The sequence below is a fragment of the Mechercharimyces mesophilus genome (assembly GCF_059818345.1).
In genome coordinates this window covers 1,266,652-1,381,994 of sequence record NZ_JCBAPH010000001.1, presented here as the reverse complement: position 1 = coordinate 1,381,994, position 115,343 = coordinate 1,266,652, and the positions used below count along the sequence as shown (strand labels likewise).

The 115,343-nt window shown below is 45.7% G+C and carries 100 protein-coding genes and 2 pseudogenes (2 of these 102 only partly in view); 76 read left to right on the top strand and 26 right to left on the bottom strand.

The window, feature by feature from the left end:
• From recG to coaD, 4 genes are all read left to right on the top strand, one after another.
• Positions 1-1,772: the 3' portion of an ATP-dependent DNA helicase RecG gene (gene recG, locus AC6RGY_RS06795; RefSeq protein WP_499860982.1), read on the top strand. It extends 274 nt beyond the left edge of the window; the window shows 1,772 of its 2,046 coding nt (coding positions 275-2,046); the start codon falls outside the window, past its left edge; the stop codon is at positions 1,770-1,772.
• A gap of 1,187 nt (positions 1,773-2,959) precedes the next feature.
• On the top strand, positions 2,960-3,280 hold the full coding sequence (locus tag AC6RGY_RS06790) for a hypothetical protein (protein ID WP_499860980.1): 321 nt from the start codon (positions 2,960-2,962) through the stop codon (positions 3,278-3,280).
• A gap of 326 nt (positions 3,281-3,606) precedes the next feature.
• Positions 3,607-4,176: a 16S rRNA (guanine(966)-N(2))-methyltransferase RsmD gene (gene rsmD, locus AC6RGY_RS06785; RefSeq protein WP_499860978.1), complete on the top strand. Its 570-nt coding sequence runs from the start codon at positions 3,607-3,609 to the stop codon at positions 4,174-4,176.
• Complete coding sequence (gene coaD, locus AC6RGY_RS06780) at positions 4,173-4,661, top strand: pantetheine-phosphate adenylyltransferase (RefSeq protein ID WP_499860976.1); 489 nt, start codon at positions 4,173-4,175, stop codon at positions 4,659-4,661. Before rsmD ends, coaD begins: the two co-directional genes overlap by 4 nt.
• 74 nt (positions 4,662-4,735) lie before the next feature.
• Here coaD and spoVV read toward each other — a convergent pair whose 3' ends face one another.
• Positions 4,736-5,995 carry a dipicolinic acid transporter SpoVV gene (gene spoVV, locus AC6RGY_RS06775; RefSeq protein ID WP_499860973.1) on the bottom strand — a complete coding sequence of 420 codons (1,260 nt, stop codon included), beginning with the start codon at positions 5,993-5,995 and terminating at the stop codon, positions 4,736-4,738.
• 37 nt (positions 5,996-6,032) lie between these two features.
• Between spoVV and AC6RGY_RS06770 the strand changes: the two genes are divergently transcribed.
• From AC6RGY_RS06770 to rnc, 12 genes are all read left to right on the top strand, one after another.
• Entirely contained in the window at positions 6,033-6,896 is an 864-nt protein-coding gene (locus tag AC6RGY_RS06770) for a patatin-like phospholipase family protein (RefSeq protein ID WP_499860970.1), read from the top strand.
• A complete protein-coding gene (locus AC6RGY_RS06765) occupies positions 6,868-7,935 on the top strand; it encodes a SepM family pheromone-processing serine protease (protein WP_499860967.1) in 1,068 nt (355 codons plus the stop codon). Before AC6RGY_RS06770 ends, AC6RGY_RS06765 begins: the two co-directional genes overlap by 29 nt.
• Positions 7,936-7,963: 28 nt before the next feature.
• The gene (locus tag AC6RGY_RS06760; protein ID WP_499860962.1) at positions 7,964-8,482 is read left to right on the top strand and encodes a YceD family protein; all 519 of its coding nucleotides are present in this window, start codon (positions 7,964-7,966) and stop codon (positions 8,480-8,482) included.
• Positions 8,483-8,685: 203 nt separating this feature from the next.
• The gene (gene rpmF, locus AC6RGY_RS06755; protein ID WP_499860957.1) at positions 8,686-8,862 is read left to right on the top strand and encodes a 50S ribosomal protein L32; all 177 of its coding nucleotides are present in this window, start codon (positions 8,686-8,688) and stop codon (positions 8,860-8,862) included.
• Positions 8,863-8,998: 136 nt separating this feature from the next.
• Complete coding sequence (gene fapR, locus AC6RGY_RS06750; RefSeq protein ID WP_499860952.1) at positions 8,999-9,586, top strand: transcription factor FapR; 588 nt, start codon at positions 8,999-9,001, stop codon at positions 9,584-9,586.
• Positions 9,583-10,572: a phosphate acyltransferase PlsX gene (plsX, locus tag AC6RGY_RS06745; protein ID WP_499860948.1), complete on the top strand. Its 990-nt coding sequence runs from the start codon at positions 9,583-9,585 to the stop codon at positions 10,570-10,572. The genes fapR and plsX overlap by 4 nt, the downstream gene beginning before the upstream one ends.
• 17 nt (positions 10,573-10,589) lie before the next feature.
• Complete coding sequence (locus tag AC6RGY_RS06740) at positions 10,590-11,576, top strand: beta-ketoacyl-ACP synthase III (protein WP_499860943.1); 987 nt, start codon at positions 10,590-10,592, stop codon at positions 11,574-11,576.
• Positions 11,577-11,590: 14 nt separating this feature from the next.
• Positions 11,591-12,538, top strand: a complete 948-nt coding sequence (gene fabD / locus AC6RGY_RS06735) for an ACP S-malonyltransferase (protein ID WP_499860939.1) — start codon at positions 11,591-11,593, stop codon at positions 12,536-12,538.
• A gap of 23 nt (positions 12,539-12,561) precedes the next feature.
• Positions 12,562-13,305 (top strand): 3-oxoacyl-[acyl-carrier-protein] reductase, encoded by a 744-nt coding sequence (gene fabG / locus AC6RGY_RS06730; protein WP_499860935.1) that lies wholly within the window; start codon positions 12,562-12,564, stop codon positions 13,303-13,305.
• A gap of 107 nt (positions 13,306-13,412) precedes the next feature.
• A complete protein-coding gene (locus tag AC6RGY_RS06725) occupies positions 13,413-13,649 on the top strand; it encodes an acyl carrier protein (protein WP_499860933.1) in 237 nt (78 codons plus the stop codon).
• 82 nt (positions 13,650-13,731) lie between these two features.
• Complete coding sequence (gene fabF, locus AC6RGY_RS06720) at positions 13,732-14,976, top strand: beta-ketoacyl-ACP synthase II (RefSeq protein ID WP_499861478.1); 1,245 nt, start codon at positions 13,732-13,734, stop codon at positions 14,974-14,976.
• Positions 14,977-14,996: 20 nt separating this feature from the next.
• On the top strand, positions 14,997-15,683 hold the full coding sequence (rnc, locus tag AC6RGY_RS06715; RefSeq protein WP_499860931.1) for a ribonuclease III: 687 nt from the start codon (positions 14,997-14,999) through the stop codon (positions 15,681-15,683).
• Between the two features lie 159 nt (positions 15,684-15,842).
• On the opposite strand, the gene AC6RGY_RS06710 is transcribed toward rnc, so the two are convergent.
• Complete coding sequence (locus AC6RGY_RS06710) at positions 15,843-16,598, bottom strand: matrixin family metalloprotease (RefSeq protein WP_499860929.1); 756 nt, start codon at positions 16,596-16,598, stop codon at positions 15,843-15,845.
• 443 nt (positions 16,599-17,041) lie between these two features.
• Entirely contained in the window at positions 17,042-17,797 is a 756-nt protein-coding gene (locus tag AC6RGY_RS06705) for a matrixin family metalloprotease (RefSeq protein WP_499860926.1), read from the bottom strand.
• 249 nt (positions 17,798-18,046) lie between these two features.
• Here AC6RGY_RS06705 and smc point away from each other — a divergent pair, with 249 nt between their 5' ends.
• Positions 18,047-21,649, top strand: a complete 3,603-nt coding sequence (smc, locus tag AC6RGY_RS06700) for a chromosome segregation protein SMC (RefSeq protein WP_499860924.1) — start codon at positions 18,047-18,049, stop codon at positions 21,647-21,649.
• A gap of 2 nt (positions 21,650-21,651) precedes the next feature.
• Entirely contained in the window at positions 21,652-22,638 is a 987-nt protein-coding gene (gene ftsY, locus AC6RGY_RS06695) for a signal recognition particle-docking protein FtsY (RefSeq protein ID WP_499860921.1), read from the top strand.
• Positions 22,639-22,820: 182 nt separating this feature from the next.
• Here ftsY and AC6RGY_RS06690 read toward each other — a convergent pair whose 3' ends face one another.
• Positions 22,821-24,818, bottom strand: a complete 1,998-nt coding sequence (locus AC6RGY_RS06690; protein WP_499860918.1) for an SBBP repeat-containing protein — start codon at positions 24,816-24,818, stop codon at positions 22,821-22,823.
• Between the two features lie 328 nt (positions 24,819-25,146).
• On the opposite strand from AC6RGY_RS06690, the gene AC6RGY_RS06685 reads away from it, so the two are divergent.
• The 10 genes from AC6RGY_RS06685 (at position 25,147) to AC6RGY_RS06640 (ending at position 31,853) form a co-directional block, all read left to right on the top strand.
• Positions 25,147-25,479, top strand: a complete 333-nt coding sequence (locus AC6RGY_RS06685) for a putative DNA-binding protein (RefSeq protein ID WP_499860917.1) — start codon at positions 25,147-25,149, stop codon at positions 25,477-25,479.
• A 53-nt stretch (positions 25,480-25,532) separates the two neighbouring features.
• Positions 25,533-26,891, top strand: coding sequence for a signal recognition particle protein (gene ffh / locus AC6RGY_RS06680; RefSeq protein ID WP_499860915.1), 1,359 nt, complete (start codon positions 25,533-25,535; stop codon positions 26,889-26,891).
• 49 nt (positions 26,892-26,940) lie between these two features.
• On the top strand, positions 26,941-27,210 hold the full coding sequence (rpsP, locus tag AC6RGY_RS06675; RefSeq protein WP_499860913.1) for a 30S ribosomal protein S16: 270 nt from the start codon (positions 26,941-26,943) through the stop codon (positions 27,208-27,210).
• A gap of 96 nt (positions 27,211-27,306) precedes the next feature.
• The gene (rimM, locus tag AC6RGY_RS06670) at positions 27,307-27,831 is read left to right on the top strand and encodes a ribosome maturation factor RimM (RefSeq protein WP_499860911.1); all 525 of its coding nucleotides are present in this window, start codon (positions 27,307-27,309) and stop codon (positions 27,829-27,831) included.
• Positions 27,832-27,842: 11 nt separating this feature from the next.
• Complete coding sequence (trmD, locus tag AC6RGY_RS06665; RefSeq protein ID WP_499860909.1) at positions 27,843-28,592, top strand: tRNA (guanosine(37)-N1)-methyltransferase TrmD; 750 nt, start codon at positions 27,843-27,845, stop codon at positions 28,590-28,592.
• A 90-nt stretch (positions 28,593-28,682) separates the two neighbouring features.
• Positions 28,683-29,033, top strand: a complete 351-nt coding sequence (gene rplS, locus AC6RGY_RS06660) for a 50S ribosomal protein L19 (RefSeq protein ID WP_499860907.1) — start codon at positions 28,683-28,685, stop codon at positions 29,031-29,033.
• A 61-nt stretch (positions 29,034-29,094) separates the two neighbouring features.
• Positions 29,095-29,652 carry a signal peptidase I gene (gene lepB / locus AC6RGY_RS06655; RefSeq protein ID WP_499860905.1) on the top strand — a complete coding sequence of 186 codons (558 nt, stop codon included), beginning with the start codon at positions 29,095-29,097 and terminating at the stop codon, positions 29,650-29,652.
• 12 nt (positions 29,653-29,664) lie between these two features.
• Positions 29,665-30,549, top strand: coding sequence for a ribosome biogenesis GTPase YlqF (gene ylqF, locus AC6RGY_RS06650; protein WP_499860903.1), 885 nt, complete (start codon positions 29,665-29,667; stop codon positions 30,547-30,549).
• On the top strand, positions 30,549-31,346 hold the full coding sequence (gene rnhB, locus AC6RGY_RS06645; protein ID WP_499860901.1) for a ribonuclease HII: 798 nt from the start codon (positions 30,549-30,551) through the stop codon (positions 31,344-31,346). The genes ylqF and rnhB overlap by 1 nt, the downstream gene beginning before the upstream one ends.
• Before the next feature lie 111 nt (positions 31,347-31,457).
• Complete coding sequence (locus AC6RGY_RS06640; protein WP_499860899.1) at positions 31,458-31,853, top strand: YraN family protein; 396 nt, start codon at positions 31,458-31,460, stop codon at positions 31,851-31,853.
• Between the two features lie 210 nt (positions 31,854-32,063).
• Here AC6RGY_RS06640 and AC6RGY_RS06635 read toward each other — a convergent pair whose 3' ends face one another.
• The 3 genes from AC6RGY_RS06635 to AC6RGY_RS06625 form a co-directional block, all read right to left on the bottom strand.
• Positions 32,064-32,627: a hypothetical protein gene (locus tag AC6RGY_RS06635; RefSeq protein WP_499860897.1), complete on the bottom strand. Its 564-nt coding sequence runs from the start codon at positions 32,625-32,627 to the stop codon at positions 32,064-32,066.
• A gap of 383 nt (positions 32,628-33,010) precedes the next feature.
• On the bottom strand, positions 33,011-34,075 hold the full coding sequence (locus AC6RGY_RS06630; RefSeq protein ID WP_499860894.1) for an alkene reductase: 1,065 nt from the start codon (positions 34,073-34,075) through the stop codon (positions 33,011-33,013).
• Positions 34,072-34,569 carry an RrF2 family transcriptional regulator gene (locus AC6RGY_RS06625; protein ID WP_499860892.1) on the bottom strand — a complete coding sequence of 166 codons (498 nt, stop codon included), beginning with the start codon at positions 34,567-34,569 and terminating at the stop codon, positions 34,072-34,074. Before AC6RGY_RS06625 ends, AC6RGY_RS06630 begins: the two co-directional genes overlap by 4 nt.
• Before the next feature lie 212 nt (positions 34,570-34,781).
• Between AC6RGY_RS06625 and AC6RGY_RS06620 the strand changes: the two genes are divergently transcribed.
• The 9 genes from AC6RGY_RS06620 (at position 34,782) to AC6RGY_RS06580 (ending at position 48,646) form a co-directional block, all read left to right on the top strand.
• Positions 34,782-34,982 carry a hypothetical protein gene (locus AC6RGY_RS06620; protein ID WP_499860890.1) on the top strand — a complete coding sequence of 67 codons (201 nt, stop codon included), beginning with the start codon at positions 34,782-34,784 and terminating at the stop codon, positions 34,980-34,982.
• 45 nt (positions 34,983-35,027) lie between these two features.
• On the top strand, positions 35,028-35,231 hold the full coding sequence (locus AC6RGY_RS06615; RefSeq protein ID WP_499860888.1) for a hypothetical protein: 204 nt from the start codon (positions 35,028-35,030) through the stop codon (positions 35,229-35,231).
• A gap of 35 nt (positions 35,232-35,266) precedes the next feature.
• The gene (locus AC6RGY_RS06610; protein ID WP_499860886.1) at positions 35,267-35,638 is read left to right on the top strand and encodes a hypothetical protein; all 372 of its coding nucleotides are present in this window, start codon (positions 35,267-35,269) and stop codon (positions 35,636-35,638) included.
• Positions 35,639-35,719: 81 nt separating this feature from the next.
• On the top strand, positions 35,720-37,750 hold the full coding sequence (locus AC6RGY_RS06605; RefSeq protein WP_499860884.1) for a DUF7948 domain-containing protein: 2,031 nt from the start codon (positions 35,720-35,722) through the stop codon (positions 37,748-37,750).
• A gap of 680 nt (positions 37,751-38,430) precedes the next feature.
• The gene (locus AC6RGY_RS06600) at positions 38,431-40,476 is read left to right on the top strand and encodes an SBBP repeat-containing protein (protein ID WP_499860882.1); all 2,046 of its coding nucleotides are present in this window, start codon (positions 38,431-38,433) and stop codon (positions 40,474-40,476) included.
• A gap of 144 nt (positions 40,477-40,620) precedes the next feature.
• Entirely contained in the window at positions 40,621-40,923 is a 303-nt protein-coding gene (locus tag AC6RGY_RS06595; RefSeq protein WP_499860878.1) for a hypothetical protein, read from the top strand.
• Between the two features lie 267 nt (positions 40,924-41,190).
• Entirely contained in the window at positions 41,191-43,254 is a 2,064-nt protein-coding gene (locus tag AC6RGY_RS06590) for an SBBP repeat-containing protein (RefSeq protein ID WP_499860875.1), read from the top strand.
• A 499-nt stretch (positions 43,255-43,753) separates the two neighbouring features.
• On the top strand, positions 43,754-45,778 hold the full coding sequence (locus AC6RGY_RS06585) for an SBBP repeat-containing protein (protein WP_499860872.1): 2,025 nt from the start codon (positions 43,754-43,756) through the stop codon (positions 45,776-45,778).
• A gap of 744 nt (positions 45,779-46,522) precedes the next feature.
• Complete coding sequence (locus AC6RGY_RS06580) at positions 46,523-48,646, top strand: SBBP repeat-containing protein (protein ID WP_499860869.1); 2,124 nt, start codon at positions 46,523-46,525, stop codon at positions 48,644-48,646.
• A 485-nt stretch (positions 48,647-49,131) separates the two neighbouring features.
• Here AC6RGY_RS06580 and AC6RGY_RS06575 read toward each other — a convergent pair whose 3' ends face one another.
• Complete coding sequence (locus tag AC6RGY_RS06575; protein ID WP_499860865.1) at positions 49,132-49,506, bottom strand: SRPBCC family protein; 375 nt, start codon at positions 49,504-49,506, stop codon at positions 49,132-49,134.
• A gap of 1,111 nt (positions 49,507-50,617) precedes the next feature.
• Positions 50,618-51,169, bottom strand: coding sequence for an alpha/beta hydrolase (locus AC6RGY_RS06570; protein ID WP_499860861.1), 552 nt, complete (start codon positions 51,167-51,169; stop codon positions 50,618-50,620).
• A 335-nt stretch (positions 51,170-51,504) separates the two neighbouring features.
• Here AC6RGY_RS06570 and AC6RGY_RS06565 point away from each other — a divergent pair, with 335 nt between their 5' ends.
• Positions 51,505-51,696, top strand: coding sequence for a hypothetical protein (locus tag AC6RGY_RS06565; protein ID WP_499860856.1), 192 nt, complete (start codon positions 51,505-51,507; stop codon positions 51,694-51,696).
• Positions 51,697-52,888: 1,192 nt separating this feature from the next.
• Here the strand turns inward: AC6RGY_RS06565 and AC6RGY_RS06560 are convergent.
• Positions 52,889-53,773: a hypothetical protein gene (locus tag AC6RGY_RS06560; protein WP_499860851.1), complete on the bottom strand. Its 885-nt coding sequence runs from the start codon at positions 53,771-53,773 to the stop codon at positions 52,889-52,891.
• Between the two features lie 266 nt (positions 53,774-54,039).
• Here AC6RGY_RS06560 and AC6RGY_RS06555 point away from each other — a divergent pair, with 266 nt between their 5' ends.
• The 3 genes and pseudogenes from AC6RGY_RS06555 to AC6RGY_RS06545 all read left to right on the top strand — a co-directional run bounded on the left by AC6RGY_RS06555 (position 54,040) and on the right by AC6RGY_RS06545 (position 55,820).
• A complete protein-coding gene (locus AC6RGY_RS06555) occupies positions 54,040-54,573 on the top strand; it encodes a hypothetical protein (RefSeq protein ID WP_499860846.1) in 534 nt (177 codons plus the stop codon).
• A 53-nt stretch (positions 54,574-54,626) separates the two neighbouring features.
• A pseudogene (locus AC6RGY_RS06550) lies at positions 54,627-54,743 on the top strand (HGGxSTG domain-containing protein); the annotation flags it as partial.
• A gap of 609 nt (positions 54,744-55,352) precedes the next feature.
• Complete coding sequence (locus AC6RGY_RS06545) at positions 55,353-55,820, top strand: DM13 domain-containing protein (RefSeq protein WP_499860843.1); 468 nt, start codon at positions 55,353-55,355, stop codon at positions 55,818-55,820.
• 8 nt (positions 55,821-55,828) lie between these two features.
• On the opposite strand, the gene AC6RGY_RS06540 is transcribed toward AC6RGY_RS06545, so the two are convergent.
• Positions 55,829-56,104 carry a hypothetical protein gene (locus AC6RGY_RS06540; protein ID WP_499860841.1) on the bottom strand — a complete coding sequence of 92 codons (276 nt, stop codon included), beginning with the start codon at positions 56,102-56,104 and terminating at the stop codon, positions 55,829-55,831.
• A 72-nt stretch (positions 56,105-56,176) separates the two neighbouring features.
• Between AC6RGY_RS06540 and AC6RGY_RS06535 the strand changes: the two genes are divergently transcribed.
• The gene (locus AC6RGY_RS06535; protein WP_499860838.1) at positions 56,177-56,386 is read left to right on the top strand and encodes a hypothetical protein; all 210 of its coding nucleotides are present in this window, start codon (positions 56,177-56,179) and stop codon (positions 56,384-56,386) included.
• A 362-nt stretch (positions 56,387-56,748) separates the two neighbouring features.
• Here AC6RGY_RS06535 and AC6RGY_RS06530 read toward each other — a convergent pair whose 3' ends face one another.
• On the bottom strand, positions 56,749-57,954 hold the full coding sequence (locus tag AC6RGY_RS06530; protein WP_499860835.1) for a hypothetical protein: 1,206 nt from the start codon (positions 57,952-57,954) through the stop codon (positions 56,749-56,751).
• A 91-nt stretch (positions 57,955-58,045) separates the two neighbouring features.
• On the opposite strand from AC6RGY_RS06530, the gene AC6RGY_RS06525 reads away from it, so the two are divergent.
• Both AC6RGY_RS06525 and AC6RGY_RS06520 read left to right on the top strand, forming a co-directional pair.
• Positions 58,046-58,429, top strand: a complete 384-nt coding sequence (locus AC6RGY_RS06525; protein WP_499860834.1) for a YndA family protein — start codon at positions 58,046-58,048, stop codon at positions 58,427-58,429.
• Between the two features lie 307 nt (positions 58,430-58,736).
• A pseudogene (locus tag AC6RGY_RS06520) lies at positions 58,737-58,880 on the top strand (DM13 domain-containing protein); the annotation flags it as partial.
• A 369-nt stretch (positions 58,881-59,249) separates the two neighbouring features.
• Here the strand turns inward: AC6RGY_RS06520 and AC6RGY_RS06515 are convergent.
• The 4 genes from AC6RGY_RS06515 to AC6RGY_RS06500 all read right to left on the bottom strand — a co-directional run bounded on the left by AC6RGY_RS06515 (position 59,250) and on the right by AC6RGY_RS06500 (position 64,004).
• On the bottom strand, positions 59,250-59,444 hold the full coding sequence (locus AC6RGY_RS06515; protein WP_499860832.1) for a hypothetical protein: 195 nt from the start codon (positions 59,442-59,444) through the stop codon (positions 59,250-59,252).
• Positions 59,395-60,921, bottom strand: a complete 1,527-nt coding sequence (locus AC6RGY_RS06510; protein ID WP_499860827.1) for a YifB family Mg chelatase-like AAA ATPase — start codon at positions 60,919-60,921, stop codon at positions 59,395-59,397. The genes AC6RGY_RS06515 and AC6RGY_RS06510 overlap by 50 nt, the downstream gene beginning before the upstream one ends.
• 363 nt (positions 60,922-61,284) lie before the next feature.
• Complete coding sequence (locus AC6RGY_RS06505; protein WP_499860823.1) at positions 61,285-62,163, bottom strand: GAF domain-containing protein; 879 nt, start codon at positions 62,161-62,163, stop codon at positions 61,285-61,287.
• A 203-nt stretch (positions 62,164-62,366) separates the two neighbouring features.
• A complete protein-coding gene (locus tag AC6RGY_RS06500; protein WP_499860819.1) occupies positions 62,367-64,004 on the bottom strand; it encodes a lipase family alpha/beta hydrolase in 1,638 nt (545 codons plus the stop codon).
• Between the two features lie 186 nt (positions 64,005-64,190).
• Between AC6RGY_RS06500 and AC6RGY_RS06495 the strand changes: the two genes are divergently transcribed.
• The 3 genes from AC6RGY_RS06495 to AC6RGY_RS06485 all read left to right on the top strand — a co-directional run bounded on the left by AC6RGY_RS06495 (position 64,191) and on the right by AC6RGY_RS06485 (position 67,549).
• Positions 64,191-64,733, top strand: coding sequence for a DUF1572 family protein (locus tag AC6RGY_RS06495; RefSeq protein ID WP_499860816.1), 543 nt, complete (start codon positions 64,191-64,193; stop codon positions 64,731-64,733).
• Between the two features lie 222 nt (positions 64,734-64,955).
• Entirely contained in the window at positions 64,956-65,087 is a 132-nt protein-coding gene (locus tag AC6RGY_RS06490) for a hypothetical protein (RefSeq protein WP_499860813.1), read from the top strand.
• A 374-nt stretch (positions 65,088-65,461) separates the two neighbouring features.
• The gene (locus AC6RGY_RS06485; RefSeq protein ID WP_499860810.1) at positions 65,462-67,549 is read left to right on the top strand and encodes an SBBP repeat-containing protein; all 2,088 of its coding nucleotides are present in this window, start codon (positions 65,462-65,464) and stop codon (positions 67,547-67,549) included.
• Here AC6RGY_RS06485 and AC6RGY_RS06480 read toward each other — a convergent pair.
• On the bottom strand, positions 67,546-68,439 hold the full coding sequence (locus AC6RGY_RS06480) for a MerR family transcriptional regulator (protein ID WP_499860806.1): 894 nt from the start codon (positions 68,437-68,439) through the stop codon (positions 67,546-67,548). The two genes, AC6RGY_RS06485 and AC6RGY_RS06480, sit on opposite strands and share 4 nt — an antisense overlap.
• A 95-nt stretch (positions 68,440-68,534) precedes the next feature.
• Here AC6RGY_RS06480 and AC6RGY_RS06475 point away from each other — a divergent pair, with 95 nt between their 5' ends.
• Positions 68,535-68,876 carry a DUF1475 family protein gene (locus tag AC6RGY_RS06475; protein ID WP_499860802.1) on the top strand — a complete coding sequence of 114 codons (342 nt, stop codon included), beginning with the start codon at positions 68,535-68,537 and terminating at the stop codon, positions 68,874-68,876.
• Positions 68,877-69,012: 136 nt separating this feature from the next.
• On the opposite strand, the gene AC6RGY_RS06470 is transcribed toward AC6RGY_RS06475, so the two are convergent.
• Complete coding sequence (locus AC6RGY_RS06470; protein ID WP_499860797.1) at positions 69,013-69,834, bottom strand: DUF1295 domain-containing protein; 822 nt, start codon at positions 69,832-69,834, stop codon at positions 69,013-69,015.
• Positions 69,835-70,091: 257 nt separating this feature from the next.
• Between AC6RGY_RS06470 and AC6RGY_RS06465 the strand changes: the two genes are divergently transcribed.
• From AC6RGY_RS06465 to AC6RGY_RS06430, 8 genes are all read left to right on the top strand, one after another.
• Positions 70,092-70,937, top strand: a complete 846-nt coding sequence (locus AC6RGY_RS06465; RefSeq protein ID WP_499860793.1) for a DegV family protein — start codon at positions 70,092-70,094, stop codon at positions 70,935-70,937.
• Positions 70,938-71,060: 123 nt separating this feature from the next.
• Complete coding sequence (gene trhA / locus AC6RGY_RS06460) at positions 71,061-71,714, top strand: PAQR family membrane homeostasis protein TrhA (RefSeq protein ID WP_499860789.1); 654 nt, start codon at positions 71,061-71,063, stop codon at positions 71,712-71,714.
• 127 nt (positions 71,715-71,841) lie between these two features.
• Entirely contained in the window at positions 71,842-73,161 is a 1,320-nt protein-coding gene (locus tag AC6RGY_RS06455) for an anti-phage deoxyguanosine triphosphatase (protein ID WP_499860784.1), read from the top strand.
• Between the two features lie 119 nt (positions 73,162-73,280).
• Positions 73,281-76,931, top strand: coding sequence for a dynamin family protein (locus AC6RGY_RS06450; RefSeq protein ID WP_499860780.1), 3,651 nt, complete (start codon positions 73,281-73,283; stop codon positions 76,929-76,931).
• 789 nt (positions 76,932-77,720) lie between these two features.
• On the top strand, positions 77,721-79,793 hold the full coding sequence (locus tag AC6RGY_RS06445) for a M4 family metallopeptidase (protein ID WP_499860775.1): 2,073 nt from the start codon (positions 77,721-77,723) through the stop codon (positions 79,791-79,793).
• Positions 79,794-80,492: 699 nt separating this feature from the next.
• Positions 80,493-82,331 (top strand): esterase/lipase family protein, encoded by a 1,839-nt coding sequence (locus tag AC6RGY_RS06440; protein WP_499861477.1) that lies wholly within the window; start codon positions 80,493-80,495, stop codon positions 82,329-82,331.
• A 208-nt stretch (positions 82,332-82,539) separates the two neighbouring features.
• Positions 82,540-82,782: a hypothetical protein gene (locus AC6RGY_RS06435; protein ID WP_499860772.1), complete on the top strand. Its 243-nt coding sequence runs from the start codon at positions 82,540-82,542 to the stop codon at positions 82,780-82,782.
• A 119-nt stretch (positions 82,783-82,901) separates the two neighbouring features.
• The gene (locus AC6RGY_RS06430; RefSeq protein ID WP_499860769.1) at positions 82,902-83,549 is read left to right on the top strand and encodes an SDR family oxidoreductase; all 648 of its coding nucleotides are present in this window, start codon (positions 82,902-82,904) and stop codon (positions 83,547-83,549) included.
• A gap of 268 nt (positions 83,550-83,817) precedes the next feature.
• Here the strand turns inward: AC6RGY_RS06430 and AC6RGY_RS06425 are convergent, their stop codons facing one another.
• From AC6RGY_RS06425 to AC6RGY_RS06405, 5 genes are all read right to left on the bottom strand, one after another.
• On the bottom strand, positions 83,818-84,024 hold the full coding sequence (locus tag AC6RGY_RS06425; protein WP_499860765.1) for a capping complex subunit for YIEGIA: 207 nt from the start codon (positions 84,022-84,024) through the stop codon (positions 83,818-83,820).
• 1 nt (position 84,025) lies between these two features.
• Positions 84,026-84,967 (bottom strand): YIEGIA family protein, encoded by a 942-nt coding sequence (locus AC6RGY_RS06420; RefSeq protein WP_499861476.1) that lies wholly within the window; start codon positions 84,965-84,967, stop codon positions 84,026-84,028.
• Between the two features lie 396 nt (positions 84,968-85,363).
• Positions 85,364-86,644 (bottom strand): glycoside hydrolase family 18 protein, encoded by a 1,281-nt coding sequence (locus tag AC6RGY_RS06415; RefSeq protein ID WP_499860760.1) that lies wholly within the window; start codon positions 86,642-86,644, stop codon positions 85,364-85,366.
• A gap of 59 nt (positions 86,645-86,703) precedes the next feature.
• Entirely contained in the window at positions 86,704-87,120 is a 417-nt protein-coding gene (locus AC6RGY_RS06410; RefSeq protein ID WP_499860756.1) for a hypothetical protein, read from the bottom strand.
• Between the two features lie 244 nt (positions 87,121-87,364).
• The gene (locus tag AC6RGY_RS06405; RefSeq protein WP_499860752.1) at positions 87,365-87,832 is read right to left on the bottom strand and encodes a cupredoxin domain-containing protein; all 468 of its coding nucleotides are present in this window, start codon (positions 87,830-87,832) and stop codon (positions 87,365-87,367) included.
• Positions 87,833-88,127: 295 nt separating this feature from the next.
• Between AC6RGY_RS06405 and AC6RGY_RS06400 the strand changes: the two genes are divergently transcribed.
• The 18 genes from AC6RGY_RS06400 (at position 88,128) to AC6RGY_RS06315 (ending at position 106,849) form a co-directional block, all read left to right on the top strand.
• Complete coding sequence (locus tag AC6RGY_RS06400) at positions 88,128-88,262, top strand: hypothetical protein (protein WP_499860748.1); 135 nt, start codon at positions 88,128-88,130, stop codon at positions 88,260-88,262.
• Between the two features lie 80 nt (positions 88,263-88,342).
• Positions 88,343-89,437: a hypothetical protein gene (locus AC6RGY_RS06395; RefSeq protein ID WP_499860746.1), complete on the top strand. Its 1,095-nt coding sequence runs from the start codon at positions 88,343-88,345 to the stop codon at positions 89,435-89,437.
• A 97-nt stretch (positions 89,438-89,534) separates the two neighbouring features.
• Positions 89,535-90,695, top strand: coding sequence for an ADP-forming succinate--CoA ligase subunit beta (gene sucC / locus AC6RGY_RS06390; protein WP_499860743.1), 1,161 nt, complete (start codon positions 89,535-89,537; stop codon positions 90,693-90,695).
• Between the two features lie 19 nt (positions 90,696-90,714).
• Positions 90,715-91,623 carry a succinate--CoA ligase subunit alpha gene (sucD, locus tag AC6RGY_RS06385; RefSeq protein ID WP_499860739.1) on the top strand — a complete coding sequence of 303 codons (909 nt, stop codon included), beginning with the start codon at positions 90,715-90,717 and terminating at the stop codon, positions 91,621-91,623.
• Positions 91,624-91,724: 101 nt separating this feature from the next.
• Positions 91,725-92,819 (top strand): DNA-processing protein DprA, encoded by a 1,095-nt coding sequence (dprA, locus tag AC6RGY_RS06380; RefSeq protein ID WP_499860736.1) that lies wholly within the window; start codon positions 91,725-91,727, stop codon positions 92,817-92,819.
• Positions 92,820-92,982: 163 nt separating this feature from the next.
• Positions 92,983-95,055, top strand: a complete 2,073-nt coding sequence (gene topA, locus AC6RGY_RS06375; protein ID WP_499860733.1) for a type I DNA topoisomerase — start codon at positions 92,983-92,985, stop codon at positions 95,053-95,055.
• A 58-nt stretch (positions 95,056-95,113) separates the two neighbouring features.
• On the top strand, positions 95,114-95,653 hold the full coding sequence (hslV, locus tag AC6RGY_RS06370; RefSeq protein ID WP_499860731.1) for an ATP-dependent protease subunit HslV: 540 nt from the start codon (positions 95,114-95,116) through the stop codon (positions 95,651-95,653).
• Between the two features lie 16 nt (positions 95,654-95,669).
• On the top strand, positions 95,670-97,073 hold the full coding sequence (gene hslU, locus AC6RGY_RS06365; RefSeq protein ID WP_499861475.1) for an ATP-dependent protease ATPase subunit HslU: 1,404 nt from the start codon (positions 95,670-95,672) through the stop codon (positions 97,071-97,073).
• 19 nt (positions 97,074-97,092) lie between these two features.
• The gene (gene codY / locus AC6RGY_RS06360; protein WP_499860729.1) at positions 97,093-97,863 is read left to right on the top strand and encodes a GTP-sensing pleiotropic transcriptional regulator CodY; all 771 of its coding nucleotides are present in this window, start codon (positions 97,093-97,095) and stop codon (positions 97,861-97,863) included.
• A gap of 151 nt (positions 97,864-98,014) precedes the next feature.
• On the top strand, positions 98,015-98,743 hold the full coding sequence (rpsB, locus tag AC6RGY_RS06355; protein ID WP_499860728.1) for a 30S ribosomal protein S2: 729 nt from the start codon (positions 98,015-98,017) through the stop codon (positions 98,741-98,743).
• A gap of 98 nt (positions 98,744-98,841) precedes the next feature.
• Positions 98,842-99,492 (top strand): translation elongation factor Ts, encoded by a 651-nt coding sequence (gene tsf, locus AC6RGY_RS06350; RefSeq protein ID WP_499860725.1) that lies wholly within the window; start codon positions 98,842-98,844, stop codon positions 99,490-99,492.
• Between the two features lie 89 nt (positions 99,493-99,581).
• Positions 99,582-100,307, top strand: a complete 726-nt coding sequence (pyrH, locus tag AC6RGY_RS06345) for a UMP kinase (RefSeq protein ID WP_499860723.1) — start codon at positions 99,582-99,584, stop codon at positions 100,305-100,307.
• Positions 100,307-100,864: a ribosome recycling factor gene (gene frr, locus AC6RGY_RS06340; RefSeq protein ID WP_499860720.1), complete on the top strand. Its 558-nt coding sequence runs from the start codon at positions 100,307-100,309 to the stop codon at positions 100,862-100,864. The genes pyrH and frr overlap by 1 nt, the downstream gene beginning before the upstream one ends.
• A 125-nt stretch (positions 100,865-100,989) precedes the next feature.
• Positions 100,990-101,787: an undecaprenyl pyrophosphate synthase gene (gene uppS, locus AC6RGY_RS06335; RefSeq protein ID WP_499860718.1), complete on the top strand. Its 798-nt coding sequence runs from the start codon at positions 100,990-100,992 to the stop codon at positions 101,785-101,787.
• 16 nt (positions 101,788-101,803) lie between these two features.
• Complete coding sequence (locus AC6RGY_RS06330; protein WP_499860716.1) at positions 101,804-102,610, top strand: phosphatidate cytidylyltransferase; 807 nt, start codon at positions 101,804-101,806, stop codon at positions 102,608-102,610.
• A 57-nt stretch (positions 102,611-102,667) separates the two neighbouring features.
• Positions 102,668-103,822, top strand: a complete 1,155-nt coding sequence (locus tag AC6RGY_RS06325) for a 1-deoxy-D-xylulose-5-phosphate reductoisomerase (protein WP_499860714.1) — start codon at positions 102,668-102,670, stop codon at positions 103,820-103,822.
• Between the two features lie 13 nt (positions 103,823-103,835).
• Positions 103,836-105,104 (top strand): RIP metalloprotease RseP, encoded by a 1,269-nt coding sequence (rseP, locus tag AC6RGY_RS06320; protein ID WP_499860713.1) that lies wholly within the window; start codon positions 103,836-103,838, stop codon positions 105,102-105,104.
• A 26-nt stretch (positions 105,105-105,130) separates the two neighbouring features.
• The gene (locus tag AC6RGY_RS06315; RefSeq protein WP_499860710.1) at positions 105,131-106,849 is read left to right on the top strand and encodes a proline--tRNA ligase; all 1,719 of its coding nucleotides are present in this window, start codon (positions 105,131-105,133) and stop codon (positions 106,847-106,849) included.
• 127 nt (positions 106,850-106,976) lie between these two features.
• On the opposite strand, the gene AC6RGY_RS06310 is transcribed toward AC6RGY_RS06315, so the two are convergent.
• Together AC6RGY_RS06310 and AC6RGY_RS06305 are read right to left on the bottom strand one after the other, a co-directional pair.
• Complete coding sequence (locus AC6RGY_RS06310; protein WP_499860706.1) at positions 106,977-107,258, bottom strand: hypothetical protein; 282 nt, start codon at positions 107,256-107,258, stop codon at positions 106,977-106,979.
• A 211-nt stretch (positions 107,259-107,469) separates the two neighbouring features.
• Positions 107,470-107,889 carry an Asp23/Gls24 family envelope stress response protein gene (locus AC6RGY_RS06305; RefSeq protein WP_499860702.1) on the bottom strand — a complete coding sequence of 140 codons (420 nt, stop codon included), beginning with the start codon at positions 107,887-107,889 and terminating at the stop codon, positions 107,470-107,472.
• A 218-nt stretch (positions 107,890-108,107) separates the two neighbouring features.
• On the opposite strand from AC6RGY_RS06305, the gene AC6RGY_RS06300 reads away from it, so the two are divergent.
• Together AC6RGY_RS06300 and AC6RGY_RS06295 are read left to right on the top strand one after the other, a co-directional pair.
• Positions 108,108-112,409, top strand: a complete 4,302-nt coding sequence (locus AC6RGY_RS06300; protein WP_499860700.1) for a PolC-type DNA polymerase III — start codon at positions 108,108-108,110, stop codon at positions 112,407-112,409.
• Between the two features lie 302 nt (positions 112,410-112,711).
• A complete protein-coding gene (locus AC6RGY_RS06295; protein WP_499860698.1) occupies positions 112,712-113,425 on the top strand; it encodes a DUF975 family protein in 714 nt (237 codons plus the stop codon).
• Positions 113,426-113,649: 224 nt separating this feature from the next.
• Here the strand turns inward: AC6RGY_RS06295 and AC6RGY_RS06290 are convergent, their stop codons facing one another.
• Positions 113,650-115,343 carry the 3' portion of an SBBP repeat-containing protein gene (locus AC6RGY_RS06290; protein ID WP_499860696.1) on the bottom strand. 334 nt of this gene lie beyond the right edge of the window, so only the last 1,694 of its 2,028 coding nucleotides appear in the window; its start codon lies off the right edge, out of view; it ends in the stop codon at positions 113,650-113,652.

Here is a 115,343-nt window from a genome sequence, read left to right as displayed (position 1 = left end):
CTCTTGTCTGGTTTAATCAACCTTATCTTAAGAATAAGATCCAAGCGGGGATGATGGTGGTCCTCGTGGGGAAATGGGATCGGCACCGGTTGCAGTTGACCGTCGAACGCACGTTTTTATCTCCAGCAGAACAAAAACGTGTCCAAGGTCAATTGGAACCGGTGTATTCGGTTGCGGGCTCGATCAAAAATCATGCCCTGCGCAAATGGATTCAGCAGGCGTTTGTCCAATATGGTCGCCAAGTAGAAGAAATTCTGCCGGTAGAGTTGGTGGAGCGTTATCACTTGTTGGGGAGAGCGGAGGCGATGTATCGCTTACACTTCCCCAAAGATCGCCACGTGGGCGCTCTGAGCCGGCGACGGATGGTTTATGAGGAGCTCTTTCTCTATCAATTGAAGTTACTTGCTTGGAGAGAAGAAAAGCGAGCACGCACGCAAGGAATAGAGCACCACTTCTCCGAAGAACAGGTGATGAACTTTCAAGAGCAACTACCCTTTCCTCTTACAGGAGCGCAAGAGCGCGTGGTGAGCGAGATTCTTTCTGATATGAAGGTGGCCGGTGCCATGAATCGCTTGGTTCAAGGAGATGTGGGCTCCGGTAAGACCGTGGTGGCGGCCATTGCTTTGTATGCCAACTATATAAGTGGTTATCAAGGAGCGATGATGGTTCCCACTGAGATTTTGGCGGAACAACATCACGACTCGTTGACGCAGATGCTGACACCGCTAGGGCTCAGCATGGTCTCCTTGACTGGACGAATGACGGCTCGCGAGAAGCGAGAGGCTTTGGAGAGAGTAGAGCAAGGACTTGCCGATATTGTAGTGGGGACACATGCTCTCATCCAAGAAGGGGTAGCATATGCCAACTTGGGGCTGGTCATCACGGATGAACAACACCGCTTTGGGGTGAAACAGCGGGCTACCTTACGGGCGAAGGGAAAGGAACCGGATGTGCTATCTATGACTGCTACGCCCATTCCACGGACATTGGCCATTTCGGCTTTTGGCGATATGGATGTTTCCACCATCGATGAAATGCCGCAAGGAAGAAAACCGGTGGAAACGCATTGGGTGAAGCCGGAGGCATGGGAGAAGGTCATGGGTTATATTGATCAAGCGGCTCGTGCCCAGCATCAGGCATACGTGATCTGTCCTTTGATAGAAGAGTCAGAGAAGGTGGATCTTGCCAATGCTCATGAGATTTTTGAACAATTGACAACGGCCCTTCCGCACCACCGTGTCGGTCTCTTACATGGTAAAATGCCAACAGAAGAGAAAGAAGAAGTGATGCGCGCTTTTGCTGAGAATAAGGTGCAAATCCTAGTTTCTACCACAGTAGTAGAAGTGGGGGTCAATGTGCCTAATGCCACCGTGATGGCGATCTATGATGCGCATCGTTTTGGTTTGGCGCAATTGCACCAATTACGTGGACGGGTGGGCCGAGGAAGTGCCGAAGCGACCTGTATTTTGGTGGCAAGCCCGACTTCCGAAAATGGTGTCGAACGCATGCGCGTCATGACAGAGACGACGGACGGCTTTGAGATTGCTCGCCGTGATCTGGCATTGCGCGGACCGGGTGACTTTTTTGGCTTCAAGCAAAGTGGCTTACCTGACTTTCGCGTTGCTGATCTGGCCGAGGATGTTCACATACTGGAAACCGCTCGTCAGGACGCCTCCTTGTTATTGCAGGAAGGGTTTTGGGAAAGACAGGACGTACATTCTCTACAAGCTTGGTTGCAGAAAGAACAACAAAACCAGAAAAATATTGACTAGACGAGTCGAAATTTGTGAGGACAAGTTTTTAATTTCCTTTGATTGGCATAGCATAGGTGATGTGACGGAAAAAACCTAGAGGAGCCTCCTCTAGGTTTGTGGCGAATGGGCCCTCCTTAGAAGGGGGCTTTTTTTCTGCCTTGACGTTTGACACGCCTACCGTATTTGTGAAAGAGTTGTGATAACGTTTCGACCAGCCTTACTACCGTTGAGAAGAGGAGTATCCATTTCTCCACGCTCGTCCCCCCCTTTCACTAGATGCTGACGACGTCGAGTTGTAGTCAGGTCACGTTCGTCATCCATGGATGTCCACTTGGAAGAGCGTGCTGACAGGCTGGTCGAAGAAAATGGGTGTGAGAAGTCTTGATAGGAGTGGGGCCAATCGATAAGTAGACGGAATAGAGTGAATATAGATGAAGGGGCAGTTAGTACAGAGAGGGAATAAAGAAGGGTATGGCCTACCCTTAATATACCAAATATAAATGGACGTGTAAATAGAAGGGGAGAGATTTTATTGAGAAAATGCCAATCATTCAGTAAAAAAATAAGTTTTTTGTAAGGAAGAGAATAAATAACCTTGTCAGAACTGGAAAGAGTGCACGTTGGCTTGTCTGATCTGTTTCCCTTCTTATTTTCAATTTTGATCACCAAAAATGCCGTGGAAACTGAGGTGTTAAATGGGATATTGGTATTGAAATGAAAGTGAAAATAAAATAAGGGAGAGGGATAGGTGAAAATGCACCCAAATGGTGTTATTACGATGGAGTGGACAGAAAGCAAGAAGGAGAAGCATGCATGGTATAGGATGAACCAAGGGAGTGGAGAAGTGCGATCTTAATATGGAATAGGCAACCTTTGTAGCCACCCCCTCTAAATGCTACTTTCCCACTGATGGCTTTGATTAATGGCGAAAATACCCACTTAAATATAGGTGAAAGCTAAATCTAGAATAATTAGAAGGTAAATGAGCGGTCTCCCCTTGAGAAACGCTGAGCTGTGGATCAAGAAGCAAGAAGAAATTCCGCCACCCTTCAACCACGATTCGAGAGATCTTGATACTACCAAGCTATCTGATTTCATCTAGGGGTGTGTGCACGGGCTGTGGTGATCCGTAGGAGAATGAATGGTACCTTTTCCTCTGTCTCTGCATATATTGATGAGAGTAGCTAGAGGAGAGGAAGGGTAGGATGAGGTACAGTCAGCAACACCAACAACAATATAGTGAATTGGTACAGGTGATTAATCAAACTTTGGGAAGGAAAGCCGTTACGGAAGAGATGTTGCGGAAGTTGATAGAAGAAGCCAAGCAGGTAAAACGGACAAGGGGCATGCCCGGATTGATTCAGTTTGCTCGGAGCATGGGCGACCGCCTTTTCACACCAGAGGAACTAGAAAAGTTAGAGAATTCTCCATACCGTAGGGAATATGGTCACCGAATGGTGGATTTGCTGGTGGCAGAACGCGTCATTACGCCGATCCAGGGCATGTGGATGAAGCGGTCAATCTGATTAAACATAAAAAAGGACCCGCTCGCTTTGGCGGGTCTATGTACCTGCATGAAAGGAAGCAGATACTGAATGGGAGAGGAGAAACCGGAGGAAGAGCTTATGGGGAAACGTAAGTCTTCTCCGCGGTTCGACAACATCCGTTCAATGGATGCTGTCTAATGCTATTTTCTCCTTTATGGATATTTTTATTCATATTATGATAAAAATGTTATATAGCCTATAGTAGAAGGTAAACAATGGATTCAACCCAACGAGAGGGATGTTGGTTTGGATCTTTTTTTGTTTATGGTAGGATGATATAGATATAGAGGAAGGAGGAGGAGCCGATGCGTGTGATTGCGGGGAAGTGGAAAGGGACACGCCTGACACCTGTTCGGGGAAACCGAGTACGTCCCACGACGGATCGTGTGAAAGAGTCGCTCTTTTCCATGATCGGTCCGTATTTTGAGGAACAGCGGGTATTGGATTTGTTTGCCGGTACGGGTGGACTAGGGATCGAAGCCCTGAGTCGTGGGGCAACGGAAGCCGTCTTTGTCGATGTCTCCAATCAAAGTTTAAGTGTAGTGAAAAAGAACTTACAAAGTGTGGGAGAAGCCAATCAGCGCTTGCTTCGTGGTGATGCTCGTATCGTGTTGCGCAAGCTTGGGCAAGAAGGAAAACCTTTTGACTTGGTTTTTGTCGATCCGCCTTATACAGAAGAGATTATTCCTGACTTACTGGAAATTATCGATCAATATGGGTTGCTATCGCCAAACGGGTTGGTGGTTGTAGAACAGCCTACGAAGCGTTTACTTCCTGATGTTCAAGGAAAGATCACCCGCTTTGAGCAACGTACTTATGGTGATACGACCATTCACTTCTATCAAGGACAAGACGAAAAGGAGAATGCCAGATGAAGGTCGCTGTTTATTCAGGGAGTTTTGATCCAATTACATATGGCCACCTCGACCTGATTGAAAGAGGGGCACACGTTTTTGATCGACTCATCATAGCGGTTTTTCATAATGCTGAAAAGAAGCCCCTCTTCTCGGTAGAGGAACGAAAATCGCTTATATTAGAAGCCACTTCGCACCTTTCTCATGTGGAGGTGGATTCCTTTGATGGTTTGGTCGTGGAATATATGCGCGAACGGCAAGTCAATGTCATTTTACGAGGCTTAAGAGCCATTTCCGACTTTGAGTATGAGTTGCAGATTGCCTCTATCAACAGAAAAATGGCTCCTGACATTGAAACGATGTTCTTAATGACCAATAATAATCACTCTTTTATTAGTTCACGCATGGTAAAAGAAGTGGCACGTCATGGTGCAGATGTTTCCGAGTTGGTGCCACCTGTCGTGGAAGATGAATTAAAGAAAAAGTATTTCGGCTCTTCCCATTAATGGGAGTCAGGAAGCAGAAGAAAGTCGCTGATCAAAGAGTTTATTACGCGCTCTGTGATTGTTTCGTTATGCTTCTAGTCAAAACGCCTAAGCCGCCAGGTAAGACGCCGCATACCATGAAGGAAAAGAGAAAGTAGAAGGAGTCCGAGAAAGAGGGACAACAGCGTCAGCGATAGAAATTGCCACCAATTCCATGGTTGATACCCACCCTCGCCCATGACAGGAAGATAGACAGGGAGGATGGTAGGCGTGGTCGCTATCCATTGGTTGAGAGGCTTCCACAGAAGAAAGGTGAGTCCGCCTGCGAGGCAAGCATGAAGCATACGAGCGAACAGATAAGGGGTATAGCGAATGTCAGTACGACTAAGAATACTAGCCACTTGCGCATGAACGGACAACCCGCTCCAAGCGATGATGCCACTCACAATCATGGCTTGATAGAGAAGAGGCGTTTGCGCGGAGACCGTGGAAGCAATTTGTGATCCCAGAGTGATTTCAAAGGAACCCGCAATCAAGGAAGGGGCGAGGACTTCCGGTAACTGCATGGCACTAAGTAGGGCAGCAATGAGCGGTGTGAAAAAGGCGGCGATTCCACTTTGCTGAATTAACTCAATTAATACGGAAAACAAGATAATAAAGCCACCGATCATCAATAAAGACTGAATCGATGTGGTTACGGCATCGCCCATCAATTTGCCTACGTTCCGATTATCGCGCAGGCGCGCATGGTGCATCGCTTTTAACGCTCGGAGAAGCAGGAAGGAATCCTCTCCCCTGGCCGGGGTGGGAGTGGCCTCTCCCTTGCGATCATGAAAACGCATGAGAAAGCCGAGAAGGAAACTAGCGAGATAATGAATGATGGTTAGGATAATCCCTAGTTTGACATCATGAAAAAAACCGACGGCCACAGCCCCGATGATAAACAGCGGGTCTGCTGTATTGGCAAAGGAAACGAGGCGCTCTCCTTCTGAGCGGGTGATCAGGTTTTGTTCGCGTAAACGAGCCGTGAGTTGGGCTCCGATGGGGTAACCGGAGGCAAGTCCCATGGACAATACGAAGCCACCGGTGCCTGGAATGCGAAAGAAGGGGCGCATCAAGGGTTCCAGTAAGACTCCGAGCAGGTGAACGACCCCGAATCCCATTAAGATTTCAGCGGCGACGAAAAAAGGAAGAAGGGCGGGGAAGACGACTTCCCACCATATTTTTAATCCTTTCAACGAAGATTGGAAAGCGGGTTCAGGAAAGAGGATGAGGGAAATGGCGAATAAGAGAGAGGCCAGTCCAAATCCTGCCGTTTGTAAACGAGCGGAAGATAGTGAAGTTGATTGGCGCATGGAAAGAGCCCTCCTGCTTAGCTGATCTTGCTGTCATATGTACGCATGCTTTGTCCAAATTAGACCGCACAAAGGAGAGAAAGAAGTGGGTCGACCAAAAGTAGGGCTAGCTTTAGGAGCTGGAGGAGCAAGAGGATTGGCGCATATCGGGGTGCTCAAAGTTTTTCAACAAGCAGGTATCCCGATCGATTACATGGCAGGAAGTAGTATGGGAAGCTTTGTTGGCTGTGTGTATGCAAGTGGTTTTCCGCTTGATATGGCCGAGCACTTGGCTGTTTATCTAAAACGTAAGAGTTGGCTTGATTTCTCTATCCCCCGTAAAGGTTTTCTCAAGGGAGATAAGGTACGGGAGTTGGCTCGGTTACTGACGAAGCAAAAGAAGATGGAAGAACTGGATATTCCCATGGCTGTGGTGGCGACTGATTTAGCACACGGGAAGCGAGTGGTTTTTCGCGAAGGGGCCATTGACGAAGCGGTACGAGCCAGCGTCGCTATTCCAGGTATTTTTGAACCGCTCATTCTAGGAGATCAGGTATTGGTAGATGGTGGGGTGATCGACCGTGTGCCGATTTCTGTGGTTCGTGAAATGGGAGCAGACATCGTCATTGCGGTGGATGTGAACCCACGAGCCCCCTCTCCCCAGATTGAATCGATCTTTGATGTGATTTTGGAAACGATAAGCTTAATGGAACGTGAAATATTAAGTAGCCACATCCTGGATGCAGATATCTTAATTCATCCCGATACGGATGGGATTAGTGCCAGTGCTTTTCAACAGGCGCAGGCTTGTATCGAGCGTGGCGAAGAAGCAGCGAAATTGCAAGTGGATCGCATTCGCACACTAATACAGGACTGGGAAGGGGGTTCGCCTAATGAAATGGACGAGAAGGATTCCATATAAGAGCATACTCATGGTTTTCTTCCTAAGTCTATTTCTGTTGGTGCCGGTTCCCTATTATTTAATGCAACCCGGCTCGGCTCAAGAAGTGGGACCGATGGTGGAGGTTAGCGAGTCAGAGGAGACGAGCGGACACTTTTACCTTACGACGATCTCCTTGGTGCAAGGCAATGTCTTTTGGTATCTTTATGGTAATCTAAGTGAAGAAGTGGAACTTCTCCCTGAAGAGGAAGTGTTGATGGGAGGAGAAGATCCGAAAGAGTATCAAATAAGGCAACAAGAAATGATGGAGTCATCACAGGAAGATGCGATTATTGCTGCTTATCAGTATGCCAACGCCAATGTTACGGTAACCAATGAAGGGGTCAAAGTGTTGCGTGTCTTACCCGGCATGGGAGCGAATGGCATACTGGAAACGGGGGATATCATCACCCAATTGGATGGAGCAGAAATGGCCACGACGGAAGAACTTGTTGCGCAATTGGAGGGGAAAAAAGCGGGAGATCAGGTTCAGGTGACATTTGTGCGAGCAGAAAAGAAACAAGTGAAAGAAATTCACCTGCAATCTTTGGAAGGGACTGTCGGTGAGCGTGTAGGTTTAGGAATCGTTCCGGCGACCGAGCGCACCCTTGAAACCCATCCGCAAGTGAAGATTCAGGTAGATGAAATTGGTGGTCCTTCTGCGGGGCTGTTGTTCGCCTTAACCATGGTTGACTTATTAACTGAGGGTGATTTGTCCCAGGGATATAAAATTGCCGGAACAGGTACGCTATCCTCAACAGGGGAAGTGGGTCAAATTGGAGGGGCTCGTTACAAAGTGATTGCTGCCGATAGAGCAGGTGCGGACTATTTCTTTGTTCCGAAAGATCAAAAACCCGACGATGTGAATACGAAAGACGCACAAGCATCCATTGAAGAGCACGACTTGGAGATGAAAGTGATTCCTGTTGCCACATTAGAAGAAGCGATTCAGTTTTTAGAAACGCTCTCTGAAAAGCGACAAGCTAAAAACCTTGACACAAGTCCTGCTCTTATTTTATAATGTTTTTTGTTTTGAAGGAGTGAACATGTTGCGGATTTCCTTAACACAGCTTCATCAAATGACCGAACCGCGCGTTTGGAATGAGACGATTACGTTACCCAAGGAAGATTGGCATCACGTGAAACAGCTAAAAGAACTGAAGCCGATTGAGGTAGAGGTGGAAGCCGATCGGGATGGAGACGTCTTTCGCTTGATGGGTAAGCAACAAACAGAGGCGAAGTTTCTCTGTTCGCGTTGTTTGGAACCCTACACCACCTCTCTTTCGATGGATTGGATGCAACTTGTGACCGATCGGTCGAATCGGGCAGACGAAGAAGCAGAACCTGAGATTCATTATATCGCAGGGGATGCCATCGATACGCTTCCTTACATTCGTGAAGCATTCGTGCTGGGTTTGCCGTTGGCTCCGATATGTGAAGCCGATTGCCAAGGCTTATGTCCGGAGTGTGGAACGAATCGGAATGAGCATCCTTGTCAATGTAATACGGAACGTATCGACCCGCGCCTAAGGGATCTTGAACTCCTTCTCAAAAAGGACAACGAGTAAATAAGGCAAGAAACGTCTCCTGTATACGAGCAGAAGACGGAAATTGCCATTTTCGCTTCTATTAGAAGGGGTATAAGAAGTCTTTATGCCCCTGTCATGCCCCTTATTTTCGGCAAAGCCTATGTGCTTACATGATTATATGGTAGAATAGAAGCACTGTGTCTTTGACAGAAGCGATTGTATATATTAGAGGGGGTGAAAACATGGCAGTACCATTTAGACGTACATCGAAAACACGGAAAAACAAGCGTCGTACTCACTACAAGCTCTCCGTACCAGGTATGGTTCGTTGCCCACAATGTGATGCGATGAAGCTGGCCCACCGTGTCTGCAAGGAATGCGGATATTACAAGGGTCAAGAAGTTGTAAATAACGACTAATCAAAAAAACAAGAGCCGAAGCAAATTTCGGTTCTTGTTTTTTTGATTCAGCTCCGTTATACTCATTTTAAGACTAGGTATTAATAGGTGGTCATAATACTAAAGAGAGCAAGTGAAAAAGGGGGTAGATGCCGCCGTGCGACCGTCGAAAAAGGAACGCCAACAGCGTCTCGTTACGCGGCTCACCTCAAATCCGTTTCTAACGGATGAGGAATTGGCTCGTTCGTTTCAAGTCAGCATTCAAACGATCCGCTTGGATCGGCTAGAATTAAAGATCCCAGAATTGAGAGAACGGATTAAGCAGGTGGCAGAAGAATCACTAGAAGAGGTTCGTTCCTTGGATCCCGAAGAAGTGATCGGTGAGATGGTAGAGATCGAGCTAGATGTGCGAGGCACCTCACTGTTTGAAGTGAAGCGCGAGCATGTTTTCTCACGCACTCATATTGCACGTGGGCACCATTTATTTGCTCAGGCAAATTCCCTGGCTGTTGCGATCATGGACGCAGATGTGGCGCTGACGGCGACTGCTGGGATCTCCTTCGTACGCCCGGTACGTTTGGGAGAGAAGTGCATTGCGCGTGCGCATGTGGTGAAAGAGACCGCGACTCGTACGCAAGTAGATGTGATAACGGTGGTTGAAGATGAAACCGTTTTCCAAGGAGTATTTGATCTCTATCAATCGGATGATCGGGAAGCATGGGAAAAAGGGAGAGGAAAAGAGTGAGGATTGCATTGGATGCGATGGGAGGCGACCATGCTCCACTAGAAGTAGTGAAAGCGACACTAGCCGCGGCCCGTAGGTGGCCGGATACGACTTTTATCTTGATAGGAACAGAAGAGAATGTAGCTCCGTTGGTCAAGAAGGAACCTCTTCCCAATGTGGAGTGGGCGGAGGCAACTGAGACGATTGAGGCAACGGATGAGCCGGTGCGTTCTGTACGTAGAAAGAAGGACTCTTCCATGGTGATCGGTTGTAAGAAAGTACGTGCAGGAGAGGTGGATGCCTTTATCAGCGCTGGTAATACAGGTGCGCTGATGGCAGCAGGACTCTTTTATACCGGTCGCCTGAAAGGAATCGATCGTCCGGCTTTAGCTCCTATGTTCCCGACAGTGGATGGAAGGGGCACCTTGGTACTGGATGTCGGGGCCAATGTGGATGCCCGTCCCCAACACTTACATCAGTATGCCCTGATGGGCAGTATCTACATGGAGAAAACACGCGGAATCAAGCGTCCTCGGATCGGGCTACTCAATATTGGATCGGAGACCGGTAAGGGAAATGAATTGACCAAGCAAACCTATCAATTGCTTGAACAAGAGGAAAAGATTCATTTCGTAGGGAACGTCGAGGCGCGTGATGTATTGAAAGGCCCATGTGATGTGGTTGTGTGTGATGGATTTAGCGGGAATATCTTGCTTAAAAGTGCGGAAGGAATGGGCTCCGTCCTATTGGGTGGAATCAAAGAAACCTTTACACGTACACCGCTAACCAAATTAGCCGCCCTCATGTTGAAAAAAGGGTTAAAGGAATTTCTGAAGGAAATGGATTATAGAGAGTACAATGGAGCCATGTTGATGGGACTAAAGGGCGTGGTAGTCAAATCCCATGGCTCCTCGGATGCCCATGAAATCGAAATTGCCATTCGACGAACCCGACAAATGGTCGAGGGAAATGTAACGAAGCAAATGGCGGATGTGCTGGGTACGTAAGAGAGGGGTTATATGAGATGAGATCAGTCAGTATCATCGGAACCGGCTCCCACCTTCCAGAGAAGGTTCTAACCAATGCCGATTTGGAGAAAATAGTAGATACGAGTGATGAGTGGATTGTTAGTCGAACAGGAATTCGCGAGCGACGGGTTTGCAGTAGCGAGGAAGCTTCCTCTGATTTGGCGGTACGTGCGGCAGAAAAAGCGATTGCGGCGGCCGGAATTGAGGCAGAAAAGATCGATTTGGTGATTGTGGCGACGGTTACTCCGGATATGATGTTTCCTGCGACGGCTTGCCTAGTGCAAGATCGACTAGGGATTCCGCAAGCTGCTACTTTCGATTTATCTGCAGCTTGCACGGGGTTTCTTTATGGACTGGCGTCAGCTTCACAATTTATTGCGAGTGGTATCTACCGCTATGCCTTGGTTATCGGTGTGGAATGTCTCTCTAAACTGACCAATTGGGAAGACCGTAATACGTGTGTCTTGTTTGGTGATGGTGCTGGAGCGGCCGTTCTGGGACCTGTCGAGGAAGGTGGATTTCGCTCGTTTGAATTGGGAGGCGATGGTTCCGGTGGCGATCATCTGAAGTTACCTGCAGGAGGCTCTCGCTTACCGACTTCACAACAAACGTTGGATCAGCAATTGCACACGATTCACATGTCGGGGCGAGAAGTGTTTAAGTTTGCCGTGCGTGTGATGGCAAATGCTACGGACGCTGTATTGGCCAAGGCAGGTCTTTCGCGGGACGATCTCAACTTTCTCGTACCCCATCAAGCCAACATCCGCATTATTGAGTCAGCGGCCAAACGGCTAGAGCTTCCACGTGAGAAGTTTATTATTAACCTCGATCGCTATGGTAATATGTCTTCTGCTTCCATCCCTGTTGCCTTGGATGAAGCTGTTCGTGCGGGGAGAGTGCAAAAAGGAGATCAGATGGTGCTGGTCGGTTTTGGTGGTGGATTAACGTGGGGAGCTTGTGTGTTGGAATGGACGATGGAATAGGGAGGTAGAAACCGATGAGTAAGCGAATAGCCTTTCTCTTCCCTGGACAAGGGGCGCAAAAAGTAGGAATGGGGAAGGAACTTGCCGAAAGCAGTCTGCGTGCCAGAGAGATTTTTCAACAGGCGGATGACGCACTAGGATTTTCCCTGTCGAAATTGATGTTTGAAGGTCCGCAAGAGGAGCTAACTTTGACGTATCACGCGCAACCGGCTATTCTTACGGCGAGCTATGCCCTCTACAGCGAGTGGAAGGAAAGTGGCATGGCTCCGATGGTGATGGCAGGTCATAGCTTGGGTGAATATACAGCCTTGGTGGCTAGTGGAGCACTTTCCTTTACTGACGCCATCAGAACGGTTTATCACCGTGGTTTGTACATGGAAGAAGCCGTTCCTGAAGGTTTGGGAGCGATGGCTGCGGTGATTGGAATGGAACGTTCCGTAATCGAGGAGATTTGCCAGCGTGTGTCACGGGCCGATTTCGTCGTGGAACCAGCCAACTTTAATGCCCCTGACCAAATTGTGCTTTCCGGTCATCGGGAGGCAGTGGAGGAAGCGGGTAAGCTAGCGAAAGAAGAAGGAGCGCGTCGCGTCCTGCCATTAGAAGTGAGCGGTCCCTTTCACTCTCGTCTGATGCAACCGGCGGCGGAGCGCCTGTCATTGCAATTAGAGGCTGTTTCCCTCTTTGCCCCACCGATTCCTGTGGTAAGCAATGTGAATGCGAAGCCGACGACTTCTGCCGAAGAAGTAAGGGTTTCCCTGGTCGAACAAGTGGCATCACCTGTTCGGTGGGAGGAATCCATTCGTTGGATGATGGGGCAAGGCGTGGATACATTTGTTGAGATGGGGCCGGGGAAAGTACTATCCGGGTTGGTCCGTAAGGTGGATCGGCGGGTCAAGACCCTCTCTATCCAGGACCCCCAGTCGCTTTTGGAGGCACGAGAAACCGTGGGTTCCATCCACTAATCCACTAAGAGGAGGTAGATCGGATGCTAGAGGGGAAGAAAGCCATTGTTACGGGAGGCTCCCGTGGCATTGGTCGCGCGATCGCACTCACGTTGGCACGGGCGGGTGCGGATGTGGCTGTGGTCTACGCAGGCAACCATGAAGCGGCGGAAAAGACGATAACCGACCTGAAAGCAGTAGGGCGACAAGGGATGCTGATTCAAGCGAATGTGGCAGAGCCGAATGAAGTGAATCATGCGATCAAGCAAGTGCTGGACACTTTCGGTCAAGTGGATATTCTGGTTAACAACGCCGGAATTACTCGTGACAATCTGATCTTACGCTTAAAAGAAGAGGAATGGGATCAGGTATTGGATACCAACCTCAAAGGAGCCTTTCTCTTCACCAAAGCGGTGATGAGACCGATGATCAAACAACGAGCTGGACGCATTATCAATATCAGCTCGGTGGTGGGTCTGATCGGAAATCCTGGACAAACCAACTATGTGGCAGCCAAATCGGGCCTGATTGGACTGACCAAATCGACCGCAAAAGAAGTTGCTAGTCGCAACATCACGGTGAATGCCATTGCTCCGGGTTTTATTGAGACGGAGATGACGGCCGTACTGGGTGAAAGTGTTCGTTCCGGTTTATTGGAACAAATTCCGCTCAAACGCTTAGGGTCCCCAGAAGATGTTGCGCAGGCTGTGTTATTCCTCGCATCCGATCATGCCAGTTACATCACAGGGCAGACCTTGAATGTGGATGGCGGCATGGTTCCCTCATAAATATTTTGCTGAAATGGAACAATAGGGGACTTGATTGCATGAATTGGTTTCGTTCCTAGTATTTTTCATATTGATTTCGTATAATGACGGAGGGGAGGTGAACGTCGATGGCAGAAACATTAGAGCGCATTCAGCGCATCATCGTCGATCGCTTGGATGTTGATGCGTCTGAAGTGACGATGGAAGCATCTGTTAAAGATGATTTGGGCGCAGATTCCTTGGATATTACTGATCTGATGCTTGAGTTGGAAGATGAATTTGGTTTGGAAATCTCCGATGATGAAGCGGAGAAGATTGAAACCGTAGGCGATATCGTGAAATATATCAATGAGAAAGTAAAGTAAACAAGCATGAGAAGTCCCGTGATGAAAGCGGGACTTTCTCCACATTCCCCACTATTTTGTTTGGAGAAGGGCGGTGCACCTTTTGACGCAGCGAGTGGTTATTACAGGAACGGGAGTTGTCTCTCCCATTGGCAATGACACAACGCAGTTTTGGAAGTCGTTAACGGAAGGAAAGTCAGGAGTTGGCCCCATCACCCACTTTGATACTAGTGGTTATTCAACCACGATTGCATCTGAGGTGAAGGAGTTTGACCCACTTTCCTATATGGAAAAGAAAGAGGCACGCCGCATGGATCGGTTTGTTCAGTTTGCGGTGGCCGCATCCCAAATGGCACTAGAAGATGCGAATGTGACGATGGATGAATTGGATCCTCATCGAGTGGGTGTCTATATTGGCTCTGGTATTGGGGGGCTGGGAACACTGGAGCAACAGCACAAAACCTTATTAGAGCGTGGCCCGCGTCGCGTCAGTCCCTTTTTCATCCCCATGATGATTGCCAACATCGCTTCTGGACAGGTCTCCATCTTAACGGGAGCGAAGGGACCGAACAGTGCTCCTGTTTCTGCCTGTGCAACAGGAACACATGCCATTGGTGATGCTTGTCGCATGATTCAGCGAGGCGAGGCAGATATCATGATCGCTGGAGGGACAGAAGCAACCGTCACTCCTGTAGCGGTAGCTGGCTTTGCTGCGATGCATGCACTCTCCAAACGAAATGATGATCCTCAAAAAGCGAGCCGTCCTTTCGACCAAGACAGAGATGGTTTCGTGATGGGGGAAGGGTCGGGTATTCTTATCCTTGAATCCCTTGAGCATGCCCAGAAGCGTGGTGCTACTATTTTAGCTGAGGTAAGTGGATATGGCATGACGGCAGATGCTTACCATTTGACGAGCCCTTCACCGGAAGGAGAAGGAGCCGCGCGTGCGATGACATTGGCACTCAAGGATGCGGGACTCGCGCCAGAGGATGTGGATTACATCAATGCTCATGGTACTTCCACCGAATTAAATGATAAATTTGAAACCCAAGCGATAAAATCGGCGTTTGGTGAATATGCATATAAACTAGCGGTTAGTTCGAATAAGTCGATGATTGGCCATCTGTTAGGCGCAGCGGGTGGAGTGGAGGCGGTGGCAACTGCCTTGACCATTAAGAATCAGTTGATTCCACCAACGATTAACTATGAAAATCCAGATCCTGCTTGCGATTTGGACTATGTTCCAAATGAAGCTCGCCACGCACAAGTGCGAGCGGCGCTTTCCAACTCGCTTGGTTTTGGTGGGCATAATGCGACGATCGCGCTAACAGAATATAAGGATGGATAAATGACTGGGGGTGATGGGGGATGGATTTTTCCGGATTAGAACAACAAATCAGTCAAGCGCTTCATAATCAAGAGCTGTACACCCAAGCTTTTACACATACTTCCTATGTGCATGAAAACAAGGGGAAGCAAGTACAACTGGATAATGAGCGTCTGGAGTATCTTGGAGATGCTGTACTGGAACTGATTGTTTCGGAACATTTATATCATCGTTTTCCCCATATGAGTGAAGGAGAATTAACCCGATTGCGCTCGCGCATTGTCTGCGAGCCTTCGCTCGCCTCTTTTGCCAAGGAACTTCATTTTGGGGATTTTGTTTTTTTGGGCAAAGGAGAGGAGATGGCAGGTGGGCGCAATCGACCCGCTCTGTTAGCGGATGTTTTTGAAGCGTTTATCGGAGCGCTCTTTCTCGATAAAGGGATTGAAGCGGCCAAACAGTTTTTAGAGAAAGTGGTCTTCCCGCATGTGGATGATGAGAACTGGATTGTACAGATAACGGATGCCAAAAGCATGCTACAAGAAGTGGTGCAACAGAAGGGGCAAGGGATCGTCGAGTATCGGATCGTGGACGTGAAAGGTCCTGCCCATGATCGGCAATTCGACGCGGAAGTCTGGTTGCAAGATCGTCGCATGGGTCATGGTACCGGGCGTTCAAAGAAGGAAGCGGAACAATCTGCGGCCGCGATGGCATTGAAGCAGTTGCAATAGTAGGGGAAGCTCTGTTGCGGAAAGTATAGAGAAACCACCGGTTGCTGGTCTACCGGTGGTTTTGCGTAGAGGGGAATGATGGCCAATCCTTCATTTTGGCTCTCGGTCTACTGAACCTTCTTCCTATGTATAGGATAACAAGGTTCGAGTGATCCATTTTTATAGTTGATACAATTCTTTTACATGGTCAATATCGAGATTACTTAATTGGACTTTCTTTTCCGCATACGGTTTGTGTATTAGATGATTAAACCCTTTGTACATGATGGATTTGGTGTCATCAGTATGATCCAATCCCAAGACATGGCCCAATTCATGGATAACCGTAAAGAGGTAGCTCCACCCTGTAATCGTAAAATCATCCTTACCTATAAATTTTTTGAGTCCATCTACATCAACTTTAGCATGTGGGATTGAACTCACGCTATTGACTGCATGTTGAACAAGCATTTCTGAGTATTTTTTATCTAGAGCGAAAAAATTGACTTTTACTTCTCCGTTGTTTATGGGAAAGGGGAATTTACTTGGAGTTGGAGAAAGTGGTGATGGAGCAGGATGATACACATCGAGCTGTTCATTTTTAAACCACTTACGAGTATCACCCATCAAGAGAGGCTCTTTTGGAAAGATTAAGGGGTAGACCACGATATTGTTATCACCAATAGCACAGTCATAGGCGCCTCTATTATTTTGCGGTATAGGAGCCCTTATTTCAAATGCTTTTACACCAAGTTTTGTATTCCAATGCGCGACAGCTTCTTTTGTGATACTTTCAAGTGTGCTTTCAAGGTCACTATAATTAATTTTGAAGTTGCCAGCTTTGTAAATCGATTTTAAGGTAGCAGAGAACGATGCAATGGTGATTCCAATTGGGAATTTGCCTACTTTTGTTCCGTCAAATGTTGGTCCTGTCATAGAAACCATCTCCTTTATTTCTTGTGATTTTGCTTACAAGTTAATAATATACAATGAGTGTGTCATAAATGAGTCAGAAATATATCAAAAGAATAAAATTTCCTTCATTGACTTATCCCTATAAAGAAATGCGGAATTGGGCTATTCCCGAAGAAGCCTGACATTCTCATCACAGGGGAGACAAAGACTTTCAAGATGAACACATCAAGAAGTGTTGCCCATCATGAGACCCGCTGAATTTCGGATCAAGCACCGTTGTAATGGTTACCGTTGTTTACTTGCACCGAATAAAAAAACGCTACAACGGTGTTGTTGACAGACCTTAGTGACGCATCAACCCCTCATCACACAGTGAGAGGGGTTGATGCCAATTCTTCATTTTGACGTGCTGGCTACTGAACCTTCTTCCTATGTATAGGATAACAAGTTCGAGTGATCCATTTTTATAGTTGATACAATTCTTTTACATGGTCAATATCGAGATTACTTAATTCAACTTTCTTTTCCGAAAACGGTTTGTGCACGAGATGATTGAATCCTTTGTACATGAGGGAGTGTGTGTCATCGGTATGATCCAAGCCCAATACATGCCCCAATTCATGGGTAACAGCATAGAGATAGCTCAAATCATTGATGATGAAGTCATCTTTACCTATATTTTTTTTGATTCCTGCTACATCAACTGTAGTGTTTGGGATTAACTTCGCACTATTTATTGAATGTTGAGCAAGCATTTCGGAGAATTTTTTGTTTAGAGAATAAAAATTGATTCTTACTACCCCATTGTTAATTGGAAAAGGGGATTTGAGTGGGGTTGGAGAGAAACGGGATGGACCGGGAGTGTACAGATCTTGATATTTGTTTGTAAACCACCGAGTTGTTCCTCCTACATCAAGTGGGAAATCTGGATTTATATAGGGGTATACTACGATGTTGTTTTCACCTAGGACGCAGTCATAGGCACCTCTAGTATTTTGAGGTACAGGAACCCGTGTTTCAAATACCTTCACACCTAGCTTCTTGTTCCAATTCTCTACCGCTTCTTTTGTAATATTTTTGAGTAAATCATCCATTTTGTTGTAGTCAAAGCTATAGTTTCTTTTTTGATATTCATCTTTAAAGAATGCAGATAGCGGAGAAACGGTTATTCCAATCGGTAATTTACCTATTATGGTTCCATCAAATGTGGGCCCTACCATAGAAACATCCCCTTTTTATGTAATGTTGCTTGCGTAGTAATCATATTTGACTAATATTACAGAAATATGTCATAAGTATAACATATAGAATAAAATTTTTTCGAATCACATAATAAGAAAATTTGTGACACATGTGACTTTACTTTTTAAATCGCAGATTATGAGTGGATCTCTCATAGATATTTCCCTTTAATCAATTGTGTTAAAATAGAAGGGTTCAACTTTCGAGAAAGAAGGGAGGGTGAGACGATGTATTTAAAGCGTTTGGAGATGATCGGCTTTAAATCATTTGCCGACCGTACGGAAATGGCGTTTACAAATGGGGTGAGCGGTGTTGTAGGCCCCAATGGCAGTGGCAAGAGTAATGTAACGGATGCCATCCGCTGGGTGTTGGGTGAGCAAAGCGCAAAGTCACTACGTGGGGTGAAGATGGAGGATGTGATCTTTGCCGGTAGTGATACACGTAAACCGATTGGGTACTGTGAAGTTTCGCTTACCTTGGATAACACCGATCAGGCACTTCCATTGGAATACGATGAAGTGCGCATTTCACGTCGTGTCTATCGTAGTGGAGACAGTCAATACTACCTTAATAACCAGGCGTGTCGCCTACGTGACGTAAACGAGTTATTCATGGATACCGGGATTGGGAAAGATGCCTACTCCATGATTGGACAAGGGCGCATAGATGAGATCCTCAGTACGAAATCGGAGGATCGGCGTGCCATTTTCGAAGAAGCGGCCGGGATCGTCAAATACAAGACCCGTAAGCGAGAAGCAGAGAAGAAGCTGGAAGCAACAGAGCAAAACCTTGAGCGAATCTATGATTTGATCCTGGAGATTAAAGATCAAATTGAACCGCTAGTGGAACAGGCGGAGAGCGCAAGAAAGTACAAAACATACAAAGAACAACTGACTACCGTGGAAATTGGTTTGTACGTACATAAGATTGGGCGCCTACATGAAGAGTGGAAACAAGCAGCACAAGGCATCGATACCTTAAAAGATGACTATGCCGGCTTTTCTGCCGAAGTACGTGGACAAGAAGCAGACTTAGAAACCTTTGTCTTAGAACTGAATGAAAAAGAACGACTGGTGGAGACTTTGCAAACAGGCCTCTTGGAAGTGAGTGAAGAGGTGGAAAAAGCGGAAGGGCAGAAAGATGTGCTCCTCGAGCGGATTCAGCATAAAGAGAAGTGGGTGCAAGAATCGTTCGAGCGGCAAGCGGAACTGGAAGAATCCCGCGATCGTCTGATCACAGAAGTTGCCAGCCTAACTGAGAAGAAACAGACAGAAGAAGAAAAACAACAAGAAATTATGGTCAGTCTGGAAGCGTGTGAAGAGCGACTCCAACTGACTGGAGAGAATGCTTCTGCTCACTTGGAGGAAGAAAGAGAAAAGTGGCAGTCGGTGACCAATCAGCTGGCGGCATTGGAAAGTGAAATCCGTCTTTTTGCGGAACAACGTCAGCAACTGCTTACCGCTCGTGAAGGGGTTCAGCAACAACTTCAATCGGTGCGTGAACGAACGGAGATCGCTGTCACCAAAGAGAAAGAATTGCATCAGGAAAAAGAGGAATTGGATCAGCTACAAACAGAAATAGAAAAGCAAGTACTGATCAGTAGAGAACAGTTAAAGTCAGAAAGCGAATCCTTTCAAAAGAGGGAACAATACCTGCGTGAACAGGAGCAGAAACAACAGAAGTTACACTCCCGTCGGGATTTCATTAAAGAGATGGAAGCCGAACACGCTGGGTTTTTCCAAGGAGTAAAGGTGCTCTTAAAAGCGCGTGACCGTGGAGAAAAGGCAGTATTGGGAATTCATGGTGCAGTTGCTCAGCTCATCCGTGTTCCTGAACGAATAGAAGCGGCGGTGGAGACAGCACTAGGCGGCGCCATGCAACACTTGATTGTGGATAGCGAAGCAACAGGACGTGCCAGCATTCAGTGGTTGAAAAAGCAACGTGCCGGTCGGGCTACCTTCCTTCCGCTCGATGTGGTACGGCCCCGTCACTTTCCATCCACGGATTATGAACGGATTAAAGATCACCCAGGACTAGTGGGGATTGCCTCTGAATTGGTGTCTGCTGATGCTACTTATCTTCCCGTCATCAACTATTTATTAGGGAATGTCGTGGTGGCGCACCAACTGGAACAGGCCAATGAATTGGCGTCCGTGCTACGTTATCGTTATCGCATTGTTACGCTGGAAGGGGATGTTGTAAACCCCGGTGGCTCCATGTCGGGAGGAAGCCGCGGACAGACGAAGAATGCTCTTCTCAGTCGTACACGTGAGTTGGAGAAGTTGGAGCAAGCGCTCCGTGAGGGTGAACAGGAAGACCGTCGACTTCGTCAAGAGCTAGCGCAGAAGGAAAAAGAAAAAGCGGATGTAGAAGAGCAGTATCGTGAGCAGACCGCAAAGCTGGAACACCTGCGAAAAAATCAGCAGGAGCAGTATGTTCGTGCACGAGAACATGAGATTGAAAGCCGCTCGTGGCAGGATCGGTTGCATGGTTTGGAAGAGGAGTATGAACGGGTAGAAAAGCGGTTGCAGTTATTGGAGCAAGAGCGTGTGAAAAACGAAGAACAGATGCGTCAGCTTCAGGAAGAGAGTCGCCGATTGGATGAGCGGATTCGCCTCTCGCAAGCATCAGCAGAGAAGCAAGCGTCCGATCGTGAAGCGACCACGCAAGAATGGACCGAGTGGAAAGTGAAGGCAGCACAGGTGGAACAAGAATTGGCGCACATCATTGCCAATTTGGAGCGAGCACAGGATGAGAAGAAGCGGGTGGCAGAGCGCATCGAACATCTCCTGTCTCAACGAAACGTAGCGCAAGCGGAATTGGCACAAGATCGTGAAGAGATTGCGCAACTCGGAGAAGGATCGTCTGCCGCGCGTGAGCAGAAAGAGCAAGTAAGTAAGCAACTGGAACACGATAAGCGCGAACGCAAGCGCATGCAAGATGAACGGAAGATGCGGGAAGAGACGGTGCGGAAGCAAAACAGAGCTCTGCGTCAGCAGGAAGAAAAACTAAATAAAGAGGAAATCCGCGTCACACGTCTTGATGTGGAGCTGAATCACCTTTTGGAAAAGCTAGCTGAAGAGTATGAGCTAAGCTTTGAATTGGCAAAAGAACGTTATCCTGAACCGGAACAAGTGGAGCAGGCGGAGCGTCAAGTACGTTCGCTCAAAGGAAAGATTCAGGCTTTAGGCGATGTGAATCTGGGAGCGATCGAAGAGCATCAACGGCTCTCTGAGCGGCTCTCTTTCTTGGAATCGCAACGAGATGACCTCATGGAAGCCAAGCAGAAACTGTATGAAGTGATTGCGCGGATGGAGCAGGAGATGTCAAAGCGCTTCTTGGAAAACTTCGAAGCGATTCGCGGTCATTTCGGAGAGGTGTTTGCTAAGATGTTTGGCGGAGGGAGAGCCGATCTCGTTTTAACGGATCCAGAGCATCTGCTGACGACTGGAATAGAGATCTTGGCACAACCACCGGGGAAGAAGCTGCAAAATCTAGCGCTTTTATCTGGTGGCGAACGGGCACTGACCGCGATTGCGCTACTATTTGCCGTTCTGTGTATTAAGCCAGTGCCGTTTTGTGTGCTGGATGAGGTGGATGCGGCGTTGGATGAAGCCAATCTCACCCGATTTACTCGTTATTTAAAGGATTTTTCTCAAGAAACGCAGTTTATCATTATTACACACCGCAAGCGCACGATGGAAGGGGCCGACGTCTTGTATGGGATTACCATGCAGGAGTCAGGGGTATCCACACCGGTATCGATTCGTCTAGAAGATTACGATGAGAAGCGGGAAGTGGCCGCAACGAAAACAGTAGGAGGCGAGTGAGAGTGAGTTTCTTTAAAAAGCTAAAGGATAAGGTATCGAAGACAACGGAATCCGTGACGCAGAAGTTTGTGACCGGGTTAAGTAAAACCAGTTCGTCTATGGTGGGAGCGATGGATGACCTCTTCCGGCGTAGTCGGATTGATGAAGAATTGTACGAGGAATTAGAAGATATTCTGATCAGTAGTGATGTCGGGGTAAATACCACCATGGAACTGGTGGAGCGATTACAGGCTGAGGTGAAAAGTCGCCGTATTAAAGAGCCACAGGAGTTACAACCACTATTGTCCGAATTGATTTTGGAGATGATGGAGCAAGAGGAAAAGGAGACGGCTATCCAGTTTAATGAGGATGGTTTGACGGTTATTTTATTTGTCGGGGTAAATGGTGTCGGCAAAACGACGTCCATCGGAAAGCTAGCTCATAAGCTGAAAGGGGAAGGGAAGAGAGTGGTGTTGGCTGCAGGGGACACCTTCCGTGCTGGTGCGATTGAGCAGTTAGATATTTGGGGAGAGCGTGTCGGAGTGGATGTGATTAAGCACCAATCGGGATCGGACCCCGCGGCGGTAGTCTTCGATGGCATTCAAGCCGCACAGGCACGTGAAGCGGATGTGCTACTCTGTGATACAGCCGGTCGCCTCCATAGCCAGGTTAACTTGATGCAAGAGCTGAAGAAGGTGCGGCGTGTGGTGGAGCGCGAAGTCCCCGGTGGCCCGCAGGAAGTTCTCCTCGCTTTGGATGCGACGACCGGACAAAATGCCCTGCAACAGGCCAAGCTGTTTGGAGAAGCCGTCGACGTGAGCGGGATTGTTCTTACGAAGATGGACGGGACCGCCAAGGGTGGAATTGTGATTGCCATTGCACATGAGCTGGGAGTACCAGTGAAGTGGATGGGACTGGGTGAGCAAATGGATGACTTGCAGCCGTTCTCTGCTTCGCAGTATGTGCATGCTTTGTTTGGTTCGGTGATAGAGGAAGAAGAGGAAATGTAGCGAATAGGGAAGTTGGCTAATGCTAATTTTAAAGGCTATATTCAGGGGTTGGAATTAGGAGTGTTCCTTTTTAACTCTTTTCCTGTCTCTTTACGAATGGCAAGTGGTGATGGTGAAGCCAACACGACAAGGCCCTCCACCCGTTAAAGTAAGGTGGAGGGCCTTGTCTTCTCTTAATCTCTTTATCCGCCAAATTCTTCACTGCCACCACGAGGTCCACGAGCACCTCGCGGGCCTCGTGGGCCACGGGGACCCGTTGGGCCGGTCGCTCCTCGTTCAGTCGGCTTGCCGATTTTTGTAACAAAAACATTGCGTTCGCCACGCAATTGACGCTGATAGGCTCCTGGGGTTGTGGGGAAGTTGGTGGATTCAGTAAATCCTGTCACGTAGGCATTGCTCACATTGTCTACTGCCATACCACCACTATCATCTAAGCCATTCCCTCCCAGATAAGAGGAGAATATCAGATTCGCGCCTGTCAGGCTCACCTGTGAAACAAAGGCACTTTGTACTCCCAACAATCGAGGACTGAAGGCATCTGGGGAAGTGGGAAAGTTCGTAGATTCTGTAAAACCAGCCACCCAAGCATTGCCAAAGGGGTCCACATCAATCCCGATCCCCCCGTCTATTTTTCTACCCCCGATATAAGTGGAATAGACTATTTGTGATGCCGTGTCATTCACTTTTGTCACGAAGGCATCCGCTTCACCTGCAAAGTTCGTCTGAAAAGCACCGTTTGTTATCGGGAAATTAGGAGACGTTGTGGCTCCTGTAACATAAACCTCGTTTGAGGAATCCACAGCTAAACAGAGAATGACATCTGTAAGACTCCCACCTAGATAGGTGGAATAGATTAAAGATGTTCCGGTCGTATTGATTTTGCTAATGAAACCATTACTATTACCTGGATTCATAGACTGAAATACCCCGGAGGTAACAGGGAAGTTTGTCGATGATGTCTCTCCCCCCACATACGCTTGATTGACTTTATCCATGGTAATACCTCGCCCCAGGTCAGACTGATTTCCACCAAGGAAGGATGAATAGGCGATGGCGGTCGCGTCCTCATTTATCTTAGTAACAAAGGCATTTAAGCTACCACGAAGCATGGTTTGAAAAGCTCCTGCACTAATGGGAAAATTGGTTGATCCGGTCGCACCGGTCACATAGGCTTCATTGAGGGTATCTAAGGAAATTCCGAAGCCAGCGTCTCCGTCAGAGCCCCCTAAAAAGGTAGAATAAAGAAGATCACTTCCGCTACCATTCAATTTTGCGATGAAGGCATCCGTCCCCCCTCCAAAGAGGCTTTGTAGGACACCAGAGGTGACGGGGAAGTCAGTGGAGCGGGTAAATCCGGTGACATAAGCATTGCCTTCTTGGTCTACTGCGATCCCTCGCCCTCCATCCAATTGACTGCCCCCGAGGAATGTTGAGTAGATTAATGTTGTACCGGTTTCATTTAGCTTCGTCACAAAGAGGTCGTCGTCGCCTGCCGTTGTTTGCTGAAACGATCCGCTTGTAATGGGGAAGTTACTAGAGTTGGTTTGCCCCGTTATATAAGCGTTTCTACTGGAGTCAATGGCGATTCCCTGCCCAATATCTCTGTTGCTCCCCCCGATATAGGTGGAGTAAAGAATAAATGGATCGACAAGAATAGGGTACTTTGGGTCATATCCTTCACTAAAAGAAAAACCAAATGTCCCATTCTCTCTCATTTCATAATGCGTGGGAATTTCTTCGATAGTCGTTCCCTCTCGTTGTTGAAAGCTAATCGGCGCTTTCTCTAGTAGAAAGCCCCCAGGGACAAGGATGAGCAAATCCCCCATCTTGTTTATGGATACCTCTGGTGTTCCGCCATAACGAAGTGAAATCTTATTTGGTGAAGTAGCGGGTTGTACAAGAAATTCGTATTTTAATCCGCCCTCCTGTTCATAGAAGTAGGCATCTATTCCCCTCCATAGGTTGGAGTAAAAGACTCCTTCTCCTCTCTCTTCACTAGAAAAATAGGATATTTTTGAACGGGGATTGGCTTTTATAAAAAGCAATGAAATCGGTGATTCAGTTAATGTCTTCCCGTCTGCAAAGAAAAATTGTACCCGATCCCAAAGAAAACAGAAGGATATCTTCTCTCCATTTAGTGAATGCGCAACTTTCTCGTTTTCTCCTATCGACAGTACCAATTGACACATCCCCTCTATCCTTTTGTATAAGGTATGAACTTCCTAATCATGCGTGAACGGCTCCTTCTGGTCGAAATCCTGTCTTTTTTTCAAGGGGTTCATCCTGGCCATTTACTCTGATTCTCAGATTACGTTCATCTCTAGTGAAATTCATTCACCTTTCTATCACACTGATAGAAATATTTTTCTTTTGTCCCTCTTGTCTTTTGCCGCTTTTCTAATGAAAATCGCATATCAAGTAAAAACACTTGACACACCCTTCGTGATTGGGTATCATGGGTTACGGTAATTGTGATTGCGATTCACCTGAACCCAAGGGGTGACGCTCATGTTGGAGAAAACGACACGTGTGAATCTGCTGTATGATTTTTACGCTCCTCTCTTAACGAAGAGGCAACGCAGCATGCTGGAGCTGTATTATCATGAGGACTGGTCACTAGGTGAAATTGCAGCGGAATATGATGTATCCCGCCAGGCGGTTTTCGAAGCGATTAAGCGTGCGCAAGGGGTGTTGGAAGAGAAAGAGTCCCACCTGAAGCTGTTGGAGAAGCATCAGTTACGTCAATCGATCGCTGATGAGATTCTCGACGTGCTCGCACCGGATTCGGAGCAAAGGAAGCAGATTGCTCCACTCTTGGATCGATTGCTTCAAATCGATTAGCCCCATCGGGAATCAAGCCAGTTGCTTGAAGATAGAGTTGGGAGGCTTTCGCTATGGCATTAGACGGCTTGTCTGAACGGCTACAGGCCGCCCTGAACAAATTGAAACGTAAAGGAAAAGTGACCGAAGCCGACGTCAAAGCAGCGATGCGTGAAGTGCGCTTGGCTCTGTTGGAAGCGGATGTTAACTTTAAAGTGGTAAAAGAGTTTGTTGCCAAAGTGCGGGAACGCTCGATTGGACAAGAAGTGCTGGAGAGCCTTACACCGGGTCAACAAGTGATTAAAGTGGTAAATGAGGAACTCACTCAGTTGATGGGTGGTCAACAGAGCAAGTTAACTCAATCTGCCAAGCCTCCCACCGTCATTATGATGGTTGGGCTACAGGGTGCGGGGAAAACGACTACCGCGGGAAAACTCTCCAAACACTTGGCGAAACAAAACAAGCGCCCCACGCTGGTAGCGGGAGATATCTACCGTCCAGCAGCGATTCGTCAGCTTGAGGTGATCGGGGAGCAAGTGGAAGTGCCTGTCTTCTCGATGGGAGATAAAGAAAGTCCTGTGCGTATCGCCGAGCAAGGATTGGCCCAAGCCAAAGAGAATGGAAGCGACTATTGTATCATTGATACCGCCGGTCGTTTGCATATCGATGAGAACATGATGGATGAATTGAAAGCCGTGCGGGAAGCAGTCAACCCAGATGAAATTTTGCTCGTCGTCGATGCGATGACGGGTCAAGATGCGGTCAACGTAGCAGAGAGCTTCCATCGTGATCTCGGTTTAACAGGGGTCGTCCTCACCAAACTGGATGGGGATACGCGCGGGGGGGCAGCCTTATCTGTCAAAGCAGTGACGGATTGTCCGATTAAGTTTGTCGGTTTGGGTGAAAAGATGGACGCATTGGAACCTTTTCATCCGGATCGGATGGCCTCCCGTATTTTAGGGATGGGGGATGTGCTTAGCCTCATCGAAAAAGCCCAGGCCAATGTAGATGCTGAGCGTGCCAAAGAGCTGGAACGCAAAATGCGGACACAACAATTTACCTTTGATGATTTTATCGAACAACTACAACAGGTAAAAAACATGGGTCCATTGGATGAAATACTGGGTATGATGCCGGGAGCAGGGCAGATGAAAGGCCTGAAAAACTTGAAGGTGGATGAGAGCCATCTGACTCGTGTTGAGGCGATTATTCGCTCGATGACCCGAGAGGAGAAATCCCATCCGGAAGTGATCAATGCCAGTCGGCGTCGTCGGATCGCCAAAGGAAGTGGGACCACCGTCCAAGATGTTAACCGGCTCTTAAAGCAATTTGAAGACATGAAGAAGATGATGAAACAGTTTAGCGGGATGCAAAAGGGAGGCGGCAAGAAGAAAAAGCGCCGCGGTGCTTTCAAGTTTCCTTTTATGCAATAGGTATGGTAGATCCTGCGTAAAGGCAATCCTGTATAGGGAGGTGAAAAACATGGCAGTAAAGATTCGTCTTAAGCGGATGGGTGCAAAGAAAGTTCCTTTCTACCGTTTGGTAGCAACGGACTCCCGTTCCCCGCGTGATGGTCGCTTTATCGAAGAAATCGGTTACTATAACCCACTGAAAGACCCAGTGGTTTTGAAAATCGATAAAGAAAAAGCGCTCAAATGGCTACAAAATGGTGCCCAACCGTCGGACACAGTGAAAAACTTGTTCCGTCAAGAAGGGATCATGAAAGAATTTCATGAGATGAAGCAAAAGTAAGGCCGAGGATAGAGGGATGGTTCTTCTTGAACGGACCGCGGATACGACCTGCGCGGTTGTCCTTTTCCTTCAGGCAATTGGAGAGGAGAGGCAGCGATGACCTCAAGGGAATCTCTTTTACGTGTAGGTCAGGTTGGGTCAACCCATGGCCTTAAAGGGGATGTGCACGTGCAAATACGTACGGACTATCCGGAAGTACGTTTTGCTGAAGGGAAAACATTGCTCGTTCAAGATTCCAAGGGTGAGATGACCTCCCTGACGGTTGAAAGTGCACGCCCTCATAAAAATGCGTATCTGATTCGGTTTCGTGAGTGGAATCGGATCGAGGAGGCAGAGCCTTTTAAGGGAGCGTACCTGTATGTCAATGGGGAGGATCGGATCGAATCGACCGATGAGGAATATTACTTCCACGAGATCGTTGGCTGTCAGGTAGTTACCTTGGATGGGGAAGGCATTGGGATCGTAAAAGAAATCCTCCCACTGGGTGCGAATGATGTTTGGGTCGTTCGCCGTGACGATGGTCGTGAATTGTATATTCCTTACATTGCGGATATCGTCAAAGAGGTGGACGTGGACAGGCAACAGATTCACATTCAGTGGATGGAAGGCTTGGGAGAATAGAGGTGTAAAGCATGCGGATTGATGTATTGTCCCTTTTTCCTGAGATGTTTACGGGCTTTCTTCATACGAGTATCATCAAGCGTGCACAGGAAAAAGGGCAGGTCGAGATTGAAGTGACCAACTTTCGGGTCTATAGCACCGATAAGCATCATACCGTAGATGATGAGCCTTACGGTGGCGGTGGAGGGATGGTCCTGAAGCCGGAGCCAATCTTTCGAGCGATCGACGACCTATTGGCTGACGATGCCTCCAAGAGCACGCCGATTGTACTCATGAGCCCACAAGGGAAGCCTCTGACGCAGGAGAAAGCAGCCGAACTGGCGGAACATCCGCGTCTGATGTTTCTATGTGGTCACTATGAAGGATTTGATGAACGCATTCGGCAACATGTAGTGACAGAGGAACTTTCCATCGGTGACTATGTGTTGACCGGAGGGGAACTGCCTGCGATGGTGGTAATGGACAGTGTGATCCGCCTTCTCCCTGGGGTGTTAGGCAATCACCAGTCGGCGGTGGATGACTCGTTTGCTACGGGACTTTTGGAGTACCCTCACTATACCCGTCCAGCGGAGTATGAGGGACACTCAGTACCAGATATTTTGCTTTCGGGTCACCATGCGAATATTGCTACCTGGCGTAGACAGGAATCACTGAAGCGTACGTGGGAACGTCGTCCAGATTTACTCCGGTCAGCTCCGCTGACGGAAGAAGATCGTGCTTATCTCGCTACGCTTCGAGCGGCATCTGACGGGAGCGATTGAGTTCAAGCGGATGCTATGATAAAATATCTTTTGCGCTAATTAATCATACGGGTCGTACGTATTGAATGATAAGAAAGGAGGAAATCAACCATGAAACCATTGGTTCGCGATATTGCAAATGAACAGTTGAAGCAAGATATTCCTCAGTTTCGTGCCGGGGATACCCTGCGGGTTCACGTGAAAGTTGTGGAAGGACAGCGGGAGCGGATTCAGGTGTTTGAAGGGGTTGTCATCCAACGTCGTGGTGGCAATATCTCAGAGACTTTTACCGTTCGTAAAGTATCCTACGGGATTGGTGTAGAACGGACCTTCCCGATCCACTCTCCTCGCATCGACAAGATCGAAGTGATCCGTCGCGGGAAAGTACGTCGCGCTAAACTATACTACTTGCGTAAACTACGCGGGAAAGCGGCGCGTATTAAAGAAGCACATCGTCGATAATTTTAAAGGGCTTGCCAGCAAGCCCTTTTTCCCTATTATAAAGAGAGTCAGGAGGAGCTTCATGAGCGAGAAGATCTCCCGGATGGAACGGAAAAAGGAGAGGGATCACAAAGAGGCACGCGAATGGACCTATGCGATTGTGATCGCGGTCATTCTTTTTGTCGTTGTTCGATTTTTTATTTTTCAGCCATTTAATGTCTCGGGGGAGTCGATGGAAGATACCCTATATACCGATGACAAAGTAATGGTAAACAAGTTAGTCTATGATATGAAAGAACCAGAACGAGGAGAGGTTATTGTTCTTCATGCACCGACCGTAGAGGATGAAGGAAAAGAATTTATTAAGCGAGTGATTGCTACGGCTGGGGAAACCATAGAAGCAAGAAATAATCAAGTCTATATCAATGACGAGCGCCTAGAAGAGCCCTATGTATCAGAGACCAAGCGAACAAACAACTTTGGGCCATATACGGTGCCTGAAGGAATGGTGTTTGTAGCAGGGGATAATCGCTCCAATAGTAAAGATAGTCGTGAATTTGGCGCGGTGGATTTAGAGGAAGTCGTCGGTCGTGCTGAGGTTATTTTCTGGCCAGTAAGTGATATGCAATTATTGTGGTAGGTGAAGAAGTGGATGACCATTCAATGGTATCCGGGCCATATGGCAAAAGCCCGGAGAGAAATCAGTGAAAAAGTAAAGTTAGTGGATGTGCTAATCGAACTACTGGATGCGCGTCTTCCTTTGTCCAGTCGCAACCCATTTATTGAAGAGATTGCGGGTGATCGTCCGCGCATCATCATCTTGACCAAAAGCGATATGGCCGATCCGAAAGTGACAGATGAATGGATCGATGCGTTTGCTTCTCAGCAAACGAAGGTGTTGGCGCTGGACACGCGATCAGGTAAAGGGATACAAAAGATTCAGTCGGTGGCACGTAGTTTGTTGGCAGATAAAACGGCTCAACAAGAGAGCAAAGGGATTCAAGCACGCCGCATTCGAGCGATGATCCTCGGTATTCCTAACGTCGGCAAGTCTTCCTTAATTAATCGCTTAGCAGGGAAAAGTGCGACAAAGACGGGAGACCGCCCAGGGGTAACAAAAGCGCAACAATGGATTCGTGTAGGTCAGGAAATGGAATTACTCGACACTCCCGGGATATTGTGGCCTAAATTTGAAGACCCCAAAGTAGGTCTTAGACTAGCCGCAAGTGGTGCAATTCGTGAGGATATTCTGCCGATAGATGACATCGCCTTATACTTATTAGAGTATCTATCTAGACGGTATCCCTCTCTGTTACAAGAACGCTATAAGATTGAACAAAGTGGGTATGAAGTTTTGCCGTTGTTAGAAGAAATAGGAAGACGACGAGGATGTATGCGTCGAGGTGGCGAAATTGACTATGATAAGGCTGCTGAAATTGTGGTAAACGATGTCCGCTCAGGACGAATCGGAGAAGTGTCACTGGAGTGGCCACTCGATTGGGAAGAAGGATTGGACGAGCAGACGGAGGATGAATGATGGGATGGCAAGGAACGATAAGCAATCTAAAGATGTGGCTTGCTACGCAAACGGAGTTATCGCAAGCGCAGTATCGCGAGCTCGTAGAGGATGAGCGAGCGGGCGTTCAGCAATTGATTCGCCAGTGGGACAAAAAGAGAGAAGCGATACAGCAAGAAGCCATGCGAGTAGAAGCGCTGTGGCAATATGAACGTACATATCACGCGCAAGGCTTTCAGAGCATCGCAGGAATTGATGAGGCAGGGCGTGGTCCGCTGGCCGGTCCAGTCGTAGCAGCAACAGTCGTACTTCCCACCGATTTTGACGGGACGGGCTTGGACGATTCCAAACGTTTATCCGAAGAAAAACGAGTACGGTTGCGAAAAGTAATTGAAGAACGGTCCCTCAGTTGGGGAGTGGGGATCGTGGATAGCGCCTATATCGATCAACACAACATCCTGCAAGCAACCCATGAAGCGATGAGGCAAGCTTTGATGCAGATGGCTATGTCCCCAGACTTCTTACTGATTGATGCGGTTAAGCTACCAGAAGTAGAGGTCAATCAGCGATCACTGATTAAGGGAGATCAAAAAAGCTTATCGATCGCGGCGGCTTCCATCCTTGCCAAGACGACACGGGATGATTGGATGAAGGAAGCAGGAGCACGTTATCCTCAGTATGGGTTTGCGAAGCATATGGGTTATGGCACAGCGGAACACTTAGCAGCGATTCGCGAATGGGGTCCGTCTCCGATCCATCGGATGAGTTTTGCGCCGGTGGCAAAGTGGGCAGGTGACTCCTTGAAAGATGTCCAATAAGAGGGATACCTTAGCAGGCAGCAGTTAGTCACTCTACTACTGTCTGCTAGGTATTAGGAAGCACAGCGTAAGTTATTCCTTATGGAGTATTTGGGATAGATAGAATCTAGGGTGAAGGAGCGAGAAAAAATATCGGAATATAAAAATTTTTCGCGCAAAGAAGTGGGCAGACGTGGCGAAGAGCTAGCGCGTAAGTACTTGCAGGAATGCGATTATCAGATCATGGAGGAAAATTGGCGTACCAAAGCAGGTGAGTTAGATATCATTGCGTGCGATCAGAATGAGTGGGTGTTTGTCGAGGTGCGTAGCACCCGTAGTGCTATTTTCGGTTTTGGTTATCAATCGGTGGATCAGCGTAAACAACGGCAAGTACGTCGTCTGGCACAACTCTATCTCCAACAACAACAGTTGCTACACGTTCCTTTGCGCTTTGATGTGATCTCTGTTTATTTCCCACAAGGACTAGAGAAAAAGGCAGACTTACAGCATTTGAAAGGAGTGTTTTAGGGGAAGAGAGGAGGATGGGGGCGAGTCATCTTACGAGTTTCGCCGAAGGAAATCTTCTCATTCTAATAGGGTAGAAGTGCAAGATAGGCTACACAAAGTGTTGTGTGAAGCGGTGACTTGTGGATAACGCCAGGAGATGGTTGAAAGGTATAAGAGACTTTAACGGATAGGAGATTTCTCCTTCCGCAAAGTCTCATTGCCTCTAAAGTCTTAACCAGCCTCTTGATGATTTTCTAACAACTCTTGATGTAATTTATCGCCTCCGATGTGGATGCGGAAGGTAATCGTATCTTCAGGTACGTTTGTTTGCCAGGCGCGAAGTTGATGAAAGAGAAGATAAATACTCTTTTTTACCTCTACTTGTGGGAATACCTTAATATTTACAAAGAAGCTATATAAGCTAGGCTCTTCCACGCTGTGAAAGACGACTTTCAAGGATTGAAAGGTCTCCTCCAATCCTTTGACCATCCATTTCACTGGAGCTGGGAGCGGATTTTTTTCATCTAATGCATGAAGAGTAAAACCCATCATCGGATAGCGATGAAGGTCTGATTCCGAGTAGGAAGCATTCTCTGGATTATGAGGATCATAGAGAAAGAACTCAATATGTATTTTGCGCGGTTCTGACTTCCTTTTGTCTTTGGAAAAGAGTTTTTGCCTTAATTTTTCATTCTCATTCTTCAGGGCTTGCATTTCATTATACCAAAGCTCCCTCTCCTCCGATTTCTCTTCGGTGGGAGCAGATTGAAAGAGTCGTTTCATAAAGGAAAACATCGAGTTCCCTCCTTGCTTGATCTGTATGGACATCTCCTATTGCATTCATCTTTCTTTATCGTATCCTATTTCGAAGCGGTTTGTACAGTTCTTTCCGATAAATAGAAAGGGTCCATTGAATATGGCGTGTCATTCCATGGAAACTACAGGCGAAAAAGGACCGATCTTCCTATAGTATGCTTGGTAAATAAGCAAGCATCTACAGGAGAGAACGATCCTAGTATCATAGTAAGTAATTCGGCGGACTCTATCAGCCACTCTCACAACAGAAGAAGGACAAGAAGGGGCTGAAGCCGTCGCTTGAAATAGAGTCATCGGGTTGTTATCTTTGATGTAAATTCGCAACAAAAAGCAGGTTATCGCCTACATGACAGATGATCTAACTAGACCAAGGTGAACAGATGCTTTTGGGCATCATACATTTCTGGTTCAATACCATTTTTTATACGGTGTAGGTAATCGGAATTAGCTATCAATGGACGTCCAAATGCTGCTAAATCGATCGTTCCTTCTTGTAGTGCATGTTCGGCTTTCTCAGGATCTAACGTACCCACACCAATAACGACGCCATCCCAATATTTACGAATCAGTTCATTCATACTTTGGTTGTCGGCAATTTTCTGTGTGAAATCGCCTGTGGATGAATGAATGACTTTGACCCCTGTTTCTTTGAAGGCTTCCATAAAAGTGCGGATAGCCGTTTCAGGATCTTCCCACATATAATCAAGACGATCCACTTTTAAAGCAGAGAAACGAATACTTGTACGTTCTACTCCGACTACCCCGATGACTGCCTCTAATACCTCTTTCATAAAGGTAAGCCGTTCACTCAAATTCCCACCATATTTATCTGTCCGCGTATTGGAGCGGTCTGTATTAAACTGATCAATAAGATATCCGTTAGCGCCATGAATTTCAACACCATCAAAGCCAGCTTCTAACGCATTTCGCGCCGCTTGTGCGTATTGCTCAATCACTTCTTGGATATCCTCTTCATGCATTTCAGCTGGTGTATCAAACGGTTTTCCTAATCGACTCACATTCCCTTCGGCACGCAGAGGAGAAGGAGATAGTGGTTGCAATCCACCGGTAAGATCACGATGCGAAAGACGTCCTACATGCCATAATTGGGAGATGATCGTTCCACCCTCTTTATGTACAGCATCCGTCACTTTTTTCCAAGCTTCAATCTGTTCCTTTGAATATAGACCGGGTACACCAGGGTTCCCTTTTCCGCGAGGACTGATGACGGTACCCTCAGTAATAATGAGTCCAATTCCATCTGCTGCACGTCTGCGATAATACTCAACGTGATGATCACCTACAACGCCAGTGGAATCATCAGCAAAACAACGTGTTAACGGTGCCATGACGGTGCGGTTCCTTAACTGCCAAGCTCCTACTTGAACGGGTTCCAAAAGCTTTTTTAGCTCCATGGTTTTTGTCATTTTGCACTCTCCTTATTTTTCATATGTTCGTGTACCCACTGCTGTAACAGATATACTTGCTCTTCTGTGTAATGCTTCTTTACTAGAACCAATATATCTGAGAGCGTTTCATCAGCTAAAACCTGACACCAGGCATGTTCGGCTCTCTTCATTAGATCACCTAGGACACAGGAAGCGGATGAAGGATCATCTTCTAGTAGTTGATGACAGATGCCCTCTTCCTGATAAAGTGATTTTTCCCCCTCGATGGCGTGAAAAACATCGAGCATTCTAATGGAAGAAGGCGCTTTAGCCAGGGAGAATCCTCCGTTAATTCCCGTAGACGAACGAACCAGCCCCGCAGAAACAAGTTTTCGAATTTCTTTTTTGAAGTAGGAAGAAGAAACACCTAGTCGCATACTAATCGACTCAGCATTCAGACTGGATCGCTTGGGAAGGTTAGCTAGCAAAATAAGAGTATAAACACCATGTTCCATTCCAGATGACATTCGCATAATATCGGTCCTATCTAAGTTCCTTTATCGACATTCAATGTCCTCAATGATCATAATATATCTGAAGGTGCTTCGTCAAGAGAACAAAAGGTATTCTTCGGAAAAGACGACCAGATTGATTTTCTATCAAACTGGAACCCCTTGGGAGAGGATGCATAGAATAGATGGAAGGGGAATCACACCTCACTCTATAAAATCGGGAGTTGAATAAAATGAATGCAAGAAGAGTAGAAATCACTCTAACCACAGGGGATGCTTATATCGCAAGAGGGGATAGCATTGTATGGGAAGGAAATATGTTAAAAGCCGATGTAGAAAATCTCCTTACAGATCAACTTTTAGCAGCGGTTTTCCCTGAGGGAAAAGTGGCATCCATTGTTGAATTACCAGAATTAGATGAAAGTGCTGGCTAGAGTATTGGAATCACACCTCACTCTATGTAATGGGAGTTGAATAAAATGAATGCAAGAAGAGTAGAAATCACTCTAACCACAGGGGATGCTTATATCGCAAGAGGGGATAGCATTGTATGGGAAGGAAATATGTTAAAAGCCGATGTAGAAAACCTATCAACAGAACAGCTTTCAGCAGCGTTTTTCCCTGAGGAAGAAGTGGCATCTATTGTTGAATTGCCTGGAACGAATGCTATTCCTGAGGCTTAGCATTTATCGGCTTCATTCTGTCTCTTTGGAGAGGGATGAGGCTTTTTCTATTTAAACTCAGCCGCGTGGTGGCTTATTTCACGGGTCAAACCACATCTATCGACTTCCCTGTTACGTTTGCCGCGTTTCAGTCTCAAAATACTGGGCCCGTTGATGCCTTCGTCACGAAAGTAGGACAACTCACTTCTGTTGGAGCAACGGGACCAACGGGTGCAGGTCCGGCCAGAGCGACAGGACCACAAGGTCCAAGAGGGCCGAGAGGAAGACGTGAGCCAAGGACCGAGAGGTCTGCGAGGCGCAGGTGGAGGCGAGTCTGGCTTGTAGGCGTCATCAGGGATGTACGAGAGCTTGTTCGCGTGAAAGATGACTACGCCAAACTCTCCACACAGTTACGAACGATTATGTAGCAGTTGAATTTGGTTCCGAAATTCCTTGAACAAACATATATAACTATAAAAAGATGAAATGATTAGGAGAGGAATGCGAAAGTGAATCAAACTGATTTATACCCGCTGGTTTTTGTCCCTGGAGATACTAGCAGAAGAAAGACGGAATATTCTTATCGAGGGAAGGGAAAACAATGTAAATTTTTCTTTTATCCAGATCGAGTCGATTTTCAGTTTTCTACAGTGGATGAGAATGCGAATCTTTCTTTGCAGTTTATTGATGCTAGTTCACAAGTGGATATGGAGTTAGATCCACTTGAAAATAAGGTTATTTACAGAGAAGTATGGAAAGGAATCGATATCATTTTTTCGGGAAATAACGAACAGCTGAAGTATGACGTGATGGTTGATTCAGGTGCTGAGGTCGATGATATTCGCTTAAGATACGAAGGTGGAGATGACGTTAGGATAGACGAGCATGGTGACCTCTTGATTCAAACTTCATGCGGGGTCCTCCGTGAAGAAAAACCGATCAGCTTCCAGTGGATTCATGGAGAGAAACGACCAATTTCAACTGCATTCCGCCTCTTTGACGATTCCTCGATTGGATTTTCTCTAGCTTCTTATAATGCCACCTTGCCCCTCTGGATCGATCCTGTCGTTTTTTACTCTACTTACCTTGGGGGAAATGGATTCGATAGAGCAAGGGGAGTGGCGGTTAACGCTAGCGGTGAGGCGTATATTAAAGGGATTACGAATTCTGCGGATTTCCCAGTCACATCGGGAGCATTTCAAACGACATTGACAGGAGACTTTGATGCTTTTGTTACGCGGCTAAATGCCACTGGAACTTCGTTGATTTATTCGACCTTTCTGGGAGGAAGTAGCTCCGAATTTTCTAGTATTGTTGTGGGTGGGATTGCTGTCAATTCGGGGAACGAGGCTTTTATTACAGGAAGCACAACATCTACTGATTTCCCTGTTACATCCGGTGCCTTTCAAACATTATTCGGTGGAGGAACCGATGCCTTTGTAACGCGTCTTAACTCGACGGGCTCTTCTCTCCTGTATTCCACTTACCTAGGGGGAAGAAGTGTCGACTCTGGTTTGGGTATTGCGATTAATGGAAACGGAAATGCTTATGTAACTGGGGGCACAGTCTCAACGAATTTCCCGACAACGATCGGTGCCTTCCAAACAATCTTCAGAGGAAGTGTGGAAGCCTTTATCACGCAATTAAGCCCAACGGGAAGCACCTTAATTTATTCGACCTTTTTAGGTGGAGATCGAAATGATCTTGGTATTGGTATCACGTTAGATGAATTAACGAATGCCTATGTAACCGGACAGACAAATTCAACGAATTTCCCGATAACGAATGGGGTCTTTCAAACGGTGTATGGAGGATTTAATGATGCCTTTGTAACGAAGATCAATGCAGCAGGCAGTGACTTAATCTATTCGTCTTTTTTAGGTGGAAGTAGAGATGATAACGGTGTAGGTATTGCTTTAGATGGTGCAACCAATGCCTATGTGACAGGATTTACTCGGTCCACAAACTTTCCTATCACGCCTAATGCCTTTCAGACGGTATTTGGGGGCGGTGAAATTGATGCCTTTGTTACCAAGGTTGATGCAGGAGGGGGTACGTTGGTGTACTCCACTTATTTAGGAGGGAATGCTGTTGATGCTAGTTTTAGAATCGCAGTAGATGCCTTCGGATCGGCTTGGGTAATCGGAGAGACATCGTCGAGTAATTTCCCGGTCACCTCAGATGCCTTTCAAAGTAGATTGAACGGACCTTCTGATGCCTTTATCACACAAATAAGTTATTCAGGACAAGGGACTTCTTTTTCTTCTTTTTTAGGTGGAAGTAATGACGAGAGGGGATTTGGTGTCGCTCTTGATACAACAGGAAATGCCTATTTGACAGGGGAGACTTTTTCAAGTGATTTTCCCGTCACCTTTCAAGCCTTCCAAAAACAATTTGGGGGAAACGCTGATGCTTATGTGCTGAAGCTGGGTCAGCTAACCTTACCTGGTGCGACAGGCGCGACCGGACCACAAGGTCCCCGTGGACCGAGAGGAGCAAGAGGTCCGCGTGGAGCAGGAGGAGGCGAGTCGGGTTTATAGGATAGAGAATGGTTAGAGAGATGGTTTGATTACAAGCAAGTAGTGTCCCCCATGCATGGAAAGTGTGGCGTGATAACAAGGAGTGGTTCCTCATGTGATAAGAACGCTATGGCAGAAGGCCGATGCCAAATGCATGGGAGGTCGAGAGGTGCATTACCTGTAAAGGTGGAGAGCCGCAAAATACAATTCCAACAGGCGAGTTTAAGAGGATATTTTTAGATGAGTTAATAGATAGCGAGGAAGAGCTTTACAAGCGCACCCAAGGCGGATCAGGCAGGTAGATCATGCGTTGGGTGTTTGCTTTGTAAAAATGCTAAGGATGATTGGGCGACTGAAACCCATAGTGATGATCAGGTAATTCAGCGTACATAGAAGAGAGATATATGTAAAGGAAGAAAGGAAGAGGGAAACAGGTAGTAAGAAAGTAGATTAGAAAAAAGGAGAGAGAAGAAAGACGACAGCGAGCGGAGAGGGTTATACAGAGTACGAGATACAAGAAAGAGAAGATGCATGTGGTTTTACACGGTCAAAATGGAGCAAAGGACCTACGTTACAAGATCTTGTTCGCTCATAATCCGTCCCACTCTCCTCTTAATTACCACCCCCTACTGTATCCGATCCAGTCTGAGACAAGAGAGTCGACGCATACAGTAGAGTAAATTCGATTGGAGTGGTGTGGCATGAATAACATTGATCATGGAATACAACCACTTCTGTTCAGAAGTGGAAGCACGAAATGCTTTTTTGTAGCGGAGGGACAGGGGATACAGTATACGTTGCGACCGGGAGGTGTGCAATTTACACTGGATGGGTTGGATGAGCTGGTGTTTCGGTTTGTGGGTGCATGCGACCGGGTGTTTCCTAAAGGATTAGAGCAAAAGGGACAGGGATACAAACGTGTCATCTACGAAGGTGTGTGGCAGGGGATAGATGTGGTGTTCTCTAGCGATGGTGAGCAATTGAAGTATGATGTCCTGCTTCAACCAGGAGCGTGTATCGAGGAGGTTTGTTTGCAATATCTTGGCGGAGAAGAAGTGATGCTGAATGAGCAAGGAGACTTGCTGGTGTATACAGCACAAGGTGTTCTGTGTGAAGGAAAACCCGTGAGCTTTCAAAGGACTGCGCACGAAAAAAAGAGGGTGCCCACGCATTTTCAACTGGATGCCGATGGAACGATAAGGTTCACCCTGAATAAGGAGATGGTTGATCCTACAAAGGAGCTCGTGATCGATCCCGTGGTCTTCTATTCTACTTACTTGGGAGGATCAAGCGGTGATACGGCTAATGCGATTGCTGTTGACTCTGCAAGGAATGCCTATGTAACCGGGAACACTTCATCCACCAATTTCCCCGTCACGACAGGAGCTTTTCAAACTACATTTGCAGCTGTTTTAGATGCGTTTGTAAGTAAGTTTAATGAGACCGGCAGTACCCTTCTCTATTCCACCTATCTTGGTGGGAGCTTAACGGATATAGGTTTAGGGATTGCAGTGGATGATTCCAATCAAGCTTATGTGACGGGGCAGACGCAATCTACCAATTTCCCAATCACCTCTGGTGCTTTTCAAACAGCGTTAACAGGTATGGCTGCTGTTTTTGTTACCAAGTTGAATGGAACGGGCACTTCGCTGGTGTATTCCACTTACCTAAATGGAGGAGGGATTCATTCGGGTATGGATGTTGCTGTTGATGGATTGAATCACGCTTATGTTACTGGCAACGCAGGATCTACTTTTCCAATCACCTCGGGTGCTTTTCAGACCAATTTTGGTGGGGGGACGAGTGATGCATTTGTAACCAAACTTAATCCTACAGGATCAGCGCTAGTGTATTCCACCTTCTTAGGAGGGAGCGAGGAGGATACAGGTGTAGGTATTGTGGTTGATAGTCTGAATCAAGCCTATGTAACAGGAAATACGAATTCTACCAATTTTCCTGTCACCTCAGGTTCTTTTCAGACGATTGCGTCTACACTTAATAATGTATTTATTACCAAATTGAACATTACAGGGTCCTCTCTGGTGTATTCCACCTACTTAGGTGGATTGGGTTCTGATAGTGGTAATGCGATTGATTTAGATGGGGCGAGGAATGCCTATGTGACAGGAAGTACGAATTCTACTAATTTTCCGGTAACGAGCAATGCTTTTCAAGTGGATTTCCCTGGAACTGGAAGTGCATTTGTTACCAAATTGAACCCACGAGGGAGTACCCTGATTTATTCCACTTACTTAGGTGGAACATTACCGCTTATTGCAAATACGATAGGATTTGGTATCGGAGTAGATTCTTTTGGCGTAGCATGGGTGACAGGAAGTACGGGTACAACGGATTTCCCTCTTACTTCGGATGCTTTCCAAGATGGATTGGAAGGACCGACGGACGCGTTTATCACACAGATGAGCTTCTCTGGCAAAGGAATTTCCTTTTCCACGTATTTAGGTGGAAGGGGGATGGAAAGCGGATTGAGTGTGGCTATCGATAATGAGGAAAGCGCATATTTTAGTGGTAGAACGACTTCGAATAATTTTCCGGTCACCTTCGGTGCTTTTCAGAGTCAGTATGGAGGAGATGAAGATGCTTTTGTTACGAAAGTAGGGGTACTTACGTCTATCGGTGCAACGGGTGCCACCGGACCACAAGGTGCGAGAGGACCGAGAGGAAGACGTGGACCAAGGGGACCAAGAGGACCGCGGGGTACAGGTGGTGGCGAGTCGGGCTTATAGGTCTGAACATTCTTTGTTACTGATATGCTTTAGATAAATGTAAGTATGGTGAGAAGGGCGAAGGGATGAACAGGTGAAAACAAACCCCATGCAAGGAAAGTGTAGTGTGCAAACGAGAAGCGGTCACCCATGTAAAAGAGCCCCATGGCAAAGGGTCGGAATGCATCGGGGGAAATCGAGGCACAGCGCAACACCAGAGAAGAGGAGGCAAAACAAAAACGTAATCGCGGTGAGTTTGTGAACCTATTCTTAGACGTGCTAAATGATAGCGAGAAAGAGCTTTACAGTAACGCACCCAAGGCGGATGATCTCAAGAAGTTAAATCACATATTGGATGTTTACGATGTGAAAGAGTTTAGGATTATTGGGGCTGAAGCGTTTTTTGGTTATTTTATGATGAGACCTATATCTGGGAAAGCGTGCCTGGTGTCGTCGCCAAAGCTGTGACATCTGTTGACCAGGATTGAAAGGCAATGGGATGCTGGAAGTGGCTTCATTCAACACTTACCTTTCCCATAATAATTGCATAACCTCAATCTTGATTTCAGGTGGTCAAATGATGGACTCCTCCTTCATCGTTGACCGCCTCTTTTATTTGTGTGATCAAACCTTAGGTGAAGAGAGGAAACGCATATACAAGGGGAGCAACGTCTGAGACAAGGGAGTCAATTCATACATTAAAGTAAGATAAATCGATTGGAGTGATGATGCGTCATGAAGAACGTTGTCGCTAGAAAATCTCTTCTGTTCAGAAGTGGAAGGACAGAGGATACTTATGTAGCGAAGGGACAGGGGATACAGTACACGTTGCTACCCGAAGGAGTGCAATTTACGCCGGAGGGGTTTGATGAGTTAGTATGGTTGCGTTTTATCGATGCGCAGGAGGGAGTAATACCCAAGGGACTTAACTACAACGGCTTGGATTACGAATGTGTAATTTATGAAGGGGTCTGGCAGGGGATTGATGTGGTGTTCTCAAGCGATGGGGAGCGGTTGAAATATGACATGGTGGTTCAACCTGGGGCATGTGTGGAGGATGTTCGTTTGCGGTACGATGGTGGAGACGCAGTGAGATTGAACGAGCAAGGGGACTTGCTGGTGTATACTCAGCAAGGCATTGTTCGCGAAGAGAAACCAGTCAGTTTTCAATGGACAGAGCAGGGAAAGAGAATGGTGGATACACAATTTCAGCTAGCTAGCGATGGGACGATCCGCTTCACCTTGAACATGGAAAGGGCTGACCTGACGAAGCCCCTTGTTATTGATCCCGTTGTCTTTTATTCTACTTATTTGGGAGGCTCAGGTTCGGACTCGGGATTCGGCATTGCGGTGGACTCTGCGCGCAATGCGTATGTAACAGGAGTAACGAGATCGACTGATTTCCCCGTTACGTCAGGGGCTTTTCAGACAATAAAGGGGGGGTCAGCAGACATATTTGTAAGCAAGTTGAATGAAATGGGCAGTTCCCTTCTCTACTCCACCTTCATTGGCGGAAGCGCAGGCGAGAATGGTTTTAGCATCGCAGTGGACGGGTCGAACAATGCTTATGTGACAGGGCAGACGTTTTCAACTAACTTTCCCGTAACCTCAGGAGCGTTTCAGACAGCGATATTAGGGCCTCCTCTCAGTCCCAGTGCATTCGTTACGAAGATTAATGAAACCGGTACGTCTTTAGTATATTCCACGTATCTATCTGGAAGTTCAGCATCTATTGGTTCCGGTATTGCCGTTGATGGAACGAATAATGCTTATGCTACAGGTCTCGCAGGAGGATCTACTTTCCCGACTACCGCGGGAGCTTTTCAGACGATTTTTGCAGGTAGTCAGGTTGTGTTTGTATCGAAATTAAACTTTACTGGGTCTATGTTGGTGTATTCCACCTTCCTAGGCGGAAGCGGTGCCGATGATGGAAGAGGGATCGTTGTCAACAATGCCAATGAAGCTTATGTGGTAGGAATAACAAGTTCCACTGATTTCCCAACCACTTCTGGAGCTTTTCAAACAAATAATGCTGGAGGTAATCAGGACACGTTTGTTACCAAACTGAATGCCTTAGGGTCCGCTTTGGTGTATTCCACTTATTTAGGAGGAAGGGATAATGATCAGGGCTCAGCAATTGATTTGGATGGAACAGGGAATGCGTATGTGACAGGAAGCACGGAATCGACTAATTTCCCGGTGACGAGAAATGCTTTTCAAGTGACCTTGCCTGGATCGCCAAGTGTGTTTGTGACCAAGCTGAATCCAGTGGGAAGTGCGCTGGTCTATTCTACTTACTTAGGTGGAGATGGAAATGACAACGGGAGTGGGATAGCAGTAGATTCTTTTGGAGGAGCTTGGATCACTGGGGATACAAACTCTATGAATTTCCCTCTTACCTCGGATGCTTTCCAAGATCGTTTGGATGGAGAGGATGCGTTTGTCACGCAGATGAGCTTTTCTGGTAAAGGGATCTCCTTTTCATCCTACTTAGGAGGAAGGGCATTGGATATTGGGAATGATGTAGCAGTTGATGCTCAAGATAATGCTTACTTTACTGGAATTACTTTTTCCACTGATTTTCCTGTCACGTTCAGCGCTTTCCAAAGTCAATTTGGAGGAGGAGATAGTGATGCCTTCGTCATCAAAGTAGGGACACCCACCTCCATAGGTCCAACCGGACCATCAGGACCAATAGGGGCGACGGGAGCAACAGGACCACAAGGTCCGAGAGGACCACGCGGACCAAGAGGGCCAAGAGGACCGCGTGGTACAGGTGGTGGTGAGTCGGGTTTATAGGTCTGGAGTATTATATGCTTTAGATAAAAGCAAGCATGGTGAGAAGGGCGAAGGGATGAACAGGTGAAAACAAACCCCATGCAAGGAAAGTGTACTGCACAAACAAGAATCGGTCACCCATGTAAAAGAGCCCCATGGCAAAGGGTCGAAATGCATCGGGGAAAATCGATAGGCGCAACGCAACACCAGAGAAGATGAAGCGAAACAAAAATGCAATCGCAACGGGTGAGTTTGTGAACCTATTCGTAGACGTGTTAAACGATAGCGAGAAAGAGTTTTACAGTAACGCACACTTTCCTATAATAATCATATAACTTCAAGCTTGATTCTAGGTGGTCAAATGATGGACTCCTCATTCATCGATGATCGCCTCTTTTATTTGTGTGATCAGATCTTATGTGAAGAGAGAAAACACATATACAAGGGGAGCTAACGTCTGAGACAAGAGGGTGGAATCATACATTAAAGTAAGAGGATTCGATTGGAGGGATGATGCGTCATGAAGAATGTTGTTGCTAGGAGACCTTTTCTGTTCAGACGTGGAAGGACAGAGGATACTTATGTAGCGAAAGGACAGGGGATACAGTACACGTTGCTACCCGAAGGAGTGCAATTTACGCCGGATGGGTTTGATGAATTAGTATGGTTGCGTTTTATCGAAGCGCAGGAGGGAGTAATACCCAAGGGGCTTAACTACAACGGCTTAGATTACGAAAGTGTGATTTATGAAGGGGTCTGGCAGGGGATTGATGTGGTGTTCTCAAGCGATGGGGAGCGGTTGAAATATGACGTGGTGGTTCAGCCAGGGGCAAATGTGGAGGAGGTTCGTTTGCGGTACGATGGCGGAGACGAAGTGAGACTGAACGAACAAGGGGACTTGCTGGTGTATACCCCGCAAGGCGTTATTCGCGAAGAGAAACCAATCAGTTTTCAATGGACAGAGCAGGGAAAGAGAATGGTGGATACACAATTTCAGCTATCTAGCGATGGGACGATCCGCTTCACTTTGAACATGGAAAGGGTTGATCTGACAAAGCCCCTTGTTATTGATCCGATTGTTTTCTATTCTACTTATTTGGGGGGATCAGGTAATGATTTTGGAAATGGCATTGCGGTGGACTCTGCACGCAATGCGTATGCAACTGGATTAACGGGATCGCCCAACTTCCCCGTTACGTCGGGCGCTTTCCAGACGATCAAGGCGGGTTCAAGTGACGTATTTGTAAGCAAGTTGAATGAGATGGGCAGCTCCCTTCTCTACTCCACCTTCATTGGCGGAAACGCATCAGAGGTTGGTGCGAGCATCGCAGTGGACGGGTCGAACAATGCTTATGTAACAGGGCAGACGTTTTCAACTAACTTTCCCGTAACCTCAGGAGCGTTTCAGACAGCGATATCAGGATCTCTTCTCAGTGCGTTTGTTACAAAGCTTAATGAAACCGGTACGTCTCTTGTATATTCTACTTATCTATCTGGAAGTTCACCTTCTATAGGTTTTGGCATTGCCGTTGATGGAACGAATCATGCTTATGTTACAGGTAACGCATTTGGATCTACTTTCCCGACTACCCCGGGAGCTTTTCAGGTGACTTTTGCAGGCAATGAGGATGGGTTTGTATCGAAAATAAACCCTACTGGATCTATGTTGGTGTATTCCACCTTCTTAGGCGGAAGCGGTGATGATGGTGGAAGTGGGATTGTTGTCAATAATGCCAATGAAGCTTTTGTGGTCGGAGTAACAAGTTCCACTGATTTCCCAACCACTTCTGGAGCTTTTCAAACAGATTATGCTGGAGGTACTATCGACGCGTTTGTTACCAAACTGAATGCTTTAGGGTCCGCTTTGGTGTATTCTACTTTTTTGGGTGGGAATGATAGTGATTTTGGTTCAGCAATTGATTTGGATGGAGCAGGAAATGCCTATGTGACAGGAAACACGAGATCGGCTAATTTCCCCGTAACGAGAAATGCTTTTCAAGTGATCTTGCCTGGACTGGTAAGTGGGTTTGTGACTAAATTAAATCCAGTGGGAAGTACGCTGGTCTATTCTACTTACTTAGGTGGAAATGGAATTGACTCCGGGAATGGGATAGCAGTAGATTCTTTTGGAGGAGCTTGGATCACTGGCGATACAGACTCTATGGATTTCCCTCTTACCTCGGATGCTTTCCAAGATCGTTTGGATGGATTAGGTGATGCCTTTGTCACACAGATGAGCTTTTCTGGCAAAGGGATCTCCTTTTCATCCTACTTAGGAGGAAGGGGTGGTGATTCAGGAGCTGATGTAGCAGTTGATGCTCAAGATCATGCTTACTTTACTGGAGAAACTGCTTCCAGAGATTTTCCTGTCACGTTCAACGCTTTCCAGAGTCAATTTGGAGGAGGACTTGGTGATGCCTTCGTCATCAAAGTGGGGACACCCACCTCCATAGGTCCAACTGGGCCAACCGGACCGCAAGGTCCAAGAGGACCAAGGGGGCCAAGAGGCCCGCGTGGTACAGGTGGAGGCGAGTCGGGTTTATAAGTTTGAATATTCTTTGTCACTTATAGGTTTTAGATGAAAGCAAGCATGGTGGGAAGGACGAAGTGGTGAAGGTGTGAAGGTGTGAAGGTGTGAGAACAAACTCCATGCAAGGAATGTATGATTGCGAAAACGTGAAGCGTTCACCCATGTAAAAAGAGCCCCCTGACAAATGGCTGGGATGCATCGGGGGAAATCGAGGCACAGAGCAACACCAGAGAAGATGAGGCTAACCAAAATGCAATCGCAACGGGTAAGTTTGAATACCTATTCCTAGACGTGCTAAACGACAGCGAGAAAGAGCTTTAAAGTAGCGCACCCAAGGCGGACGGTCTCAGGTAAGTAGATCACGCTTTGGGTGTTTGCTATGTGAAAGAGCTGGGGATGATTGGGCGACTGAAACGCGTTTTATGGTCACTTAAAAGATGAGACCTACATTTGGAGGTGCGGGTCTGATGTAAAATCTGTAGTTGCCAAAGCTGCTACATCTGTAGATCTGGATTGAAATGCAAAGAGATGCTGGAAGTGGCTTCATTCAACGCCTACCTTTCTCGTAATAATTGCATAACCTAACGCTTGATTTCAGGTGGTCAAATGATGGACTCCTTCATCGTTGACCGCATCTTTTATTTGTGTGATCAAATCTTATGTGAAGAGAGGAAACTCCTATACAAGAAGAGCAAACGTCTGAGACAAGGGGGTGGAATCATACATTATAAGAGGATTCGATTGGAGTGATGATGCGTCATGAAGAATGTTGTTGCTAGGAGACCTCTTCTGTTCAGAATTGGAAGGGCAGAGGATACTTATGTAGCGAAGGGACAGGGGATACAGTACAGGTTGCTACCAGAAGGAGTGCTATTTACACCGGAGGGGTTTGATGAATTAGTATGGCTGCGTTTTATCGATGCACAGGATGGGGTGGTTCCCAAGGGACTTAACTACAACGGCTTAGATTACGAATGTGTTATTTATGAAGGGGTCTGGCAGGGGATAGATGTGGTGTTCTCAGGAGATGGGAAGCGGTTGAAATATGACGTGATGGTTCAACCGGGGGCTTGTGTGGAGGATGTTCGCTTGCGATACGATGGCGCAGACGAAGTGAGACTGAACGAGCAAGGGGACTTGCTGGTGTATACCCCGAAAGGCGTTATTGGCGAGGAAAAACCGGTAAGCTTCCAATGGACAGAGCAGGGAAGGAGCATGGTGTCTACACAATTTCAGCTAGCTAGTGATGGGACAATCAGCTTCACCCTGAACATGGAAAGAGTTGACCTGACCAAACCCCTTGTTATAGATCCGATTGTTTTCTATTCTACTTATTTGGGAGGATCAGGTAATGACATTGGAAATGGCATTGCTGTCGATTCTGTGAGAAATGCTTATATAACGGGAGGCACGTTATCTGCCAACTTTCCGATCACCACGGGGGCGTTTCAGACTCTGTTTAACGGAATACAAGATGTGTTCGTAAGCAAATTGAATGCGGTGGGAAGTTCCCTCCTTTACTCCACTTTTATTGGAGGAAACATTTCTGACCAAGGAAATGGCATTGCCGTGGATGCATCCAATAACGCTTATGTGGTCGGTCAGACAAACTCGACGAATTACCCTACGACGCTTAGCGCGTTCCAAACAATATTTCCAAGTATTAGTTTTTTGAATAGTGCCTTCATAACGAAGTTGAATGGAACGGGCACCTCGCTCGTGTATTCCACTTACCTGGGAGGGGAAGCAGGCGATCAAGGCAATGGAATTGCTCTTGATGGGATAGGCAATGCCCATGTTACCGGATTCACCTTTTCCACGAACTTTCCTACGACATCCGGTTCTTTTCAGACCGCGTATAGGGGTGCGGGTGATGCTTTTGTAACAAAAATGAATGCGACAGGGTCCGCTTTGGTCTACTCCTCTTTTCTCGGAGGAAGAAGCAATGAGGGTGGGAATGGCATTGTTATCAATTCGAGTAACCAAGTGTTTGTTACGGGGCAAACAACATCCACTGATTTTCCTACTACCCCCGGCGTATTCCAACAGACAATTGGCGGGCAGAATGATGCATTTGTCACCAAATTCAACACAATGGGGTCAGCGCTGGTGTATTCAACGTATTTAGGTGGTTCGGCTATTGATAACGGATCTGCGATTGATCTGGATGGGGCGGAGAATGCTTATGTGACAGGGAGCACTTCTTCTACCAATTTCCCGACAACCAATAAAGCGTTTCAACAAAATCAGCCAAGTATTTCTCTATTTATTGCAAGTGCTTATGTAACGAAGCTAAATTCAATAGGAAGTGCATTAATCTATTCTACCTATTTAGGGGGGAGTAACGGTGAATTGGGGAACGGCATAACAGTGGATTCTTTTGGTGGAGCGTGGGTAACAGGGTCAACATCATCGACAGATTTTCCTCTCACTTCTGATGCTTTTCAAGATAGCAAGGAGGGTGTCGATGCCTTTGTCACCCAAATGAGCTTTTCTGGTAGGGGCATCTCCTTTTCCTCGTTTTTAGGGGGGAGAGGAAATGATTCAGGAAACGGTATTACAATTGACAATCAGGAGAGCGTCTATGTTACGGGAAACACCACATCTACTGATTTCCCCGTTACCTTCGCTGCGTTTCAGTCTCAATTTGGCGGAGGTACTCAAACTGGAGATGCTTTCATTTCTAAAATAGGAATGCTTACCTCCATCGGTGCAACCGGTCCAACGGGAGCGACGGGAGTAACCGGACCAGCAGGACCAGCAGGACCAATAGGGGCTACGGGAGCAACAGGAGTGCAAGGTCCAAGAGGGCCGAGAGGAAGACGCGGACCAAGGGGGCCAAGAGGAGCGCGTGGTACAGGTGGAGGCGAGTCGGGTTTATAGTTTTCATTAGGTTAGTCGGATGATAGGGTGGGTGAGAACTTAATGAATGCGCATGATGGAGATCTATACATCATGGATAAGAGACATTAGACAGGGGCGGGCGTGGATGGTTATACCCGGTGAGTGATACAAATAGTTGATGGCGAGAATCCGTCTTTTTTGTTGTAGACGAGTAATCCTTCGCTCCATCGCCGGACGGTGATGGAGCGAAGGCAGAAGCTGTTCAATTGGATAATAGGACAGAAAAGCACTGGATAGCCTCTTGTTGAAGGAATAGGGTTCGTATATAGGGAACGAAGTCCGAATGTAAGAAGAGTTAAAGCAGATGAATGAGCTAGACAAGCATTTTTAACATCTTTCATGGCCACCTCGGTGGACGCTCGATGGGAAAAAGAATAGCCAACTTTGATCGGTAGCGCTTGAGGCATCTTGCGAGTCAATGGCCAAGAGGGTCCATGAGTCTCCTTCTCTGGCATTGCGGGCCTTTAGTTGCTCAAGTGAATCGCTAGATTGTCGAGTGTGCCAGACCAGCCATCATACACGTACTGATCACCGGGGTGACCGGTGAATCCACGTAGGTGGAAGATCATCTCAGTGCAGTCACCCTGATCCATCAAGGTTAGAGTCACGGCAGGGGATTTTTCGATGGGATCGTCGGGGTAACCCCAGGTGAAGACGAGTCGTTCGAAAGGTACGACGTCGAGGAAAACACCTCCAGTAGGATACTCCTCTCCTGTTTCCTTGTTGACCATCGTGTAACGGTATCGACCACCCTCTCGGACGTCGAAAGAGATGGACTCTAGGGGCGTAGAAGGCAACCAGTTGACGAGTTCTTTCTCTTCAGTCCAGGCGCACCACACGAGCTTGCGACTCGCGTTTAGGGTGCGAGTGATAGTGAATTCCGGTACAGGTGTAGGCATTTTTATTGTTCCTCCTTTTTTGGTCATGGTCTTAAGGTGTTTGTCCAGTGGATGATATGGATTAAAATGGGGGTATCAAAGACGAATTTCAGCTTTCGTGAGTTAGCCAAATGGCCCATGAAGGAGGGTTTCAAATGGTAGACTCACGAGATGACGATCCGCAACCTGGATATTAGAAGAGGATGTGTACTTGAGCCAGAATCTAATAGAGTGAGAGGAATGTAGTTTTATTACATGTTAGTTCAGAATCAGACGGAACGAATCACGAATGGAACTAGGAGATAAATATTCACTTAATTCAGGCTAAATAGTACAATTCATCTGAATTAAAATACATATACTATATTAAATTTGGAATGTTAGTTTGCTATCTTCAACTAACATTCCAAATTTAATATTTCTTGAAATGAGTGATGGATTTGGCTCATAATTTAAAGACAAAGATCAGAATAATCAATGTGAGTAAAGGAACTGTAACAGTTGCATGCCCTGGGAGAACGAGAAACAGTTATTTTACTTTTGATGCCCCTTTCCCATCTGGACATTGGCTAATCTTAAATTGTTTCCATCCAACGGGTCTGAGGGTAATCTATGTTATCTTTCATACTCGATTGAATATTTTCACTGGAACTACAAACCTTATTCCTGGAGAACGTATTAGATTAGCACCTGTGGGTTAATAGATGATTTTTGAGATTCAACCACGTAGTGTTTTACATTCCTCTTGATTCTCTTCTTCCATCTCAAACTTATCACTGGAAGTCGCTTCATTCAACGTTTTCCGTAATTGTTTAATCTTACACTTGATTTCAGGTGGTAAAATGATGGCTCATTTTCATCGTTAACCACCTCTTTTACTTGTGTTGATCCATTATATTATAAAGAGAGGAAGCCTATATACGATCGTATATTAAAGACAAAAATCCCACTCGATTACTCTATGAATTTTCTCTTATGCAAGTAACTGGGCCAAATATGTAAAACGGACGCTAATTTTATTCCATTCTCGAGGCCGATTGTTGAAGGTTGGCTAACTTTATAAACCCAGTAATTACAGTTCTTTGATATCATATATAAGCTGAGGAATTCCATCACTGAAAGTATGTTCAGATCCATTAAGTAACCGAGTAGTTGCCTGTGGAAGTTTTTTCTTATAGTGTTCAAGATGTTTTGATGATATTTTTTCATCGCAAAAGCTGTGACAAAGGAAAATCCGTTCTATCTGAGGGAGTTTTGTAGCGAATTTTTCTGATAAAGTAAACTCCTCTGCTAGCCAATCATCGTCCTTTCCCCAGTATGGTGTAGCAATCATAAATAAACCGGAAATGGATTGTGTGCAAGTTTCCTCGGAAAGATATTTTAATAGAACCGAACCACCTAAAGAATGGCTGATGAGAATCATTTCATCGTCCAATGAAGCAAATTCTTTTTCAAGATGAGCTTTCCAAAGTGTGTACTTAGGATCTTCTGGATTAGGCATCTTTTGGTCTAACAAGGTGTATTCATCACTGAGCGCCTTTTGTATAAATGCCTTTAGATCGCTACTTCCGTGATGAAGCTCCTGAGATCCCGCACTATGAATGAATAATATTTGTTTCCCCATATTATTAACTCCTCTTTCTACTTAGATGTTACAAAGGAAGTGTAGAAGAAAGCAACCGATTTTATTAGAGGTATCGTAGGGAATCGAAAACCGTGTAACGAGTGTGGTAGCATCTGTTACTTTCATGATGAGAATCCTGGCACCACCATATACAATCGATTGCAATAGTTCAACTTTTGATGAAGGAGCTAGTTGTCACAATCATAAAGGTCAACGAAAAGGAATGAGTGGGTAGGAATCATATGATATGGCTCCTTGTTTTTTGGAGATGTATCACGATATAAGGGCGATTAGGTATAATAGATGCTATGAAACCTGGCCGAGGAGATGGAGAATTGAGAGAGCATAATCTGTTTTTGGCTGCTTTGTTTGTGATACTCTGTGGAGCTAGTGTAATAGCTCATCTTTATTTGATGAGTGAACTACAACCTACTTATCCTCAAATAAACGCGTCATTACATGCTATATTGATGATGATATGCGGACAGCAGTATCAGCAGATGGTAAAGAAGGTGCAACTTTATTGACTATTTGGAAACAGGGTGACGATCCGCAATCTGGAGGAGGTGTATAACGCTTGATCCAGAACCACATGGTGAACGTTTACGGTATTTCCAGAGCTAGAGGCGGATCATTATGAAATGGATTGGTCCTAAGATGCGAATAACTTTAACCCGTAGAGGCAGTTGATGATTAGATGTTTAGTGAGGTAAAAGAGGTAATTGGTAAGGAAGCAAGGAGCGTTATTTGGTTTAAGATCATACAGCTCCTATTGGCGACAGTAGTTTTGGGCGCTTATGCCTGGAATTATCTGTACTTAAAGGTTCCACCTGATGTTGGTTGGACATTTATAGTTTTAATCATCATTACATCACTTTTTATAATCGAGAAGGCTACTAAACAAGAATCTAAGCTCAAACAGATAAAAAAGACTATGTTTGGTAAGGTTACAAATATCATAGAGTATACATTGGGAATTGTAGCTTCGATATTGATAATCGCTACCTTCTTTGTATAGATCCTATTAAAACCCGATCTTACTTGGGATTATCACCAAGAACCAGGTAAAATGCATTAGGAGCTCTTATCTTATTGGTAAGACTCTTGAATGGTCGGAAGTCTTTAAACAGTAAGAAGCATCCCGCTCGTGGCACCGAACGGGATGCTGACGAATAGCAATCCGCAACCGCCATTTAATCGGCGGGGATCGAAAACCGTGTGACGGGTGTGGTAGCACCTGTAACTTTCATCATATTCTTGCCATTACCATAGACAATTAATTGAATAATTCAACCCTAATGGTGGAGGGAATGCCATGAGAGCCGCCGTTTATACAAGGGTTAACAGAAGAGCAATGAGAGCGTGGGATCATTCCACACGTGGCTACTACTCTAAATCTCATTGATCCTATTGAAGGTAGTGATTTCCTTATCTCATTTGATAACCAAACCGGATAGAATGAATTTCTTATTAATGTACTACTTTCCACATATGATCAGGGAATTCGACTTCATCAACAACGCATCGATAAATACAACCACATGCATGGTTTACATACCTAGGAACGTGTTCGTAATCAGGTATTGGTTCTAATACGTATGCCTGTCGTTTCTATATATAGAGTTCCTCCTTGATTAGAGAATATATTTTGCAGTGGATATAACGAGAAAAGAAAGAGGTTATCACAAGTGAAGATCAAGGAGTGAAAATATAGTTTGTTCATAGATTATGCAAGTATTGTATAAGCCAATTTAATAAAGAAAATAGCAAACCACTACAAAATAGAACTGAAAAGATGCCACTTACATAAATAATTCTTGATATGAGCTCTCTGTGTAAGGGGACAGATACAATTGAGCGTAAAATAAACTTAACCGTCCAACGAAAGGGTATTATGTACCAATAATCATTTATAGAATTGATTTTATTGTGTACCAACGTCGAGAAAATATATAGAGAGATTAGGAAAATTGATAGCAATGAGATTATATTTAAACTAACTCCTATAATTTGAAAAAAAATAAAAGAGACTCCCTCTAATCCAAAGCTACTAAGTAAACCCGAGAGCTTATCAATGTCATAACTCGAAAGGAGTTTATCAAAACTCCCTAACGGGAAAACAGGATTATTTAGAAGAAATAAGTTGAAAAAAGGCACACACAAAAATATGTAAGAAGCTTTTAATGGCTTTGTCCATAATTCTCCTATTCGCAAATCATATCTAGCCATCACAAATGTCATAATGGAATTTAATGAAAATATTATAATAGTTAGAATGGTCATTGATATCCAGACTGGTTCTCTATATTCAAGATAAAGTGCAGAAATAAGGCAAACAGCAATAAATAAAGCTACTGCTACCCCTATATCACTCTGGCTATCATGCGACTTAAAGTAATATGTTTCTTTAGTCACTTCATAGTATCGTACTTCTTCTATGTTCTTTTCTGTCAAAGTACTTATGTTTGTCTCCGATTGGTTATTAATATTCGATATTTTTTGCTCATTAAAAGCTATTTTACTTAAAGCGGGACCTAGTAATGTTAAAAAGAGACCAAGGAAAATTTCAAACCAGTGGTCAATAAAAAAATCGACAATAATCAAGAAGATTCACCTCTGTAATATAGATTAATCTAGTTCGAATTTCATGTATTATCTTATAAGGTATATTATACTAGTTAATTTGAAATACGCAATATTGAGGTCTCTATTTATTATTGCATACGACTGCCACTATATAGTGAGGGAACGAGGATATCGAGTGGCTATACCCTGAAGAGCCAGGCGGTATTTAAGCACTAGGTGGTGGTTTTTATTTTGAAGGATTTAATTCTTCCCTGTCGAATTCTGGTCGGATGGGAGGGGAAGGTATGTTTAGAAATGTAACTAAAAGAGACTTAGTAATTTTAATCACTCTTAGCCTGTTCTGGCTACTTATTTTTGTAACATCTCATTTACTCGGAGGATCACAGAGAGCAGGAGAAAATTTAGCTTTTGCAGCAACATTAGTATCAATTGTGTTAGCTGTACTGGCGATCATAATCACTTTGGTTGATACTGCTGAACAAAAACAGAATATAATTAATTTACAAGACACTGTTGACAAGATGAATTTCAATTTGAACCAAATTAATAGGATGTCAGATGCTCTCGAAGAACAACAGAGACAAACAGAAGATCTGAAAATTGAACTTAGTGAAAAGGTAGATGGGTTAACTATAGGTTTTAATAAGTTGAAAAAGTTATTAGAAGGAGAAAATGATAGTGTACCTAAGGAAGAAATTGAAGAGGTTATCAAAGAAATTCAAGAAAAAAGCAACCCCAGTATTCCTGTGAGTTCACTCAAGGGTGTGATTAGAAATTGGAGGATGGAATTAGATCATAGTGAAGATGATGATGGATAGATGGAATTATTTACATTCACAAACCGCGGAGGTGGTGAAGATATAAAAACAACGCTATGGCAAATGGCCGATGCCGAATGCATGGGGGAAAGTCGACAGGCGCACCATCGGAGAAGATGAAGCGGAATAAGAATGCAGTCGCAATAGCGAGTTTGAGAGCATATTCATAGGTGAGCTAAACGATAGCGAAAAAGATCTTTACAACATTTCACCCAAGGCGGACTATCTCAGACAGATAGACCTGGCCTTGGGTATTTATGAACCAACATCTTAGTCTAATGGATTGATCTATTCCAAGTTTGATAGATTGGCCATTAGTGAACTACCTGAGATGCGGAAATATTGGGCGGGATCAACTACAGGACCAGCAACGAAACTAGCTCTATGTTATGTGGCATTGGGATCAACGTTTATATGCTATAGATAAGCTTTACCGAAGCAGGAAAAAATCACAGGTCAAAAAATCAACCTCCAAGTATGTGGAGGTTTTTTTAGTTTGGAGAGAGTAGCAGGTAGATCATAACCAAAATGGGATTCATCCAGAGTGGGTTTATATTGATCCATTTAATTGCGAACTCACCATTTTCTTGTTCATATAATTATGCAATGATTATGTAATGGTTCGTATATATTTATCCCGTAAAATGAGACACATAAGTAGCTTTGCATCCTATACAAAAGGAGTGGTGAAGATGACAAAATTCAAGTGGATCATCTGTGGTCTTGTCATAATTGTTTCTCTCGTATTATGGCTGGTCTTTCGTCCGGAAACACTTATCTTGGATCAAAAAGTAAGTGAGAAGCTCCCTGATTCTCCATCTCAATCACAACCATCTTCAAATGAAAGTTCAGAAGATGAAAGTACAGAAAAGGAGAGTACAGAAAAGGAGAGTACAGAAGAACCTCAGGCACTTTATCAAGGTAACTTCGAAAAAGGAGATGATTCTCATGATGGCGAAGGAATAGCTACCATATATCAAATGCCTGATGGGAAGCGGATTCTACGGCTTACACAATTCGAAACCGATAATGGACCTGATCTCAAAATCTATCTTGTTGCACTCCCTAAGATAGAAGAGAGTGCAGATATCACAAAAGATAACTACATTTCTCTCGGTAAATTAAAAGGGAATCAAGGTGACCAAAACTATGAAATACCGGAACATGTTGATTTAGATAAATTCCTCTCCGTCTCCATATGGTGTGAAAGATTTTCTGTTAACTTTGCTTCTGCTTCTTTAGAATAGAGCTGAAGTTAGTAAATGGTAAAAGATACATTCTCATCATATTTGACGGGTGCTACTACACCCGTCACTTTCAATACACCACGATCATGTCCAGATTTATTGCGACCATTGACTTCTATAAAGGAGGGGCTATATAACTTGTAAAACCCATGCAAAGAAAGTGTGGTGCGAAAATGAGAGGCGGAAACCCATGTAAAAACAGCGCCATGGTAAATGGCCGATGCCGAATGCATGGGGAGGGCGATTAAATCAGTTCTATTCATACAAGGTTGATTTTTTATCAAACCGGAACCTCTATGAAGAGAGTGCATAGAATAATAGAAGGGGAATCACTCCTCACTCTATATAATAGGGGGATGAACATAATGATTGAAAGAAGAGCAGAAATCACTTTAAGCACAGGTGATGTTTATATCGTAAGGGCTGATAGCATTCGGTGGGAAGGAAACATGTTAAAAGCAGATGTAGAAAATCTCTTTGCAGCAGAGCTTTCAGCAGCGGTTTTCCCTGAGGGCGAAGTGATATCTATTGTTGATCTGCCAGCATTGGACGAAAGTGACGGCTAAAGTTATCTGCCTCATCCTGTCTCTTTGGAGAGGGATGAAGCTTTTTCTATTTAAACTTAACCGTGCAACAAACTTAAACCTAATCCGAGGAAAGGATTCTGGCGCGTTTACCGTGATGGAAAGCGTCTGGTCTCCTTCGACTATGACGAAAACGTCCGCGAGCAAGTCATGAATGAGTTGAAGAAGCTCATGGATGCAAACCAAGGGAAAATTATTATCGAAGTCGAACGCGCTTTGATCGAGCAATAGCAAGAATCCCTTTTTATATGTAGAATAACCATATACAGTGACCAAAACATTGAGAAGACCGGGTGAAAGGGAAAGTTCCCTTGCCCGGTCTTTGTTATTGGGATAATCCCCTATTAGGGACGTATTGCATACAAAACTCTTTTTCCGGGGTATTCTGTCACAGTCCATAATTCATCTTGAGATGGCCAGTAATATAAATCTTCAGGACCGATTCCTGCTTTAAGAGAAGTCATCTCTTCACCTGGCACTCCTTTATACAATTTACCATTATTGAACGTCCCTGAGCTGGTCATAACATACCAATCTCCATTTAGAGCAAGTGCTCCCTGTGCATGGGCTTTAGGTAAGCCATATACTTCAGTTGCTCGCGCCTGATCATCGCTTGATGTTTTTAGTTCACTATCTTGGAGTGACCACCTAGCCATACGTCCATACAAAGTTATGTCATTTTCGGGGTTCGGGGGGTTACAGTACTCCCCTGTAATTAAGGAATCAGGGACTGTACTCCGATCAAGGCCGACAAAGCTAAACCTTGGGTAAGCATCTTCTTCGCAACCAGATCCAGTATGTTTTCCAGGGATAGTCCATGCACCAACTTGTGACATTACATATCGATACCCATGACCATAATAAGTTCCGTTAATACGACCCACTTTATCTTTGTCGGAAGTATTCCCATTTTCACTGGACTTAAGATCAAAGACATATCGCATGTCAAATACCCGAAAACCTTTTGTGGTATCCGCTACATATAAGTAATTTCCATACCATACAATTCCACCTGCATGAACTTCTACAGCTCGATAGCTTGGGTTCCCGAAAGAGTTGGTATAGGGTTCAACAAGGAGCACATGACGATATTTTCCTGTTTCAGAGTCAAGAAAACTAATTCTTACACCCTTGCTCTCATGATACCAACTTACTACGAAAGCTTGCTTACTGCCCCAAAAATCATCTTGTTGAGCATCTCCTACTCCACTTATCCCTTGTGGATACCATTCTTCGGTTAAGTTATCCCCACTATTAAAGCACCAACTATCAACAACATCACTGACCCCTGAGAGTGCTAGTGAATGGCAATCTTGTGTTGCCTGCCGATTTGCACCGTTCAACAAACTCTGTATTCCACTTTTCGGCAAAACGTTATCTAGTTTTTCTGCCTCTATTAATAGATCCGTAGAAGTATGTTCAAGAGAAAATAGGTCCTTCCTTATCGAGGAAATCGCTTCAGTTGCTCCATAGGCAACAAAAGTTGGCGATAGAAATATAGCGAGACTAGCTATTAAAAACAAAACTTTCGTAAATAGATTATCGTTCATATTTGCACCTCTCTAAATTGTTTATAATATATTGATATAAAGGTATAATTATGATATCATATATTTACCATAAGGAAAGGGGCAATCAGTTATGTTACGAAAAAAATTTGCACTAGGTTCTCTAGCTTTAGCTACCGCATTTTCACTCTTGGCATTCTCTCCTTCGGATGCCTTTGCGGATGGAGATGGACAATGGAATTCACTAGGTATTAAAAGTATTTCTAATGGTGTGACGAGTACCTGGAATTCTACAGGCGGAGATGTTATGTATTGCTTAGTTTCTGGTTCCGAAGGTACATATAAATTGTACGAGGATGATCAAAGCAATGCGGACGACTATGTTTCAGGTAGTACGGCCACATTGTCCACTGGTGAATGCAAGATTATTAGAAATGTAAATAAATATGTCGATGGTACCTACGCAGAGTTTTATGTAACAGGACCAAATGGTGCGAAAATCAGATTCTATGACTAAGTATTTTGAAGTATAAGTGAAAAAGACCGGGTGAGGGAGGAAACTTCCCTTGCCTGGTCTTCTGTTATTCTAAATGACTGTCTAAGAACTCATCAAAGGAGTTACAGATTGTCTGTACCGCTTCGGGATACTCTGGTGTTTCTGATATGAGATAATTAATCCGCATCAAAGTAAATAATCTTAGGATTGTACTTATTTCGATAATCGAAGAAAAACAGATCGTTGCTTGTACCATCACCCCTCAACAGTTTGAAAATCAACTTATCCAATTTTTGTAATCGTAGACTTGACTTTTTACTGACTCACTTACATTTCACTCGGTAAATTAAAAGGAAATCAAGGTGACCAAAACTATGAAATACCGGACCATGTTGATTTAGATAAATTCCGCTCCGTCTCCATATGGTGTGAAAGATTTTCTGTCAACTTTGCTTCTGCTTCTTTAGAATAGAGCTTAAGTTAGTAACTAGATGGGAAAAGCCTCATCCTTCTCCATTTGAGATAGGATGAGGCTTTTTCGATTGAAGCTTAGACACAATCCCACCATGTGAAAATGAATTATGAAATCGTAGTGAATCGATATATAAACCGTTCCTAGAAGATGACACGCGAACGCAAATAATCTTTGATGGATCGAGTGGAAAGAGCTTCTTCATTGTCTTCAATTTGAAGTGGGTACGAAAACGCCGTTAGCATTAGCGCTTTTTACTACGACATAAAGGAGTTTTGAGTTGTATTTAACACGAATGAGAGGGAAGAACTGAAAGAATAGTGCTCGAGCGATGTTTTCTAAGCTAGGTGAAAAATTAACTCGTTTCGGTTACTCTACCAGTACATCGGCGAAAGAAAACTGTCTGACGGGTGTAGTAGCACCCGTCACTTTCAATACACCACGATCACCAGAATTATTGCGACCAATGACGGCTAAAAAGGAGGGGCTACATAACTCGTAACGGATGGCGACCTCAGCCCCACCACTTTCGATCCAATGTTCGATACTGAATGGCTTCAGCAACATGGATACTTTCAATTTGCTCTTTTGCTACTAGATCGGCAATGGTACGGGCAACTTTTAAAATTCGGTCATGGGCACGAGCACTGAGCCCGAGCGCATCAAAAGAGTCCTTTAATAGTTGCTGTGTCTCCTTATCCACTTTGCAGTAACGGCGGATCATGGAAGGAGGCATGGCTTCATTATGAAGGATCGCGGTACCTTGAAACCTTTCCGCCTGGACGGATCGAGCTTGGATAACCCGCTGGCGGATTACTGATGAGGGCTCTTCTTGCTGTGTTTGAGAGAGTGTCTGGTAATCTACTCGTGGGACTTCTACATGCAGATCGATCCGGTCGAGGAGCGGACCGGAGATTTTGGCTCGATAGCGTTGAACTTGGGTAGGGGTGCATGTACACGCGCGATCTTGCTCGTAACCATAAAATCCACAAGGACAAGGATTCATCGAAGCGATTAACATAAAATCAGCGGGAAAGGAAAAGGTGGCTCGTGCACGGCTTAGCGTTACTTGGTGATCTTCCAGTGGTTGACGGAGAACTTCTAAGGCTCCCTTAGTAAATTCGGGTAGCTCGTCTAAGAATAGAACACCTCGATGGGCGAGACTGACCTCTCCAGGCTTTGGGATGGAGCCCCCGCCAATGAGGCCTGGGGAGGAGATCGTATGGTGAGGAGCACGAAAAGGACGTCTTGTTTCTTTTTTTCCTCGTGTGGGCAGATGACCGGTAATACTTCTAATTTTAGTTACTTCCAGAGCTTCACTCGCGTGCATGGGCGTTAGAATGGACGGAATACGCCGAGCGAGCATGGTTTTTCCAGATCCAGGAGGACCGATCAAGAGAAGATTATGCATGCCTGCTGCGGCCACCTCCATCGCTCGCTTGACATGACGTTGACCGCGCACATCATCAAAATCTGCTAAGGGCATCTCGGTGTTACTTGTCAGTGACGTTAGCGGAATGGGAGGGGCTGCCTCCTTCTTTAATATGGAGACACTTTCTTTTAAGGTAGAGGATGCGTAAATCTCCATGTCATCCACTAGCCCGGCTTCTTCTGCGTTTTCTGCAGGGAGGATTACTCGGCGGAAACCGCGATCCTTTCCAGACATCACCATGGGTAGAACGCCGGTAAGAGGGCGTAGTGATCCATCTAGAGCGAGCTCACCCAATAGGAGCCATTCATCCGCTCCTTTGCATGAAAGCTGGTCACTGGCTTGTAAAACACCTAAGGCAATAGCAAGGTCAAAGCCGGAGCCTTCTTTGCGTAAATCGGCTGGAGCAAGGTTGGTGGTGATTCGTTGGAGTGGAAAGGAGTACCCACTATTTTTTACGGCTGCACGAACCCGGTCTCGTGATTCTCGAACGGCGGAATCGGGTAGTCCGACTACGTCAAAAGCGGGTAAACCATTACTGATATCCACTTCTACTTCGATTAGCACACCATCGATGCCATGAATGGAACAACTATATAATTTAGCATACATACGAAATCCTCCAAAAAAGAATGAACATCCTAGATTCTGTTATCTATAGGATTCCATCTACTCTTGGCGAATTCCTCTGTCTACGTATTTGTTAGTCTTTAAAATCGTATCGATTATTGTTTGAGCACAGTAATGATTGAATATAAAAGAGACGAGCTTGCTCGAATCAGGAACAGGCTAGTCTCTTTGAGCTCTTCCAATACACTGGTCGTTTTATTTCTAGATTACAGCTTTTTCCCGAAATAGCGCTCATGTCTTTCTGCTACTTGTTGACGTTTTTCTTTAAACAATCCTTCTGTTGCTCGATCTAAAAATTCACGAGGGGTGATATCTCCTTGGGCATAACGAGTATAAAGGTCTTTCTTAGTGGATGGTTCCGGATAGGACTTCTTCCTGACGATCCCTTGTTTCATGTGCATCCCTCGCATTTTTTGTTAGGTTGAGATGATAACTTAATAAGGGGAGAATGGCATTAGAAAATGAGTGTAAATAAGCAATTTCTTCGCTATCATTGTATGCCCCCTTGTTTTTACCCGTCACACTGAGCACACCGATCGTCTGACCCTTACATTTGATCGGAATTGTGATGAGTGAGCCAAATTGCTTTTCAGAATAGGGGTTTACGTGAAAACGTGCACTCGGTTGATTAACGTCTTCGATGTAATGGGCTTCTCCTGTGAGGTATGTAAATCCGACCGCGTTTTCTTGTGTTATTTTGAGAGAGAACTTTCTGATGTTCGTTGAGTGTCCACACCACACGAAGGGAATAAGATGGGTTTCGTCATCATTACCTGTAAAAAGGACCACTTTGGGATGGTCGGGAGACGTTTCACTCATCATAAAGGCTTGAATGATGGAGCAGAAATTCATTAATGTATCGCGGTTGTTTTCTTGGGAAAAGGGTTCACTGATACATTTGGAAGTTTTCTTCGCCATGATGCTCATGATTTCGAGAGCATAAGTATTTCTGACAATTTCCTCATCTGAATGAGAAAAATCACCACTGATCTGGGTGATTTTCTTTTCGTCATAATATAAACGAAGTACCATACTTATGATGACTCCCGTGAGTAGTACGCCAATGGTGACCACAGTGGGACTCTGGCGAAGATTTTCCCAATTGGGTTGAGAAAGTATGATCCATAAGAGCCCTACTATGACGAGAGTAGCGGTGAGCCAAGCAAACCACTTAAACCGTTTGAATAGAGCATGAATCGTATCACCAATCGTATCGCCGCTCATTTAATCACCCCTTCACGGCACTCATAAAAAAGTATGCACAAGGAGGGATTGTTATTCGAAGTAGTCAGTTTGAAGAGGAGAAGGCTGCATAGAAGGGATAGAGGATTTTTATACGGTGCGTTTGGTCTGAAATAATGAATAAGGAACATACGCTTTAATACATCCTCAGCGTACATTCCCGATGATCTGTTTCTCTGTAAAAGCTATTCTATATACAATGAGCGTACCAAGGTTCTCTTATAAGGTTCGCCATTGCTTCGCTGTCCCTGAATATCCACTGTGATATTGCAGACCCTTGATGAGATTTGTCTAGATATCGTTCCGATAAAAACGCCTTCTGCGTGGTTCGCCAATCGGAGGGTGGTTTCAGAGTGGGATGTTGTCGGTAAGTCAATAATCTTTTGTGGAGAATCTATCATACGCATTTCCATTTGAATAGAACTCAGATCAAATGACTGGGGTTGTTTCAGTGTTACGTATATGGGAATAGAGCCATTAATCAAGGGGAGAGATCCTTTTACAGTGGCGATTTCAGGTTCAGAATAGGTGACTACCATTAAATACGCTTCTTTACTCGTAGCAGTCAACTTTACTTTCCACATCCCGCTCTCTGGTTTCGTTACGCGATAAGCCTGAGTGGTGGCTCCCGCGAAATAGTCTTTGCCAGTGCCTGAGGCATAGGAGGAGTACTTTTCTGTATAGGTTTTTCCGAGAGGCGATTGTAAATGGAAGCTCACATTGGCGGCACTCGTGGCTGTTTGAAAGATCACTTCTTTTTGCCCTGCAGGGACGAAGACGTCGTTCTCCAGTAAAGTATCTGGAGCCAATTCTCCTCCGCGAATGTAATGTTCGTGGTTTTCCGCCGAGGGAAGAGGAATTGAATTTTCTGTGAATGCAGCATTCGCCCTTCCGCTGAGGATGGGTTGAATGCGTTGGAAGACGTTTTCTCCATAGATGAGGGTGTCGTGATTGAGAGTGGAATCAGTAAAGAGGTGTCGACTGTATGGGAGTTTGGTGCTCCACAGATTTACTGCGCCATCGCTAGGACCATGCGAACTAAGATAGAGTCCACCAAACCACAAGTAATCGCCGAAGTTGCCCCAACTGGTCCCCGCTGCTGTATAATAATCTTGTGCTCCGACTTTTTTGTTGGAGTCTGTCTCTTTGCGGAACTCTTGCATTTGTCCTGTTTGTAAGGAATAAGTAGCAGCGGTGTGTTGGTCGAGTCTTTTGGCTAACCATTCGGCATACCAACTGTAAGCAAGGTCTGCTAAGGAAGTGCCTTCATGAGGAGAACCGATGGTGACAACATCTTTTACATAGGAAATGGCATCATGGTAGAGGAGCGCGGTTTGTGTATCGATGCCTCCTTTGCTATAGGAGATCACATGAACTTGTTGCCCGAAATGGTTATAGATCTCTCTTAGTTGAGCTGCTAAGATCTTGCCATTGGCCCATTGGCTTTCCGCAAATTTGCGTCCTGCTGCGTCATATAATTGGACAAAGGCAGTCCGATATCCCGCTTGGTAGGCCAGCGTGTAGAGGTTACCAGCACCTTTACTCCAGATGGAAGCATTATTTCCGATTCCGGGGACGAAAACAATGGGTTGCTTTTGTTTGTCTTCTTTGGAGGGCGTATCACCTACATACCACGTACCAGGAATATATCCAGTATCAGTGACTTCTTTCCAATAGGCCCTCTCCTCGTCTGTGAGGACGTTACCCTTCTCTACCATTTTCTTAGGGGCTTTGGACTTATCCTTACGTTTAGTGATAGAGACGAAAGAAAGGAGTTCACCCAGAAGCAAACGAGCAGTGGACAAGCGATTGGAGATACTCATCAGGGTCCCCCCTTGTATTTTTTCTTTTGTGTATAAAAAGGGTACGACGGTTTACCCTGAATTTCCTGCTTTATTAGGGATCATCAAGGAATTGTTTCAGCAAAAACCTGCGTTTGAAAATAGGAAGCATCAAGATTTCTTTTCTCTACACTTTTCTAATTGCAAATGGAGAGGAGCAGATTCTTTATGGAATCCATCTACTTACAGACATGCATAGCGGAATCGAGAAGATTGAAGGAGTTGGGAGAAAGAACGATTCAACAGTTAAGCGAACAAGAACTTCATTGGCGTCCTCATGAGGATTGTAGTAGCGTGGCGATTAATATACAACACTTGGCAGGGAATATGCGTTCTCGTTGGACGGACTTTCTGATTACGGATGGCGAGAAGGAAGGTCGACAGCGAGAGCTAGAGTTTGAGGAACAATCTCTAACACGGGAGCAGTTGCTGCATGAGTGGGAACAAGGATGGTCGATTTACCTTAACACGCTGGAAAAGCTTCAGCCAGAAGATATTCTTAAGAGTGTGACGATCCGCGGTGAATCGCATGTGGTCGTGCAAGCCATTCAGCGTCAGCTGACCCACTATGGCTATCACATTGGGCAGATGGTTATAATGGCGAAGCAATTGAAAGGAGAAGAATGGCAGACACTTAGTATTCCGAAGGGGAAGTCAGCGGAATTTACTCGTGAAATGCGGGAGCGTTATCTTGGCAACCAAGAAGTGTGAAAAGAGTAAAAGGACAAGGAATCGAACGTACAATCTCTCTTGAAACCTGTCACATTCGTTAGATATATTAAGATGTGAATAGAGAATCCTCTGGATCAGTGCGCAAAGAAAAGGAAGATCTCAAGAGACAGCCGATTGCGAACAAAGGATCGTATTGACATCTTTTAGACATGTTTTTATTGTATTCTCATGCTAGAGGGATAGAGAGGAGTTGGGGGCTTCATGATCAAGCAACTAATTAAAAAGAAATTGAAACAAGAATTGAAGAAGAACGGGATGAAGTATGGCAAGAAATATGGTGGGAAATTGGCCAAGAGCATGATGAATCAAGTGACGAAAAGAATGGGTAGATAGAAGTGTGCGGACAGTGCTAGGGAGATACAATTTTGAAAATAGCTCACACTTTCATTGCTGAAATGAGGGCGTGAGCTGTTCTGAAACAAGATGAGCCTAGGGAAGTTCAATTCTTCACCGAAGTTCGTTGGCATAAACGGATCAACAAAAGTCTCATTACATAATATATTCACAAAAATAAGAATGACATCCCACTCACCCGCTGAAGTGGCTTTGGTCTGAGGAGTCTACGGCTTAGTCGTGTTGAAAAAGTCATGGTAAAGTGAAGAAGAAGTTATGGACGTTTTGCAGAAATAATTTTTTCTTGCGCCCAAACCTTCCCGGTCGTTGTTACATACATCTATGTTGAAGAGTACGACAGGGAGGAATAGCGGATGCAAAATACGAAAGGACCATTAATGTTTGTTCCGAATGTAAGTGGAGAGGAAAGTGAAGGTTTCTGCTGGGCAGTAGGAGAGGGATTTCAATTAACTTTTTTTCGCGACCACATTGACTTTTGCTTTTATTCCAATTTGGAAGAGGTGAAGTTATCCTTTTGTTTTCTAAAATCCAATCCGCAAGCGGAGGTTACTCTCCTGCAAGAGGGAGAAAAGGTTTGTTATAAAGAAGTGTGGCCAAAGATTGATCTGATGTTCTCGGGGACAGAGGAAAAGTTTAAGTACGATGTTATTGTGTGGCCGGGAGCATCACTTGACGATATTCAGCTTACCTATGAGGGCGGTGGAGGTATCACCCTTGATGCAGGGGGGGATTTACTTGTTCATACACCCTCTGGTCTCCTTCGTGAAGAAAGACCTGTAAGTTTTCAGTGGGTCAAAGGTGAGAGACGCTCTATCCCCACTCAGTTCTGTTTGGGCGCTAGCGGTAACTTATTCTTTGAAGTAGGAAAGGAATATGATCCATCGCGTGCTTTGCTCATTGATCCGGTTGTCTTTTATTCCACCTATCTCGGTGGGAGCAACATAGACCGAGGGAACAGCATCGCAGTGGATAGCACTAGAAATGCGTATGTGACAGGATCCACTTCTTCTAGTGACTTTCCAATTGTTACGGGAGCTTTTCAAGCCACCATAGCGGGACTATTCGATGTATTTGTTTCTAAGTTTAACCCTGCAGGATCTTCTCTTCTATACTCCACCTTTATTGGTGGTAGCAATTTTGAAGGTGGAAATGGAATCAGCTTGGACGACAGCAATAATGCGTATGTGACGGGCTTTACTCGTTCTACCAACTACCCTGTAACCTCTGGGGCATTTCAGTCCATCTTAGTAGGGGGAACAGATGCATTTGTCTCTAAGCTAAATGCAGCGGGCTCTTCTCTTCTGTACTCCACTTACTTAGGTGGAAGCGGAGGGGGGACAGGGACGGTAGGAAACGATATCGCTCTAGACACCACTACGAACGCCTATGTGGTAGGATCAACGGATGCGACGAATTTCCCTACCACTAGTGGAGCATTTCAACAAATGATTGCTGGTGGTGAAGATGCCTTTGTGACGAAGCTGAATGCGACCGGAAGTTCGCTAGTGTATTCCACGTTCTTGGGAGGGACTTTACAAGACCAAGGAAGGAGCATTGTTCTCAATACGAGCAATCAGGCATATGTAACGGGAAATACGAATTCGACAGACTTTCCGACGACGGCAGGTGCTTTCCAAGTGACGTTAGCGGGAGAGCAGGACGCGTTTGTGACACGTTTGAGTGCTACGGGCTCGTCACTTCTGTATTCCACCTACTTAGGGGGAGATGGAGACGACTTTGGTTTTGGAATCGATCTGGATGGAGCGAACAATGCTTACCTGACGGGATTGACCAGTTCAACCGATCTTCCCGTAACCAACAATGCTTTTCAAACTTTGTTTGGAGGAGCGAGTGATGCTTTTGTTGGAAAGCTGAATGCGACGGGAAGCGCTCTTACCTATTTGACGTACTTGGGAGGTACAACTCGTGACGCAGGTTTTGGCATTGCAGTTGACTCTTTTGGTATGGCATGGGTTACAGGGTCCACCTTTTCTGTGGATTTTCCCGTGACGTCCGATGCATTTCAAGACAGTATTGCTTCGGGAGGGGGAGATACCCCAGATGCATTTGTCACACAGGTAAGCTTTTCCGGTCAAGGACTCTCGTTTTCTTCCTATCTTGGCGGAGAAGACGTGGATGTTGGCAATGATGTTGCGGTGGATAACCAAGAGAACGCTTACCTCACAGGCTATACTGCGTCAAGTGATTTTCCGGTTTCCTTTGCAGCCTTTCAATCAATCTATGGTGGAGAGGCAGAGTCAAATAACGCGTTCGTCTTTAAACTAGGCAATCTGTCCTCAGTAGGAGCGACGGGACCTACTGGACCAACGGGAGCGAGTGGTGCACCAGGGGCGACGGGTCCACGTGGCCCAAGAGGGCGTCGCGGACCGCGCGGTCCACGTGGTCCGCGCGGAAGTGGAGGAGGAGAATTTTCTGCTTAGAAGGGCTTTTTCTCGATATGCGTGTGAAACCAATCTTCCCAGCTCTCCAAGTTATCGGGCAGGAGGAAATGGGGTTTTAGCTCTCCGGCAGATTGAAATCCCTTTCCTCCTAGAACGAATTGGAGAGTAGGGTGTTCTTTCTTAAAAGACGTAATCGTGTCGATTGTTTGTGGAAGCCGTTCTGGCATGGAGATGGAAAGGCACAGATAAGCGATTTGTTGCTCCGTAATAAGTGTCGACAACCCAGCCACAGGGGTATTGGGTCCAAGATAGAGGACCGGGACCCCTTTTCGTCGCAAAAACAAGGTAAAAAACAACAGCCCCAATTGATGATGCTCTCCTTCTGGACAGAGGGCGAGCATAGGAGGGAAATGAGGATGAGTAGGGAAGAGATCCAGTAGTCGGTAACAACGTTGCAGTAAAAACTGTGTAGCAAAATGTTCCTGAGCCACACTAATTCTTCCTTGTTCCCACTCATCCCCTACTTTGGTGGCGAGGGGCAAGAAAAGTTGATGAAAAACCTGCTCATATTGGTGAAGAGAGAAGCTGAGTTCCACCAAGGAATGAGCACGCTCACTTTGAAACGAGATCAAAGCTTGATATAGAGCGTTCAACAGATCGTGTTGCTGCTGAGAGGGTGGAAGAGTTGCAAGCGAAGTGGTTTCTAAGGGTTGCTCTTCCTGTAGTCGCTCTACGGCATGTGAGATCGTGATCCCTTTCTTATCCACTTGTTCTCTTAGCCAAGTAAGGGTGGCAATATCTTTATCGGAGTACAAGCGGTGCCCGCCGGAAGTACGTGTGGAGGGAGAGAGACCATAGCGTCTCTCCCAAGCACGGAGTGTTCCAGCTGGTACTCCTGATTTTTTGGCGGCGATACGGATGTTGTACATAATGGATTCACTCTTTCACTCATCAAAATGAAACGAACTTGATACAGATACTATACAGGAAGTGTACAAAAAAACAAAAGGAGAGAGGGATAGGGTTGAAATTTATTCAAGTACTCAGTATGTTGCTGTTTCTCCTGATGTCAGGAGCCATCGTCTATGGATTGGTGGCAGGAGATTTTTGGGGCGAAGGGAGCGACATCGTAGCTATATTGTGGGGAAAAATTACGTTGATTGATTTTTACGTTGGGATTACGCTGTTTTCTGTATGGGTGATTTTCCGCGAATCCTCATGGGTCATTTCTCTCCTCTGGATTGTGTTGCTCATTGGGCTGGGCAACTGGACGGCCTCACTCTATATTTTTATAGCGGCCTGTCGCAGTCAGGGAAATTGGGATCGTTTCTGGTACGGATACCGTGCCACCAACCAAAAAAAGTAGAGTACCGATGGTCAACTTGAAAACGAGAAGGTCGCGATGTGGTTTGTAAAACGGCATCAACAAAAATGATTTGCACTAAGTTTAAAGAAAATGGGAGGAAGAACCTCCCCCTCTTATGAGCGTAAGAGGGGGAGATTCAACCTACAGAGTGTTGCTGTCCATTCTCTTTTTTCGCTTCTTTTTTGGGAAACCAGGGGATAAATTTATTGGTGCGGCGAGCATAGACACGAAATTCCGGCTTTTGCATGGCTTTCTTCTCGAGGGGTGGGATTCCCGATACCTTTAGAAGAGAAAAGGTGAGTAAGGCAGGGGCGAAGAACGTGGTCCACCCGAAGGGGACGGAACAGACGATAAGATAGACTCCCCACCACAGACAGGCTTCGCCAAAGTAATTGGGATGACGGGTGTATTTCCATAACCCAGTCGTTAGTATTTTCCCTTTATTGCGGGGGTTTTTCTTAAATTGAGCAAGCTGATGATCCCCGATAACCTCGAATAAGAAGCCGGTCATCCATAAGAGGAGGCCCACTCCATCGAGCACACCCAAGGAAGAGCCTGTGTCCCACGCATGAACAGCAAGCAGAGGGAAAGAGATCAAGAGCATGACGATACCTTGCAGAAGATAGACACGAACAAAGCTGGTGAGTGCGACGTTTTTTCCGTTGGCAATCCAACGTTGTTTCATGGCTGTGTAGCGAGCATCTTCTCCGCTTCCTTTATTACGTCGGTACAAATAAAAGATAAGACGAAGGCCCCAGAGAGCGACCAAGATGGTAACCAGAAGTTGACGCGGATGGTACTCACCAACAAAGAAGAGAAGGGTCCCAGTAAGGATGACAAATCCCCCACCCCAAGCGATGTCAATGATGGAGAGGTCTTTCTTCCACTGGGCTGCCACCCAGAACAAGGTGATATAGATGAGAACGGTGATCGTTGCGAACAACAGTATAACTGGCATCGAAAATATCACTCCTTTATGTATAGTAGGTTTCTGGTCTTGTGCTAGCGATAGATTCAACCGTGCGGTAACGACTTTCATCTAGAGACAAGTGGCATCAACCTAAGGAAGCTTCTTCTTCATCATAACCGATGTGTACAACTTTTGTATATGTTTATCGGGATATTGTACAACTAAATTCTTCGTGGTAAAGTGTGAAGAAGAGAATAGGCAAGTTAGAGCCAGATAGAGTGATTCAACGGGAGAGGACGATGACTGTGAGTAAAAAGATTGCTTGGGTAACGGACAGTTCAGCCTATATTCCGGATGAGCTAATGAAGCATCCGGATCTCTATATGGTGCCGCTATCGATTATATTTGAACAAAATGTTTATAAAGATGGCATTGATTTAACATCGACTGAACTATATGATAAAATCGAAAAATCAAAACAAGCACCAACCACTTCACAACCTCCATTAGCGCAGTTTCTTACCTTATATAAGGACTTGAAAGAGAAGTATGATGGGGCGGTTGCTGTCCATCTATCCAGTAATTTAAGTGGAACTTGTCAATCGAGTCAGATTGCAGCTGAGATGGTCGACTTTCCTGTTGAAGTGGTTGACTCCCGCATTTTATCGTATCCCATGACGCAGATGATTGTGAAAGGAATGGAGCTCGCCTCTTCTGGGAGCGAGATGACAGAGATTGCGGATCGGCTGCGCGACGAGCATAAGAAGATGAGCAACTATATTTTGGTAGGAAACCTTGAACAATTGTACAAAGGTGGTAGAATCAACGGAATTCAGCGCGTGATCGGGAGCCTGTTGAAAATCCACCCTATCTTGCAGATTAAAGACGGAGCAGTTCATCTGTTTGGCAAATTTCGTACGAAAAAACGAGCAACCAACGCCATTCTTAAGCAGCTGGAACGGGCGAAGGAAAGTGATGTCATCAAAGGAGTCCAAATCTTACACGCTGATGTGTTGGAAGATGCACAGGTACTCAAAGAAATGTTGCGGAAGCAGTATCAAGACCTTGAAGTCATTATCGGCCCACTTAGTGCGACCATTGGGGTTCATGGTGGGAAAGGCAGCCTGGTGCTTGCCTGGAAAACAGAATGATCCTTTGTTACAAATTTAAGGATAATGTATGAAATTTTCATATAAAAAGTCTCTGAATTTGATAAGAAAGTGGACACTCGTGGTATGATAAGGATGAGAATGAAGAAGAGCGGGTGAGTGTACATGAAATTTCTAAAAATGAAAGAGCCAGTTAACACGTGGACACACTTTATTACCTTTCTCGCTGGAATTGTCGGGTTGGTGTTTTTGATCTTGCTCAGTCGAGAAAGTGTATCTACCTTGATCACGATGACGATCTTTGGTGTAAGTGTGATTTTGTTATACGGTGCCAGTTCGCTTTACCACTGGGTGCGAACAACACCGGAGAAAGAGCGGATTTTGCGTAAGATGGACCATATTGCGATCTATCTCTTGATTGCCGGTTCCTACACTCCGGTCTTTTATCACGGACTAGCTGGCGGTTGGAAATGGACGATGCTGATTGCTGTGTGGATGCTAGCGATTACCGGAATGACCCTAAAGATTTGGTTTGTGCATGCTCCTCGTTACATTACCACTTCCTTCTACCTCACACTGGGCTGGATTGCCCTTGTTCCATTTGTTCAGTTGATCCAGACCCTACCAGTGGGAGCGATCGTGTTGATGGTTGCAGGTGGTGTGGCATACACGATTGGAGCCGTTATTTATGCCACCAAGTGGATGGATTTCTTTCCAAATCGCTTTGGTTTTCACGAGGTTTTTCACCTCTTCATTATGGCGGGTACGGGCTTTCACTTTGCGATGATGGTGGCTTATATTCTGCCTTTGGGACTATAGATGAGTAAGATGAAAGAAGAGACCAGCTACTGGTCTCTTTTTGGTTTCGTTGCCAATTCGCTGGGGAGTAGGATATGATCGTGAGTAAGAAGAGGTAAATGTGAGGCAGGATGGAGGAGGGATCAGCATGTTGCTTAAAGATGAAATGAATCCATTTTATTTGGAGGAAGATCGTACGCGTCGATATGAAGAAGCAAGTCGCTCTGTTTTAGAAGTGCGAGATCCCTTTGAACGGGATTATGGACGCATTATTCATAGCTTTGCCTTTCGCCGACTGCAAGCAAAAAGGCAAGTGATAGGAACGGATGCGGGTGATTTGCATCGCACACGTCTGACACACTCAATGGAAGTAGCGCAGATCGCAAGAGGAATAGCGCTCTTCTTAAATCGGACATCCGATGTGTTGCCACCTGAAGAGAAAGTAGACATTTCATTGGTAGAAGCGGCAGGATTAGCCCATGACCTGGGACACCCTCCCTTTGGCCATGAGGGGGAGCAGACGCTCAATCGAGCAATGGCTCACTATGGCGGTTTTGAAGGGAATGCACAAACCTTTCGTATTTTGACTCGTTTGGAAGGTAAAAAAGGGGAGGGGTTAAATCTGACACGGGGACTCCTACTCGCTGTTATGAAATACCCCATTCTTTATAGCGATGCGAGTGGAGGGGGAACGCATGGCCAACCAGTGGATTATCCACCCAAAACCAGTGCCTATAACGATGATGAGGCCGCTTTTCATTGGGCACTTGAGCCTTTTTCCGATGACGAGGTTACTTTCTTGAAACAGAAGAAAAGGTTGGATAACGGATACCAGAAGACGATGCGTAAGCCGTTCGAGTGCTCCATTATCGAACTAGCTGATGATATTGCTTACTCGACGCATGATCTAGAAGATGCAGTTAATCTAAAGCTGGTGAGCTTAGATGAACTTCGAGAGATTTTAGCGATGTCACCGTGGGCGGGGCAATTTAAGGAGCTAGAGCAAGCACTTGAGCGAGCACGCCAACTTGAGCATGGGCAGGAGTCCTTTCTTCATCAGATCAAACAGGTATTTGCTTTATTAATTTCAGTGTTTGTGAATCACATCAAGGTAGAGCGTATGGGAGAGGCTTCCTTTTCCAAACGTTTGCGTTATCAGGCGGTTCTTCCTCCTGAGCTGGATGAGCTGAACCAACGGTTGAAGCAAGTGGTGCATGATCGTGTGATTCAATCCCAACCGGTCCGCGTCTTGGCATGGAAAGCAGATCGCGTCATACGGCTTATTTTTGAAGCGATGTTGAGTGAGGTGCGACTCTTATCTGCACACGATCAGCGAAGGATACAAGAACATGCGGGTGATAAAGCGTATCATGCTCGAGTGGTCTGCGATTATATCGCAGGCATGACGGATCCTTATGCTCTAAAGGTATATGATAGCCTCTATGGGACGGGGAAAGTGACATATTGATTGTCCGTTAGAAAAGTCAGATAGGGAAACTCTATTTAAGAGGAATCTTGAGTAGTATGACGGCAGTCATCATTTTAGGTAATGAGAGCGATGCTTAATAAGAGAAGGGAATCTTAAAGATGATAGAGACACAGCAGGAGAGGTTATTGGAGCGGATGACCGCTTTTTATCAGGAATGGGAGCAACGAGGAGAAGAAGAGTACGCACAGAAAATGCTGGATCTCTTACGAAAATGTGATCGTGAGGAGTTTATTTTCGGGTTTTGTGGGCATTTTTCTGCGGGGAAATCAAGCTTGTTAAATCGCTTGCTCGGAGCGTCGATTCTTCCCACCAGCCCCATCCCGACCAGTGCCAATGTCGTGAAGGTACAAAAGGGAGAGGAACGGGTGATCCTCCATACGCGATGGGGTGAACGGAAGGTTTATCATGGAACCTATACCGATGAGGAACTGAAGCAACTGTGTAAGAATGGCGACGAAGTGATTCAGATAGATGTTTATCAAGAGCAGAATCACTTACCACCAGGGGTTGTCCTTTTGGATACCCCTGGCATTGATTCAACGGATGAGAGGCACCTAGCTGCGACGGAGGCAGCACTTCATTTGGCTGATGTGGTCTTCTATGTGGTGGATTATAACCATGTGCAATCGGAAACCAATCTTCATTTTTTAAAGCAGTTGTCTACGCGGGGGAAACGGCTCTTTCTTGTGGTTAATCAGGTTGATAAGCATCGGGAGGGAGAACTTTCCTTTGAGCAGTATCAAGAGAGCGTGACGCGTACCTTTGCACAATGGGAGCTTTCTGTGGAACAAACTTTCTACACGTCGTTACGGGATCTTGAGCATCCTTATAATGAATGGCAGGCGTTATCTGAATGTATGGAGCAATTCACCAAGAATCGATCTGCGATTCTCCTAGAGCAAGCAGAAAAAGAGATGAACTACTTGCTCGATCAGTATCGCTTGCATCGAAAAAGGTACTTGTCAGAAGAGAGAAAAGAGCAGCTTCAGCAAGCAGGACAGCAGGAACCTCCTTCCCTTCCTGAGCTGGAAAAGAGAATCTCCTCTTTGGAGACCGAGCAAGCGGAATTAGAGAGAGAGAAAGAATCGCTGTACGCTGAATATTTAAAGGGAATGGATGAGATCATCCAACGCACCTATCTTATGCCGTATGAGGTGCGTGAAAGTGCTCATCTATTTTTGGAGACCATGTTGACCGATTTTAAAGTGGGTCTGCTGTTTCGTCGTGCCAAGACGGAACAAGAGCGGGAGCGCCGATTGCATGCTTTTTACGAGCAGTGGATGAAAGTGGTGGAGACGCAGTTGGATGCTCACGTGAAGCGCTATGTTCTTCACTTTATGAACGAGCAGGATGTCATTAAGCAAGATTGGGAAAAAGAAATCCGACAATGGAAGCATGCCATCCATGCGGATGATGTTCGTGAGCAAGTAAAGGCTGGAGCGGGCTTTTCCGGTCAGTATTTGCTCAAGTACACGGAAGATTTATCTGCGTTAGCAAAGCGTCAATACCGTACACAAGCAGAGAAGTGGTATTCTCTTTTTGCTGGAGAAATTGAGCAACGCAGGGAGCGGCGTTTAGAGGAACTGTCGACGGAGTGGATGCGCTTAGAGCGAATGCTATGTACGGAGCAGGAATGGCAACAGCAGAAAGAAGAGGAAGAGCAGTATCTAAAACGGTTGGCTCATCTCGCTACGGGAACGGAAGTTAGCCAACAGCCATTGGATCGGAAAAAGTTGTTGGAGGAATCGATCGAAGAGACCTCGATCCTATTGCAACAAGCAACCGATTCTGCCCCAGTGTACGAAAGGAAAGAAGGAAAAAAGAAAGGGATGACGGAAACAGCTCCTTCTACTGGAGCGGTACAGTTAGAAGAGGGATTGGATGCGATTAGCCAGATTGAAAAGCTCACAGCAGATATCAAGAGTGTGCGTTCCATTGGTGAAGGCTTACAAAGCATGCGTGTGCGGGCGCAAAATCAACAATGGACTGTGGCGCTATTCGGCGCTTTTAGTGCGGGAAAATCCTCGTTTGCCAATGCCTTGATTGGTGAGCAAGTGTTACCTGTCTCTCCTCACCCCACTACTGCTACGATTAACCGCATAGCACCACCTACGGAAGAGTGTTCTCATAAAGACGTGCGCATACACTTTAAAACGGAAGAGCAGTTGAATCAGGAAATCCGGCAGATGTGGAAGTCGTTTTACCCGGGACAAGAAGCCCCTTCGGGTATAGAAGAAATGTTATCCGTATTGACCAAACCAGAGGATAGAGCCATGAGTACGAATGAGAAGATGCTCCTTCCTTTCTTAATGGCCGTAAAAAGTGGATTATCGGAGATGCGCAGTCGATTAGGGGAGACCGAGGAGGCGACGATCCATACGTTTGCGCCGTATGTGTCGGAAGAGGCGCGTGCCTGTTTCGTGCAAGAGGTAGAAATCTTTTATGATTGTGCTTTGACACGACAAGGAATTACTTTGGTGGATACCCCAGGGGCAGACTCTGTTCATGCTCGTCATACAGATGTTGCTTTTCGCTATATCAAACACGCAGATGCACTCCTTTATGTTATGTACTATAATCATGCCTTCTCTCGTGCAGACCGAGAGTTCTTATTGCAACTGGGTCGTGTAAAAGATACTTTCGCTATGGATAAAATGTTCTTCTTAATGAATGCTGCTGATCTCGCTTCCTCCGCAGAAGAACGTGATGCCGTCCTTCAATATTTACGGGATCAACTACAAGAATATGGAATTCGTTTCCCCCGTCTATTCCCGATCTCTAGTTTATTAGCGTTGCAGCCTGCAGAGGAACTCAAAATGGCTACGGGTATGGAGGACTTCCAGCGAGTGTTCCACTCTTTCTTTACGAACGACTTAATGCAAGTCTCATTAAACAATATGAGGGAAGAAGCGAAGCGCGCGGAGCGTATTTTACGGCAACAAGAGGAAGCGGCGCGTTATCAGCAGAGTGATAAAGAAGCCAAGAAGAAGTTGTTGGTGAATGAACAAGCCAAAGTGAATCACTTTCTCGTTCATTACCAAGCTGTAGCGGAGGAAGATGCACTACGTCAAGAAGTGGAAGAGCTCATGTATTACCTGCAACAAAGGGTGTTGTTACGCTATCGTGACGCTTTTACGGAAATATTTCACCCTTCTGTTTTGCGGAAAGGGGAAGCGAGCACGAAACAGGTGCTGACGCGTTGTATGATGGATCTGCTCCAATTTATTCGTCATGATCTTGAGCAAGAATTACAGGCAACCTCTCTACGCATTGAGAAATGGTTACGCCAAAAGTGTGTGGCGCATGGAGAGCGTATGGTGGCAGAGGTGGAAGCAATGGTTCAAGAATGGGCACCTCCTCTTCATGTGCCAAGTGAATGGACCTATGCAGAGTGGGTATTTTCTACCCCGCTCGCCGATTTGACTCCTGAGCCCTTCAAGAAAGCACTCGCTACGTTTAAAAATACCAAGCACTTCTTTGAAGGAAAAGGGAAGGCGATCATGATGGAAGAAGTGAAGCAAGAGTTACAAGGGCACATTGCTGCGCAGCTAGAAGAGGTTGAGAAAGCTTGTGTTGAACATTACCAGCAGGTGTGGAACACCTCTCTGGAACAGTTGAAGGAAAAGGAAAGGGAGCACACTCTTCATTTCTATCAGAGTGTGGAAGAAAGCTTATCGGATGATAGGGATCCCGGTTACTTTACGCAACGCGCGGAAGCCATCCAGCGCGAACTGAAGCGCATGGATTAGAGGGAATTGGGATAGAAGAGGGTGTAGGAATCGACTCTAAAGGAAAGAGATTCCTACACCCTCCCATGTTGCGAGTGAATCTGTTGCTCCCATACACTTTGTTATTATCCGAGGTGAGTAGAGTTCCATGAAGTTCTCTATAAAAAGTCCACCTAGTGAAATTGATTTTCACTAGGTGGAAAATAAGGGTGAAAACTCCCTCTACAGATGATGGGGAGATGCCACCCGCCCATCAACCACGCTATGTGAGAACCAGATGTTCCTATGTTGATTGCTGTCATCTGGGGCGTGTGGCACAGACCATGCGAGCTTTCTAGCAAAATCGTATTCACTAAATATTTATAACTTATAATTCAGAATAAGAAGTTATTGCATATTTTAATACCAAATAAATAATCGTTAGCCAAGCACAGGAAAAAAGAATAGGGAGTAGAAGCTGATTCACCGATTTCTACCAACGAATATTTATAAAAAAAATCTAGTAATCTTGAATTTTTTATTGACAGAGATTTAATGTTATATTAATATAGTGATTATAGTTCGAAAGATTGAAATGAAGGCAATACATAAGGAAAAGGAAACAAGGAAAAGTGTTTTCAGACGGATTTTCGTCTGAAAAGGAGGAGGTTAGAAGAAATTTTTTTTGGCTTCCTGTTTCTTGCCATCGGCAACTTGAAATTATTTTTTATTACGAGGCTAAGAACCTTTTATTTTGTTTTTTGAACCGGCCTGTATCGTTCTTCATATCAAATCAAATTGTCAAAACAATATAAAGGAAGTGATAGTTTCATGAAAGGGAATAAGGTCATTTCAGCCATGGCTACGGCTGGTTTGGTTCTCTCACTCCTTTCCACAGGAGCGATTGCACAAGACTCACCAGAAGCAGCTAAAAAAGCGGAACAACAGAAGAAGCTGGATGAGATAACAGCAGATTCGAAGGGAAAAGGGAAGATTACCTGGGATGAGGAAAAAGATGTTCCTTCCTTCGTCAAAGGGGAAATATCTTCGGAAAAGTTGGAAAATAAAGAAGATGCGATCAATATCCTTGGTGAACTGAAAGATCTTTTCTTGATGGACTCTCCTTCTTCTGAGTTAGAATTGATCGAAGAATCAAAAGATGATCTTGGTTTTACAAAGTACAAGTATCAGCAAGTGTATAAAGAAGTTCCTGTCTTTGGACGTGAACTGAATATCCACGCAAATAAAAAAGGGGAAGTGAGTTCGGTTAACGGGAAGTATGACCCAGCGGTAAAGGAACAAGGGGTTAATACGTCAGCCAAATATTCTTCCGCAAAAGCAATGAAAAAAGCAAAGAAAGAATTGGGTTTGAAAGAGGACACCAACTTCTCGATTGAAGAGGCGAAAAAATTCATCTATGAAGATAAAGAAGGCACTTATCATCTTGTTTATCTAATTTCTTTGTCTACCTTGGAAGGGGACAACCCTGGTTACTATGATGTGTTTGTCGATGCGAATGATCTTGAAGTCATTAACCAGGTGGAGAAAAGCAAACATGCTGCGGAGGTTGGCTCTGGTACAGGAGTAAAAGGAGATACAAAGACGCTGAATACGTATCTATCCGATGGGTCTTATTATCTCTACGATACGACAAAGCCGATGAACAATGGCAGTAATGGTGTGATTAAGACGTATACAGCCAATCAAGGCACGGCTCTCCCTGGCTCATATTTGACTGACTCCAACAACATCTGGACGGACAGGGCTGCGGTGGATGCTCACTATTATGCGGGTGTCGTTTACGATTACTACTACGACAAGCATGGTCGCAATTCTTTCGATGGTAACGGAAGTAGTTTGATTTCTACGGTTCATTACTACCATCCTGAATATTGTCCGAACAATGCTTTCTGGGACGGAACACAGATGGCTTACTGCGATGGCGATGGTTCAAAATCGGATGATCTTTCTGGAGCGCTCGATGTAGTTGGACATGAGATCACACACGCAGTAACAGAGCGAACAGCAGGACTAATCTATGAAAACCAACCAGGTGCACTGAATGAATCTTGGTCGGATGTACTTGGGAATCTGATTGAAAACAAGAGTGACAATCAATGGTTAGTTGGAGAAGACGTATGGACGCCGAATATTTCTGGAGATGGATTACGCTCAATGTCTAATCCAGAAAGCAATGGTTATCCAGCTCACATGGATGATTATCGCAACCTTCCAAATACCAGGGAAGGGGACTGGGGCGGTGTTCACATAAACTCCAGTATTCCGAATAAAGCATTTTATAACTTTGTTACTTCTTCTGGGGTAAGCCGGGATGAAGCAGGTAAGGTTTGGTATCGTGCATTAACGCAGTATCTCACCTCTACATCCCAGTTTACGGATGCACGTGATGCCACAATTCAAGCGGCTACGGATTACTTTGGAGCGTCGGCTCAAGAGACGGTTGCTGTTACCAATGCCTGGTCCAAGGTAGGTGTAGGTGAATCTAGTTCAGGTGGTTCTTCCGATCAGACGGGAGAAGCTAAGTGGTTCTACGAAGAGAAATCTCACTCCACCGACCATCCATACAAAAACAACGCTGATGAAAAAGTGTCGTACACCAAGTCAGGTGCGCAAAAAGTGGCTCTTCACTTCAGTCGATTGGAAACAGAAGCTGACTATGACTTTGTCTACATTAAAGATAGTAATGGCAAAGTAATTAAAACTTATGATGGCGATCAAAGTGATTTCTGGGTAATTGTTGAGGGAGAAAAAGCAACGGCGAACCTTGTCACAGATAGTTCGGTGACAGCGTATGGCTATGATATTGATCAAGTTGCCTATTTCTCTACAAAACAGCTATCTACAGCAAAAGCAGCGTCACCAGTCACTCCTATTAGCGAATAGGAAAATGAAGGATAATCCGCTTGACAGCATCTTAAGCTGTCGAGTGGATTATTTATTTACAATTAAAATGAAAGATTGAACCCTCTTAAAACGCTGATAGAAAAGGGATCTCCATATGATAAATGAACATATTCACCATTGATGCAAGTTTTTGTCCAGTCGCTTCTCTTTTCTTATACTATTAAGAACGATGTATTTGCCTATACCGTTTCATATTTAAAAGGAAAGTGGAAGAATGGCGATTCCTTTCAGCGAACATAAGTTCGTTCGATTCATGTAGATGAAGAAAGGAAAGTGAAGAGATCGAGGGGAAATATGGATCTATTCCGTGACGGTATAAATTCCATGACGGCATAAAATAGCAAATAACATATGGAATAGCACTCCCTCTTGCCTATTTAGGAAAGGGGGAGTGCTATGAGAAAATGATACTCTATGATTTGCTGGAGAGAGGGTTAGCTCTTTTCTTTTTTGAATGAGTGTATTCAATATAGATAAAGTTAAATCTCCTATAGGTTCAGAAAAAAACATCTAGCAGATGGGTTTCTCTGGCTGATAGAAGAAGGGATGTTCACTATCATTTTTTTGTCTTACTTTTTAACAAAAATATAGTATTTTTGATGACATTATAATATAATAACTTATGTACTAACTTATCTTGAGTATGTGTCAAAAGAAGGGGTGAAGGAAGTGAAACAGATGGTAAGAATATCTGTTATATTCGCAATCATATTAATGATAGCGTTTCCATCTTCAGCTTTAGCAGGAAAAGGAAGCGAAGAGGTCGACTTGTCCGTGCTCGAACGTGTTAACGAGCAAGGGAATGTACTGGATGCTGACTCTATTGCCTATTGGGAAGGGAAGACAGAGACAGGCTTGATCCCTGGGACTTGGTATGTAGGAGATACCCCATCAAATTTAGATGAGAGCAAGAGACCACTCGTTTTTGTCCAAGGTCTTGGCTCGAATGCTCTCACCTGGATTGAAGATTCAGGGAGCATGTACGATGCTGCTTTTGCTGATGGTTACGAAACGGCCTTCGTTCAGCTATATGATGCTGCTGGCAGTAAGTACGCAGCGTCGCAATGGGATAATGGGCAGCTCTTGGCAGATCAACTAAAAGCCATTCACGATTATTATGGTGAAAAGGTAAATGTTGTGGCCCATAGTAAGGGTGGGATCGATACACAGACCGCACTCATTCATCACGATGCAGATGCTTATGTGGATAATGTGGTTACTTTATCCTCCCCGCATCACGGTTCTCACTTGGCTAATCTGTCCTATAGCTGGTATGCAGGATGGTTGGCGGATATTTTAGGACAACAATCTGACGGCACGTATTCGTTGCAAACAGGTCAAATGGATCAATTCCGTGAGCAGACGGACGCAAACGAGGACATAGACGCAAATGACTACTATACCGTTGCTGGGAAAGATTGGGGTTCATTTGGCGGCTCTCTCTGGTTAGGTGGCGCGTACTTATATTCTTATGGCTCCAATGATGGAGCGGTCAATGTTTGGAGCTCCAAATTGGACTATGGTCAGCACTTGTTCACAGGGAACAAATTAAACCATTACAACATCACCAGTGGAGACGAGGTATTTTCTCGTATTGAGTCAGTGATTGATGACCCTGTTGAGGTGGTGGCAGTAGAAAACGGCAGTTCGACTGCAAACAAAGGCTCTTGGTGGCCGTTTAACTGGGGATGGAAGGATTTCTGGTCTTTTGACTGGACTGGATTGAAATCTTCCTCTTCGGAGTCGGCCAAGAAAGAGAGCAGTGCTCAGGTAGCAAGTGTACAAAACAAAGAGGAAAGTACAAAGCTGGCAAGTGAAAGCAGTACGAACAGTCAAGGGTTAAATGAGAGTGGTAATCAATTCGTTCGGGGTGGGGAATTAACATCTGAACGCATGGCAGAAGAGGAAATTGCGGTGCAATCCGGAATGGATGAAGTTACTTTCCATGCTTTATCCAAAGAGCAAGTACAATTTAAGTTGATTTCTCCTTCAGGCAAAGAATATACGAACGAAAGTAAGGGCTACTCGCTGGGAGAAGACCAAGAGTATTTTGCGGGAGCTACGCTTCAAGCATTTCAGTTAGAAAATCCTGAATCCGGAAAGTGGAAAGTACAACTAACGAGTGAGAAGAAAGATGCTTACTTGTTAATCGCCGCTTTTAAAGGGGATGAAAGTACCGCCTTAGAAGTGGATGTGAATACCGCTTCTAGTGAAAAAGATTTGCCAGTTGATGTTCAACTGAAGAATCCAGAGCAATTTGACGAAGATTCGATTCAAGTGGAAATGAAAGTGATTGAAGCAAAAGAGAAAGAGGATCACTTTGATAAGAAGAATATCGAAGAAGCACCTATGCAAAAGGATCAAAAACGAAGTGGTAAATTTGAAGGGTCTGTTGAGCGTAAGAGTGATGCTTCTTCCGTATACAACATCACCATCGAAATTGAAGGAAAGTTGAAGAATGGCGAACCTTTCCAACGGACTGTGATTCGTTCGGTAAATGCGGGTGAAGAAAAGTAAGAAAGATCCCTTCGGTGAAAATTGAAAGCGCTTCTATATTATATAGAAGAAAATGAAGATGACAGAGTGGTTCCCCCTTTCCATCAGGAGAGGGGGAATTCTTTTTGATGGGATAGGGTGATACCACCGATTGTTCGGTGATCTTCGTTGGGACGGACAACTTTTGCTGCATTGGAGCATATGCTTTCATCACCAAGAGAAAAGGGTGATGATGATGACGAAAAAGAAAAAAGAGAAGCAACCACAAATGCAAGGGATACAAAAGAAAAAACAGATTAGAGAGGCAGACCTTTATGATAGTCAAGTGATTGCTCCTCTGAAAAAACAGGTGCGTAGGGCACAAGAGGCAGGTCACTATGATCTATTGCGGAAGAGTTGGAATTCCCTGCAACACCATCTAGTGGAACACCGCCTTTTATTACGACGGGCAACTTATACGAAACGTTCCTGAGAGGGCTTCTTGCTACACTCTATCCGTCACGGTAATTATGTAGGATGGTTTAAAGAGAAAGAGAGTAGGGAAAAATCGCCTAGGAGAGAGGAGATAGAGAAAAAAGGAGTGGTGTTAGGATGGAAATTACAGTGATTGGAGCCAATGGGCAAATTGGTCGGATGATCGCTAAGCTATTGGCAGAACGTAATCATCATGTGCGCGCAATGGTGCGTAAGGAGGAACAAGCTTCTTACTTTGAGAAATTCGGAGTGAAGCCAGTCATTGCTGATCTGGAGAAAGATTTCTCCCATGCAGTAGAAGGGGCAGAGGCGGTCGTTTTCTCAGCGGGTTCTGGAGCCCATACTGGATTGGATAAGACCATGCTGGTGGATCGAGACGGAGCCAAAAAGGCGGCTGATCTTGCAGAGAAGCAAGGTGTACGACGCTTTCTCATGGTGAGTTCGATCCGAGCGGATCAACCAGAAGTGGTTCCTGCTGACAATCCTTTTCGGCAGTACTTACAGGCAAAAGGAGAGGCAGATGAGCACCTGCGAAGCAAAGACTTGGATTACACCATCTTCCGTCCAGGCTCGCTTACCGATGAACCGGGAACAGGGAAAATCGTGATCGCCCCCTCCTTGGAAGGACAAACGGGTAATATCCCGCGTGCAGATGTCGCTTTAACGATTGTTGAGGCACTCACACTTTCTAATACTTATCGCAAGTCGTTTGATTTGTTTGCAGGAGAGGAAGAGATTCCTTCTGCGCTAAAGAATTTAGGGTAGAAGGAACTTGATCATAGAGTCAAAAAGAACCCAAGAGAGGATATATCTTCTCTTTAGGGTTCTTTTTGATCTTAGCAGAGGTGACTTTTTTGTAAAAACTTTCATCGTGCGCATAAATAAGAGATCGGGAGTTTCCCACCCAGCAAAGAATGCTTGTATCCTTATTTCACTGACAAACAGTCTGCGAAAAACCGGATTATTCCGTTTTTTATAATGAGCTGGTTAGAGGAACCCTATAGAGTGGATGATGCCTTCATCCGCATTTTTGTTAAACCCGTAGCACCATGTAATCGCCTGACTTTAATTGAGTGACATCCGCTTTCATCGCTTTGGCAATGTCTAAGGTGAGGGTTTTGGCTTCTTCTTCGTTTTCTGCAAACAAAGAGAGTGCTTTCCCAGCCAACACACGATTTTTATGTAAAGTAATGAAGGCAAGAATTTCGTATTGTGGTTCCAGTGACGGTTCGCGTCCCATATTATTTCCTCCCTACGAGGTTGGTGTTCATAACGGAATGGCTCTTTTTGATATTTTCAAGGAGAGGCGCATTTTGGATTGTGCGAATCAGCATTTCCGGATCAGACTGGATGGGAACGAGCGTGATGATCACTTTTCCTGTTTCATATTCTTTGCGGGTAAAGTGGTACCGCTTGACTCCCATGGCTCTGGTGGCTTCAAATAAGATGGCTTGTCTTTGGCCAAAGTGGTCCAATGTAATACGAAAATGATTTTCCTTTGGCTCAATGACGGCAGCGATGCCCTCCTTTTGAAAGAGCGTGCGTGCATTCTCTGTTCCTAAGAGGTTAGAGATGTAAATATCATCTACATAAAGTTCAGAGCCTTTAACAGAGACTTTTCCCATGCGAACTGTTGAGATATCTCCCACTGTCTTACCTTTGGAAAACCTCTTCAAAAAAAGAAGAGCGATCATTCCCACTAAGGCACCCGCGGGGATATAGATCCAGAAAGGAAAGGAGAGAAGAACCTGGATGGTGAGACTGGTGAGGAAAGCGACGACCAACGAAAAGTAGTTACGCGCTTCAAATGTTTTGGCAATCCCATCAATATAAGCGTTACCGCGATAGGTATACTCGGTGTTTTCAAGATCCTGCAAACTTTGTTTTTCTATCTTACGAATATCGCGGAATTGTTGGATGGCGAGAGCTAAGAAAGTAACGGCGACAAAATTTTTTGTCATCAAAGCTGGGATGGCAACCGCTCCCAAGAAGGAGGCAATAAAGCTGGTTAACAGATGAATCATGTACCCATTGGGATAACTGGGATATTGCCGATAATCTTCTTGAATAGTGGCCAGGCGTGCGATCGTACCCATCATGATGCCAATAACAATCATCAGGATGGATTGGGTGGAAATCAGCTCTTCTTCCAGGGGAACACACCTCCTGAGGCGACTCGTCATATACACGTTAGATTTTCAAATAGAGGTGTCTTCTATACGAACGCCGGTCATTTTCCTTTAACGGGTGGTTAGGGTGAGCTTTCCTCCTTATCTTCTAGGGGGGGTTCATCTATCGAAAGTGAGTTTCACCAGATAACTTTCATAAGAAACACTTATGGCTTGTACCACACTCTTCGGATGAAAGTTGTCACTATTAGAGTTCAGGTTCTCTCAGTGTGTGGTGGAGGGCGAGGGAATCCTTCTTCTCAGGCGGTTGTACGAGTACGTTGTCAAGGTCATTCCGAAGGACTCCCTGCACCCTCGTTCATCTTTGAAAGGGCGAACCTTCACCTATCACAATGGTGTTTCACCAGAATAGATACTTTCAGAAAAAAACCCCCTGTCAACCTGACAGGGTTAGCGTAATTTCTTGATATTAAATTCATTCTGCAAAAGTGCCCAATTTTGCGGGAAGTCATTGCCGAGGACCCAGTAGCTGATTCCGCGGAGATTGTATTTTTTGATCAGCTTAAATTTGGCCTGGATACTACGGGCGTCCTCAAACCAGATAATGTGTTCTTTACCTTCATCGTCGTAATAGTTAAAGAATGGTGCTTGTGATTCGGTATCGTATTGGATGATGGCGCCTCGCTTCCAGGCGATCTCCAGCGCCTCTTGCGGGCTGACCAGAGGAGCGAACTTTCCTCCTTTTTCATACGGGAGTGTCCAATTGTAACCGTATAGTGGAGCGCTCATCATGATTTTATTGCTCGGCATGACAGAGAGGGCATATTGTAGGACTTCCTCCACTTGTGGAAGAGGGGAGACGGCCATTGGAGGTCCTCCTGACCAGCCCCATTCGTAAGTCATCAAAATGACAAAGTCGAGGATTTCCCCATGTGCAGCATAGTCATGAGCCGAATACCAAGGACCTGTTTGTTCTGCGCTCTTCTTTGGAGCGAGTGCTGTGGAAACCAAATATCCTTCCTGACGGAGTCTAGGGGAAATGGTGCTTAGAAAAGTATTGTATCGTTGGCGATCATCTGGATAGATGCGTTCAAAATCAATGTTTAAGGCTTGATACCCTTTTTGCTTCATGGTGGAAAGAACATTATTGATCAGTCGGTTGGTACGCTCTTCGCTGGTAAAGAGAGAGCGGGCGATATCGGGGGAGAAATTCCCTTCTGTGAAGTTGGTGATCACCATCATCGGTAAAGAGTTGGTCTTTTCTATTTCCCTGAGTGCGATTTCATCTTTAGGAGCAGTCAGGGAACCATCAGACTTCACTTGATAGCTAAATAGGCTAATATAGGTAAGGGAAGGGGAGTCATTTTGCACGATTTGCTGATCTTTTGAGGTTCCTTTGGGTTCCAGGTACCCATTGGTTTCAATGGTTGTTTTTTCGCTTGTCGGTATTTTCAGACGAGTACCAGTATCTAAGTAAAGGGGATTAATACCTGGATTGGCTTGCCTGAGTTGATCAACGGAGACTCCATAACGAGCGGCAAGACTCCAAAATGATTCGCCAGGTTGTACAATGTGATAGCCGGTGGAATTGGGGATAACCAGTGCCTGCCCTGGTACCAGTCGACTGGAATCGGGAAGTTGATTAATATCTGTAATAACGTTGGGGGATACGCCGAACCGATTGGCAATCGCCCAGATCGATTCCCCCGGACGAACAACAGCAATTTGCATCTTTATTGCCTCCTGTCAACACGATTCTCTTCTAGACTATTCCACCGTGTGTCAGTCGGCTACATATATTCGGGAAATTGTTGCAAAAAAGTGTGGGCCACTGCTTCATAATGTTCTTCCGGTATATCTTGTAGTACCCCTTCAACGAGAAAAAAGAAGGAGATCGTGGGGTTGTCTGTTTGATGTTCATAGTACATGCCGACCAGCTGATCATGATAGCGAAAAGTAGCACCTAATACTGCCTTTATTTTTTTGTGGGAAGTTTCTAATGTCTGAAAGAATAGCGTCTCCAGTTCATCCAATACGATTTCCTCGTATAATTGACCGGGATGAGTGAGGGAAAGGGTACCGTCTTCTTCCTCTTCAGTGGCAATAAATAATTGTCTCTTTGCTTCCTTCTCCCATATGATTAGCAAGTGCTTTACATTCTCATGGATAAACACATATTGATCTGCCGTATTGAAGCGGATATTCACTTGGTTGCCCCCTTAACATCCTGCTATTATGAAAATTGTATATAAAGAGTTTGTTTTCTGTCAATATATTAGAAGGGTTGAAAAGAAAGGTATGTTTTCCCTATATCCCTCTCTTTTTTAGTGAAAATGACTATTTTTATTGCAAGTAGAAAAGGCACACCATATTCGGTTGAGGGAATAATGGGGGAAGCGAGCGTTATTTCTTTCTATCCGGCTAGGGTTGCCATCGTCTTCGGATTGCCCACTAGTCGTCTAAAACGGTAATATACGCAATCATTGGGACCCCTTCTTGTGAATGGGTATGGCAGATAAGGCGAAACGTACCTGGCTGATCAGCATGAAAAGTGAGGGTTGTCGTTTCTCCTTTGCGAATGGTCCCTTCTATGTTATAGGACTCTAATAGGAAATTATGCTCTTTTCCATGAATCCCATGAAGATGAAGGGTTACTTCTTCCCCTACAGGTACGACAATGGAGCCAGGTTCAAAGCGATAAACTTCTACTTCCTCTCCACTGGAAGTGGTGGTTTTGTATTCCACAGTGGTGAGGTGAAACTCTTCTGCTTTCGATTGTGCGTTACTTACTTCTTCTGTTACTTCCTCCATCACAGTGTGACCTCCCAGCCATGGAATGGGAAGAAGAATACACATGCAGAGGAATACACAGAGAAACGCAACGAGCAATGACACCCACTGTTTAGAACGAACGGTCATCTTTAAGTTCCCTCCTTATAAGCTATTAGTAAGATTATTGACTAAATCAAAGGAAAGATACCTCAGCTCTCTATGAAGCTACACATAAGCCACACTAAAAGCGTGCTATGGGCGGGGAAGTGAGGCTTTACGTAATTGCACCACGTAAGTCATATTGTGTTGGATAGATGTGAAGGCAATTTGACACAAAAAGCCGTGGTATTTTCGCTAGCTAAAAAGCATGCTATACTTAGAGCTGGGAAGGCACTGCTATCTATAAGATGGATAGGGTTTTGGAAAGTAAGGAGGGGTGGACATGGCTACAAAAGGTTCAAAAGTTGAGAAACGCGAAGAAAATGATTTCCTCGATATGGTGAAATATACGGCCCTCTGGTTTATTGCCTTTATGGGCATCGCGGTAGTCGCCACTGTACTTGAATTTTTTGTATAACTAATAGAAGGAAGCGCAAGGGCTGGAGGATGATTGCTCACAGCCCTTAAGGCATGTGCTCTTTGAAGGAGTGGGTAGGGGTGTTTAAACGGTACCGGATGATTTGGGTTCTGATCGGAGTGTTGGTAACTACTTCGGTTGTTTCTTTTACCCTGCAGTGGGATCCTGTTTCCAAGCCAGATACGGGACCCATCGATGCTGAGTCCAATGACCGTACAGACTCCCTCTCGCTGACGATGGAAGAGGGACAAGCTGCTGCGGCGGTTGATTCCGTACGCCTGATTACGCTTACGGGGGAAGAAAAGCCACTGGATGGATCCACCTACATACCGTTGATCGAGCAACTTAGGCAATCAGAAGATCAGCGTACATTAGAGGGAACAGAAGGTCAGAGTGGTTACCCTTACGTACTAATTGTACGATTGACAGAGGGAGAGCCACTCCTTTTTCGCGTGGGCAAAACGGGGGTTATTTACCAACAGACACGCTTTGGAGGAGAATTCGCAGACTCTTTGTATGAAAAGGTGCGTAAAGTCGTCGGTGACGAAGCCCTAAACCAGCTTCGTACAAATCTGAAGGGTGCAGAGGTAAAGGCACAAGATACCGGAGCGGTAGAAAGATTAGCCGAAAACGATCAGCAAGTCTTGTTGGATTATCTCCAAAGTGCACAAATGAGTCAGCAACAGTCAATAGAGAATCAGCCTGCTTTTCCTCATTATCAAATCCACTTTTCTACGCAAGGTAACCGCAAGACGGTAGAGGTGGTAAACGAGAAAACGATTCGCTTCTACTACGGAGGCGAGCCCATCGACTATCAACTGGATTCAGAGTTACCCACCCAGTTGGAGGAGTGGTTACCTACTCCCGTCTTTCCACTTGCGGATGTGCGCGCGCTTTTTTCCGCGCCAGTAGTGGCGATGACAGAAGAAGGCAAGCGCAAAAAAGAGGTTAACGAACAAGTGTGGAAAGAGCGCGGGCTGCACTTGGTGCGTCTAGCGAGTCGTTGCCGTGAGAACTCGTCGGCGGAAGAGTCTGGTCAATCACCTCGGTTTACGCTATACTTTCAACTAGCCCAGCAGGAGCGCCCTATCCAAATTTATACGGATGCCTTCACATATGCTGGGAAATCCTATCAATGTTCAGGTATTTATCGTGAGTATGCTAGCCTTGATTAGGTGAAGGCTCTTTTTTATGGAAATGGAATATGAACCACCAATGATCGATTCGCTTTAAGGAGGTGAAGAGGCGCATGATCTTTTATGCGCCGATCCCATGAATGTACATGAGTACCAGGGTAAACAGGTATTAAAGCAATACGGTGTTGACGTTCCGCAAGGAAAAGTCGCTTATACACCGGACGAAGCAGTAGCCAACGCCAAAGAGTTGGGTGGCGAATTGTGGGTAGTAAAAGCTCAGATTCATGCAGGTGGCCGCGGTAAAGCGGGTGGAGTCAAGTTGGCTCGTAGCTTGGATGAAGTAAAAGCCTATGCAGAAGAATTGCTTGGTAAGGTCTTAGTTACGCATCAAACGGGGCCAGAAGGTAAAGAAGTGAAGCGCTTGTTGATCGAAGAAGGTTGCGACATCGCTAAGGAATACTATGTGGGTATGGTCGTCGATCGTTCCACTGGGCAAATTACGATGATGGCATCTGAAGAAGGTGGCACCGAGATTGAAGAGGTAGCGGAAAAAACACCAGAAAAAATCTTTAAAGAATCGATTGACCCAGCGGTGGGTTTCTTGCCCTTCCAAGCTCGTCGCCTCGCTTATAGCATCAACATCCCACGCGAAATGGTGAACAAAGCAGCGAAGTTTATGATCGGCTTGTATCAAGCATTTCGCGACAAAGACGGTTCACTGGCTGAAATCAACCCGCTCATCACCACGGGCGATGGTCGTGTGATGGCACTGGATGCCAAGCTTAACTTTGATGATAGTGCGCTTTTCCGCCACAAAGATATCCTGGAACTGCGTGACTTGGATGAGGAAGATCCAAAAGAAGTTGAAGCCTCCAAATATGACCTGAACTATATTGCACTAGATGGAAATATTGGTTGTATGGTTAATGGTGCGGGTCTGGCGATGGCTACCATGGATATTATTAAACACTTCGGCGGTGAACCGGCTAACTTCCTCGATGTAGGAGGCGGTGCTACCACTGAGAAAGTAACAGAAGCCTTCAAAATCATATTATCGGATGAAAATGTGAAGGGGATCTTGATTAACATCTTCGGTGGCATTATGAAATGCGATGTCATTGCCAACGGTGTGGTGGAAGCGGCGAAGCAAATCGGCTTGAATAAACCACTTGTTGTTCGCCTTGAAGGAACCAATGTGGATCAAGGAAAAGCCATCTTGAAAGAGTCGGGCTTAAAAATTGAAGCGGCTGATTCGATGGCAGATGCAGCAGAAAAAATCGTTTCATTGGTGAAATAAGGAGAAAGGTGGGAGACCCGTGAGTATTTTTATTAATAAAGATACAAAAGTGATTACACAAGGAATTACAGGTGCCAATGGTTTGTTCCATACGAAACAAGCCTTGGAGTATGGCACGCAAGTTGTGGCAGGTGTCACTCCTGGTAAAGGTGGAACCGAGGTAGAAGGGATTCCGGTTTTTAACTCAGTGAAAGAGGCTGTAGCAGAAACTGGTGCCAACGCTTCCGTTATCTATGTACCCGCTGCCTTTGCCGCGGATAGCATCATGGAAGCCGTCGATGCGGAACTGGATATCGTCGTAACGATTACAGAAGGCATCCCGGTACAAGATATGATCAAGGTAAAACGCTACATGGAAGGCAAGAAAACACGCTTGATCGGTCCGAACTGCCCTGGAGTCATTACACCAGGTGAGTGTAAAATCGGAATTATGCCAGGCTACATCCATATTCCAGGTCATGTAGGAATTGTTTCCCGCAGTGGGACGCTCACCTACGAAGCTGTACATCAGTTGACCACGCGTGGAATTGGACAATCGACTGCAGTGGGCATCGGTGGTGACCCAGTAAATGGAACGGACTTTATCGATACCTTGAAAGCATTTGAAGAAGATGAAGATACCAAAGCGGTCATTATGATCGGTGAAATTGGTGGCACAGCCGAAGAAGAAGCGGCTGAATGGATTAAAGCCAACATGACAAAGCCCGTCATTGGCTTTATCGGTGGTAAAACCGCGCCTCCAGGAAAACGGATGGGGCATGCTGGTGCGATTATCTCTGGAGGTAAAGGCACAGCAGCTGAAAAAATTAAGACTCTGGAAAGCTGTGGCGTAAAAGTAGCACCTACGCCAGCTGATATCGGTGATACCCTCGCTTCTGTATTAGAAGAAAAAGGATTGCTAGCAGAGTGTACGACAAAGAAGGAATAGAAACGACTGGAAGCGAAAAGGGATCCTAGCCGATCCCTTTTCCTCCATCTATGGAGGAGCCGGTATGGGGCGGCAATTTATGTAGATGGGGGAAGGCTCTATTGGATGAACGCGCAGGATTGGTAGCCTTACACCAGCTGGAGGGCATTGGTGGAGGCACACTACACAAGATGTGGGAAGCAGGCTGGTCTTTTGCAGGAGAACTTACGAAAGAACAAATCAAAAATTTTGAAGATAGGAAGATTTCCAGAAAAATAATTGAAGCGATACAAGCCAAATGGAATCCTGCCTTCATTCGTCAGGTGCAAGCGGAATTAAAAGACCATGGAATCCTTCCCATCACTTTGTTGGATGATCATTATCCGTCTTGGTTGAAGGAAATCCCTTATCCACCCTGGGTTCTCTATCTCAAGGGCAACCCCACTTTTTTGCAACAAAACTGTTTGGGGATTGTGGGGACGCGAAAGCCTACACCTTATGGAGTTCAGATGGCTCATTCATTAGCAGCATCGATGGCAAGGAGGGATTGGGTGGTGGTGAGTGGGATGGCTTATGGCATCGATTATGCTTCCCATGAAGGAGCACTTAGCGAAAACGGAGCGACGATTGCTGTGCTGGCGGGTGGAGTAGATGTGATCTATCCCAAACGTCATCGCCATTTGTACCAACGGATTGTGGAAAAAGGTGCCGTACTATCTGAAATGCCTCCAGGAACGAATGTGCAGGCAGGTTTGTTTCCGCAACGCAATCGCATCATTAGTGGTTTGAGTCGGGGGACAGTTGTGGTGGAAGCGGCAGAAAAGAGCGGTTCCCTTATTACAGCCCATTATTGTGTGGAACAAAATCGAGAGGTCTTTGCTGTTCCTGGCCCCATTACTTCGCCACTTAGTAAAGGGACGCATCGCTTGATTCAAGAGGGGGCGAAGTGTTTAACTCGGTTAGAAGACATTTTTGAAGAGTTTTATGAGAGCATAGACAGAACGAACGAACAACCCCCTGTTGACGCTATGGATGATCCGGATCTTTCGCAGGAAGAGAAGCTCCTACTACACAAGATAGGATATGATCCCATCACCATTGAAGCGTTACTACATGCAAGTCAAGGTGCTATACCGCAGATTCATTCGCTATTGCTCTCACTTGAAATGAAAGGGAAAATCAAACAAGTTGCAGGAGCAAAGGTGATCAAGCTTTAGGAGAATATTGAGCTCCTCCTACATAGAGTGAGTATGAACAAATGCTTCCACGGTTAAGATTGAAAAGAATTGTTGATCCACCTTTTTTCGAATAAAAGATTGACATTCGGTTCAAGGTTGGAAATAATGGAGAACGGATTTTACATTGAGGGGAGGACAATGCATGGCGGATGCGCTGGTCATTGTCGAATCACCCGCCAAGGCAAAAACCATCGGGAAATATCTAGGGAAGAAATATATAGTGAAAGCTTCGATGGGACATGTGCGGGATTTGCCCAAGAGTCAATTGGGCATCGATACGGAGAATCAATTTGAACCAAAATATATTACCATACGCGGAAAGGGAGATGTCCTTAAGGAACTGCGTAAAGCCCGTAAAAAGGTAAAGCGTGTCTACTTAGCGGCGGACCCGGATCGCGAAGGAGAAGCGATTGCTTGGCACTTAGCATATAGCCTGAACCTCGATCCAGAAGAGGAGTGCCGGGTGGTCTTTAATGAAATCACGAAACAAGCGGTACGCGATGCATTTAAGCATCCGCGCTCCATAGACATGGACTTGGTTAATGCCCAACAAGCGCGTCGTTTGTTGGATCGGCTCGTGGGATATGGCATTAGTCCGATACTGTGGAAAAAGGTGAAGAAGGGACTAAGCGCGGGCCGTGTCCAATCGGTTGCTGTTAAATTGATCATTGATCGTGAGAAAGAGATTCGTCATTTCCAACCGGAAGAGTATTGGAACGTAATGGCGACCTTGCTCAGCAACGATGAAGCGTTTGAAGCCAAATTTTATGGCTATGAGAAGAAAACGACGTTAACATCCCAAGAAGAAGTGGATGCCCTCTTAGAAGCGATTAAAGGAAAGCGCTTTACTGTCCAAGAGGTAAAGAAAAGCGAGCGTAAGCGGAATCCTGCTCCCCCTTTTATTACGAGCTCTCTGCAACAAGAGGCGGCTCGTCGCTTAAATTTTCGTGCGGGAAAAACGATGGCGATTGCTCAACAACTATATGAAGGAATTCCGCTCGGCAAAGAGGGAACGGTCGGTCTCATTACCTATATGCGTACGGATTCGACACGGATCTCCCCTACGGCGCAAGCAGAAGCACGTCAATACATCCAAGATCACTATGGTGATTCGTACGTCCCGGATGCACCACGCGCTCACAAAAAGAAGGCAGGAGCCCAGGATGCGCATGAGGCGATTCGAGTGACGTCGGCGGTTCGTGATCCCAAGGCGATTAAATCTTACTTAAAGCGAGACCAATACCGCCTCTATAAATTGATTTGGGAGCGGTTTATCGCCAGTCAAATGACACCAGCGATAATGGATGCTATCTCCAGTGATATCAAAATCGGTCCCGCCCTCTTTCGTGCCACGGGCTCCAAAGTCAAATTTCCTGGATTTATGAAGGTGTACGTAGAGGGGAAAGACGGAGCCAAGAAAGAGAAGGAGGCGTTTTTGCCGGCACTGGAAAAGGGGCAGGTTTTGAAAAAGAAAGAGATCGAGCCTACGCAGCATTTTACTCAGCCCCCACCGCGTTATTCGGAAGCGCGTCTCGTGAAGACCTTGGAGGAGCTTGGTATTGGACGGCCTAGTACGTACGCCCCTACACTAGAAACCATACAAAAGCGGGGTTACGTCATGTTGGAAGAGCGTAGCTTCGTTCCCTCTGAATTAGGTGAAGTGGTTATTGAGTTGATGGAAGAGTTTTTCCCTGAGATATTAAATGCAGAATTTACCGCCACCTGGGAAGGACACCTTGACCATATTGGTGAGGGAGAAGGCGATTGGATTCAGCTATTGGATGAATTTTATAGCCAATTTGGGAAGCGCCTGTCGTATGCGGAAGAAGAGATGAGAAATGTGGAAATCGAAGACGAGGTTTCTGACGTAGAGTGTGAAAAATGTGGAGCGATGATGGTCTACAAGTTTGGTCGTTACGGCAAATTTTTGGCATGTCCATCTTTTCCGGAGTGCCGGAATACGAAGGCGATCGTCAAATCGACGGGCGTCACTTGTCCACGCTGCCAAAAAGGGGAGATCGTGGAGCGGAAAAGCAAAAAGAAACGCACCTTCTACGGATGTGACCAATACCCTGAATGCGAGTTTGTTTCTTGGGATAAACCGGTTCCGCGCTCCTGTCCTAAATGTGGAGACCTCCTGGTGCAGAAGAAAACGAAAAAACAAAGTACCATTCGCTGTATCGCCTGCGATTATGAAGAAGAGGCAGATGAATAATTTTTTTGAAACGTTTTAGTGGAGGATTACGTACCATTAATGTGAGGGGGAATGTAGGATGAGTTCCTTTCATGCAACGACCATCTTTGCCATTTTTCACGAGGGCAAAGGAGCCATTGCAGGAGATGGGCAAGTGACACTGGGCAACCAGATGGTGATGAAGCACCGAGCACAAAAAGTACGTCGCCTTTATCGTGGGCAAGTAATTGCTGGTTTTGCTGGTTCTGTTGCGGATGCGATGACCTTATTTGAGAAATTTGAAGCAAAGCTGGAAGAGTACCACGGAAACCTTCCCCGTGCCGCAGTGGAGTTGGCCAAAGAATGGCGATCAGACAAAGTGTTACGCAAACTGGAAGCCATGTTGATTGTGATGAACCAAGAGAATCTACTGTTGGTCTCGGGTACAGGAGAAGTGATTGAACCAGATGATGGAATCCTGGCGATTGGATCGGGTGGTTCCTATGCTTTGGCGGCCGGTCGTTCACTCAAACGCCACGCGAGTCAGATGGAAGCGAAGGAGATCGCACGGGCGGCACTGGAGATAGCCAGTGAAATCTGTGTCTTCACCAACGAGAACATCATTGTGGAGGAGGTATAGCGTGGGCGACAAACACATACGAAGAGCGGAATGGACCCCGAAGAGAATTGTGGCGGAGTTGGATAAACATATTATTGGGCAAAACTCAGCCAAGCGGGCTGTGGCCATTGCCCTGCGAAATCGGTACCGACGGACTTTGTTAGGAGAAGACCTGCGCGATGAAGTGGTACCAAAAAACATCTTAATGATTGGTCCTACGGGTGTAGGGAAAACGGAAATTGCCCGCCGTTTGTCTAAGGTGGTGGGAGCGCCCTTCGTGAAAGTAGAGGCGACCAAATTTACCGAGGTCGGTTATGTGGGTCGTGATGTGGAATCGATGGTACGTGATTTGGTGGAGACTGCTATTCGGATTGTACAATCGGAAAAGATCGAGGCTGTTAAAGGTCGAGCGGAAGAGTTGGCCAATGAACGCCTTGTTTCTATTCTTGTTCCAGCCAAGCAAAAAGAGGTAGGGTATAAAAATCCCTTAGAAATGTTGTTTGGGCAATCTGGACAAGGGGAAACGGAGGAGAACGGCGATGATAGTGAGAAAGTACGTACCCGTGAACGTCGTCGTCTCATCCGTGAGAAATTGTTGGCCGGAGATTTAGAAGAAGATATGGTGGAAGTAGAAGTAGAAGATCAGTCGGCTCCCATGATGGATATGCTTTCTGGTTCCGGGATGGAACAAATGGGAATGAATATGCAAGAGATGTTTGGTCAATTGATGCCGAAACGGAAGAAGAAGCGCCGTCTCTCGGTGAAAGAGGCGCGCGAAGTACTCATTCAGGATGAAGGGCAAAAATTGATCGATATGGATCAAGTGACGCAAGAGTCCCTTCGTCTCGTAGAGGATTCCGGAATGATTTTTATCGATGAAGTGGATAAAATCGCCGGCAAAGACCAAGGCGGCGCAGCGGACGTCTCTCGGGAGGGCGTTCAACGTGATATTCTCCCGATTGTGGAGGGTTCCACTGTCATGACCAAGTATGGTCCGATTAAAACGGATCACATTCTCTTTATTGCAGCCGGCGCTTTTCACACAGCGAAGCCGTCCGATCTCATCCCCGAACTTCAGGGTCGTTTCCCCATCCGTGTGAACTTGAGTAGCCTGACGGAAGCGGATTTTGTACGTATTCTGACGGAGCCCAAAGGAGCTTTGATCAAGCAATATACGGCACTATTGGAGACCGAGGGCGTTCGTGTTGTCTTTGAAGAAGAGGCGATTCAAGAGATTGCTTTCTTAGCAAAAGAAGTAAACCATTCGACAGAGAACATTGGTGCCCGGAGGCTCCATACCATCATGGAACGCTTGTTGGAACAACTCTCCTTTGAAGCTCCCGATATTCACCTCGAGGAAGTCACCATTACTCGTAGCTATGTAAGAGAGCGGTTATCGGATGTCGTTGAAGACCGTGATCTGAGCCAATATATTTTATAATGAAGGAGATCGATCGATCGTGAATCTATTAGGTAAAGCACGTCGCATTAATCAACTACTGCAAAAAACAGGAAGCAAGCCTGTTTATTTTAGCGATATGGCGGAACTGTTGAGTGAGGTGATTGATGCCAATGTGTTTGTCATCAGTCGGAAAGGGAAAGTGCTCGGTTATCAACTGATACAAGAAGAGGCACTTTCGGAACAGTTTCTCGCTCATGAACGCATTCCAGAAGAGTACAATGAAAAGCTCTTGCAGATTCATGAAACCTCTGCCAATCTAGACCCTTCTAGTTCGCTCAGCTTTGCGAGTCAGGAAGACGAGATCCTGCGTCATCGTTATACCACCGTCGTCCCGATTATTGGAGGGGGACGACGCTTAGGAACGCTTCTCCTAACCCGTTTTGACACCTCTTTTGTGGACGATGATCTGGTGCTCGCAGAATATGGAGCCACCGTTGCGGGAATGGAGATCTTGCAGAAAATTTCGGAGCAAGTAGAGGAAGAAGCGCGTAATCGTGCCATTGTTCACTTGGCAGTTAATTCGCTTTCCTACAGTGAATTGGAAGCGGTTGAACATATCTTTGATGAGTTGGATGGTCTAGAAGGTTTGTTGGTAGCGAGTAAAGTGGCCGACCGTGTGGGTATCACCCGTTCGGTAATCGTCAATGCTTTACGGAAGCTGGAAAGTGCAGGCGTGATTGACTCCCGCTCTCTTGGCATGAAAGGAACTTACATCAAAGTGCTTAATCACAAGCTCCTGGATGAATTGGAAAAGGTACGTCAATCGTAAAGTTAGCAGGTTGCATGATAAGAGGAAAAATGCTATATTAGAAAGCAGTGTGAATACACACGTCAGTGGAAGCAGAGCAAAGGGGTGTCGCGGAAGCGATCTTTGTTGCACATGAAGCTGGCGGTGGCTAAACCAAAGGAGGATTTATCAAATGGCTGTTGTATCCATGAAACAATTGCTAGAAGCAGGTGTTCATTTTGGACACCAAACCCGTCGTTGGAACCCGAAGATGAAGAAGTATATTTTTACGGAGCGGAACGGAATTTACATTATCGATCTGCAAAAAACCGTAAAAATGATCGAAGAAGTATATAACCACGTACGTCAATTGTCCACCGATGGTGGAACGGTCTTGTTCGTTGGTACGAAGAAACAAGCGCAAGATGCAGTGAAAGAAGAAGCTGAGCGTTCCGATATGTTCTTTGTTAACCAGCGTTGGTTGGGTGGAACATTAACCAACTTTGAAACGATTCGGAAGCGTATCGACCGTTTGCATCAGTTGGATAAAATGGAAGAAGACGGTACGTTTGATGTACTACCGAAAAAAGAGGTTGTCTTGCTAAACAAAGAACGCGCTCGTTTGGAGAAGTTCTTAGGCGGCATTAAACATATGAAGAAATTACCGGATGCACTGTTCATCATCGATCCACGTAAAGAGCGGATCGCAGTAGCAGAAGCACGTAAGCTGAACATCCCGATCATCTCTATCGCGGACACCAACTGTGACCCAGACGAGATTGATCATATTATCCCAGGGAATGACGATGCGATCCGTGCGGTTCGTCTCTTCACCTCCAAAATCGCAGATGCTATCATCGAAGGTAGACAAGGCGAGCAAGGAGTCGAGCAAGACGAACAATCGGGTGAACAATCCGCTTAAATGATCATTATTAGGTATGTGAGGGCGATCTGGGATCGCCCTTCGTGCCGATTTCTACGATAAAATAAGGAAGATGGATTCGAAGGAGGAAAATAGAGATGGCAATTTCAGCTGCGCTTGTGAAAGAATTACGTGAAAAAACCGGTGCTGGTATGATGGATTGCAAAAAGATGCTTCAAAAAGCAGACGGTAACCTAGAAAAAGCGATCGAACTATTGCGTGAAAAGGGAATGGCTTCTGCTGATAAAAAAGCAGATCGCGTAGCCGCCGAAGGCGTTGTTGAATCTTACATACATGGAGGCGGACGCATCGGTGTATTGATTGAGATCAACTGTGAGACCGACTTTGTAGCAAAAACAAATGAATTTAAGAGCTTTGTACGTGAAATTGCGATGCAAGTAGCTGCAATGAATCCTCAATTTATCCGGCGCGAAGAAGTACCGGAAGAGTTCGTTGAGAAAGAGCGTGAGCTTCTACGCAAGCAAGCGCTAGATGAAGGAAAACCGGAAAATATCGTGGATAAAATGGTGGAAGGTCGCCTATCCAAGCGCTTCAAAGAGATCTGTCTCCTCGAACAACCTTATATCAAGGACGGAGACAAATCCATCGATGACCTCGTGCGTGAGCAAGTAGCTACGATTGGCGAAAATATTCATGTACGCCGCTTCGTTCGCTATGAACTAGGGGAAGGCATCGAGAAAAAAGAAGAAAACTTTGCTGATGAAGTGATGTCTCAAGTGAAGAAGTAGGAATCACTCCAAAGGGAACACCCTGTGTTCCCTTTTTTTCCGTGTATAGATCAATTGAAAATAGGTAAATGATGATGGGAGGTTGGGTGATGGCGCACGCACAGTACAAACGTGTGATTCTAAAGTTAAGTGGCGAAGCATTGGCGGGCGAGAAGTCATTTGGGATCGATTCGGAGACGATCGCATCCATTTCTCGCCAGATTCAAGAAGTGGTTGAACTCGGAGTAGAGGTCGCTGTGGTTGTAGGCGGAGGAAATATATGGCGTGGCATGTCCGGTAGCGAACGTGGAATGGATCGTGCTACTGCCGACTACATGGGAATGTTAGCCACTGTGATGAATTCGCTCGCCTTGCAGGATGGGTTGGAGCATGTTGGCGTTCCGACACGTGTACAAACGTCTATTGAGATGCGTCAGGTAGCCGAACCTTATATTCGTCGACGCGCAATTCGCCACCTGGAAAAAGGGCGTGTTGTTATCTTTTCCTCAGGATTAGGCAATCCTTATTTTTCAACGGATACGGCAGCAGCATTGCGTGCGGCGGAGATTGAAGCCGACGTGATCTTGATGGCGAAAAATCGTGTGGATGGCGTCTATACAGCTGATCCCAAAGAAGACGAGCATGCAGAGAAGTACGATACGCTTACCTATTTGGACCTTCTGAACAAAGGGTTAGGTGTGATGGATTCGACTGCTTCGTCTCTTTGTATGGACAATGACATTCCATTAATTGTATTTAATATCGCGACGGAAGGAAACATTCGACGGGTTATTGAAGGAGATCCGATCGGAACCATCGTAAGGGGGAATCAGTAATGTTAAACGATGTGAAGAAGCGTGCGGAAGAAAAGATGACGAAAGCAATTGCGGTGCTAAAGAAGGATTTAGGAACATTACGGGCAGGAAGGGCCAACCCTTCGTTGTTAGATAAAATCGTGGTGGAGGTTTACGGCAGTGAGATGCCCATTCATCAACTTGCCAATGTCTCTGTACCAGAAGCGCGCATGTTGGTGATTCAGCCTTGGGATAAATCCACACTGGGTGATGTGGAACGAGCGATTCAAAAATCAGACTTGGGTCTTACACCCACTAACGACGGCAACCTGATTCGCATAACGATCCCAGCCCTAACGGAAGAACGGCGGGCAGAGCTGGTTAAATACTCCAAGAAAATGGGAGAAGAAGCGAAGGTAGCGATTCGTAACGTTCGCCGTGATGCCAATGATGAAGTGAAGAAACTGGAGAAAACCGGAGATATTTCGGAAGACGATGCACGACGCGGGCAGGAAGAAATCCAGAAATTGACTGATCGTTATATCGAGGAAGCGGATGACGTGATCAAAGCCAAAGAGAAGGACATTATGGAAGTATAGTGAAAGCAATGGAGAAGCCCCCTTTTGGCAGGGGGTTTTCCTTTAATCTATAGGCACGTTTTGTTGCGATCATTTATGTACTATAATAATGGGAAGAAGTTACGGTACACGTCGGAGGAATGGACATGTTAGAAGCATTGAAACGTCTGATACGTGGGCACCAAGAAGTAAGTGCAACGCAGAGTGAGAGCCGCCTAGAAACAATCAAACAATTAAAACAAGGCCCGATTCCACGGCACGTGGCGATCATTATGGATGGCAACGGAAGGTGGGCATCCAAAAGGGGATTGCCACGAGTCGCAGGCCACCGAGCCGGTATGAAGATGATACGGGAAGCGGTGCGTGCTGCGGATGATCTCGGCATCGAAGTCCTTACTTTGTACTCATTTTCTACAGAGAACTGGAAACGACCGAAAGATGAAGTTAATTTTTTGATGAAGCTCCCGCAAGAGTTTTTTAATAGTGAGATCGAAGAGCTTAAGGCGCGCAATATCCGAGTCGAAATGGTTGGAGAGGAAGAGAAACTACCCAGCTTTACGATGAGTGCGATCAATCAGTTTCGCAAAGAGACGAAAGGCAATGAAGGCCTAGTCCTTAATTTTGCGATGAACTATGGAGCACGTTCGGAAATTTTGCAAGCAGTGAAGAAGATGATTCAGGATCATGATCAAGGGACATTGACCGATGCAGACATAAACGAAGAGCAATTTGCACAATACCTATATACGAACAGTCTGCCAGATCCTGATTTTATGATTCGAACGAGTGGAGAGATCCGCATTAGCAATTTTATGTTATGGCAGTTGGCTTATAGTGAATTGTGGTTTACGGATATCGCGTGGCCCGATTTCAAGCAAGAGTCCTTTTTTCAAGCTATTCAAGATTACCAACGCCGGTCACGTCGATATGGAGCGTTGAAATAGATAGGTGTGGTTGACATTGAAGCAGCGAACCATGACAGGAATCATCATTGCGGTGGGATTTGTCGCTTTTTTATTGGCAGGTGGAATGTGGTATGCATCCCTCATTTTCGCGATTGCACTTATGGGATATCGAGAGTTTTGTAAAATGCGAGAGATCGTGTGGTACCGCCCACAAGCGATGATTGGTTTTGCTTTGACCGCGTTTCTTCTTTTGGACGCAATCGTAGCCCAACAGTTATTTCAACCTGCCTTTTTGTTGCCGACACAGGGGACGGTTATTCTTCTCGGTTTGATCGGCTATCTGATATTGATGGTGTTTAGTAAAAATGAAATCGATATCCATGAGACTTCGCTCTCTTTTCTAGGGGCATTATATATTGGTTTTGGTTTTGCTTATATGATTCAGGGACGATTGATGGAAGATGGACTTTATTGGTCCCTCTTAGCTATTCTTGTGACCTGGGCCAATGATATTGGTGCTTATGTGATTGGACGTCGTATTGGCAAGCGAAAATTGTGGCCGACCATTAGTCCCAATAAGACCATTGGTGGTCACTTTGGCGGATTGATGGCTGCACTGGTGGTGGGCATGATTTTTCTTGTGATCTACCCACCTTTGGGAGCTCCTGCTTGGATGTTCCTGGTAGTATTGGCCATCGCAGTCTTTGGTCAATTAGGTGATTTAGTGGAGTCAGCGATGAAGCGCACCTTCGCAGTGAAAGATTCGGGGACACTGTTGCCCGGACATGGCGGGGTGCTGGATCGAATGGATAGCTTAATCTTTGTCTTTCCGATCCTCTATATATTGGTATCCATCTCATAATGAGAAGCGTATTGATACGGGTAATGAGTATGTGCCAGTGAGAAAGTAGGCGATAACATGACGAAACGGATTAGCATACTAGGATCAACAGGTTCCATTGGGCAGAATACAATCGAAGTGGTAAAGGCGCATCCTGAGCAATTTGAGGTCGTTGCCTTGGCTGCAGGAGCCAATGTGGCAAAAATGGTGGAGCAAGTGAAAGCCGTCCATCCGCAACTTGTGTCGATGGCAACCAAGGAAGCGGCCGAAGCGGTACAAGCCCAAGTTGGATCAGAGGTAAAGGTGCTTTATGGTGATGAAGGCGTATTGGAAGTGGCTACCTGGGGAGCCGCCAATTATGTCGTGTCTTCCATTGTGGGTAGCCGTGGTTTAGCCCCCACCTTAGCTGCCATCCAGGCAGGGAAAACAGTGGGTCTCGCCAATAAGGAAACGTTGGTAATGGGTGGAGCGATCGTGACCAAAGAAGCACGGAAGCAAGGCGTCGACATTCTACCGATCGATAGCGAGCACTCCGCCATCTTTCAATGCCTCAACGGAGAGCGAAGAGCCGATGTGAAGAAGATGATTTTGACCGCCTCGGGTGGTGCTTTTCGCGATTGGCGATTAGAGGACATTCAACAAGCTACCCCGAAAGAAGCATTAAAACATCCCAACTGGTCAATGGGAGCGAAAGTAACCATTGATAGTGCCACCATGTTAAACAAAGGGTTGGAAGTGATGGAGGCGCATTGGTTGTTCGCCATTCCCTATGATGAAATCGAGGTGGTCATTCACCCACAAAGCATTATCCATTCACTGGTAGAATTTCAAGATGGGGCGATGATGGCGCAGTTGGGCACACCAGATATGAAAGTGCCGATTCAATACGCACTTAGCTACCCCGAGCGGCTTCCGCTAGCGGGCCAGCAGTTAAACTTAGCGGAGATGGGTTCTCTCGATTTTTATGCTCCAGATTATAAACGATATCCAATGCTACGGATGGCCTTTGAAGCTGGCCGAGCAGGAGGAAGTGTCCCAGCTGTCTTAAATGCGGCGAATGAGGTGGCTGTCGAGCGCTTTTTAAATGAAGAGATTCCTTACCTGGGTATCGAAGAAATAGTAGGTAATGTGGTGGCGAAACATCATAAACTAGAAGATCCATCTTTAGAAGACTTGTATGAAGTCGATCGCTGGGCAAGGCAATCTTCCTACGAGATGGGTATTAACCGATAGGTGGTGAGCTAGAATGCAGACAATATTATCTTTTATCTTGGTAATTGGTGTCCTCGTTTTTATTCATGAATTGGGTCACTTTCTGTTTGCCAAACGGGCAGGCATTCTGGTTCGAGAATTTGCAATCGGAATGGGCCCCAAGTTGGTCGCGTGGAAAAGAGGAGAGACGCTTTATTCGCTTCGTATCCTGCCGATAGGTGGGTATGTGCGCATGGCGGGGGAAGATCCCGAGGTAATGGAACTAAAGAACGGTGCGCATGTGACGACCACCTTAGACAAGACAGGCAAGGTGACACACATTAGTTTATTGAAACACACCGTGGATCAAAGCGAAGTAGTTCGTGGACGCTTGTTGGAGCATGAGCTGGAGCATCAGCTCTATATCGTGTTAGAAGATGAAGATGGAGTGGAACAGCGTTATGCGGTTCATCCACAAGCAGAGATTCAGTTTGCGGAAAATCAGGTGGTACAGATTGCCCCATGGGATCGCCAATTTGGCTCGAAAACCTTGGGGCAACGGGCAATTACGATCTTTGCGGGCCCCTTGTTCAACTTTTTGCTAGCCATTCTCTTTTATGCGGTGGTAGCGCTGAATGTTGGGATCGAGTCGGAGATTGTCATTGATGGTGTGAGACCCGATACGCCGGCGGCTGAAGTCGATCTACAATCCGGAGATGTGATTCGGGAAGTAGATGGGAAAGAGATGAAGTCAGGTTCCGACTTTGTCTTTCATTTAATTGAAAAAGGCGGAGAACCTGCTAATCTTGTAGTAGAGCGTGCAGGAGAGCGGGTCCCTGTTTCCGTGACCCCAATGAAAGATGAAAGTACAGATCGCTATCTGATCGGAGTGGATTTAGAACAGCGAATGGAAGAGGCCAATCTTCTCACGGCTTCTACTGAGGGAGTAAAAGATACCTACAATATGTCGCTAACGGTGATCAAAAGTTTTGGCATGTTGATTACAGGCCAAGTTAGCTTCGATAATTTAGCAGGCCCCGTTGGAATTGCTTCCATATCAGGTGAAGCGGCCAAAGCGGGCTGGGTGACACTTCTTCATTTTTCTGCGATGCTCAGTGTGAACCTAGGGATGCTAAACTTATTCCCTATTCCAGCGCTCGATGGAAGTCGCTTAATCTTCCTCGGTATAGAAGGGGTTCGCCGGAAACCGATCGATCCCAACAAAGAAAGCATGGTCCACTTTGTGGGTTTTGCTCTGTTAATGATTTTTATGATCGCCGTTACCTACAACGATATTATGCGCTTGTTTAATGGTAATGGTTAAGGATGAATGTGTAAGGGGGAAAGAACATGAGACAACAGACAGCTTTGATCCCCACGTTGCGTGATGTGGGACAAGAAGCGGAAGTAGCTAGTCATCGCTTGATGCTGAAAGCGGGTTTAATGAAGCAGTTGGCAGCAGGGATCTATACCTATTTGCCACTCGCCCATCGTGTCCTGCGAAAAGTAGAACAAGTGGTGCGAGAAGAGATGGAACGAGTAGGTGCACAAGAGCTCTTACTGCCTGCCATGAATCCAGCAGAACTATGGAAAGAGTCGGGTCGCTGGGATACATACGGGGCAGAATTGGTGAAGCTAGTGGATCGGCATGAGCGTGAGTTCTTGCTCGGACCCACACATGAGGAAGTCATTACCGACTTGGTGAGAAATACCGTGAGCTCTTATAAACGTTTACCGCTAACCCTGTATCAAATTCAAACGAAGTTTCGTGACGAGCGCCGTCCTCGCTCTGGGATTTTGCGTGGACGTGAATTCTTAATGAAGGATGCTTACTCCTTTCATGCAGATGAAGAGGATTTGGAGACAAGGTATCAGGAGATGTATCAAGCGTATGAGCGTATCTTCACTCGTTGTGGCATCGACTTTCGCGCAGTAGAGGCGGATGCAGGAGCGATCGGAGGAACGGGGACCCATGAGTTTATGGCACTGGCCGATGCTGGTGAGGATACGTTGGTGTTTTGCCGTTCGTGTGATTATGCAGCCAATATTGAAATGGCGGAAGTGCGCTCACCACTAGAGGGTAATGCCGGGGAAGCTGCCGACAAGCCATTAGAGAAAGTGGCCACACCGGGAGCGAAGAGCATCGAAGAAGTAGCACGTGTGCTGGAAGTGAAGAGTGAGCAATTGATCAAAAGCCTTTTATTCGTAGTCGATGAAGAACCGGTACTCGTCTTGGTGCGTGGCGATCACGAAGTGAATGATATCAAAGTGAAGAATGCGCTTGGAGGAGAAGTGTGTGAGCTCGCAGAGGAATCCATGATCCAGCGCATCACGGGAGCACCTGTTGGTTTTGCCGGTCCGCTTGGGCTGAAGGAAGAAGTCCGTATCCTGGTTGATCAGGCCATTTCGAGTATGGCCGACGCTGTTGTCGGTGCCAATGAACAAGATGCTCATCTGGTGCACATGAACCCAACACGCGACTTGCCTTCTCATCAAGTGGCAGACCTGCGCTTAATTAGAGAAGGAGATGCGTGCCCGCACTGCGACGGTCATGTTGCCTTTACGCGCGGAATTGAAGTAGGGCAGGTCTTCAAATTGGGAACCAAGTATAGTAGACCCATGAATGCGGTTATCCATGATCCCAATGGAAAAGAAGTCCCACTGGTTATGGGTTGCTATGGAGTGGGAATCTCCCGTACCGTGGCCTCTGTAGTGGAACAACATCATGACGAGCATGGCATCGTATGGCCCCTCGCCTTGGCTCCGTATACTGTGCACTTGATTGCTGTGAACATGAAGAACGAGGAACAGCGCACCGCAGCAGAAGACTTGTACGAGAAGCTACAAGCAGCTGGTGTGGAAGTACTCTTTGATGATCGCAAAGAGCGTGCGGGTGTGAAATTTAAAGACTCTGATCTCTTAGGAATCCCGTTACGCATTACTGTGGGAGCCAAAGTGGGCGAAGGATTAGTCGAGTACAAATTCCGTCGCTCGGGCGAAAGCGGAGATGTGGCAATCACCTCTTTGATGGATCAACTGCCGGAGTTACTACAGCAAATAGAGAAATAATGGATGATGCAAGAAAAAAGGGTTGCTCCGATACCTAGGAGTAACCCTTTTTCAATGAAAGAACCACTTGATTTTCTATGAAGATTTCTATCCACAGGAGACGATAAGACTGGCATCTTACGATAAGCTAGAGGATCAATTCTTCCCCTCTATTTACCCGAAACACCTGAACCCCCTGGACAGGGTCCCTTGTTATCACAACGCCAGAATTAGGAACTTGATTGGCAAAAGAAAATAAAAAGGACCTTAATCGAGCGGGAACCGCCGGATCCGTAGCTACGGAGCGAACAGTCGAAAATTGGGGGACATCGCTTACCCGAAAGACCAGTTGCTGTTGACTATTAGCTTGTATATTGAGATTGTAGGCGATTACAAGACATGGCTTGAATCCACCGCAACCACTACTCATTGCATTCTTCCTTTCTTGTTTTTAGTTTCTATCATAATATAGTATATGTTTGAAATAATTATAGAATTGTATGAATATAATAGTTATCCATTTGTTTTCCTATGAGGATTCTTCAACATATAAAACCCCCTCCACCATGAAGCGTACATAAGGTAGAGAGGGTTAGCCAAAGGATAAAGCTGACCGATGATTTCACTGGGGAGAGCGTCATTCATGCTTGTATTTCTTCTGAAAGTGGACTAAAGGAATAGGTATCTTCCGTGAGATCTCCTTCCTCTATTACATCATCCATCATTTCTTCCTCACCACGGATGTCAATTCCTTCGACTGACATATTGACGTTAAGCACCGTTAAGCCGGTCATTCGTTCTATCATTTCCGTTATGGTGTCAGCTACGCGGTCGTAGATACGAGGGACGTCCATACCGTAATCGACGATCACTTTGAGATAGACGGTTACATGACGATCTTCTATTTCAACAAATACTTCTCTTTTTGCGGGGTGAGAATTGTTGTGCTCGCGATTTTTTTTCAGGGTGAGGCCGTCAATGTGGCTAGTAGCAATTTCGGCAATCGTCTCCAATACATCGCTTGTAAAAGTGAGCCCTTGTTTGCGTATTTCCTCATCCATTGAATAACCTCCCAGCCATTTTTAGATTATCATATGTATATACAGCTGGAGGGAATGTTAGAAGCAAAAACGAAGAAGAGGAAAACAAGCCGTATGGGCAAATGAAAGGTTTGCCCTCCAACTAGCGGATCTTTTCCTCTGGTCGATCTTCCTCCTTTTTGATACACTCATAGGATAAGAGAAACGAGCGGATGATTAAAGGGGAGAAGGAAAGGCGCATGAATGATTTAGCAGCGAAGACGCAACACTTGAGGCGAGTGCTTCAAGAAGCGAAGGTTCCAAGTGAATGGTTGGAGACTTATTTTACGGGTGGATACTTAAATAAAGTGCAAGTGAGTCGAACACGAGGGACATGGACGCTCTACTTGTGTTTAAATCGACCGATCCCGCCTGATATCCTCCAACAGGTGAAAGAGAAGATGAGTGAACGTTTTGGGCGCGTGGCACGCGTCTCCTTTGTGATGGAATACGATCAGGTTCCACCCGACCAAGTGATGGCCCTTTATTGGCAGTGGATGATAGGAAAAGTGGGTCATCTGGTTTCCCAGTCAGCGGCAGGTTGGTTGGCGAAAGCGAATTGGAAAATAGAGGATAACACTCTTTCTGTTACATTTGCTAATCCGCTCATGGTGGAGATGGCGCAGAAAAAGCAATTGGACCAGGTGATCTCCTCGCTTTTTTATGCCGTATCGGGCACCAAGCTGGTGATTGCATTTGCCAGCAATGGGAATGGTGACGAGCAGGTGGCGCGTATGCGTGAACACCAACAACAAGAGGAGCGTCAATGGGTTGAAAATGCGATTACGCAACAACAAGAAATCCAGGCAGCGAAGGAGAGTGAAGAGGGCGAAGAGCCAACAGGTCCGATTGTGGTAGGCTATGAAATTCGGGATGAGCCAGTCGCTTTACATGAGATTCAGGACGAAGAACGGCGGATCACAGTGAAAGGAACGGTTTTTAAGTCGGAAGTGCGGGAACTGCGGAGTGGACGAACCCTGCTTACGTTTAATTTGACAGACTACACGGACTCCATCTTGGTAAAGGTGTTTGCTCGTGATAAGGAAGATGCCAAGGTGCTCTCCCGTATGCAGGACGGATTATGGATGAAAGTGCGTGGCTCGGTACAGTATGATACGTTTGCCCGCGATTTGGTCATTATGGCGAATGATCTCTCGGAAATCCCCCCATTGGCGCGTCAAGATCAAGCAGAAGAAAAGCGAGTAGAGCTACATCTGCACACTTCTATGAGTGCGATGGATGGGGTATATGACGCGGGTTCCATGGTGAAGAGAGCAGCCGACTGGGGACTCCCGGCAGTAGCCATTACGGATCATGGAGTGGTCCAAGCCTTTCCGGAAGCATACGCCGCTGGTCAGAAACACGGGGTTAAAATCATCTACGGAGTAGAAGCGTATGTGGTGGATGATGGCGTTCCCATTGTGATGAATGCGGCGGATCGAGCGCTTACAGAAGATACCTATGTCGTTTTTGACGTAGAGACAACCGGTTTGTCTGCAGTACACGATACCATTATTGAACTGGCGGCGGTCAAGATTCATAATGGGGAAATCGTGGATCGCTTTGAGTCGTTTGCTAACCCTCATCGCCCATTATCCAGTTTTACAACGGAATTGACGGGCATCACCAATGAGATGGTAAAAGATGCGCCGGAGATAGCGGAAGTACTAGGGAAGTTTTCGGCCTTTATTCAAGATACCGTTTTAGTGGCGCATAACGCTCGCTTTGACATGGGCTTCTTGCAGGAAGGATTGCGGCAGATGGGAGCAGATCCTGTGGATAATCCCGTCATCGATACCTTGGAATTGGGACGAGCTCTTTATCCCGGTTTGCGGAACTATCGCCTTAACACCTTGTGTAAGAAATTTGATATCTCTTTGGAACAGCATCACCGTGCGATCTATGACGCAGAAGCAACCGGTTTTCTCATGTGGAAAATGGTATCGGATGCGATTGAAAAAGGCCATACCATTTTGGATCGTCTCAATGAACTGACAAAGGATCGTGATTTGAGAAAGATCCGTCCCTTTCATGCGATCATCCTAGTACAAAATCAGACGGGCCTCAAAAATTTGTACCGGCTTATTTCGGCTTCTCATTTGGAGTATTTTCATCAAGTGCCTCGCATCCCACGTAGTAAGTTGGAATCGATGCGTGAAGGTCTTTTGATCGGTTCGGGATGTGAAAAAGGAGAGCTTTACGAAGCCGCTCTCCAAAAATCACCGCAAGAAGTGGAAGAGGTGGCTGGCTTCTATGACTATCTGGAGATCCAACCGGTAGATGTGAATCAACACTTGGTGGATAAAGGCATTGTGGATCAGAAAGATCATTTGCGTGAAGCCAACCGTCTATTGGTGGAGATTGGAGAAAAGCTAGGGAAGCCTGTCGTGGCCACTGCCAATGTTCATTACTTGGATCCTTGGGACCATGTGTATCGGGAGATTTTAGCGGCCAACCAAGGGGGATTCCGCCGGAAGGACCCAAAAACCCCGACGCATTTTAGAACGACCGATGAAATGCTGAAGGAGTTCGCCTATTTAGGAGAAGAGGAAGCACATGCCGTTGTGATTACTCACCCCAAAGCGGTCGCGGACAAAATCGATGAGCTGAAACCATTCCCGGATGATTTGTTTACGCCGATCATTGAAGGAGCAGATGAGGAGCTCCGTCGCATCTGCTATGAAACCGCTGCTGGACTATATGGCTCTCCCTTACCTGAAGTGGTGGAAAAACGCCTAGAGAAAGAGTTAGGTAGCATTATTAAACATGGATTTGCCGTGATTTATCTCATCTCGCATAAGTTGGTAACCAAATCATTAGAGGATGGTTACCTTGTAGGTTCTCGTGGTTCGGTTGGCTCGTCCTTTGTTGCGACCATGAGCTCCATCACAGAAGTAAACCCATTGCCACCACACTACGTCTGTCCAAGTTGCCAATATAACCGTTTCATCCTCGATGGTTCTACCGCTTCTGGCTTTGATTTACCCGATCAGGATTGTCCAGAGTGTGGAACGTCTATGCAAAAAGATGGTCATGATATCCCCTTTGAAACCTTCCTCGGCTTTCAAGGGGATAAGGTGCCAGATATCGATTTGAACTTCTCAGGCGAATACCAACCGCGGGCACATCAATACACGGAAGAATTATTTGGAAAAGAGTATGTATACCGCGCGGGTACCATCTCCACAGTAGCCGAGAAAACCGCCTTCGGGTATGCGAAAAAGTATGAAGAAGAGATGGGCCAGACGATGCGCGGTGCTGAGTTGGATCGTATGGTGCATGGGTGTAGAGGGGTGAAGAGAACGACGGGACAACACCCGGGTGGCCTGATGGTTGTGCCACAAAACATGGATGTATTTGATTTTACGCCGATTCAGCGTCCTGCGGATGATGTGAAGTCGAAGACCACGACCACACACTTTGATTATCACGCTATCAGTGGGCGTCTGTTGAAGTTGGATATTCTGGGTCACGATGACCCGACCGTGATTCGCATGTTGCAAGACTTGACGGGTGTGGACCCCAAGACAATCCCGGTCGATGATCCTGAAGTGATGAAGCTTTTTAGCAGTACGGAGTCGCTCGGCATTACGCAAGAGGATATTTCCTCCGTGACAGGAACACTGGGCATTCCCGAGTTTGGTACACGCTTTGTAAGGCAGATGCTTGAGGATACCCGTCCCACTACCTTTGGAGAACTTGTACGTATCTCGGGCCTCTCCCACGGGACGGATGTCTGGTTAAACAATGCACAAGACATCATCAGAAGCAAGACAGCGGTCCTGGCAGAGGTGATTTCTACACGGGATGATATTATGGTCTATTTGATGCACAAAGGAATGGAGCCCTCACTTGCCTTTAAGCTGATGGAGAAAGTGCGGAAAGGGAAGGGGCTCACGGAGGAAGAACAGGAAGCAATGCGTGAGCACGATGTTCCCGAGTGGTACATCGATTCCTGTCTCAAAATCAAGTACATGTTCCCGAAGGCACACGCAGTTGCTTATGTGATGATGGCCGTGCGTATTGCTTGGTTTAAAGTGCATCATCCAATCCAATACTACGCTACCTACTTTTCTGTCCGTGCAGATGACTTTGACTTGGAAGTTGTGTCCAAAGGGGCAGAATCGGTTAAGCGTTGTATAGCAGATATTGAGGAGAAGGGCGTGACCGCTTCACCGAAAGAGAAGAGTTTGCTCACGGTAATGGAGTCGGTACGAGAAATGATGGCGCGTTCTCTCCGTTTCCAGCAAGTAGACTTATATCGCTCTCACGCGACGCACTTTTTGGTAGAAGAGGATAGCCTCATCCCACCATTTTCCGCTATATCGGGAGTAGGCGCCAATGCGGCTCGTAACATTGCCGAGGCACGAAAAGATGGAGAGTTCCTCTCCATTGAAGATTTCCAGAAGCGGACTCGGGTGTCGAGCACAGTGATTGAGATCTTGCGCGGATTTGGTTGCTTTAAGGAAATGCCAGAGAGTAATCAGATGTCGTTGTTTTAGGATTGGGAAAAAGCGAGTTTGTAGAGGGCATCTCTATAAACTCGCTTTGTTGTGGGAGATGGGGATGAAGGAATGGTCGACCTAGTCGATACGAAAGGTAAGCGGGTTTCATATTCTACATTGAATAAGAGGGATCAATAGAATAATGAAGAAATAATCGGGATCTAAAAAGGATAACAGCCGAACCCCTGAAGAATAACTGATCATTATTGCTATCGCCTCGATGAAGAGGATAAAAATGAAGTCATTGATAGCCCACCTTCGCTCTTACTAGCACTTTTAAGATAAAAAAGGAGAAATATATGCAGCAGAAAATAGCTTATAGCACCAAAGAAATAAGAAGCGAAGCCAAGAAATCATTGCGAGGGAAATGGGGGATTGCAGTAGGAGTAGATTTATTTGTATTTCTCTTCTGTAGTTTTCTTTACCTATATACAGATAACCCACTTTCCTTGGACCTTGTCCTTTTTGATTTTATAGAAGCCTATTTGGCATATGGTCTTCCTCCTTATTACACAACACTAGAACAGGTGAATCTCCTGTGGGAGATAATTGTTATAGGAGGGATGACACTAGGTTCTACTCGCATCTTCCTCTCTATTATTCGTGGTGGAGAGACACGGTTCATATACGTTTTCACTTACTTTATAAGTAGTAAGCGTTATATCCAATCAATTGAATGGTACGTAGTACACTCCATTTACATTTTACTGTGGAGCCTACTTTTAATTGTTCCAGGAATTGTGAAAATGTACGCTTATGCGATGTCGCCTTACATTTTAGTGGATAGTCCAACTCTCTCTGCAAGGCAAGCCATTACGCGTAGCCGTCAAATGATGAAAGGACGGAAGGCAGATCTTTTTGCTCTGCATCTAAGTTTTATTGGCTGGTTTATTCTATCTATACTAAGTTTAGGGATCGGTATTATTTGGCTCATGCCTTATGTTAGAGCATCGGAAGCTCACTTTTATCAACGGGTGAGTAGGGAGTATGAGGCAGAGAGAGAAATACTCTAGAGTGGTTTTTATATCTTTGCGAGCGAGAAAACCCCTAGCATGGCTAGGGGGATGAATGCGAGCGTTGTACGAAGGAGAGTGCGACTCTCTCCCAAGTCCACCTTCATCTTCTTTCGATATAAGAGGCGCTGTGAGTTTGGTAAATCAGTATGACTTTATTATAGATGGAAGCGAACTTTGATCAGTAAATCGTGGGAAATCCCAGGTGTAGATTCCCTTAGGAACTAACTTCCGCTCTCGCCGGAACCCCCGCTGGGTCCTCTGGCTCCTCTTGGACCACGCGGTCCTCTCGGTCCTCTCGGTCCTGCAGGACCGGTCGCCCCTCTGGCAGTCAGTTCGGAGAACTTGGTTACGAATGCATTGGCTATGCTGGCCATTCCCCCTTTGGCACTTTGGAAAGTACCTTGTGTAACAGGGAAATTAATTCCAGCCCCTCCGGTTACATAAACATTATTAGAAGGATCGACAGCTATGCCAAGCCCAATATCATCCGCAGTCCCGCCCAAAAATGTGGAATAGTCAATTCCCCGTCCTGCAGAACTGAAATTGGTTATGAAAACACTCTGGATTCCTCCAAAGTTGACCTGATAGGCATCTGATGTGAGGGGAAAGTCTGTACTCAAATTGGTTCTCCCGGTCACCCATACATTTCTCAGAGAATCGACAGCAATACTTTGACCGACGTCTTCTCCGCTCCCCCCTAAAAAGGTGGAAAAGATTAATCCTGATCCGAGTGGATTTAATTTGGAGACAAAGACATCGGCAGCTCCCCCTCCATAGGCGGTTTGAAAGACGAGAGAGGTGATCGGGAAGTCATTGGCGCCTGTTCGACCTGTCACATAAGCACTTCCTAAATCATCTACATCAATGTCATTCGTGAAACCACTCGAACTTCCACCCAAGTAAGTGGAATAACTTAAGGAGGTTCCATCCGCACTCAGTTTTGTGACAAAAGCGGTTTCTGTATTCATGGAAGAGGTCTGGAAAGCGCCTGACGTAATCGGAAAGTTGGTTGATGTGGTTGGGCCCGTTACATAAGCTTGATTATTTTCGTCTATAGCGATGCCGTTCCCCTGATCGAATTGGCTTCCCCCAAGATAGGTGGAAAAGATTAAGCCTGAACCAGTGGGATTTAATTTGGTGATAAAGGCGTCAACGTCCCCTTGAATGACTGTTTGAAAGGCGTTGGTTACAGGAAAATCGGAAGACATGGTATTGCCTGTGACGTAGGCGTTTCCTCCATCATCGATGGCGAGGCTATTACCACTGTCCGTTCCACTCCCCCCTAAAAAGGTAGAGTAAACCAAATTATTTCCGGTAGGATCAAATTTCGTAACAAATCCATTGGAACTTCCTCCAGGGCTTACTGACTGAAATGCGCCTGACGTAACAGGGAAATCTAAGGAAGAGGTATTTCCCGTAACGTATACATTCTGTGTTGCATCGACGGAGATTCCTAAGCCTTCCTCCAATGAAGATCCACCTAGTAAGGTGGAGAACAGAAGAGAGGTTCCGGTGGCGTTAATTTTACTAACAAAAGCATCAGCTATTCCTCTCAGCATGGATTGAAAGGCACCTGTTGTTGTGGGGAAATTGGTTGCACTGTTTGTGCCCACTACATAAGCATTGCCAGAGGCATCATAGGTGATCGCATTTCCCAGCGACGAATTATTTCCACCCAAGTAGCTGGAATAGAGCACTTTAGGATCGATGATCAAGGGACGGGAGGGATCATAGGACTGCCTCACTTCAAAGCCGAATGCTCCATCTTCATCCAAGCGGAATTGCGTCTCAATAACCGCTTCTCCTGCTTGATAACTAATAGGCTTCTCCTCGCGCAGGATGCCGGAAGAAGTGTATACCAACAATTCTCCCTGTTCATTTAGTTTGGTTGCTTGTCCTCCTTCATAGATAAACT

Bases quoted from the DNA above. Each gene is read 5' to 3' on its own strand.
- AC6RGY_RS06790 (WP_499860980.1), top strand. From the start codon at position 2,960: ATGAGGTACAGTCAGCAACACCAACAACAATATAGTGAATTGGTACAG.
- rsmD (WP_499860978.1), top strand. From the start codon at position 3,607: ATGCGTGTGATTGCGGGGAAGTGGAAAGGGACACGCCTGACACCTGTT.
- coaD (WP_499860976.1), top strand. From the start codon at position 4,173: ATGAAGGTCGCTGTTTATTCAGGGAGTTTTGATCCAATTACATATGGC.
- spoVV (WP_499860973.1), bottom strand. From the start codon at position 5,995: ATGCGCCAATCAACTTCACTATCTTCCGCTCGTTTACAAACGGCAGGA.
- AC6RGY_RS06770 (WP_499860970.1), top strand. From the start codon at position 6,033: ATGTACGCATGCTTTGTCCAAATTAGACCGCACAAAGGAGAGAAAGAA.
- AC6RGY_RS06765 (WP_499860967.1), top strand. From the start codon at position 6,868: ATGAAATGGACGAGAAGGATTCCATATAAGAGCATACTCATGGTTTTC.
- rpmF (WP_499860957.1), top strand. From the start codon at position 8,686: ATGGCAGTACCATTTAGACGTACATCGAAAACACGGAAAAACAAGCGT.
- AC6RGY_RS06740 (WP_499860943.1), top strand. From the start codon at position 10,590: ATGAGATCAGTCAGTATCATCGGAACCGGCTCCCACCTTCCAGAGAAG.
- fabD (WP_499860939.1), top strand. From the start codon at position 11,591: ATGAGTAAGCGAATAGCCTTTCTCTTCCCTGGACAAGGGGCGCAAAAA.
- fabG (WP_499860935.1), top strand. From the start codon at position 12,562: ATGCTAGAGGGGAAGAAAGCCATTGTTACGGGAGGCTCCCGTGGCATT.
- AC6RGY_RS06725 (WP_499860933.1), top strand. From the start codon at position 13,413: ATGGCAGAAACATTAGAGCGCATTCAGCGCATCATCGTCGATCGCTTG.
- rnc (WP_499860931.1), top strand. From the start codon at position 14,997: ATGGATTTTTCCGGATTAGAACAACAAATCAGTCAAGCGCTTCATAAT.
- AC6RGY_RS06710 (WP_499860929.1), bottom strand. From the start codon at position 16,598: ATGACAGGACCAACATTTGACGGAACAAAAGTAGGCAAATTCCCAATT.
- AC6RGY_RS06705 (WP_499860926.1), bottom strand. From the start codon at position 17,797: ATGGTAGGGCCCACATTTGATGGAACCATAATAGGTAAATTACCGATT.
- smc (WP_499860924.1), top strand. From the start codon at position 18,047: ATGTATTTAAAGCGTTTGGAGATGATCGGCTTTAAATCATTTGCCGAC.
- AC6RGY_RS06685 (WP_499860917.1), top strand. From the start codon at position 25,147: ATGTTGGAGAAAACGACACGTGTGAATCTGCTGTATGATTTTTACGCT.
- ffh (WP_499860915.1), top strand. From the start codon at position 25,533: ATGGCATTAGACGGCTTGTCTGAACGGCTACAGGCCGCCCTGAACAAA.
- rpsP (WP_499860913.1), top strand. From the start codon at position 26,941: ATGGCAGTAAAGATTCGTCTTAAGCGGATGGGTGCAAAGAAAGTTCCT.
- rimM (WP_499860911.1), top strand. From the start codon at position 27,307: ATGACCTCAAGGGAATCTCTTTTACGTGTAGGTCAGGTTGGGTCAACC.
- trmD (WP_499860909.1), top strand. From the start codon at position 27,843: ATGCGGATTGATGTATTGTCCCTTTTTCCTGAGATGTTTACGGGCTTT.
- rplS (WP_499860907.1), top strand. From the start codon at position 28,683: ATGAAACCATTGGTTCGCGATATTGCAAATGAACAGTTGAAGCAAGAT.
- lepB (WP_499860905.1), top strand. From the start codon at position 29,095: ATGAGCGAGAAGATCTCCCGGATGGAACGGAAAAAGGAGAGGGATCAC.
- ylqF (WP_499860903.1), top strand. From the start codon at position 29,665: ATGACCATTCAATGGTATCCGGGCCATATGGCAAAAGCCCGGAGAGAA.
- rnhB (WP_499860901.1), top strand. From the start codon at position 30,549: ATGGGATGGCAAGGAACGATAAGCAATCTAAAGATGTGGCTTGCTACG.
- AC6RGY_RS06635 (WP_499860897.1), bottom strand. From the start codon at position 32,627: ATGTTTTCCTTTATGAAACGACTCTTTCAATCTGCTCCCACCGAAGAG.
- AC6RGY_RS06630 (WP_499860894.1), bottom strand. From the start codon at position 34,075: ATGACAAAAACCATGGAGCTAAAAAAGCTTTTGGAACCCGTTCAAGTA.
- AC6RGY_RS06625 (WP_499860892.1), bottom strand. From the start codon at position 34,569: ATGCGAATGTCATCTGGAATGGAACATGGTGTTTATACTCTTATTTTG.
- AC6RGY_RS06620 (WP_499860890.1), top strand. From the start codon at position 34,782: ATGAATGCAAGAAGAGTAGAAATCACTCTAACCACAGGGGATGCTTAT.
- AC6RGY_RS06615 (WP_499860888.1), top strand. From the start codon at position 35,028: ATGAATGCAAGAAGAGTAGAAATCACTCTAACCACAGGGGATGCTTAT.
- AC6RGY_RS06610 (WP_499860886.1), top strand. From the start codon at position 35,267: ATGAGGCTTTTTCTATTTAAACTCAGCCGCGTGGTGGCTTATTTCACG.
- AC6RGY_RS06600 (WP_499860882.1), top strand. From the start codon at position 38,431: ATGAATAACATTGATCATGGAATACAACCACTTCTGTTCAGAAGTGGA.
- AC6RGY_RS06595 (WP_499860878.1), top strand. From the start codon at position 40,621: ATGGCAAAGGGTCGGAATGCATCGGGGGAAATCGAGGCACAGCGCAAC.
- AC6RGY_RS06590 (WP_499860875.1), top strand. From the start codon at position 41,191: ATGAAGAACGTTGTCGCTAGAAAATCTCTTCTGTTCAGAAGTGGAAGG.
- AC6RGY_RS06585 (WP_499860872.1), top strand. From the start codon at position 43,754: ATGAAGAATGTTGTTGCTAGGAGACCTTTTCTGTTCAGACGTGGAAGG.
- AC6RGY_RS06580 (WP_499860869.1), top strand. From the start codon at position 46,523: ATGAAGAATGTTGTTGCTAGGAGACCTCTTCTGTTCAGAATTGGAAGG.
- AC6RGY_RS06570 (WP_499860861.1), bottom strand. From the start codon at position 51,169: ATGGGGAAACAAATATTATTCATTCATAGTGCGGGATCTCAGGAGCTT.
- AC6RGY_RS06555 (WP_499860846.1), top strand. From the start codon at position 54,040: ATGTTTAGAAATGTAACTAAAAGAGACTTAGTAATTTTAATCACTCTT.
- AC6RGY_RS06535 (WP_499860838.1), top strand. From the start codon at position 56,177: ATGAACATAATGATTGAAAGAAGAGCAGAAATCACTTTAAGCACAGGT.
- AC6RGY_RS06530 (WP_499860835.1), bottom strand. From the start codon at position 57,954: ATGAACGATAATCTATTTACGAAAGTTTTGTTTTTAATAGCTAGTCTC.
- AC6RGY_RS06525 (WP_499860834.1), top strand. From the start codon at position 58,046: ATGTTACGAAAAAAATTTGCACTAGGTTCTCTAGCTTTAGCTACCGCA.
- AC6RGY_RS06510 (WP_499860827.1), bottom strand. From the start codon at position 60,921: ATGTATGCTAAATTATATAGTTGTTCCATTCATGGCATCGATGGTGTG.
- AC6RGY_RS06505 (WP_499860823.1), bottom strand. From the start codon at position 62,163: ATGAGCGGCGATACGATTGGTGATACGATTCATGCTCTATTCAAACGG.
- AC6RGY_RS06500 (WP_499860819.1), bottom strand. From the start codon at position 64,004: ATGAGTATCTCCAATCGCTTGTCCACTGCTCGTTTGCTTCTGGGTGAA.
- AC6RGY_RS06495 (WP_499860816.1), top strand. From the start codon at position 64,191: ATGGAATCCATCTACTTACAGACATGCATAGCGGAATCGAGAAGATTG.
- AC6RGY_RS06490 (WP_499860813.1), top strand. From the start codon at position 64,956: ATGATCAAGCAACTAATTAAAAAGAAATTGAAACAAGAATTGAAGAAG.
- AC6RGY_RS06485 (WP_499860810.1), top strand. From the start codon at position 65,462: ATGCAAAATACGAAAGGACCATTAATGTTTGTTCCGAATGTAAGTGGA.
- AC6RGY_RS06480 (WP_499860806.1), bottom strand. From the start codon at position 68,439: ATGTACAACATCCGTATCGCCGCCAAAAAATCAGGAGTACCAGCTGGA.
- AC6RGY_RS06470 (WP_499860797.1), bottom strand. From the start codon at position 69,834: ATGCCAGTTATACTGTTGTTCGCAACGATCACCGTTCTCATCTATATC.
- trhA (WP_499860789.1), top strand. From the start codon at position 71,061: ATGAAATTTCTAAAAATGAAAGAGCCAGTTAACACGTGGACACACTTT.
- AC6RGY_RS06455 (WP_499860784.1), top strand. From the start codon at position 71,842: ATGTTGCTTAAAGATGAAATGAATCCATTTTATTTGGAGGAAGATCGT.
- AC6RGY_RS06450 (WP_499860780.1), top strand. From the start codon at position 73,281: ATGATAGAGACACAGCAGGAGAGGTTATTGGAGCGGATGACCGCTTTT.
- AC6RGY_RS06445 (WP_499860775.1), top strand. From the start codon at position 77,721: ATGAAAGGGAATAAGGTCATTTCAGCCATGGCTACGGCTGGTTTGGTT.
- AC6RGY_RS06440 (WP_499861477.1), top strand. From the start codon at position 80,493: ATGGTAAGAATATCTGTTATATTCGCAATCATATTAATGATAGCGTTT.
- AC6RGY_RS06435 (WP_499860772.1), top strand. From the start codon at position 82,540: ATGATGATGACGAAAAAGAAAAAAGAGAAGCAACCACAAATGCAAGGG.
- AC6RGY_RS06430 (WP_499860769.1), top strand. From the start codon at position 82,902: ATGGAAATTACAGTGATTGGAGCCAATGGGCAAATTGGTCGGATGATC.
- AC6RGY_RS06425 (WP_499860765.1), bottom strand. From the start codon at position 84,024: ATGGGACGCGAACCGTCACTGGAACCACAATACGAAATTCTTGCCTTC.
- AC6RGY_RS06420 (WP_499861476.1), bottom strand. From the start codon at position 84,967: ATGACGAGTCGCCTCAGGAGGTGTGTTCCCCTGGAAGAAGAGCTGATT.
- AC6RGY_RS06415 (WP_499860760.1), bottom strand. From the start codon at position 86,644: ATGCAAATTGCTGTTGTTCGTCCGGGGGAATCGATCTGGGCGATTGCC.
- AC6RGY_RS06405 (WP_499860752.1), bottom strand. From the start codon at position 87,832: ATGACCGTTCGTTCTAAACAGTGGGTGTCATTGCTCGTTGCGTTTCTC.
- AC6RGY_RS06400 (WP_499860748.1), top strand. From the start codon at position 88,128: ATGGCTACAAAAGGTTCAAAAGTTGAGAAACGCGAAGAAAATGATTTC.
- sucC (WP_499860743.1), top strand. From the start codon at position 89,535: ATGAATGTACATGAGTACCAGGGTAAACAGGTATTAAAGCAATACGGT.
- topA (WP_499860733.1), top strand. From the start codon at position 92,983: ATGGCGGATGCGCTGGTCATTGTCGAATCACCCGCCAAGGCAAAAACC.
- hslV (WP_499860731.1), top strand. From the start codon at position 95,114: ATGAGTTCCTTTCATGCAACGACCATCTTTGCCATTTTTCACGAGGGC.
- rpsB (WP_499860728.1), top strand. From the start codon at position 98,015: ATGGCTGTTGTATCCATGAAACAATTGCTAGAAGCAGGTGTTCATTTT.
- tsf (WP_499860725.1), top strand. From the start codon at position 98,842: ATGGCAATTTCAGCTGCGCTTGTGAAAGAATTACGTGAAAAAACCGGT.
- pyrH (WP_499860723.1), top strand. From the start codon at position 99,582: ATGGCGCACGCACAGTACAAACGTGTGATTCTAAAGTTAAGTGGCGAA.
- frr (WP_499860720.1), top strand. From the start codon at position 100,307: ATGTTAAACGATGTGAAGAAGCGTGCGGAAGAAAAGATGACGAAAGCA.
- uppS (WP_499860718.1), top strand. From the start codon at position 100,990: ATGTTAGAAGCATTGAAACGTCTGATACGTGGGCACCAAGAAGTAAGT.
- AC6RGY_RS06325 (WP_499860714.1), top strand. From the start codon at position 102,668: ATGACGAAACGGATTAGCATACTAGGATCAACAGGTTCCATTGGGCAG.
- rseP (WP_499860713.1), top strand. From the start codon at position 103,836: ATGCAGACAATATTATCTTTTATCTTGGTAATTGGTGTCCTCGTTTTT.
- AC6RGY_RS06315 (WP_499860710.1), top strand. From the start codon at position 105,131: ATGAGACAACAGACAGCTTTGATCCCCACGTTGCGTGATGTGGGACAA.
- AC6RGY_RS06310 (WP_499860706.1), bottom strand. From the start codon at position 107,258: ATGAGTAGTGGTTGCGGTGGATTCAAGCCATGTCTTGTAATCGCCTAC.
- AC6RGY_RS06305 (WP_499860702.1), bottom strand. From the start codon at position 107,889: ATGGATGAGGAAATACGCAAACAAGGGCTCACTTTTACAAGCGATGTA.
- AC6RGY_RS06300 (WP_499860700.1), top strand. From the start codon at position 108,108: ATGAATGATTTAGCAGCGAAGACGCAACACTTGAGGCGAGTGCTTCAA.
- AC6RGY_RS06295 (WP_499860698.1), top strand. From the start codon at position 112,712: ATGCAGCAGAAAATAGCTTATAGCACCAAAGAAATAAGAAGCGAAGCC.